87 protein-coding genes and 1 pseudogene are annotated in these 89,701 nt (G+C 63.4%); 69 read left to right on the top strand and 19 right to left on the bottom strand.

The window, feature by feature from the left end; genetic code table 11:
- Positions 1-189 precede the first annotated feature (189 nt).
- The 36 genes from IP89_RS15920 to flhB all read left to right on the top strand — a co-directional run bounded on the left by IP89_RS15920 (position 190) and on the right by flhB (position 40,547).
- Entirely contained in the window at positions 190-933 is a 744-nt protein-coding gene (locus tag IP89_RS15920) for a flagellar basal body rod protein FlgF (protein WP_043310590.1), read from the top strand.
- Between the two features lie 46 nt (positions 934-979).
- A complete protein-coding gene (flgG, locus tag IP89_RS15915) occupies positions 980-1,765 on the top strand; it encodes a flagellar basal-body rod protein FlgG (RefSeq protein ID WP_043310589.1) in 786 nt (261 codons plus the stop codon).
- A gap of 59 nt (positions 1,766-1,824) precedes the next feature.
- Positions 1,825-2,538 (top strand): flagellar basal body L-ring protein FlgH, encoded by a 714-nt coding sequence (gene flgH, locus IP89_RS15910; protein ID WP_043310588.1) that lies wholly within the window; start codon positions 1,825-1,827, stop codon positions 2,536-2,538.
- A 14-nt stretch (positions 2,539-2,552) separates the two neighbouring features.
- On the top strand, positions 2,553-3,653 hold the full coding sequence (locus IP89_RS15905) for a flagellar basal body P-ring protein FlgI (protein ID WP_043310587.1): 1,101 nt from the start codon (positions 2,553-2,555) through the stop codon (positions 3,651-3,653).
- 11 nt (positions 3,654-3,664) lie between these two features.
- The gene (gene flgJ / locus IP89_RS15900; protein WP_043310586.1) at positions 3,665-4,816 is read left to right on the top strand and encodes a flagellar assembly peptidoglycan hydrolase FlgJ; all 1,152 of its coding nucleotides are present in this window, start codon (positions 3,665-3,667) and stop codon (positions 4,814-4,816) included.
- A 10-nt stretch (positions 4,817-4,826) separates the two neighbouring features.
- Positions 4,827-6,890, top strand: a complete 2,064-nt coding sequence (gene flgK, locus IP89_RS15895) for a flagellar hook-associated protein FlgK (RefSeq protein ID WP_043310585.1) — start codon at positions 4,827-4,829, stop codon at positions 6,888-6,890.
- Between the two features lie 14 nt (positions 6,891-6,904).
- On the top strand, positions 6,905-8,584 hold the full coding sequence (locus IP89_RS15890) for a flagellar hook-associated protein 3 (protein ID WP_043310584.1): 1,680 nt from the start codon (positions 6,905-6,907) through the stop codon (positions 8,582-8,584).
- Between the two features lie 42 nt (positions 8,585-8,626).
- Positions 8,627-9,958, top strand: coding sequence for a UDP-glucose/GDP-mannose dehydrogenase family protein (locus IP89_RS15885; RefSeq protein ID WP_043310583.1), 1,332 nt, complete (start codon positions 8,627-8,629; stop codon positions 9,956-9,958).
- A 276-nt stretch (positions 9,959-10,234) separates the two neighbouring features.
- Complete coding sequence (locus IP89_RS15880) at positions 10,235-15,373, top strand: glycosyltransferase (RefSeq protein WP_043310582.1); 5,139 nt, start codon at positions 10,235-10,237, stop codon at positions 15,371-15,373.
- Positions 15,374-15,640: 267 nt separating this feature from the next.
- Positions 15,641-17,125, top strand: coding sequence for a flagellin (locus IP89_RS15875; protein ID WP_043310581.1), 1,485 nt, complete (start codon positions 15,641-15,643; stop codon positions 17,123-17,125).
- A gap of 72 nt (positions 17,126-17,197) precedes the next feature.
- The gene (locus IP89_RS15870; RefSeq protein ID WP_043310580.1) at positions 17,198-17,575 is read left to right on the top strand and encodes a flagellar protein FlaG; all 378 of its coding nucleotides are present in this window, start codon (positions 17,198-17,200) and stop codon (positions 17,573-17,575) included.
- A 78-nt stretch (positions 17,576-17,653) separates the two neighbouring features.
- A complete protein-coding gene (fliD, locus tag IP89_RS15865; RefSeq protein ID WP_043310579.1) occupies positions 17,654-19,417 on the top strand; it encodes a flagellar filament capping protein FliD in 1,764 nt (587 codons plus the stop codon).
- A gap of 8 nt (positions 19,418-19,425) precedes the next feature.
- Positions 19,426-19,821, top strand: a complete 396-nt coding sequence (gene fliS / locus IP89_RS15860) for a flagellar export chaperone FliS (protein WP_043310578.1) — start codon at positions 19,426-19,428, stop codon at positions 19,819-19,821.
- Positions 19,822-19,908: 87 nt separating this feature from the next.
- Positions 19,909-20,289 (top strand): flagellar export chaperone FliS, encoded by a 381-nt coding sequence (gene fliS / locus IP89_RS15855; RefSeq protein WP_043310577.1) that lies wholly within the window; start codon positions 19,909-19,911, stop codon positions 20,287-20,289.
- Between the two features lie 29 nt (positions 20,290-20,318).
- Positions 20,319-20,615, top strand: a complete 297-nt coding sequence (gene fliT / locus IP89_RS15850) for a flagellar protein FliT (RefSeq protein ID WP_043310576.1) — start codon at positions 20,319-20,321, stop codon at positions 20,613-20,615.
- A gap of 178 nt (positions 20,616-20,793) precedes the next feature.
- Positions 20,794-22,269: a sigma-54 dependent transcriptional regulator gene (locus IP89_RS15845; protein ID WP_043310575.1), complete on the top strand. Its 1,476-nt coding sequence runs from the start codon at positions 20,794-20,796 to the stop codon at positions 22,267-22,269.
- A 158-nt stretch (positions 22,270-22,427) separates the two neighbouring features.
- The gene (locus IP89_RS15840; protein WP_043310574.1) at positions 22,428-23,642 is read left to right on the top strand and encodes a PAS domain-containing sensor histidine kinase; all 1,215 of its coding nucleotides are present in this window, start codon (positions 22,428-22,430) and stop codon (positions 23,640-23,642) included.
- A 3-nt stretch (positions 23,643-23,645) separates the two neighbouring features.
- Complete coding sequence (gene fleR / locus IP89_RS15835; RefSeq protein WP_043310573.1) at positions 23,646-25,085, top strand: sigma-54-dependent response regulator transcription factor FleR; 1,440 nt, start codon at positions 23,646-23,648, stop codon at positions 25,083-25,085.
- Positions 25,086-25,220: 135 nt separating this feature from the next.
- Positions 25,221-25,550, top strand: coding sequence for a flagellar hook-basal body complex protein FliE (gene fliE, locus IP89_RS15830; protein WP_043310572.1), 330 nt, complete (start codon positions 25,221-25,223; stop codon positions 25,548-25,550).
- Positions 25,551-25,567: 17 nt separating this feature from the next.
- On the top strand, positions 25,568-27,355 hold the full coding sequence (fliF, locus tag IP89_RS15825) for a flagellar basal-body MS-ring/collar protein FliF (RefSeq protein WP_043310571.1): 1,788 nt from the start codon (positions 25,568-25,570) through the stop codon (positions 27,353-27,355).
- Positions 27,348-28,364, top strand: coding sequence for a flagellar motor switch protein FliG (gene fliG / locus IP89_RS15820; RefSeq protein WP_043310570.1), 1,017 nt, complete (start codon positions 27,348-27,350; stop codon positions 28,362-28,364). The genes fliF and fliG overlap by 8 nt, the downstream gene beginning before the upstream one ends.
- A gap of 3 nt (positions 28,365-28,367) precedes the next feature.
- Complete coding sequence (gene fliH, locus IP89_RS15815; RefSeq protein ID WP_043310569.1) at positions 28,368-29,150, top strand: flagellar assembly protein FliH; 783 nt, start codon at positions 28,368-28,370, stop codon at positions 29,148-29,150.
- Entirely contained in the window at positions 29,140-30,498 is a 1,359-nt protein-coding gene (gene fliI / locus IP89_RS15810) for a flagellar protein export ATPase FliI (protein ID WP_043310568.1), read from the top strand. The genes fliH and fliI overlap by 11 nt, the downstream gene beginning before the upstream one ends.
- A gap of 3 nt (positions 30,499-30,501) precedes the next feature.
- The gene (fliJ, locus tag IP89_RS15805) at positions 30,502-30,951 is read left to right on the top strand and encodes a flagellar export protein FliJ (RefSeq protein ID WP_043310567.1); all 450 of its coding nucleotides are present in this window, start codon (positions 30,502-30,504) and stop codon (positions 30,949-30,951) included.
- Between the two features lie 70 nt (positions 30,952-31,021).
- A complete protein-coding gene (locus IP89_RS15800; RefSeq protein WP_043310566.1) occupies positions 31,022-31,327 on the top strand; it encodes an STAS domain-containing protein in 306 nt (101 codons plus the stop codon).
- 5 nt (positions 31,328-31,332) lie between these two features.
- Positions 31,333-33,021, top strand: a complete 1,689-nt coding sequence (locus IP89_RS15795; protein ID WP_043310565.1) for a fused response regulator/phosphatase — start codon at positions 31,333-31,335, stop codon at positions 33,019-33,021.
- An 86-nt stretch (positions 33,022-33,107) separates the two neighbouring features.
- Complete coding sequence (locus IP89_RS15790) at positions 33,108-33,458, top strand: Hpt domain-containing protein (protein ID WP_043310564.1); 351 nt, start codon at positions 33,108-33,110, stop codon at positions 33,456-33,458.
- Between the two features lie 79 nt (positions 33,459-33,537).
- A complete protein-coding gene (locus tag IP89_RS15785) occupies positions 33,538-34,839 on the top strand; it encodes a flagellar hook-length control protein FliK (RefSeq protein ID WP_043310563.1) in 1,302 nt (433 codons plus the stop codon).
- A gap of 212 nt (positions 34,840-35,051) precedes the next feature.
- Positions 35,052-35,591 (top strand): flagellar basal body-associated protein FliL, encoded by a 540-nt coding sequence (gene fliL, locus IP89_RS15780; RefSeq protein WP_043310562.1) that lies wholly within the window; start codon positions 35,052-35,054, stop codon positions 35,589-35,591.
- Positions 35,592-35,602: 11 nt separating this feature from the next.
- Complete coding sequence (gene fliM / locus IP89_RS15775; protein ID WP_043310561.1) at positions 35,603-36,574, top strand: flagellar motor switch protein FliM; 972 nt, start codon at positions 35,603-35,605, stop codon at positions 36,572-36,574.
- Between the two features lie 97 nt (positions 36,575-36,671).
- Entirely contained in the window at positions 36,672-37,145 is a 474-nt protein-coding gene (gene fliN / locus IP89_RS15770) for a flagellar motor switch protein FliN (RefSeq protein WP_043310560.1), read from the top strand.
- A gap of 3 nt (positions 37,146-37,148) precedes the next feature.
- Entirely contained in the window at positions 37,149-37,589 is a 441-nt protein-coding gene (fliO, locus tag IP89_RS15765) for a flagellar biosynthetic protein FliO (protein ID WP_177326888.1), read from the top strand.
- A complete protein-coding gene (gene fliP / locus IP89_RS15760; protein WP_043310559.1) occupies positions 37,586-38,341 on the top strand; it encodes a flagellar type III secretion system pore protein FliP in 756 nt (251 codons plus the stop codon). The genes fliO and fliP overlap by 4 nt, the downstream gene beginning before the upstream one ends.
- Positions 38,342-38,352: 11 nt before the next feature.
- Entirely contained in the window at positions 38,353-38,622 is a 270-nt protein-coding gene (fliQ, locus tag IP89_RS15755; protein WP_043310558.1) for a flagellar biosynthesis protein FliQ, read from the top strand.
- Complete coding sequence (fliR, locus tag IP89_RS15750; RefSeq protein ID WP_043310557.1) at positions 38,622-39,398, top strand: flagellar biosynthetic protein FliR; 777 nt, start codon at positions 38,622-38,624, stop codon at positions 39,396-39,398. Before fliQ ends, fliR begins: the two co-directional genes overlap by 1 nt.
- Before the next feature lie 12 nt (positions 39,399-39,410).
- Positions 39,411-40,547, top strand: coding sequence for a flagellar biosynthesis protein FlhB (gene flhB / locus IP89_RS15745; protein WP_043310556.1), 1,137 nt, complete (start codon positions 39,411-39,413; stop codon positions 40,545-40,547).
- Positions 40,548-40,604: 57 nt separating this feature from the next.
- Here the strand turns inward: flhB and sodC are convergent, their stop codons facing one another.
- Positions 40,605-41,126 carry a superoxide dismutase family protein gene (gene sodC, locus IP89_RS15740; protein ID WP_043310555.1) on the bottom strand — a complete coding sequence of 174 codons (522 nt, stop codon included), beginning with the start codon at positions 41,124-41,126 and terminating at the stop codon, positions 40,605-40,607.
- 181 nt (positions 41,127-41,307) lie between these two features.
- Between sodC and flhA the strand changes: the two genes are divergently transcribed.
- From flhA to IP89_RS15665, 15 genes are all read left to right on the top strand, one after another.
- Positions 41,308-43,431 (top strand): flagellar biosynthesis protein FlhA, encoded by a 2,124-nt coding sequence (gene flhA / locus IP89_RS15735; protein WP_043310554.1) that lies wholly within the window; start codon positions 41,308-41,310, stop codon positions 43,429-43,431.
- Between the two features lie 12 nt (positions 43,432-43,443).
- A complete protein-coding gene (gene flhF, locus IP89_RS15730; protein WP_043310553.1) occupies positions 43,444-44,769 on the top strand; it encodes a flagellar biosynthesis protein FlhF in 1,326 nt (441 codons plus the stop codon).
- A gap of 97 nt (positions 44,770-44,866) precedes the next feature.
- Positions 44,867-45,700 carry a flagellar synthesis regulator FleN gene (gene fleN, locus IP89_RS15725; protein WP_081963271.1) on the top strand — a complete coding sequence of 278 codons (834 nt, stop codon included), beginning with the start codon at positions 44,867-44,869 and terminating at the stop codon, positions 45,698-45,700.
- Positions 45,697-46,443: an RNA polymerase sigma factor FliA gene (fliA, locus tag IP89_RS15720; protein WP_043310551.1), complete on the top strand. Its 747-nt coding sequence runs from the start codon at positions 45,697-45,699 to the stop codon at positions 46,441-46,443. The genes fleN and fliA overlap by 4 nt, the downstream gene beginning before the upstream one ends.
- An 84-nt stretch (positions 46,444-46,527) precedes the next feature.
- A complete protein-coding gene (locus IP89_RS15715; protein WP_171016308.1) occupies positions 46,528-46,902 on the top strand; it encodes a chemotaxis response regulator CheY in 375 nt (124 codons plus the stop codon).
- A 19-nt stretch (positions 46,903-46,921) separates the two neighbouring features.
- Positions 46,922-47,710 (top strand): protein phosphatase CheZ, encoded by a 789-nt coding sequence (locus IP89_RS15710; RefSeq protein ID WP_043310549.1) that lies wholly within the window; start codon positions 46,922-46,924, stop codon positions 47,708-47,710.
- Between the two features lie 29 nt (positions 47,711-47,739).
- The gene (locus IP89_RS15705) at positions 47,740-49,968 is read left to right on the top strand and encodes a chemotaxis protein CheA (protein WP_043310548.1); all 2,229 of its coding nucleotides are present in this window, start codon (positions 47,740-47,742) and stop codon (positions 49,966-49,968) included.
- Between the two features lie 39 nt (positions 49,969-50,007).
- A complete protein-coding gene (locus IP89_RS15700; protein WP_043310547.1) occupies positions 50,008-51,129 on the top strand; it encodes a chemotaxis response regulator protein-glutamate methylesterase in 1,122 nt (373 codons plus the stop codon).
- Positions 51,129-51,869, top strand: coding sequence for a flagellar motor protein (locus tag IP89_RS15695; RefSeq protein WP_043310546.1), 741 nt, complete (start codon positions 51,129-51,131; stop codon positions 51,867-51,869). The genes IP89_RS15700 and IP89_RS15695 overlap by 1 nt, the downstream gene beginning before the upstream one ends.
- Before the next feature lie 17 nt (positions 51,870-51,886).
- Positions 51,887-52,774, top strand: a complete 888-nt coding sequence (gene motD / locus IP89_RS15690; RefSeq protein WP_043310545.1) for a flagellar motor protein MotD — start codon at positions 51,887-51,889, stop codon at positions 52,772-52,774.
- Between the two features lie 52 nt (positions 52,775-52,826).
- On the top strand, positions 52,827-53,615 hold the full coding sequence (locus IP89_RS15685; RefSeq protein ID WP_043310544.1) for a ParA family protein: 789 nt from the start codon (positions 52,827-52,829) through the stop codon (positions 53,613-53,615).
- An 84-nt stretch (positions 53,616-53,699) separates the two neighbouring features.
- Positions 53,700-54,542 carry a CheW domain-containing protein gene (locus IP89_RS15680; protein ID WP_043310543.1) on the top strand — a complete coding sequence of 281 codons (843 nt, stop codon included), beginning with the start codon at positions 53,700-53,702 and terminating at the stop codon, positions 54,540-54,542.
- A 74-nt stretch (positions 54,543-54,616) separates the two neighbouring features.
- Positions 54,617-55,096 (top strand): chemotaxis protein CheW, encoded by a 480-nt coding sequence (locus tag IP89_RS15675; RefSeq protein WP_043310542.1) that lies wholly within the window; start codon positions 54,617-54,619, stop codon positions 55,094-55,096.
- 3 nt (positions 55,097-55,099) lie between these two features.
- Positions 55,100-55,507, top strand: coding sequence for a DUF2802 domain-containing protein (locus IP89_RS15670; RefSeq protein WP_043310541.1), 408 nt, complete (start codon positions 55,100-55,102; stop codon positions 55,505-55,507).
- 120 nt (positions 55,508-55,627) lie between these two features.
- Positions 55,628-56,089 carry a rhodanese-like domain-containing protein gene (locus IP89_RS15665; protein WP_052081111.1) on the top strand — a complete coding sequence of 154 codons (462 nt, stop codon included), beginning with the start codon at positions 55,628-55,630 and terminating at the stop codon, positions 56,087-56,089.
- Here the strand turns inward: IP89_RS15665 and IP89_RS15660 are convergent.
- On the bottom strand, positions 56,049-56,387 hold the full coding sequence (locus IP89_RS15660; RefSeq protein ID WP_043310540.1) for an EscU/YscU/HrcU family type III secretion system export apparatus switch protein: 339 nt from the start codon (positions 56,385-56,387) through the stop codon (positions 56,049-56,051). The genes IP89_RS15665 and IP89_RS15660 overlap by 41 nt on opposite strands.
- Positions 56,384-57,931 (bottom strand): flagellar hook-length control protein FliK, encoded by a 1,548-nt coding sequence (locus IP89_RS15655; protein WP_043310539.1) that lies wholly within the window; start codon positions 57,929-57,931, stop codon positions 56,384-56,386. The genes IP89_RS15660 and IP89_RS15655 overlap by 4 nt, the downstream gene beginning before the upstream one ends.
- A 134-nt stretch (positions 57,932-58,065) precedes the next feature.
- Between IP89_RS15655 and ccmA the strand changes: the two genes are divergently transcribed.
- Genes ccmA through IP89_RS15605 form a run of 10 tightly spaced genes read left to right on the top strand, consistent with a single transcriptional unit; the run spans position 58,066 to position 65,288 of the window.
- A complete protein-coding gene (ccmA, locus tag IP89_RS15650; RefSeq protein WP_371261958.1) occupies positions 58,066-58,716 on the top strand; it encodes a cytochrome c biogenesis heme-transporting ATPase CcmA in 651 nt (216 codons plus the stop codon).
- Positions 58,713-59,384, top strand: coding sequence for a heme exporter protein CcmB (ccmB, locus tag IP89_RS15645; RefSeq protein WP_021702576.1), 672 nt, complete (start codon positions 58,713-58,715; stop codon positions 59,382-59,384). The genes ccmA and ccmB overlap by 4 nt, the downstream gene beginning before the upstream one ends.
- Before the next feature lie 13 nt (positions 59,385-59,397).
- Positions 59,398-60,156 carry a heme ABC transporter permease gene (locus IP89_RS15640; RefSeq protein WP_156115068.1) on the top strand — a complete coding sequence of 253 codons (759 nt, stop codon included), beginning with the start codon at positions 59,398-59,400 and terminating at the stop codon, positions 60,154-60,156.
- Positions 60,153-60,329, top strand: a complete 177-nt coding sequence (gene ccmD, locus IP89_RS15635; RefSeq protein WP_043310536.1) for a heme exporter protein CcmD — start codon at positions 60,153-60,155, stop codon at positions 60,327-60,329. The genes IP89_RS15640 and ccmD overlap by 4 nt, the downstream gene beginning before the upstream one ends.
- On the top strand, positions 60,326-60,781 hold the full coding sequence (gene ccmE, locus IP89_RS15630; protein ID WP_043310535.1) for a cytochrome c maturation protein CcmE: 456 nt from the start codon (positions 60,326-60,328) through the stop codon (positions 60,779-60,781). Before ccmD ends, ccmE begins: the two co-directional genes overlap by 4 nt.
- Before the next feature lie 11 nt (positions 60,782-60,792).
- Positions 60,793-62,766: a heme lyase CcmF/NrfE family subunit gene (locus IP89_RS15625; protein ID WP_043310593.1), complete on the top strand. Its 1,974-nt coding sequence runs from the start codon at positions 60,793-60,795 to the stop codon at positions 62,764-62,766.
- On the top strand, positions 62,763-63,296 hold the full coding sequence (locus IP89_RS15620; RefSeq protein WP_043310534.1) for a DsbE family thiol:disulfide interchange protein: 534 nt from the start codon (positions 62,763-62,765) through the stop codon (positions 63,294-63,296). Before IP89_RS15625 ends, IP89_RS15620 begins: the two co-directional genes overlap by 4 nt.
- Positions 63,293-63,775 (top strand): cytochrome c-type biogenesis protein, encoded by a 483-nt coding sequence (locus IP89_RS15615; RefSeq protein WP_043310533.1) that lies wholly within the window; start codon positions 63,293-63,295, stop codon positions 63,773-63,775. Before IP89_RS15620 ends, IP89_RS15615 begins: the two co-directional genes overlap by 4 nt.
- Positions 63,775-64,971 (top strand): c-type cytochrome biogenesis protein CcmI, encoded by a 1,197-nt coding sequence (gene ccmI / locus IP89_RS15610; protein WP_043310532.1) that lies wholly within the window; start codon positions 63,775-63,777, stop codon positions 64,969-64,971. The genes IP89_RS15615 and ccmI overlap by 1 nt, the downstream gene beginning before the upstream one ends.
- Positions 64,968-65,288 carry a hypothetical protein gene (locus IP89_RS15605; protein ID WP_043310531.1) on the top strand — a complete coding sequence of 107 codons (321 nt, stop codon included), beginning with the start codon at positions 64,968-64,970 and terminating at the stop codon, positions 65,286-65,288. The genes ccmI and IP89_RS15605 overlap by 4 nt, the downstream gene beginning before the upstream one ends.
- 22 nt (positions 65,289-65,310) lie before the next feature.
- Here IP89_RS15605 and IP89_RS15600 read toward each other — a convergent pair whose 3' ends face one another.
- The 6 genes from IP89_RS15600 to gcl all read right to left on the bottom strand — a co-directional run bounded on the left by IP89_RS15600 (position 65,311) and on the right by gcl (position 72,615).
- A complete protein-coding gene (locus IP89_RS15600) occupies positions 65,311-66,216 on the bottom strand; it encodes an urea transporter (protein ID WP_043310530.1) in 906 nt (301 codons plus the stop codon).
- 4 nt (positions 66,217-66,220) lie between these two features.
- Positions 66,221-67,636, bottom strand: a complete 1,416-nt coding sequence (gene pyk, locus IP89_RS15595) for a pyruvate kinase (RefSeq protein ID WP_043310592.1) — start codon at positions 67,634-67,636, stop codon at positions 66,221-66,223.
- Positions 67,636-68,907, bottom strand: coding sequence for a glycerate kinase (locus IP89_RS15590; RefSeq protein ID WP_043310529.1), 1,272 nt, complete (start codon positions 68,905-68,907; stop codon positions 67,636-67,638). The genes pyk and IP89_RS15590 overlap by 1 nt, the downstream gene beginning before the upstream one ends.
- A 195-nt stretch (positions 68,908-69,102) precedes the next feature.
- The gene (locus IP89_RS15585; protein WP_043310528.1) at positions 69,103-69,993 is read right to left on the bottom strand and encodes a 2-hydroxy-3-oxopropionate reductase; all 891 of its coding nucleotides are present in this window, start codon (positions 69,991-69,993) and stop codon (positions 69,103-69,105) included.
- Positions 69,994-70,008: 15 nt separating this feature from the next.
- Positions 70,009-70,791 carry a hydroxypyruvate isomerase gene (gene hyi / locus IP89_RS15580; RefSeq protein ID WP_043310527.1) on the bottom strand — a complete coding sequence of 261 codons (783 nt, stop codon included), beginning with the start codon at positions 70,789-70,791 and terminating at the stop codon, positions 70,009-70,011.
- Between the two features lie 48 nt (positions 70,792-70,839).
- On the bottom strand, positions 70,840-72,615 hold the full coding sequence (gene gcl / locus IP89_RS15575; RefSeq protein WP_043310526.1) for a glyoxylate carboligase: 1,776 nt from the start codon (positions 72,613-72,615) through the stop codon (positions 70,840-70,842).
- Between the two features lie 244 nt (positions 72,616-72,859).
- Here gcl and IP89_RS15570 point away from each other — a divergent pair, with 244 nt between their 5' ends.
- A complete protein-coding gene (locus IP89_RS15570; protein WP_043310525.1) occupies positions 72,860-73,297 on the top strand; it encodes a heme-binding protein in 438 nt (145 codons plus the stop codon).
- A 6-nt stretch (positions 73,298-73,303) separates the two neighbouring features.
- Here the strand turns inward: IP89_RS15570 and IP89_RS15565 are convergent, their stop codons facing one another.
- On the bottom strand, positions 73,304-73,921 hold the full coding sequence (locus IP89_RS15565; protein ID WP_043310524.1) for a TetR/AcrR family transcriptional regulator: 618 nt from the start codon (positions 73,919-73,921) through the stop codon (positions 73,304-73,306).
- 197 nt (positions 73,922-74,118) lie between these two features.
- Between IP89_RS15565 and moaA the strand changes: the two genes are divergently transcribed.
- The 5 genes from moaA (at position 74,119) to IP89_RS15540 (ending at position 80,498) form a co-directional block, all read left to right on the top strand.
- Positions 74,119-75,114, top strand: a complete 996-nt coding sequence (gene moaA, locus IP89_RS15560; RefSeq protein WP_043310523.1) for a GTP 3',8-cyclase MoaA — start codon at positions 74,119-74,121, stop codon at positions 75,112-75,114.
- Positions 75,115-75,279: 165 nt separating this feature from the next.
- Complete coding sequence (locus tag IP89_RS15555) at positions 75,280-76,638, top strand: 8-oxoguanine deaminase (protein WP_043310522.1); 1,359 nt, start codon at positions 75,280-75,282, stop codon at positions 76,636-76,638.
- Positions 76,639-76,716: 78 nt separating this feature from the next.
- Entirely contained in the window at positions 76,717-77,541 is an 825-nt protein-coding gene (locus IP89_RS15550; protein ID WP_043310521.1) for an ABC transporter substrate-binding protein, read from the top strand.
- Positions 77,542-78,042: 501 nt separating this feature from the next.
- A complete protein-coding gene (locus IP89_RS15545; protein ID WP_043310520.1) occupies positions 78,043-78,852 on the top strand; it encodes an outer membrane protein OmpK in 810 nt (269 codons plus the stop codon).
- A gap of 131 nt (positions 78,853-78,983) precedes the next feature.
- On the top strand, positions 78,984-80,498 hold the full coding sequence (locus tag IP89_RS15540; RefSeq protein WP_043310519.1) for a nucleobase:cation symporter-2 family protein: 1,515 nt from the start codon (positions 78,984-78,986) through the stop codon (positions 80,496-80,498).
- A gap of 45 nt (positions 80,499-80,543) precedes the next feature.
- On the opposite strand, the gene IP89_RS15535 is transcribed toward IP89_RS15540, so the two are convergent.
- On the bottom strand, positions 80,544-81,476 hold the full coding sequence (locus IP89_RS15535) for a LysR substrate-binding domain-containing protein (RefSeq protein ID WP_043310518.1): 933 nt from the start codon (positions 81,474-81,476) through the stop codon (positions 80,544-80,546).
- A 108-nt stretch (positions 81,477-81,584) separates the two neighbouring features.
- Here IP89_RS15535 and IP89_RS15530 point away from each other — a divergent pair, with 108 nt between their 5' ends.
- Complete coding sequence (locus IP89_RS15530; RefSeq protein ID WP_052081110.1) at positions 81,585-82,700, top strand: extracellular solute-binding protein; 1,116 nt, start codon at positions 81,585-81,587, stop codon at positions 82,698-82,700.
- Positions 82,701-82,704: 4 nt separating this feature from the next.
- The gene (locus IP89_RS15525) at positions 82,705-83,475 is read left to right on the top strand and encodes an MBL fold metallo-hydrolase (protein WP_043310517.1); all 771 of its coding nucleotides are present in this window, start codon (positions 82,705-82,707) and stop codon (positions 83,473-83,475) included.
- A 22-nt stretch (positions 83,476-83,497) separates the two neighbouring features.
- Here the strand turns inward: IP89_RS15525 and IP89_RS15520 are convergent, their stop codons facing one another.
- The 8 genes and pseudogenes from IP89_RS15520 to IP89_RS15485 form a co-directional block, all read right to left on the bottom strand.
- Positions 83,498-83,968: an arsenate reductase ArsC gene (locus IP89_RS15520; RefSeq protein WP_043310516.1), complete on the bottom strand. Its 471-nt coding sequence runs from the start codon at positions 83,966-83,968 to the stop codon at positions 83,498-83,500.
- A 29-nt stretch (positions 83,969-83,997) separates the two neighbouring features.
- Positions 83,998-85,281, bottom strand: coding sequence for an arsenic transporter (locus IP89_RS15515; RefSeq protein ID WP_043310515.1), 1,284 nt, complete (start codon positions 85,279-85,281; stop codon positions 83,998-84,000).
- An 18-nt stretch (positions 85,282-85,299) separates the two neighbouring features.
- Positions 85,300-85,641, bottom strand: coding sequence for a metalloregulator ArsR/SmtB family transcription factor (locus tag IP89_RS15510; RefSeq protein WP_043310514.1), 342 nt, complete (start codon positions 85,639-85,641; stop codon positions 85,300-85,302).
- Between the two features lie 116 nt (positions 85,642-85,757).
- Positions 85,758-86,453, bottom strand: coding sequence for a tRNA (adenine(22)-N(1))-methyltransferase TrmK (locus IP89_RS15505; protein ID WP_043310512.1), 696 nt, complete (start codon positions 86,451-86,453; stop codon positions 85,758-85,760).
- Between the two features lie 315 nt (positions 86,454-86,768).
- Positions 86,769-88,133: a urate hydroxylase PuuD gene (locus IP89_RS15500; protein WP_043310511.1), complete on the bottom strand. Its 1,365-nt coding sequence runs from the start codon at positions 88,131-88,133 to the stop codon at positions 86,769-86,771.
- A gap of 48 nt (positions 88,134-88,181) precedes the next feature.
- Positions 88,182-88,685: an ureidoglycolate lyase gene (locus IP89_RS15495; RefSeq protein WP_043310510.1), complete on the bottom strand. Its 504-nt coding sequence runs from the start codon at positions 88,683-88,685 to the stop codon at positions 88,182-88,184.
- Positions 88,686-88,732: 47 nt separating this feature from the next.
- Positions 88,733-89,248, bottom strand: coding sequence for a 2-oxo-4-hydroxy-4-carboxy-5-ureidoimidazoline decarboxylase (gene uraD / locus IP89_RS15490; protein WP_043310509.1), 516 nt, complete (start codon positions 89,246-89,248; stop codon positions 88,733-88,735).
- A pseudogene (locus IP89_RS15485) lies at positions 89,245-89,701 on the bottom strand (allantoinase); the annotation flags it as partial. The pseudogene IP89_RS15485 and the gene uraD, both read right to left, overlap by 4 nt.

Raw genomic sequence — 89,701 nt, 5'->3', positions numbered from 1 at the left:
GGGGGGGCTTGCCGGCAGCGGCAAGCCCTCGCCGGCATACCCTTCCTCTAAGCTCCTCTCTGAGCTTTCTTATTGAAAATAATCCTTTAAAAACATATAGATATCTATATGTTTTGTTTGTGGCACGCAGTTTGCTGAAGAGCAGGTAACTGAGTTACGAGCGGCAATAGCCGACCTGCGGAGCAAACCATGGACAAGATGCTGTACATCTCCATGAGCGGAGCCAGCCAGAACACCCTGGCCCAGCGCGCCCACGCCAACAACCTGGCGAACATTTCCACCAGCGGCTTTCAGCGCGACTACGAACAGGCGCGCTCCATGCCTGTATTCGGCGATAGCTATCCAGCCCGCGTCTATGCGATGAGCGAGCGTCCGGCTACCGACTTCACCCCTGGCTCTCTGCAGGAGACCGGTCGCGACATGGACATCGCCATGGACGGCCAGGGCTGGATTGCCGTACAGGCGGCAGATGGCGGCGAAGCCTATGTACGCACCGCCAGCCTGCAGATCGATGCCCTCGGCCAGCTGCGCACCGGCAATGGCTTGCCGGTTCTCGGCAACGGTGGGCCGATTGCGGTGCCGCCGGAGCAGAAAGTCGAGATCGGCCAGGACGGCACCATCAGCATCCGTGCCCTCGGTGAGGCGCCGAACGTGATGGCCGAGGTGGACCGCATCAAGCTGGTCAATCCCGATCCCAAGACCATGGAGAAGGGCACCGATGGCCTGATCCGCGTCAAGGGCGCCACCGAGCCGGTTGCCGCTGACGCCAACGTGCGCGTCACCTCCGGCTTCCTCGAATCGAGCAACGTCAACGCCGTCGAGGAGATGACCGCGATCCTGTCGCTGTCCCGCCAATTCGAGCTGCACGTGAAGATGATGCGCACCGCCGAAGACGATGCGGCGGCCATGGCACGGGTCATGCAACTCAGCTAATCACCAACGCGAAGCGCCATGAATCTGGCGCTCGAGGAGAAAGAATATGCTTCCTGCACTCTGGGTTGCGAAAACCGGTCTGTCCGCCCAGGACATGAACCTGACCACCATTTCCAACAACCTGGCCAACGTCTCGACCACCGGCTTCAAGCGCGATCGCGCCGAGTTCGAGGATCTGCTGTACCAGATCCGTCGCCAGCCTGGCGGTCAATCCAGCCAGGACAGCGAGCTGCCCACCGGCCTGCAGCTGGGTACCGGTGTGCGTATCGCCGGCACCCAGAAGATATTCACTGCCGGCAGCCTGCAAACCACCGAACAGCCGCTGGACCTGGCGGTAAACGGTCGTGGCTTCTTCCAGGTCCTGATGCCGGACGGCACCGTGGGTTACACCCGTGACGGTAGCTTCCATCTGGACTCCGACGGCCAGATCGTGACCTCCAGCGGTTTCCCGCTCGAGCCGGCCATCGTTCTGCCGGCCGAGGTGCAGACCTTCACCGTGGGCGAGGATGGCACCGCGTCGGTCACCGTCGCCGGCAACCCGGCTTCCCAGGTGATCGGCAACATCCAGACCGCCGACTTCGTCAACCCGGCGGGCCTGCAGGCCATCGGCAACAACCTGTTCCTGGAGACTGCTTCCAGCGGTGCGCCGCAGGTCGGTACCCCCGGTCTGACCGGTCTGGGTACCGTGCTGCAGAATACCCTGGAGAACTCCAACGTCAGCGTGGTGGAGGAACTGGTCAACATGATCACCACCCAGCGCGCCTACGAGATGAACTCCAAGGTGATCTCCACCTCGGACCAGATGCTCTCCTTCATCACTCAGAACCTTTAATACCGCAGGCGCCCTAGGCGCCGGCGACTAGCGACACGTACACCGTGAGGTAAGTGGTTATGACCCGGCCGATGATTCTTCTCCCCTTGCTGGCCAGCGCGCTCCTGAGCGGCTGCGTCGCGCCTTCGCCAAAGCCGGACGATCCCTACTACGCCCCGGTGCTACCGCGTACTCCGCTGCCGGCTTCCCAGAGCAACGGCTCCATCTACCAGGCCGGTTTCGAGACCAATCTGTACGATGATCGCAAGGCTTATCGCGTCGGCGACATCATCACCATCACCCTGAGTGAGCGTACCCAGGCGAGCAAGTCCGCAGGCTCGGACATGTCCAAGGACAGCAGCGCCAACCTCGGCCTGACCTCGCTGTTCGGCGGCGCTGTGTCCTTGAACAATCCTAACTCCAGCCTCAATCCGCTGAAGACCGATGATCTGAGCCTGGATGTGGGCTACAGCGGAACGCGCTCCACCCAGGGCGACTCGGCTGCCAACCAGAGCAACAGCCTGTCCGGCTCGATCACCGTGACTGTCGCGGAAGTCCTGCCCAACGGCATCCTGGCCGTGCGTGGCGAGAAATGGATGACGCTGAACACCGGTGATGAGCTGGTGCGCATCGCCGGCATGGTGCGTGCCGACGACATCGCCACCGACAACACGGTGTCCTCGACTCGGGTGGCAAATGCGCGCATCACCTACTCGGGCACCGGTGCCTTCGCCGATGCCAGTCAGCCGGGCTGGTTCGACCGGTTCTTCATGAGCCCGTTGTTCCCGTTCTGAGCAGGTAGCCGATCATGAAACGACTGATTTCCGTCCTTTGCCTGTTGTTCGTCGCCAGCGCCGCTCAGGCCGAGCGTCTGAAGGACCTGGCGAGCATCCAGGGCGTGCGGACCAACCAACTGATCGGTTATGGCCTGGTGGTCGGCCTCAATGGCACCGGTGACCAGACCACCCAGACACCGTTCACCCTGCAGACCTTCAACAACATGCTGTCGCAGTTCGGTATCAAGGTGCCGGCTAATTCCGGCAACGTGCAGCTGAAGAACGTGGCGGCGGTATCCGTGCATGCCGAGCTGCCGCCCTTCGCCAAGCCGGGCCAGGTGATCGACGTCACTATCTCCTCGATCGGTAACTCCAAGAGCCTGCGCGGCGGCAGCCTGCTGATGACGCCGATGAAGGGCATCGACGGCAACGTCTACGCCATCGCCCAGGGCAACCTGGTGGTGGGTGGTTTCGACGCCACTGGTGGTGACGGCTCGCGCATTACCGTCAACGTTCCGTCGGCGGGCCGTATTCCAGCCGGTGCCACCGTCGAGCGCCCGGTGCCGAGCGGCTTCGATCAGGGCAACAGCCTGACCCTGAACCTCAATCGCCCGGACTTCACCACCGCGAAGAACATCGTCGACCAGATCAACGGCCTGCTGGGCCCGGGCGTGGCCCAGGCCATTGATGGCGGCTCGATTCGCGTCAGCGCGCCGCTGGACCCGAACCAACGCGTGGATTATCTGGCCGTGCTGGAGAACATCGAGATCGAAGCGGGGCAGGCGGCGGCCAAGGTCATCATCAACTCGCGGACCGGCACCATCGTCATCGGCCAGAACGTCAAGGTACAGCCGGCTGCGGTGACCCACGGCAGCCTGACCGTGACCATCACCGAAGATCCGATCGTCAGCCAGCCCAATGCGCTGTCTGGTGGGCAGACCGCTGTGGTGCCGCGCTCGCAGGTCGACGCGCAGCAGGAAGCCAAGCCGATGTTCAAGTTCGGCCCCGGTACCACGCTGGATGAAATCGTCCGCGCGGTTAACCAGGTGGGCGCCGCACCTTCCGACCTGATGGCTATCCTCGAGGCGCTGAAACAAGCCGGCGCCTTGCAGGCTGACCTGATCGTGATCTGACGGAGGCGACCATGGACTCCAGACTCGCAGCCGGCATCGACAGCGGCGCCTACACCGACCTGAACCGGCTCAACCAGTTCAAGGTCGGCGGGGACAGCGAAGGCAACATCAAGAAAGTTGCCCAGGAATTCGAGTCGCTGTTCCTCAACGAAATGATGAAGGCCATGCGCAAGGCGAACGAAGTGTTCGGCGAAGGCAACTTCATGAACAGCAACGAGAGCAAGACCTACCAGGACATGCACGACCAGCAGTTGGCCGTGACCCTGTCGAAGAACAACGGCGGCATCGGCCTGGCGTCGGTGCTGGAGCGTCAGCTCAGCCAGATGAAGAGCGGGCCGAAGCGGGTCAATCCGTTCGCCCAGGTCGAAGCGCCGAATAGCACGGCGCGTGCCGGTGCGTTCAAGGCGGCGGGCGAGGGCAGTGCCGCTCGTGATGACTCGCAGCTCATCAACCAGCGTCGCCTGAGTTTGCCGAGCAAGCTCACCGACCGCCTGCTCGCCGGTATCGTCCCTACTACCGAAGGCCAGCCACTGGCGGGCAGCGACTGGGTGCCGGCGCAGGCTAGCGCTGCGGCGGACAGCAAGCCGCTGAGCCTGGATGACAGCGATGCCATCAGCGGCCGCCGCGTGGCCCAGCCGCCGTTGGCCAAGGGCAAGTCGGCCTTTGCCTCAGCCGCCGATTTCGTCGAGACCATGCTGCCGCTGGCCGAGGAGGCCGCGCAGAAGATCGGCGTCGACGCCCGTTACCTGGTGGCCCAGGCCGCCCTGGAAACCGGCTGGGGCAAGTCGATCATCCAGCAGTCCGATGGCTCCAGCAGTCACAACCTGTTCGGCATCAAGGCCCATGGCGGCTGGCAGGGCGAGTCGGCACGGGTGCTGACCACCGAATACAAGGGCGGTGAGGCAGTGAAGGAGGCGGCATCGTTCCGCGCCTACGACTCCTACCGCCAGAGCTTCAACGACTACGTGAGTTTTCTGCAGGGCAATGGTCGCTACCAGGAGGCACTGGATGCGACCGAGAACCCGGAGCGTTTCGTGCGTGAGCTGCAGGAGGCCGGTTACGCCACCGACCCCCAGTACGCTCGCAAGATCGCGCAGATCGCCCGGCAGATGCAGACCTATCAGGCTGTGGCTGCCGCCGACAGCCCGACCACAAGGACTTGAGAGCTAGATCATGGCTGACCTACTGAGCATTGGCCTGTCGGGCCTCGCTGCGAACAAGACGTCGCTGGCGGTCACCGGCCACAACATCACCAACGTCAATACGCCGGGCTTCTCCCGGCAGGACACGGTGCAGGCCACGCGCACTCCGCAGTTCAGCGGCGCCGGCTACATCGGCTCGGGTACCACCCTGGTCGACGTACGGCGTATCTACAACGAGTTCCTGACCACTCAGGTGCGCAGCAGTACCGCTCTGAACAGCGACGTATCGGCCTACCTGAACCAAATCAACCAGCTCGACTCGTTGTTGGCGGGCAGTACTACGGGTATCACTCCCGGCTTGCAGAAGCTGTTCGCTTCGCTACAGACGGCAGCAGAGGACCCCGCCAACATTCCGGCTCGGCAGCTGGTGCTGTCCGAGGCGGAGGGGTTGGCCAAACGCTTCAATACGATCTATGACCGTCTCTACGAGCAGAACGCGTTCATCAACAAGCAGATGTCGGCGGTCACCGATCAGGTCAATCAGCTAGCCACCTCCATCGCCGGCTACAACAACGCCATCGCAGTGGCTTCTGCCAACGGGCAGGCCCCTAACGATCTGCTGGATGCGCGCGAGGAAGCGGTACGCAAGCTGTCTGAGTTCATTGGCGTGACCGTGGTGCCGCAGGACGATAACAGCTACAACCTGTTTATCGGCTCTGGTCAGCCACTGGTGGTGGGTGCCACTGCGGCGAAGCTGGAAGTGGTGCCGGGTACGGCCGACCCTCTGCGCGCCGAGGTGCAGTTCGTTAGCGGCAACTCGCGCCAGGGTATTACCAGTCTGATTACTGGCGGTGAGATGGGTGGGCTGATCCGCTACCGCGAAGATGTGTTGGACGAGTCGCTCAATGCTGTGGGGCGACTCGCGCTATCGGTTGCCGACCAGGTCAATAGCCAGCTGGGGCAAGGGCTGGATCTCAAGGGCAACTTCGGTGAGCCGCTATTCCGTCAGATCAACGATCCGCTGCTGATCGGCCAGCGCAGCATCGCGCGGGTAGGCAACAGCAATCCCACGGCCAACCTTAACGTGCTGATTCAGGATACCACCGCGCTGACGACCAGCGACTACGAGGTGGAGTTCACCAGCCCCACCGAGTACACGGTGCGGCGTATTTCCGACGGCCAGGCAATCTCCGCCATGTATGACGACGATGGCGACCCAGATACCCCGCTGGTAGCCGCGCCTGCGCCATATGACATTACTAGTGGTACGCCGCTGGTGTTCGACGGTTTCTCGATGAATGTGGCATCCGGCACCTTTGCCGCCGGTGACCGCTTCCGCATCATGCCGACGCGTACCGCCGGCAGCGATATTCGCGCCGATCTGAAGAATGCCGAAGAGCTGGCCTTCGCCTCGCCACTGAAGGCTGACACCAGCCCCGGCAACATTGGCACTGGTGTGATCACCCAGCCAAGCATGATTACCCAGATCGACATTTACGATCCGGCCGCTCAGGCAGCGCTCGAAAACAGCCTGCGCACTGCTCCGCCGCTGCGCATCGTATTTACCTCGACTACCGGTTACGACGTGGTTGATACCACTGGCGCTGTGCTGAGCAGCAACACCATCGTTCCGGGGCAGAACAACACCCAGCAGATCACTGCCGGCACTCCGCCGAACGATTTCACCTTCGAATTCACTATCAGCGGCCGGCCCAGCACCGGTGACAATTTCACCATTGCCTTCAATACCAACGGCGTGTCGGATAACCGCAACGCGTTGAAGTTGGTAGATCTGCAGAACAAGGCGACGGTCGGTATTGATCCGAACTTCCCCGGCACCACCGGTGCGAGTTTTACTGACTCCTATGGTGATCTGGTTGAGCGAGTAGGTACGCTGACCAGCCAGGCACGGGTGGATGGCGAGGCGACTGCCGCGATCCTCAAGCAGGCCACTGACAACCGTGATTCGATTTCTGCGGTCAACCTTGATGAAGAGGCGGCCAAGCTGATTCAGTTCGAGCAGTATTACCAGGCGTCCGCGCAGATCATTCAAGTCGCGCGCAGCCTGTTCGATACCCTGATCAATACCTTCTAAGTCGGACAGCCATCATGGTTATGCGTATTTCCACCATTCAGGCGTTCAACAACGGTGTGAACGGCATTGGGCGCAACTATTCCAGCGTGATCCGCACTCAGGAGCAGATCAGCAGTGGCAACCGTATCCTCACCCCGGCAGATGACCCGGTAGCCTCGGTGCGCCTGCTCCAGTTGGAGCAGCAGCAGGCAGTGCTTTCGCAGTACAAAGACAACCTCACGGCGGCGAAGAACAGCCTGACCCAGGAAGAGACCACGCTGAACTCGGTCAATACCGTGTTGCAACGTATTCGCGAGCTGGCGGTGCAGGCTGGTGGCGGTGCGCTATCGGCCGAAGACCGTAAATCCATTGCCAAGGAGCTGGGTGAGCGCGAGAACGAACTACTCAATCTGATGAACAGTCGTAATGCCCGTGGCGAATATCTGTTCTCGGGCTTCCTCGGCAAGACCGAGCCGTTTATCCGGAATCCCGATGGCACCTACTCGTATTTCGGTGACGAGGGGCAGCGCAGCCTGCAGGTGGCTGGGTCCAGCACTGTGGCGATCAACGATAACGGCAAGCGACTGTTTGAAGATGTGATCAATGCGGATCGCGTCCTGGAGACGGGGGGAGTCGACAATCCTGCACTGGCCGGCCAGGTACCGCCATTGCCGGCCACGACGATACCGCCTGTCGCAGCTGTGGATCAGAGGGCTTTTGTCTCGCAGGGCCTGGTCGAAGATCAGGATGCTTTCAATAACTCGTTCCGCTCCAGCGAGCCCTATTCGCTGGTGTTCGTCAGTGGCAAAGAGTTCCGCATCTACGATAGTGCCGGAGCGGACGTAACCTCGGAGATCCCTGGTGGTGGGCAGATCGACCCGCTGGCCAATGGCGGCAACACCATTAACTTCCGGGGCATGCGCTTCCAGCTTGATGTGGTGTTGAAGGAGGGCGACAACGAGCAGAATCTGGACAGCCTCCTGGCTGATACCACTACTCCGGGTACGCCAGGCATCGGCACACATAGTTTCACTCTGCAGGCGTCTCCGACGGAGTTTCCCGCCTCCCGGTCATCGACCAATGCCTCTACCGCGGTGGTCAGTGGTGGCACCATCACCAACCAGGCAACCTTCAATGCCCAGTTCCCGACCTCGGGTGTCGTGCTGCGCTTTACCAATGCCACCGACTACGATGTTTACGCGCAGCCGGTAGGGCCTAGCAGCACCCCCATTGCCACTGGCACTGCTGCCGGTCCTTATCCTTCGACTATCAACGTATTTGGCGTCGACTTCAGTGTGAGCTCCGCTGCTGCCGCTGGAGACGAGTTCGGCATCAAGCCGCAGTTCCAGGAGCAGCGCAGTATCCTCAACACCATTTCCCAGCTTCGTCAGACGCTGGAGTCTTCGCCGACTTCTGCTGTCGGCAATCTGGCCATCCGGGATGAAGTGGCAATTGCACTGAAGAACCTGGATAACGGTATTGGCCAGGTACTGGAGGTGCAGACAGAGATCGGCGCCCGTTTGAACCTGGTCGATACCACGGAAGTGGATAACGAGGATGTGACCTTGGTGAACAAGTCGGTGCAGGCCGATCTGCGCGAACTGGACTACGCCGAAGCGCTGTCACGCCTCTCGTTCCAGACAGTCATTCTCGAGGCAGCTCAGCAAAGCTACGTCAAAATTGCCGGGCTCAGCTTGTTCAACCAACTGCGTTAACCTAAGCGGGCAGGTCCCTAGAGGCCGATCAGGAAGTCGGGAATGAACATCTGTGTGTTTGGCGCAGGATATGTGGGGCTGGTTCAGGCTGCGGTGCTGGCGAATGTGGGGCACCACGTGCTGTGCATTGAGAGCGACGCAGAGAAACGTGCGCTGCTGGGGAGCGGCACTGTGCCAATCTACGAGCCCGGGTTGGAAGCGCTCGTTCAGAACAATATGGCAGCAGGGCGGCTGCGCTTTTCCGGTGATTTGAAGAGCGCGGTGAGCCATGCCCGTATCCAGTTCATCGCTGTTGGTACTCCTTCTGATGCAAAGGGACACGCGGATCTCACGTATGTCCACGAGGTCGCCAAGAGCATAGCGCTGGCTACCGAAACCGATCAGTTGGTCATCAACAAGTCGACCGTACCGGTAGGCACGGCAGATGCTATCCACTCATTGATGCAGAACGCATTGGCGTCACGGGGGCGTACGGAGCTGACGATCGACGTAGTCGCCAATCCGGAGTTTCTCAAGCAGGGAGCGGCTGTCAGCGACTGCCAGCGCCCTGACCGGATCATCGTAGGGTCGAGCAATGCCAATAGCGTTGATGTGCTACAGGAGCTTTATGCTCCATTCAACCGTAACCGCGAACGGATGATCGTCATGGATCGGCGCAGCGCCGAGCTGACCAAGTACGCTGCCAACGCCTTCCTGGCGACCAAGATTTCCTTCATGAACGAGATGTCCAATCTGGCCGAGCTGTTCGAAGCAGACATCGAAATGGTTCGCAAGGGGATTGGTGCCGACCCACGCATCGGATACGACTTCATTTATCCTGGCTGTGGCTATGGCGGTGCCTGCTTCCCCAAGGACGTCCGCGCGCTCAAGTCATCGGCCTCCCAGGCTGGCTTCGAACCAGCCATTCTGCAGGCGGTGGAGTCGGTCAACGAGGCGCAAAAGCGCAAGCTTGGTGACAACATCATCGGCTGCTATGGCAGCGACTTGCGCGGTCGAGTCTTCGCTCTCTGGGGACTGGCGTTCAAGGCCAATACTGGGGACATGCGTGAGGCGCCCAGTCGCACGCTGCTAGAAAGCCTCTGGCAGGCGGGGGCACGAGTGCGTGCCTTTGACCCAGAGGCCATGCCGGAGTGCTTGCGCTTGTATGGTGAGCGTGAGGATCTGGAGCTGGTCGATAGCAAGGAAGACGCATTGGTCGGGGCTGATGCCCTGATCGTAGTGACTGACTGGCAGAGCTTCAAAGCGCCGGACTTCGATCTTATTCGGCGTGTCTTGAAGGATGGCTGCATATTCGACGGCCGCAATCTCTACGATCCCCAGGTAATGCGCCGCTACGGCCTACGTTACCACTCTATCGGCCGAGTGCCCGTTTGATCCTCCCCAATAGGCTGGCTGCGCGCGTGGCCTGCTTATTGCTATACCTGTTACATCGCCCGCCGGTTAATTGACGGCTCAGGTATTCGCAGCTAAGTGAGTAGCGATGAAGTGGCCATCCATGTCGGTAAACCCGGATTGCCGGTATGTTGCCGATCACTGCTGCTCTCCATGGCTAACTTTCCAGGCTGGTAGAGCTTTAATGCATTCAATATTCAATTTTACTAGTGGGCAGAATGCCTCACGGTATACCACCATCTAGGTCGCGGGGAACTCATGGCTAAGCTGCAACACCCCATCGTCGTTACGGTGCCTGTCTATAACGAAGGGCCATATATACATGAGACGCTCACCTCCCTAGCTGCTCAGACCTACTCCGACTTCCGAGTGCTGGTGGCGGACAATGCTTCTACAGATGAAACGCAGAGCATCTGTGAGGCTTTTTGTGTACGTGACTCACGATTTCACTACGTCCGCCATGAGAGCAATTTGGGGGCTACCGCGAACTTCAAATACTGCTTCGACAACACTGAGTCTGAGCTGCTCATGTGGCTCGGTGGCCACGATGTACTACATCCTGAGTTTCTTCAGGAAGCTTGTGCCAGGATGGCTTCGAATCCGGGGCTGAGTCTTGTTTACAGCCATACTCAGTGGATCGACGAAAATAATCAGGTTCTGGGGCAGAGCAATGGCGGCAATTATGTCTTCGATGAGCCGCTTGCTCCGCAAGTACGCTTCATTAAGTTGCTCAATGCGTTGGATCGTTGCGAAGTCATCAATCAACTCATTCGGCGCAAATTTGTAGATTTGCCATTTCGCCCGATCGTCAGTGCGGATCTAGCGTTCCTTTGCCATTTGGCGGCTCATGGTCCCTTTTCTCGTATCGATCGTCCGCTCTATATCCGTCGGGAGATTCGTAAGCGCACCTCTACCATGATGGAGCGCATAACAGGTAAGCGTGTTGAACCTCAGTATCAGGAACTGGCAGCCTTCTTCACTGAAAGTATCTGCTCCCACCGGCATATCGCGCCGTCTGAAAAGCCGCTACTGATTGCTGAAACGCTTAAGTGGCTCAATAGTCGTTTTTCTATCTTTACGTCTTCAACGCCTGAGCCAGAACTCATCTCGGCTCCTCGTCAGTCGACTATCTCTCCGTTCTTCAGCGTGGTCATGCCGGTATATAACCGTGAGCGCTATGTGCGTGAGGCGATAGAGTCGGTGTTGGTGCAGAGGGATGCTGACTTTGAGTTGATCGTGGTCGACGATGGTTCCACCGACAGCTCTGTACAGATCATCCGTTCGATTCAGGATCCGCGCCTGCAGTTGGTCGAAAACGACCATGGTGGTGGCGCCTCGGCTCGCAACAAAGGCATTGCCGCTGCGCGTGGCGAGTTCATCGTCTGGATCGACAGCGATGACCGCCAGGCGCAAGGTGCACTCGCCACGCTTCGCAAGAGCATTGCGAGCTTTAGCGCAGACGTTTTCTATGGCGACTTGGAAATCTTCGACGACGAAGGCTGCGGCCAGATTCAGCGTACCCACTACCCGGATTACCTGGGGAGTGAGTTGCTACCTCTGCTCATTCAAGGCAACTGCCTACCCAATCCCGGCACGGCTGTGCGTCGTGATCTCTATACGCGCTATGGAGGGTACGACACGACGTTTACCCGTTGCCATGACTACCAGATATGGACTCGTTTGGCAGATGCGGCACGCTTCAAGAAGGTGGATGCAATCCTCTGTCACTGGCGTCAGCATGGCGAAAGTCTGTCCAGTGCCAAGACCCGGGCATTCGAAGCCAAAGTGATCCTCGATACCTTTGCCCGATATCCAGTGAGCCGTCTGTTTCCAGGGCTGCCAGATGATGCGCAAGGGCGGGCAGAAGCCTGCTGGCGTGTGTCCGGTATCTTGCGTCACTTACAGGAGCATGCGGCTGCTCTACGAATGGCATACAAAGCCAGAGCTCTGGATCAGAGTCGGAGCTATGACCTCGCTGAACTGGAAAAGCAAGCTGGTGTTGAGTATGAGCCCAGCTTCTCGATCATTCTGACGACGTACAACCGACCGGACTTATTGCGCGATGCGCTGGCTAGCGTTGGCCAGCAGGTGCTTCGGGATTTCGAAGTCATCCTGATCAACGATAACGGCGAGCCGGTCGAATATCTGTTGGCTGACTACGACTTCCCTATCAGCTACATCCGTCAGGGGCGCAATCGAGGCTTGTCCGCAGCGCGTAACGCCGGCCTGAAACAGGCGAGGGGGCGCTATGTGGTCTATCTCGATGATGACGACATTTACCTGCCTAACCACCTGGCGGTGCTTGCCAAGGCATTTGAGCAGCATCCGCAGAGCGTCGTGGTGTACACCGGCGTGGAATACGTCAGTGAACGGTTGGAGGAGGGGCGTCGTGTCGAGCTTGGCCGCAACAGGCCCTTCCAGCACGAGGTGTTCGACCGTGACCGCTTGTTCGTACAGAACTACATCCCGGTAAACACCTGGGCTCATCCGCGCGACATGTTGGTAGAGGCAGGCGAGTTCGATATCGGCCTGGCAGCTTTCGAAGATTGGGACATGCTGCTGCGTCTGGCTACTCGCTACCCATTCGTGCATGTACCGACCATTACCACCGAGGTGCATACGCGGGAGGCAGGCGCCGGCGGCGACCACATGCTGGGGCGCGAGCGGAAGAACTTCCCTGCCTTGTATCGAGAGCTGTACCAGCGCTATTCCGGATCCTCTAGCGAGGGGCTGCAGTTGGGGCGGCGCCAGATGCTGGAGCGTTTGGGCGAGAGGCCTGCGAAATCCAGTCTGGAGCAATGGATGGCGGAACGCCTACCCAGCGAAGTGGAGAATCGCCTGATCAACGAGCACCTGCAGGCTCAGGGTGGCGGTCCGCTGATCGGCGTGGTCGTGCTTGATCTAGACGGTCAGTCCGAGAAGCTGATGGCGACCCTGAGGAGCTTGAGTGGCGGCCGCTGTCTGTATGCAACGCTGAAGATTCTGGTGCTGACGCCGACTACTGCCCCCTCTACTTCGGCGGCGGACAAGCTGCATTTCGTCCATTTGGCTGAGGGCGATCTTGCTGCCCAGATCAATAAAGCCGTGGGTGAGAGCGATTTCGACTGGTTCATGCTGGCTCACGCGGGTGACGAGTTTACGCCCAGTGGTTTGATGATCGCCGGTCTGGAGCTGTTGGCTAATCCTCAATGCAGGGCTGTGTATGGCGACCAGCTACAACGCCTGCCTGGCGGTGGGCTGGGCGGGGCTTTTCTGCCGGGTTTCAATCTCGATCTGCTGCTTAGCTTCCCGGTGGTGATGGCTCGCTACTGGTTGTTCCGCAAGGATCTGTTTCTTGCCATGGGTGGGTTCGACGCAGAATTCGCCGGGGCGATGGAGTTTGAGCTGATCACCCGGCTGATCGAGCAGGAAGGGCTGGCGGGCCTCGGTCACATTGATGAGCCGCTGCTCACCACCGAGGCCCCCATGCTGCGTGACAGCCCTGATGAGCGTCGTGTCATCGAGCGCCATCTGGCGAATCGGGGCTATCAGGCCAAGGTATTGCCCGGGCTACCGGCTCGCTATCGCATTGACTATGGTCACTCGGCTAGCCCTTTGGTATCGGTGCTGATCGCTGCCGACGCCCCGCTGGCGCGCTTGCAGCAGTGTCTAGATACCCTGTTGGAAAAGACCAGCTACCAGCATTATGAAATCCTGCTGATCGATTGTGTCGATGACTCGGGCACTCGAGGCTGGCTGCAGGCGGTTGCGGCCTTAAACGATGCCCGCCTGCGCATAGTGAGCTGTGCCGACGTGGGGCAGGCACTCAATCATGCGGCCATGTCGGCACGAGGCGAGTATCTGTTGCTGCTGTCCGGTGAGGCGGCGGCGGTGCAGGAAAATTGGCTCAATGAGCTGCTTAATCATGCCCAGCGCCCAGAGGTAGGTGTCGTCGGAGCCAAGCTGCTAACTTCGGATAAGCGCGTCGATCAAGCAGGTTTGCTGTTAGGCCTGGGTGGGCCAGCAGCGGCAGCCTTCGCTGGCGAGCCGATGGACGCGGCAGGCTACCTGCAACGTTTGCAGGTCGACCAGGACTACAGTGCGGTTGGCGAGGCGTGCCTGATGGTGCGTGCAGAGGTCTTTCGCCAGCTAGGTGGCTTGGATAGCGAGCTGGGGGCTTACCGGGACGTCGATTTCTGCTTGCGCGCGCGTGATGCCGGTTATCTCACCGTCTGGGCAGCGCACGCCGTTCTATTGCATGAGCAGCCACGTTATCAGGTGAGCGTGGAAGCGCAGGACCGAGTTTACGAGCGGCATTTGCCAACGCTGGCTCGCGATGTGGCATACAACCGCAACTTGGCGCTCAATGGCCGTGGGTTCGATCTGGAAAGTGATACCGGGCTGACATGGCGGCCATTGACCTGGCGTCCACTGCCGGTAGTGCTCGCACATCCAGCTGACCCTTGGGGTTGTGGTCACTACCGTGTGATTAAGCCATTCTCCGCTCTCAAGGCCGCCGGGCAGATCGACGGCATGATGTCCATGGGGCTTTTGCAGGTTCCAGACCTGGAGCGTTTCGACCCGGACGTGATCGTGCTGCAGCGGCAGATTGGGGATGAACGCCTTGAAGCCATGCGGCGTATTCGTAAGTTCTCCCGTGCTTTCACGGTGTACGAGCTCGACGACTATCTGCTGAACCTTCCGCTCAAGAGCGCCCATCGGGAGCAGATGCCCAAAGACATCCTCAAATCGCTTCGCCGCGGGCTGGACTTCGTGGATCGCTTCGTCGTTTCCACTGAGCCATTGGCTGAGGCGTTTGCGGGCTTGCATGGCGACATCAGAGTCGTGCGGAACGTCCTGCCGACTCAGTGGTGGGGTTCAGTGCAAGGCTTGCGCCAGCAGGGTCGGAAACCACGGGTCGGTTGGGCTGGAGGTGTAGGGCACACGGGCGATCTGGAGTTGATCGCTGATGTGGTCAAAGAGCTGGCCAGCGAGGTCGAGTGGGTCTTTTTCGGCATGTGCCCCGAGAAGCTGCGCCCCTTCGTTCATGAATTCCATCAGGGCGTCGATATAGACCTGTATCCCAGCGCCTTGGCGCAGCTGAATCTGGACCTTGCGCTGGCGCCCGTTGAGCAGAATCTGTTCAACGAATGTAAGAGCAATCTACGGTTGTTGGAGTACGGGGCCTGTGGTTTCCCGGTGATATGCAGTGATGTGCGCTGCTATCAGGGAGATGCTTTGCCGGTGACCCGCGTGAAGAACCGTTTCAAGGACTGGGTGGAAGCGATTCGAGCACATATCAACGACCTCGAAGCGACAGGGAAGTTGGGTGATCAGCTGAGAGAGGCTGTCCATCAACAGTGGATGCTGGATGGCAATAATCTGGAGTTGTGGCGCAAAGGTTGGATGCCGGATTGACCAATCCGTCATGAAATACCGGCAGCAGATGGCTTTTGGCCTGCCGGTATTCCGTCAGAGTCCTTTTGGATGTCTTTGGGTTTGGTTAAGTTGATGATTTTTTTGAAGAAAAAAAATAAGCAAAAAAGTCAAATTTCTTCTCAAGCTCCCGCTGCTAGCGCCGATACAAAGGACGAATGCGAACTTTATGGGGCGTCTGAGCAAAGCAGGCCCGAAGCTCGCAGGCTCAGACAAACTCAGTAGCACGGTCCTTTGGAGGCAAACACCATGGCCCTGACAGTCAACACAAACGTCGCTTCGCTGAACACTCAGCGTAACCTCAATACATCGTCCAAGGGTCTGGATACTTCCCTCCAGCGCCTGTCTACTGGCTACCGCATCAACAGTGCAAAAGACGATGCTGCTGGCCTGCAGATTTCCAACCGTCTGACCAGCCAGATCAACGGTTTGAACGTTGCTACCCGCAACGCCAACGACGGTATCTCCCTATCCCAGACCGCTGAAGGTGCGCTGCAACAGTCCACTGGCATCCTGCAGCGTATGCGTGACCTGTCCCTGCAGTCGGCCAACGGCTCCAACGGTGCCACTGAACGTGCAGCCCTTCAGGCTGAAGTGTCTCAGCTGCAACAAGAGCTGAACCGTATCGCCGACACCACCAGCTTCGGTGGTCGTAAGATTCTGGACGGCTCCTTCGGCTCGCAGAGCTTCCAGGTCGGCGCCAACGCTTATGAAAACATCAGTGTTTCGATCGGCTCTGCTGCTACCGACCGTATCGGTGTGAACCGTGTGACTACCTCTGGTGCTGGTGCGGCCGCCATTGCTTCTGGTGCTACCTTCAGTGCTACTTCGGGCAGTGCCTACGCTGATGCCAGCTTCGATATCGACTCCAAGCTTTCCGATGGCGCTGTGACCATTACTGGCGCAGCCAGCGGCTCCGCTAGCGAAGTGGCCAAAGCCGTCAACTCGAAGAGCGACGAGACTGGCGTAACTGCCAACTCCCGTACTGTTGCAGTGCTGGGCGGCATTACTGCCTCCGGTACCGTTTCCTTCAACCTGACTGGCGCCACCAGCAAATCGTTGTCCACTGACAGTGCGACCGTATCTGCTGTGGTAACCGACCTGAGCGATCTGTCTTCCCTGGCTGACGCGATCAACAAGGAAACTGGCAAGACTGGTATCTCCGCAATCTCCAAAGGCGACACCATCGAACTGGTCAGCTCGAATGGCGATGCGATCATGCTCACCAACTACGCTGGCTCGGGTGGTGCAACTCTGCAGGCCAAGAGCTTCGATGGTGAAGATGACGTTGGTACTGCTGCTACTATCGTTGCAGGCGGCGGTGCTCGCGCCGATGGTCAGGTTCAGCTGGAAGCAGCCGATGCCTTCTCTGTGACTGGCATGAGTGGTGGCCTGGGTGCTGACGGCTTCAGTGAGTTGAACGCGGTCAATACCATCGATATCAGTACTGCGACGGGGGCCCAGGACGCATTGGGCATCATCAACGGTGCGATCTCCAACATCGACAGCCAACGTGCTCAACTCGGTGCTGTGCAGAACCGCTTCGAGAACACCATCTCGAACCTGCAGAACATCTCTGAAAACGCTTCCGCTGCTCGCAGCCGGATCCGCGACACTGACTTCGCTGCTGAAACCTCGGAACTGACCAAGAATCAGATCCTGCAGCAAGCCGGTACCGCAATCCTGGCACAGGCCAACCAGCTGCCGCAGGCTGTGCTCAGCCTGCTCGGCTAAGGTCAAAGGCGCTAGACTGCGGGGAGAAGGGCTTAGCTCTTCTCCCCGCTACCTCTTTGTGAGGAGAAATTTATGGACGTCGGCTCAATCAAGAATTCGCTGAACCCGGCACTTGCCACTGGGCGCTCGGTTGTTGCTCAGCCCGCAGGCAGGCAGGCCGGCAGTGCTGGACCGAGCAGCGAGGAGCAGGCGGCAAAGGCTGCCGCAGGAGAGGCAAAGGACGTTTCTCGTGAGCAAGTCGAATCTGCGGTATCGACTATCCAGGAGTTTGTTCAGTCGGTACGACGGAACGTCAATTTCACTCTGGACGATGGCTCGGGACGCGTCGTAGTTAAGGTTACCGATGCCTCTTCGGGCGACATTATTCGTCAGATTCCTTCTGAGGAAGCTCTGCAATTGGCAGAGAGTTTGGAGGAAGTACGCAGTCTGCTGTTTAAAGCCGAAGCCTAATGCTCAAAGCGTTGGCACGGCTTTTGACTGTAAAGCGCTCATGAGGCGTTGAAAGTCATTTTTTTGGCGAGGTGAAACATGGCTGGAATCCTGGGCGTCGGATCGGGTATCGAATCCATCGACAGCATCGTGACTGCGCTGGTGAATGCGGAGAAAGCTCCAAAGACTCAGCAGCTTGATCGCCTTGAAAAGGCCACCACCTCGCGCTTTTCTGCACTGTCGACCATAAAGGGTTCGCTGAGCAGCCTGCAGACGGCCATTCAGAACCTTAACAAGCCGTCACTCTTTACTACTCGTACTGCGACCTCCAGCTCCGGTGCAGTGCTGAGCGCCAAGGCTGATGCGGATGCTGTCGCTGGCAAGTACAGCGTTCAGGTACAGCAGCTGGCGACGAGCAGCAAGATCGGTCTGCAGTCGATTGCCAATGCATCTACTGCGACATTCAACAGTGGGAAGCTGACCATCTCCACTGGCTCTTCCAGTTTCGAGGTGGATGTCACTGCGGCCAACAACAGTCTCAGTGGTGTTCGCGACGCCATTAATACCGCCGGCAAGGACCAGGGGGTCAGCGCCACTATCGTCAGTGATGCTTCCGGCTCGCGTCTGGTGCTCAGCTCCACCAAATCGGGGGCGGGTAATGACATCAAGGTGGCTGTCAGTGAAGATGGTGTTACCACTGGCAGTGTTGCACTAACTACACAGGCGTTTCAGCCCTCGGCCAGCTTGCAGTTGCCCTCGTTCTCAGGTGCTTCCAGCTCTACGCTATTCCAGAGCGGGAACCTGGCGATCAAGGCTGGGGGCGTTAATCTGAACGTCGCCATCACTGACGGTGCCAGTCTCGAAGATGTACGCGACGCCATTAATACTTCCGGTAGTGGTCAGGGCATTTCCGCCAGCATTGAGACCGACTCTTCAGGTTCTCGTCTGGTCCTGAATTCTACCAATGGCACCGATCTGACTCTCGAGGCGACAGTCTCAGGTGGTACTCCTGCCAATAACGCTTTGACTGCGCTGAATCCGGCTAGTGGAGTAACGGCTACTTCAGCTGGCCCTAACTCGTCCACTGGCGGAGCGGGTGTGATCAGCAAGGCTCAGTCGGCTGTATTGTTCGTCGATGGGCTGAAGGTTGTGAGTAGTAGCAACTCGGTCAGCTCGGCCATCGATGGCGTAACCCTTAACCTGGCTGGCGCACAAAGCAGTGCAGATTTGACAGCCGGCAAGACCGTCGATGTCACCATCGGCGTCGACAAGGGAACCGTCAAAACCAATATCCAGAAGTTCGTGGATGCCTACAACAGCCTGATGAATGCAGCGGCACAGCAAACTGCTGTGGTTCAGGTCGGTGAGGGCGAGAATCCGGTCACTGGTGCGTTGGTCGGTGATGCCACGGTGCGTGGTTTGGTTGCCGGCTTGCGTGGCGAGTTGGTGAAAATGACCGGGGACGATGGTTTTCGTGCTCTGGCCGAGCTGGGCATTACTACCCAGAAAGACGGCACCCTGAAGATTGATGACACCAAGCTCACCAGTGCGCTGGATAGCAACTTTGAGGGGGTGGCGGAGTATTTCACTGGTGACAAGGGGTTGATGGTTCGGCTGGACAAGAACGTCAATGAATACCTCAAGACCGGTGGGGTCTTCGATCAGCGTACCAAGGCCCTGCAGGGCACCTTGAGCAACATCGATGATCAGCGTGAGGCTCTCGATCTGCGTATTGCCAAGGTCCAGGAGCGTCTCGTTGCGCGCTACACCGCCATGGATCAGCTGGTTGCTCGCCTGCAGAAAACCAGCGAGAGCCTGACCAGTCAGCTGGCCAGCCTGCCTGGATTCGTGAAGAAGGATTAAAGATAAAGATGAGCAAGAAGCCGATCGACACCTACAAGCAGGTCAAGACCAGCCAGGAGGTAAGCCCTTACCGAGCTGTGCAGATGCTGCTGGATGGGGCGCTGGAGCGTGTCATGCTGGCGCGTCAGGCGCAAAGCGAAGGCAACGCGGAAATTCGCGGGATGGCAGTTGGTAACACCATCACCATTCTTGGTGTGCTGCAGTCCAGTCTGGACAAGCAGTTGGGTGGTGAAATCGCAGAGAATCTGGACGCACTTTACGACTACATGACTCGTCGCCTGGCTGGCGTTGCCCTGGACGATACTCCGCGCAGTCTGGATGAGGTGCAGCAGTTGCTGGTTCAGATCAAGAGTGCCTGGGACGGAATCGGTCCGGAAGTTGAGCCTTCGGCTCCCGCTCAATAATCGCTGTTTTGCTCCTCTAGCCGCTAAAGCTGATGATCTCTTTGCCGATACAAGTACTGTATCCAGGCAATACTCAGTGGAGTGATCATGAACGCAATGGCGGCCCTCAAGCAGTATCAAACCGTCAACACCCAGGCTCAGGTCAGCGATGCCAGTCCGCATCGTCTGATCCAGATGCTCATGGAGGGCGGCCTGTCGCGCTTGGCGCAGGCCAAGGGGGCCATGTTGCACGGGCAGCAGGCAACCAAAGGTGAGTTGATCAGTAAGGCGATTGGCATCATCGGCGGCCTGCGTGAGAGCCTCGATCTGCGGCAGGGTGGCGAGGTGGCCGCTAATCTCGATCGTCTTTATGAGTACATGGTGTCGCGTTTGCTCGAGGCCAATATTGGCAACGATGTGGCGCTGATCGATGAAGTATCTGGTCTGCTGCGCAATGTGAAATCCGGCTGGGATGCCATCAGCCACTGAGTACCTGCGCTAGTGAAGGGGAAATATTCATGAGTTCTTCTGTCCAGCTTCTTGAGGCTACTGGCAGTGCCCTGCGAGATGCTCTCGCTCGCGGCGACTGGGCCGCTATTGGTGAGTTGGATGCTCAGTGCCGGCAGGCTGTCGACGAGGCTATGGCCGAGGCGGCTCAAGACGAAGGCCTGTTACGCGAACGCATGCAGGATCTGTTGAATCTTTATCGTGAGTTGGTGCTTACCTGCCAAGCCGAACAGCGCCGCCTGGCTGGCGAGTTGGTACAGCTCAACCGATCACAGCAGGGCGCCAAGGTCTATCAGCTGTTCACTTGAGCAGTTCCCGCATCCGAATTTCCTGGGCATCTACAAGCCATTGCGGGTGCCCTTGCGAATCACAGAAAAAATTACGCCATAAAATTGACTCTTGTCTGATTTTTGACTTTACTAGTGGCCAATTGCCGTTTCTGCTCGGCGACCTCCTTCTCCAGCCCGCGAGCCAGACCAGAATAAGATGTGGCGTGAAACCAAGATTCTCCTAATTGACGACAATGCCGAGCGCCGCCGTGACCTCGCGGTGATCCTCGGTTTCCTGGGCGAAGACCATCTGGCCTGCGGCAGTAGCGACTGGCGTCAGGCGGTCGACAAGCTCGAGTCCAGTCGTGAAGTACTTAACGTCCTGCTTGGCGATGTGTCTGCCAAGGGCGGCGCCTTGGAGCTGGTCAAGCAGATCAGCACCTGGGATGAGAACCTGCCTCTGTTGCTGATCGGCGACCCGGTTCCGACCGATTGGGCAGAGGACCTGCGCCGTCGGGTGCTGGCCAGCCTGGAAATGCCGCCCAGCTACAACAAGTTGCTCGACTCCCTGCACCGTGCCCAGGTCTATCGCGAGATGTACGACCAGGCGCGTGAGCGTGGCCGTCAGCGCGAGCCCAATCTGTTCCGCAGTCTGGTCGGCACCAGCCGTGCCATTCACCAGGTGCGCCAGATGATGCAGCAGGTGGCCGATACCGAGGCCAGCGTGCTGATCCTCGGTGAGTCCGGCACCGGCAAGGAAGTGGTGGCGCGTAACCTGCACTACCACTCCAAGCGCCGTGAGGCGCCGTTCGTGCCGGTCAATTGCGGCGCGATCCCGGCGGAGCTGCTGGAGAGCGAGCTGTTCGGTCATGAGAAGGGTGCGTTCACTGGCGCCATCACCAGCCGTGCCGGGCGCTTCGAGCTGGCCAACGGCGGCACCCTGTTCCTCGACGAGATCGGCGATATGCCGTTGCCGATGCAGGTGAAACTGCTGCGTGTGCTGCAAGAGCGTACCTTCGAGCGCGTCGGCAGCAACAAGACCCAGTCGGTGGATGTGCGCATCATCGCCGCCACCCACAAGAATCTGGAGAAGATGATCGAGGAGGGGACCTTCCGCGAGGACCTCTACTATCGCCTCAATGTCTTCCCCATCGAGATGGCGCCGCTGCGTGAGCGTGTCGAAGATATTCCGCTGTTGATGAACGAGCTGATCTCGCGCATGGAGTTCGAGAAGCGCGGCTCGATCCGCTTCAACTCTGCCGCCATCATGTCGCTGTGCCGCCACGACTGGCCGGGCAACGTGCGTGAGCTGGCCAACTTGGTCGAGCGCATGGCGATCATGCACCCCTACGGCGTGATCGGCGTGGGCGAGCTGCCGAAGAAATTCCGTCACGTCGATGACGAGGATGAGCAACTGGCCATCAGCATCCGCGAGGAGCTGGATGAGCGTGCGGTGATTGGCGCGGGCCTGCCGGGCATTTCCAATACCGCGATGCTGCCGCCGGAAGGGCTGGACCTGAAGGACTACCTGGGTAACCTCGAACAGGGCCTGATCCAGCAGGCGCTGGATGATGCCGGTGGCGTGGTGGCCCGGGCCGCCGAGCGCCTGCGCATTCGTCGCACCACCCTGGTGGAGAAGATGCGCAAGTACGGCATGAGCCGTCGTGACGAGGAGGGCGGTGACGAGGACTGATCCTCCGCTCACCCGCCTCAATAAAGCCGGAGCTTTGACGCAAGCTCCGGCTTTGTTTTTTAAGTCATTGAAAAATATGAATTAATTTTTAGGCACGGGGATTGCTATGTCTCTTTCGACCGACCGTTTACCGACGGTTCGACAGTTGAGAGAAGAACATGAGCCAAGCCGCCCCGTTGCCCGCCACCCCTGAAGCCGCTGTCGACGCGCCTGTCGAGCAGGCCAGTCGTGCCAGCCTGGAGCAGGCCTTCGCCCTGTTCAACCAGATGTCCACGCAGCTGAGCAGCTCCTACAGCATGCTCGAGGCGCGAGTGAACGAGCTCAAGGGCCAGTTGGCCCTGGTCAGCGCCCAGCGCATGCAGGAGCTGGCAGAGAAGGAGCGTCTGGCCCAGCGTCTGCAGAGCCTGCTCGACCTGCTGCCTGGCGGCGTCATCGTCATCGACGGCCAGGGCGTGGTGCGCGAGGCCAACCCCGTGGCGCGCAGCCTGCTCGGGCGGCCGCTGGTCGGCATGCTCTGGCGCGAGGTGATTGCGCGCAACTTCGCGCCGCGCGAAGACGACGGGCACGAGATTTCCCTCAAGGACGGGCGCCGCCTGTCCATTGCCACCCGTTCGCTGCAGGGCGAGCCGGGGCAGCTGGTACTGCTGACCGACCTGACGGAAACCCGTCGCCTGCAGGACCAGCTGGCTCGCCACGAGCGCCTGTCCTCGCTGGGGCGCATGGTCGCCTCGCTGGCCCACCAGATTCGTACGCCGCTATCTGCAGCCTTGCTCTACGCCAGCCACCTGGCGGAGCAGGAGCTGCCATTCGAGCAGCAGCAACGCTTCGCCGGGCGCATCAAGGAGCGCCTGCACGAGCTGGAGCATCAGGTGCGCGATATGCTGGTGTTTGCCCGTGGTGAGCTGCCGTTGCCCGATCGCATCGCGCCCAATGCGCTGTTCGATGCGCTGCGTGGCGCGGCCGAGCCGCATGTGTTGGGCATGAGCGTGCGCTGGCAGTGCGATGCACGCCTGGGCGAGCTGCTATGCAACCGCGACACGCTGGTCGGCACCGTGCTCAACCTGATCGAGAACGCCATTCAGGCCGCCGGCCGTGAGGCGCGCCTGAAGATTCATCTGTATGCCCGTGGCAACAGCCTGCGCCTGTGTGTCAGCGACAACGGCCCGGGCATCGACAACGCCACCCTGGCTCGCCTCGGCGAGCCCTTCTTTACCACCAAAACCACCGGTACCGGGCTGGGCCTGGCCGTGGTCCAGGCGGTGGTACGTGCCCACCAGGGCGAAGTGAACTTGCGTTCGCGTGTCGGTCGCGGCACCTGCGCCACGCTCGTATTGCCGCTGATCAACGCGGCGCAACCGAATATTCAGGAGTAAGCCATGACCGCCAAGGTTCTGCTGGTCGAAGACGACCGCGCGCTGCGCGAGGCCCTCGCCGACACCCTGCTGCTGGGTGGTCATGATTTCCGCGCCGTCGAGTGTGCGGAAGATGCCATCGAGGCGCTGGGTGAAGAGGCATTCAGCCTGGTGATCAGCGACGTCAACATGCCGGGCATGGACGGTCATCAGTTGCTCGGCCTGATCCGCGCGCGCTATCCGCAGCTGCCGGTGCTGCTGATGACTGCGTATGGTGCTGTGGAGCGCGCGGTCGACGCCATTCGCCAGGGCGCCGCCGATTATCTGGTCAAGCCCTTCGAGCCGCGTACGCTGCTGGAGCTAGTGGCCCGCCATGCGCTGGGCCGACTGGGCGCCAGCGAGAGCGACGGCCCAGTGGCCAGCGAGCCGGCCAGTCGGCAACTGCTGGAATTGGCGGCGCGAGTGGCGAAGAGTGATTCCACCGTGCTGATTTCCGGTGAGTCCGGTACCGGCAAGGAAGTGCTGGCGCGCTATATCCACCAGCAATCCACCCGCGCGGATGGCCCGTTCATCGCCATCAACTGCGCGGCGATTCCGGACAACATGCTCGAGGCCACCCTGTTCGGCCATGAGAAGGGCGCTTTCACTGGCGCCATTGCCGCCCAGCCGGGCAAGTTCGAGCTGGCGGATGGCGGTACCATCCTCCTTGACGAGATTTCCGAGATGCCGCTGGGGCTGCAGGCCAAGCTGCTGCGCGTGCTGCAGGAGCGCGAAGTCGAGCGGGTTGGCGCGCGCAAGCCGATTAGCCTGGACATCCGCGTGCTGGCCACCACCAACCGTGACCTGGCCGGAGAAGTGGCGGCGGGGCGTTTCCGTGAAGACCTCTACTATCGCCTGTCGGTGTTCCCGCTGGCCTGGCGTGCCCTGCGCGAGCGGCCTGCCGACATTCTGCCGCTGGCCGAGCGCCTGCTGGCCAAGCACGTCAAAAAAATGAACCACGCCGCCGTGCAGCTCTCGCCGCAGGCGCGGGCTGCCCTGGAGGCCCATGCCTGGCCGGGTAACGTGCGTGAGCTGGACAACGCCATCCAGCGTGCGCTGATCCTGCAGCAGGGCGGGCTGATCCAGCCGCATGACCTGTGCCTGACTGCGCCCATCGGCATGGCGCCGATGCCGGCCACTCCGGTGGTGAGCCTGGTGGCCTCTGCGCCGCCGGCGAGCCATTTGCCTGCCAGCAGCTCGCTGCCAATCGAGGAGTCGCTGGCGAGCGCGGAAAATGCCGGCGCGCTGGGCGAAGACCTGCGCCGCCGCGAGTTCCAGATGATCATCGATACCCTGCGCGCCGAGCGTGGCCGGCGCAAGGAGGCTGCTGAGCGCCTCGGCATCAGCCCACGGACCCTGCGCTACAAGCTGGCCCAGATGCGCGATGCCGGCATGGACGTAGAGGCCTATCTCTACGCCAGCTAAACGCCGCCGCAGTTATCCCCCGAACCCTCTCTTGGCCCGCCTCGTGCGGGTCTTTCTTTTTTGGCACTGTGCTTGCACATACCCCTGCAAAGGCCGCGTAGCGTCAAAAAACCGCGGCTGTTGGAGGAAAGGGTCATGAGCCAGGGTGTCGAATTCAATCGCCTTATGTTGGAAATGCGCTCCATGCAGATGGAGGCCATGGCCAAGCAGAAGCCTGCCGTCAGCGCGCCGGAGCCGGGTGCGCCGAGCTTCTCGGAAATGCTCGGGCAGGCGGTGAACAAGGTGAGCGAGACCCAGCAGGCTTCTAGCCAGCTGGCTACGGCTTTCGAGATGGGCCAGGGCGGCGTGGACATCACCGACGTGATGATCGCCTCGCAGAAAGCCAGCGTTTCCTTCCAGGCCATGACCCAGGTGCGCAACAAGCTGGTTCAGGCCTATCAAGACATCATGCAGATGCCGGTTTAATAGGGCGGATTTGAAACATGGCTGAAGCTGTCGCTGCAAACGTACCCGCCACCACCGGCGCCGACGAACCGAAGAAGCCGCTGTTCGGGCTGGCATTCCTGGAGAATCTCTCGGAAATGTCCATGCTGCGTCAGATCGGCCTGCTGGTCGGCCTGGCCGCCAGCGTGGCCATCGGCTTCGCCGTCGTGCTCTGGTCGCAGCAGCCGGACTACAAGCCGTTGCTGGGTAACCTCGCGGGCATGGACAGCAGCCAGGTGATGGACGTGCTGAACGCCGCCGACATCGCCTATACCGTCGAGCCGAACTCCGGTGCGCTGCTGGTCAAGTCCGACGACCTCGGCCGCGCCCGCATGAAACTGGCCGCCGCCGGCGTGGCGCCGAGCGACGGCAATGTCGGCTTCGAGATTCTCGACCAGGAGCAGAGCCTGGGCACCAGCCAGTTCATGGAGGCCACCCGTTATCGCCGTGGTCTGGAAGGTGAGCTAGCGCGCACCATCTCCAGCCTGAACAACGTCAAGGGTGCCCGCGTGCACCTGGCCATCCCGAAAAGCTCGGTGTTCGTTCGTGACGAGCGCAAGCCCACCGCCTCCGTACTGGTCGAGCTGTACCCAGGCCGTACGCTGGAGCCGAGCCAGGTGATGGCCATCGTCAACCTGGTGGCGACCTCCGTACCCGAGCTGACCAAGTCCCAGGTCACCGTGGTCGACCAGAAGGGCAACCTGCTGTCCGACCAGCAGGAGCTGTCCGAGCTGACCATGGCCGGCAAGCAGTTCGACTACACCCGCCGCATGGAAACCCTGTTCACCCAGCGCGTGCACAACATCCTGCAACCGGTGCTGGGCAGCGGCCGCTACAAGGCCGAAGTGTCTGCTGACGTGGACTTCAGCTCGGTGGAGTCCACCTCCGAGATGTTCAACCCCGACCAGCCGGCGCTGCGCAGCGAGCAGCAGGTCAACGAACAACGCTCCAGCAGCCTGCCGCCGCAGGGCGTGCCGGGCGCGCTGAGCAACCAGCCGCCGGGCGCTGCCAGCGCGCCGGAGCAGGCCGCTGCCGCCCCGGCTCCGGCCGGTCCGGTCGCCGCCGGCCAGCCGCTGTTGGATGCCAACGGCGCGCAGATCATGGACCCGGCCACCGGCCAGCCGATGCTGGCGCCGTACCCGGCAGACAAGCGCGAGCAGTCGACCCGCAACTTCGAGCTGGACCGCTCGATCAGCCACACCAAGCAGCAGCAGGGCCGCCTCAAGCGCCTGTCGGTGGCCGTGGTGCTGGATGACAAGGTCAACGTCAACGCCGAGACCGGCGAGGTCACCCGCGCGCCTTGGGGCGCCGAGGACCTGGCCCGCTTCACCCGCCTGGTGCAGGACTCGGTGGGCTTCGATGCCAGCCGCGGCGACAGCGTCAGCGTGATCAACGCGCCGTTCTCCGCCGAGACCGGCGAGGAAAACATCGAAATTCCGTTCTACTCGCAACCTTGGTTCTGGGACATCGTCAAACAGGTACTGGGCGTGCTGTTCATCCTGGTCCTGGTGTTCGGCGTGCTGCGCCCGGTGCTGAACAACATCACCAACCCGGCCCGCGCCGGTGGTGGCGAAGGCGGCGATGGCGATGTGGAGCTGGGCGACATGGGTGGCCTGGAAGGCGAGCTGTCCTCTGATCGCGTGAGCCTGGGCGGACCGCAGAGCATCCTGCTGCCCAGCCCCTCCGAGGGGTATGATGCACAACTGAACGCCATCAAGAGCCTGGTGGCGGAAGATCCGGGCCGCGTGGCCCAGGTAGTCAAAGAGTGGATCAACGCCGATGAGTGACAATCGCCCCGCAGCCAAGCTGAACAAGACCGAGAAGGCCGCCATCCTCCTGTTGTCGCTTGGCGAGACGGATGCGGCGCAGGTGCTGCGTCATCTCGGGCCGAAGGAAGTGCAGAAGGTCGGCGTGGCCATGGCCGGCATGCGCAACGTACAACGCGAGCAGGTCGAGCAGGTGATGGGCGAGTTCGTCGAGATCGTCGGCGACCAGACCAGCCTAGGCGTTGGCTCCGACGCCTACATCCGCAAGATGCTCACCGCAGCGCTGGGCGAGGACAAGGCCGGCAACCTGATCGACCGTATCCTGCTCGGCGGCAGCACCAGCGGCCTGGACAGCCTGAAGTGGATGGAGCCGCGCGCCGTGGCCGACGTGATCCGCTACGAGCACCCGCAGATCCAGGCCATCGTGGTCGCCTACCTCGATCCGGACCAGGCCGGCGAAGTGCTCAGCCACTTCGATCACAAGGTGCGCCTGGACATCATCCTGCGCGTGTCCTCGCTGAACACCGTGCAGCCGGCAGCGCTCAAGGAGCTCAACCAGATCCTCGAGAAGCAGTTCTCCGGCAGCGCCAACACCACGCGCGCCAACCTGGGTGGCGTGAAGCGCGCGGCAGACATCATGAACTTCCTCGACAGTTCGGTGGAGGGTCAGCTGATGGACTCCATCCGCGAGGTGGACGAGGACCTGTCCAGCCAGATCGAGGATCTGATGTTCGTCTTCGACAACCTGGCCGATGTCGATGACCGTGGCATCCAGGCGCTGATGCGCGAGGTGTCCTCGGACATCCTGGTGCTTGCGCTCAAGGGCGCCGACGACGGCATCAAGGAAAAGGTGTTCAAGAACATGTCCAAGCGTGCCGCCGAGCTGCTGCGCGACGACCTGGAGGCCAAGGGCCCGGTGCGCGTCAGCGAAGTCGAGACGGCACAGAAGGAAATCCTCACCATCGCCCGACGCATGGCCGAATCCGGCGAGATCGTCCTCGGCGGTGCCGGCGGCGAGGCGATGATCTAAGCCATGGCGCCCAAGGATGCACAGAGCGAGCTGATTCGCGCCAAGGACGTGGCGGGGTTCGACCGCTGGTCGCTGCCTAGCTTCGACCCCGAAGTCGAGACGCCGGCCGAGCCCGAGCCGGAGCCTGTGGTCGAGGCCGAAGCGCCCGAGCAGCCGCAGGTCGAGGAGGTCGCAGTCGAGGACGTCAAGCCGCTGACGCTGGACGAGCTCGAAGCGATCCGCCAGGACGCCTACAACGAGGGCTTCGCCACCGGCGAGAAAGACGGCTTCCGCGCCGGCCAGCTGAAGGCCAAGCAGGAGGCGGACCTTGCCCTGGCTGACAAGATCGCCCAGCTGGAACAGGTCATGGCGCATCTGCTGGAGCCCATCGCCGAGCAGGATCAGGAGCTGGAGAAGGCTCTGGTCAACCTGGTCAGCCAGATGACCCGGCAGGTGATCCAGCGCGAGCTGGCCACTGATTCCAGCCAGATTCGCCACGTGCTGCGCGAGGCGCTGAAGCTGCTGCCCATGGGCGCCAGCAACGTGCGTATTCACATTCACCCGCAGGACTTCGAGCTGGTCAAAGCCCTGCGCGAGCGCCACGAAGAGACCTGGCGCATCCTCGAGGACGAGTCCCTGCAGCCTGGCGGCTGCCGGGTCGAGAGCGAGCACAGCCGCATCGATGCCAGCGTCGAGACGCGTATGGCCATGGCCCTCAAGCAGCTGTTCGAGCAGCAGCGGGCGCAGGTGAGCAACCCGCCAGAGTCCGATATCCAGGTCGATCTGGAGTCCCCCGATGCGCCTTGAGCGCATCAGTTTCGCCAAGCGCCTGGCTGGCTACAGCGAGGCTGTCGAGCTGCCGACCCAACCGGTGGTGGAAGGGCGCCTGCTGCGCATGGTCGGCCTGACCCTGGAGGCCGAGGGCCTGCGCGCCGCCCTGGGCAGCCGCTGCCTGGTGATCAACGACGACAGCTATCACCCGGTGCAGGTGGAGGCCGAAGTCATGGGCTTCGCCACCGGCAAGATCTACCTGATGCCGGTCGGCAGCCTGGCCGGCATCGCCCCTGGCGCCCGCGTGGTGCCGTTGCCGGACACCGGCCGCCTGCCCATGGGCATGTCCATGCTCGGCCGCGTGCTGGACGGCGCTGGCCGCGCCCTGGACGGCAAAGGCGGGATGAAGGCCGAGGACTGGGTGCCGATGGATGGTCCGACCATCAACCCGCTCAACCGCAACCCGATCAGCGAGCCGCTGGATGTCGGCATCCGCTCGATCAACGGCCTGCTCACCGTGGGGCGTGGTCAGCGCCTGGGCCTGTTCGCCGGTACCGGCGTCGGTAAGTCGGTGCTGCTGGGCATGATGACGCGCTTCACCGAGGCGGAAATCATCGTGGTCGGGCTGATCGGCGAACGGGGCCGCGAGGTCAAGGAGTTCATCGACGAGATCCTCGGCGAGGAGGGCCTCAAGCGCTCCGTGGTGGTCGCCTCGCCGGCGGACGAGGCGCCGCTGATGCGCCTGCGCGCCGCGCAGTACTGCACGCGCATCGCCGAATATTTCCGCGACAAGGGCAAGAACGTCCTGTTGCTGATGGATTCGCTGACCCGCTACGCCCAGGCCCAGCGCGAGATCGCCCTGGCCATTGGCGAGCCGCCGGCGACCAAGGGCTATCCGCCTTCGGTATTCGCCAGACTGCCCAAGCTGGTGGAGCGTGCCGGCAATGCCGAGGAGGGTGGTGGCTCGATCACCGCCTTCTACACCGTGCTCTCCGAGGGCGACGACCAGCAGGACCCGATCGCCGACGCCGCGCGCGGCGTGCTCGATGGCCACTTCGTGCTGTCGCGGCGCCTGGCCGAAGAGGGGCACTATCCGGCCATCGACATCGAGGCCTCGATCAGCCGGGTCATGCCGCAGGTGGTCAGCCCCGAGCACCTCAAGCTGGCCCAGCGCTTCAAGCAGCTGTGGTCGCGCTATCAGCAGAGCCGCGATCTGATCAGCGTCGGCGCCTATGTCGCCGGCGGTGACCCTGACACCGACCTGGCCATTGCGCGCCAGCCCGCCATGGCCCGCTACTTGCGCCAGAGCCTGGGCGAGAGCGTGTCCATGAACGACAGCGTCGGCCAACTGGCGCAGGTGTTCAATCCGCAGGCGCAGGCCTGATAGATGGCCAACAGTCGTGCCGCGCGCCTGGCGCCGGTGGTGGAAATGGCCGAGCGCGCCGAGCGCGAAGCTGCCCGGCAGATGGCGCACATGCAGGGCCTTTTGGCCAAGGCCGAGGCCCAACTGGGCGAGCTGGAGCGCTATCGTGGTGACTACCAGCAGCAGTGGATCACCGAGGGCAGCAAGGGCGTTTCCGGCCAGTGGTTGATGAACTACCAGCGCTTTCTCAGCCAGCTGGAAACGGCCATCGGCCAACAACTACAAAGCATCAACTGGCACCGGCAGAATCTTGAGAAGGCTCGGGCTCTCTGGCAGCAGCGCTATGCTCGAGTCGAAGGCTTGCGTAAGCTGGTGCAACGCTATCTGGACGAGGCGCGTGCCGCCGAGGACAGGCGCGAGCAGAAGCTGCTCGACGAGCTTGCGCAGCGTTTACCTCAGCGCGATCAGGGCTGATCGCGGTTGCCGCCGTCATCGGCGGGTGCTAAATCTTCTTTCTGCACAAAGAACCAACAAGGAGTGCTACATGGCTATCACCGCGCTGCCCTCGGGCGACGGACAGGAGCTGACCATTCAGATCCAGGGTCGCTTCGACTTTTCCGCGCACCAGGAATTTCGTGATGCCTACGAGCGAGTGAGCGCTACTCCCAAGCGCTATGTGGTGGATCTCAAGGGGGCCACCTACCTGGACAGTTCTGCACTCGGCATGCTTCTGCTGCTGCGTGACCATGCCGGCGGCGACCACGCGCGCATCAGCCTGGTCAACTGCAACCCCGACGTGCGCAAGATCCTCTCCATCTCCAACTTCGAACAGCTGTTCCAGATCGGCTGATCGCCATGCCCAACCGCCTGTCCATTCTGATCGCCGAGGACAGCGCGGCGGACCGCATGCTGCTGTCCACCATCGTCAGCCGCCAGGGCCACCGGGTGCTCACCGCGAGTAATGGCCTGGAGGCGGTGGCGCTGTTCGAGCAGGAGCATCCGCAGCTGGTGCTGATGGATGCCATGATGCCGGTGATGGACGGCTTCGAGGCTGCGCGGCGGATCAAGGAGATTTCTGGCGAGGCGCTGGTGCCGATCATCTTCCTCACCTCGCTGACCGAGAACGAGGCGCTGGTGCGCTGCCTGGAGGTCGGCGACGACTTCCTCGCCAAGCCCTACAACCAGATCATCCTGCAGGCCAAGATCAGCGCCATGGATCGCCTGCGCCGCCTGCAGCAGACGGTGCTGCAGCAGCGCGACCTGATCGCCAAGCACAACGAGCACCTGCTCACCGAGCAGCGCGTGGCCAAGGCGGTGTTCGACAAGGTGGCGCATTCCGGCTGCCTGAGCGCTGCCAATATCCGCTACCTGCAATCGCCCTTCGCCCTGTTCAACGGTGACCTGCTGCTGGCCGCGTTCAAGCCTTCCGGCGGCATGCATGTGCTGCTCGGCGACTTCACCGGCCATGGTCTGCCGGCGGCGATTGGTGCCATGCCGCTGGCCGAGGTGTTCTACGGCATGACCGCCAAGGGCTTCTCCATGGCGGAAATCCTTCGCGAGATGAACGCCAAGCTCAAGCGCATCCTGCCCGTGGGCGTGTTCTGCTGCGCCACCATGCTCAACCTGAGCTTCCAGCGCCGCGTGGTGGAAGTGTGGAACGGCGGCCTGCCAGACGGCCACCTGCTACGCGCGGCGAGTGGCGAGCGGGTGCCGCTGGTGTCGCGTCATCTACCGCTGGGGGTGCTGGACCCGGCGTCGTTCAACGAGTCCTATGAGGTGCATCCGCTGCAGCTGGGTGACCGCATCTTCCTGCTGACCGATGGCGTGCTGGAGACCCTCGATGCGGCGGATCAGCTGTTTGGCGAGGAACGCCTGCTGCAGGTATTTGCCGCCAAGCATGCGCCCGAGCGTCTGTTCGCCGAGATTCAGTCGGCCCTGGTGGCCTTCCGCGGTGAGGCGCAGGACGACGTCAGCATGATCGAGCTGAGCATGGTCGACGACGGCGCGCTGGCTCGGCCACCGTTGGCGTTTTCCGACAGTGGTCAGAGCAGCCCGCTGGACTGGTCGGCCGGCTTCGAGTTCCGCGCGGCGGCGCTCAAGCGCTTCAATCCGCTGCCGTTCCTGCTCCAACTGCTAATGGAGGTGCGCGGCCTGCGCGCGCAGGGCGGGGCGCTCTACACGGTGATGGCCGAGCTGTATTCCAATGCCCTGGAGCACGGCGTGCTGGGGCTGGACTCGGGACTCAAGTCGGATGCCCAGGGCTTCGCGCAGTACTACCGCGAGCGTGCTCAGCGCTTGCAGGCCCTGAGCGATGGCTTCGTGCGCTTCGACCTGGAGCTGCTGCCGGAGGCCGCCGGTGGCTGCCTGCGCATCCGCGTGCAGGACAGTGGCGCGGGCTTCGACGTAGCACGGGCCATGGCTAGGCAGCAGGGCAGCGAATGCCTCAGTGGCCGAGGCTTGCGCCTGATTCGCCAACTGACCGATCAGTGCCAGTGGTCACCCGATGGGCGCGGCGCTGTGGTGGAGTTCCGCTGGTCGGCCTGATCAGGGCGACCAGCGCTGATGGCGCATGGCCAATACGCGATTGATCTCAGGCATAATCACCGCTTCCCCGATCATGGAGTGAGCCGGTGTCCGATATCCACCTCGACCAGAACGTGTTGGCTTCCCTGCTGGATGTCATGGGGGAGGAGTACCCCGTGCTGCTGGATACGTTCGTCGTCGACTCGGAAGAGCGCCAGCGCCACATCCACGAGGCCATGATCGCCGGCGACCCGCAGGCACTGCGCCTGGCTGCGCATAGCTTCAAGGGCAGCTGCAGCAACATGGGCGCGCCGCTGCTGGCCGGGCTGTGCAAGCAGCTGGAGGAGGCCGCCCGGCGCGAGCGGCTGGAGGAAGCGCCGGTCTTGATCGAGCAGATCGGCCGCGAATTCGCCATCGTGCGCATCCTGCTCAAGTCCGAGCGCCAGCGTTACAGCTGAGCGCGTAATGGGCCATTGGCAAAGTTGGCCCGGCCCTTGCTCTATCCCCGGTACGATCCATCACTAACGGAGAGTACCCATGTCCGTTGCACCCGATTTCCTGCTCCAGTCTGCGCCTGAAGTACGGCCAAAGGCTGCTCCTGCCAAGGCCCCGGCTAATACGCCGGAGCCCAGCAATAGCGAGGCTTCCAGCTTTGCTGAGGTGTACGCCAAGGAGCGCCAGGCCAAGTCTGCTGAGCGCAAGGAAGCCAGCGCCAAGGCTGCCGAGGAGCGCTCGGCCGACGCCAAGACGGCCGGCGAGCCGAAGGCCGACGCTGCCGCCGAAGAGCCCGCGGTTGCCGAAAGCGGCAAGGGCTTGCCGGATGAAACGGCCGATGCGAGTGAGGAGGGTGTCGATCCTCTCCTGCTGATGGCCATGACCGGCCAGTTGCCGACGGCAGAGACCGTCGATCCTGCCTTGACTGCTGAGGTTGATGCGGAAGGCGGCGAGGTCGACCCATTGCTCCAGGCCAGCATGTTGCTCAACAGCAATGTGGCGACTGCCGCGTCCGCGGAAGCCGGCCAGGAGCCTGAAGTGGACCTGTTCGCCGGGCTGCCAGGGGCGAAGCTGGCCCTGGATGCGGAAGTTCAGGGCCAGGCCGCAACCCAGCAGCAACTGAGCCCAGGCGCGGTGGCAGCGGAGAAATCGGCGAATGCCAGCCAGGGCTTCGCCAATGCCATGGCCGCGTTCTCCAGTGATGCCAAGCCCAGTGAGGAGGTGCCCGCCGAAGGTGTGGAGAGCGAATTGCTCGCCGAGGGCCTGGACAGCACCACCAGCGTCCGCGAAGGGCAGAGCGATGCCCGCGCCGAAGCGTTCGCCAACAAGCTCAGCGCATTGAGCCAGGCCATCAACCAGCAGACCAATGCCGCCCAGCGCTTGCCGCTGGTGCCCGGCCAGCCGGTACAGGTCGGCCATCCCGGTATGAGCGAGGCGGTGGTCGACAAGGTGATGTGGCTGTCGAGCCAGAACCTCAAGTCCGCCGAGATCCAGCTGGACCCGGCCGAGCTGGGGCGGCTGGAAGTGCGTATCGAGCTGAACAAGGACCAGGCCGCCCAGGTCACCTTCGTCAGTGCCAACGCCAACGTGCGTGACCAGCTGGAAGGCCAGGCGCACCGGCTGCGCGAGCTGTTCGCCCAGCAAGGCATGAACCAGCTGGACGTGAACGTCTCCGACCAGTCCATGGCGCGCAGCTCCCAGGGTGGCGGCGAGGAGGGGCAGCGGCGCTCCGGCGGCCGCGGTATGGGCGGCTCTGGCGATGAAGAAGTGCTCAGCGGTGTCAGCGAGATCCGCACCTCATCCGGCGGTGCTGCGCCGCGTGGTTTGGTGGACTACTACGCCTGACGCCGGTTCGCTGGCTGTGCAAGAAGCTGCGCCTGGTACTGATAAAAGCACCGGGCGCAGTCGTTTTCGGGTGACAGGCGGTCGTTGCCTTGGTATATCGGCAGCCTGTGTCGGGGTGCACAGGAGGGGCTATCTTGTTTACAAGGTGGCATAACACTTGCTCCTAAGCCCTTGACTGTGGACAAAACACCGAAAAGCGACGGATTTCTGGCATGGCAAAGAAACAGGCTCCCAAACCCCCGGCGGCCGATGGCGGCGAAAAAGCCGGCGGCAAGGGCAAGCTCAAACTCATCATCCTGATCGTCGTCATACTGCTGCTAGCAGTCGGTGGCTCGGTGGGCGCGACCCTGTTCTTCCTCGGCAAGGACAAGGGCGGTGCAGAGGAGAAACCGGCGGAAGAGGTCAGCAGCGAGGCTGCGGCGCCGGTCAAGCAGCCGGCGTTGTACGAGGCCATCGCCCCGGCCTTCATCGCCAACTACAAGTTCCAGGGCCGGCAGCGCTACATGCAGGTCAGCGTGGCGCTGATGGCGCGCAACCAGGCTGAACTGGATGCGCTCAAAGTGCATATGCCGCTGATCCGCAATCGCCTGGTCATGCTGTTCTCCGGTCAGGACTTCGGCGCGCTGATGACGCCGGTCGGCAAGGAGATGCTGCGCAGCCAGGCCACCGCGGTGGTGCAGGAGCTGGCGCAGAAGGAAACCGGTAAAACTGTGGTCGAACAGGTTCTGTTCACCAACATCGTGTTGCAGTAGCGGGAGCTACCATGGCCGTACAAGACCTGCTGTCACAGGACGAAATCGACGCGCTGTTGCATGGTGTCGACGATGGCCTGGTCGAGACCGAGGACGCTGGCGAGCCTGGCAGCGTCAAGAGCTATGACCTGACCAGCCAGGATCGCATCGTCCGCGGACGCATGCCGACCTTGGAAATGATCAACGAGCGCTTCGCCCGTTACACGCGTATCAGCATGTTCAACCTGCTGCGCCGCTCCGCCGATGTGGCGGTGGGTGGGGTGCAGGTGATGAAGTTCGGCGAATACGTGCACTCGCTGTACGTGCCGACCAGCCTCAACCTGGTGAAGATGAAGCCGCTGCGTGGCACCGCGCTGTTCATCCTCGACGCCAAGCTGGTGTTCAAGCTGGTGGACAACTTCTTCGGCGGCGATGGCCGCCATGCCAAGATCGAAGGCCGCGAGTTCACCCCGACCGAGCTGCGCGTGGTGCGCATGGTCATCGACCAGGCCTTCATCGACCTCAAGGAAGCCTGGCATGCGGTGCTGGACGTCAACTTCGAGTACATCAACTCGGAAGTGAACCCGGCGCTGGCCAACATCGTCAGCCCGAGTGAAGTGGTGGTGGTGTCGACCTTCCATATCGAACTGGACGGCGGTGGCGGAGACCTGCACATCACCATGCCGTATTCGATGATCGAGCCGATCCGCGAGATGCTCGACGCCGGTTTCCAGTCCGATGTGGACGACCAGGACGAGCGCTGGATCAAGGCGCTGCGCGAGGACATCCTCGACGTCAACGTGCCGCTCGGCGCCACCCTGGCGCGCCGCGAGCTGAAGCTGCGGGACATCCTGCACATGCAGCCCGGCGACGTGATTCCGGTGGAGCTGCCGGAGCAGATGATCATGCGCGCCAACGGTGTGCCGGCCTTCAAGGTCAAGCTGGGCGCCCACAAGGGCAACCTGGCCCTGCAAGTTCTCGAGCCGGTGGAGCGCCTGCGCTAAGCGCGGTGTTGCGCCAGGCAGAAATAGATTAGGTGGTTGGCTGGGTAGCGTTCCCGGCTCTCCAGATACCAGATGGATAGCCAGCCGAGGTAGAGCGATGGCAGACGAAAACGAAGGCACCAGCCCAGAAGAGCAGGCCCTGGCCGACGAGTGGGCCGCGGCCCTTGCCGAGGCAGGCGATGACGCCGGCCAGGCCGATATCGATGCGCTGATGAACCAGGGCGCAGCGGCGGCGCCGGCGGCGCCACGCATGGCCATGGAAGAGTTCGGTGCGGCGCCCAAGCCGGGCAACGGTCCGGTGTCGCTGGACGGTCCGAACCTGGACGTGATCCTCGACATTCCGGTGTCCATCTCCATGGAAGTGGGCAGCACCGAGATCAGCATCCGCAACCTACTGCAGCTCAACCAGGGCTCGGTGGTGGAGCTGGACCGCCTGGCCGGCGAGCCGCTGGACGTGCTGGTCAACGGTACCCTGATCGCCCACGGCGAGGTGGTGGTGGTCAACGAGAAGTTCGGCATTCGCCTGACCGACGTGATCAGCCCCAGCGAACGCATCAAGAAGCTGCGCTGAACCATGATCCGTGCAATCTGCAGTCTGTTCCTGCTGGCGCCCTTGACGGTGCTGGCGGCCGAGCCCGCGACCAAGGCGGTCACCGCCCCCGTTGCCGGTAGTGATATTGGTGGCCAATTGGTCCAGCTGATGCTTGGCCTATTGCTGGTGGTGGGGCTGATCTTCGCCCTGGCCTGGTTGCTGCGCCGGGTGCAGCAGATCGGTCCGCGCGGCAATCAGGCGATCAAGCTGGTATCCAGCCAGGCCCTGGGGCCGCGTGATCGTCTGTTGCTGGTACAGGTCGGCGGTGAGCAGATCCTGCTGGGCATCAGCGCCGGGCGTATCACTCCACTGCACGTGCTCAAGGAGCCGGTGAGCGTCGGTGATGCCCAACCTGCCGCACCGGAGTTCGCCCAGCGCTTGATGGAGCTGCTCGGCAAGGACCAGAAGGACCACAAGGAATGAGCGCCTGGCGCATTCTGCTGACCCTGTTGCTGGTCATCGCCGCCCCGCTGGCGTTTGGCGCCGACGACCCGCTGTCGATTCCCGCCATCACCCTGAGCACCAACGCCGAAGGCCAGCAGGAATACTCGGTCAGCCTGCAGATCCTGCTGATCATGACGGCGCTGAGCTTCATTCCGGCGTTCGTCATGCTGATGACCAGCTTCACCCGGATCATCATCGTATTTTCCATTCTGCGCCAGGCGCTGGGGCTGCAAAGCACCCCGTCGAACCAGATTCTGATCGGGCTGGCCTTGTTTTTGACCATGTTCATCATGGCTCCGGTGTTCGACAAGATTAACCAGGACGCCCTGCAGCCCTACCTCAACGAGCAGTTACCAGCGCAACAGGCGATCACCAAGGCGGAGGGGCCGATCAAGGAGTTCATGCTGGCGCAGACCCGTGCCTCGGACCTCGAGCTGTTCGTGCGCCTGTCCAAGCGCACCGACATCGCCAGCCCCGAAGCGGCGCCGCTGACCATCCTGATCCCGGCCTTCGTCACTTCCGAGCTGAAGACCGCGTTCCAGATCGGCTTTATGATCTTCATCCCGTTCCTGATCATCGACATGGTGGTGGCCAGTATCCTCATGGCCATGGGTATGATGATGCTGTCACCGCTGATCATTTCCCTGCCGTTCAAGATCATGCTGTTCGTCCTGATCGATGGCTGGGCGCTGATCATGGGCACGCTGGCCAGTAGTTTCGGCACGATATAGAGGACGCTCAGATGACGCCTGAAGTTGCCGTCGACCTGTTCCGTGAAGCACTCTGGCTGACTGCTCTGATCGTTGGCTTGATGGTGCTGCCGAGCCTGCTGGTGGGCCTGCTGGTGGCCATGTTCCAAGCCGCCACGCAGATCAACGAACAGACCCTGAGCTTCATCCCGCGCCTTTTGGTGATGCTGCTTACCCTGATCTGGGCCGGTCCCTGGCTGGTGCGCGAGCTGATGGAGTACACCCAGACGCTGGTGCAGAACATTCCGCTGTTGATCGGCTGATGCTCGAGCTGACCAACGCGCAAATCGGCGGCTGGGTGGGCCAATTCCTCCTGCCGCTATTCCGCATCGCCTCCATGTTGATGGTCATGCCAGTCATCGGGACTCAGTTGGTTCCGGCGCGGGTGCGTCTGTACCTGGCGCTGGCCATCTGCCTGGTGTTGGCACCGACCCTGCCGCCCATGCCGCAGGTGGACTCCATCAGTCTGCAGTCGATGCTGCTGATCGGTGAGCAGGTAGTGATCGGGGTGATGTTCGGCTTCATGCTGCAACTGTATTTCCACCTGTTCACTGTGGCAGGGCAGATCATCGCCATGCAAATGGGCCTGGGCTTCGCCTCCATGGTCGATCCTGCCAACGGTGTGTCGGTGCCAGTGCTCGGCCAGTTCCTGCTGATGCTGGTGACCTTGCTGTTCCTGGCCATGAACGGTCACCTGGTGGTGTTCGAGGTACTGGCGGAGAGTTTCGTGACCCTGCCGGTAGGTGAGGGGCTGCTGCTCGACCATTACTGGACCCTGGCCGGCAAGCTGACTTGGGTGATTGCCGCCGGCCTGCTGATGGCGCTGCCGGTGGTCACCGCACTGCTGATCATCAACCTGGCCTTCGGTGTGATGACCCGTGCGGCGCCGCAGCTGAACATCTTCTCCATCGGCTTCCCGCTGACCCTGGTGCTGGGCTTGTGCATCTTCTGGATAGGGCTTTCCGACTTCCTCGCGCACTTCCAGGTGCTGACCAGCGAGGCTTTGCAACAACTGCGCGAACTGGCGCGCGTTCGCTGAGGAGGCTCAAGCATGGCTGAGAGCGAAAGCGGCGCGGACAAGAGCGAGGAACCTACTGGCAAGCGCCTGGAAGAGGCGCGCAAGAAAGGCCAGATTGCCCGGTCGAAGGAGCTCAGCACTCTGGCGGTGACCTTCGCCGGCGCAGCGGCATTGCTGATGTTCGGTGCGCAGATGGGCAGGGCCATGCTGGGCATTATGCGCGGCAATTTCTCCCTGCCGCGCGATGTGCTGCAGGACGAGGGAGCAATGGCTCGCTACCTGCTCAGCACTGGAATGGAGGCGTTAGTGGCGTTGCAGCCGTTTCTCATCGTGCTGTTGATCGCCTCCATCATCGGCCCCATTGCTCTGGGCGGCTGGATGTTCTCCGGTGAGGCGCTGATGCCCAAGTTCAGTCGTATGAACCCCTGGGAGGGGCTCAAACGTATGTTCTCCACCAAGGCTCTGGTGGAGTTGCTCAAGGCGCTGGCCAAGTTCGTGGTGATACTGCTGGTGGCCCTGGCGGTGCTCAAGTCGGATCAGGACGATCTCTTGGCCATTGCCAACGAGTCGGTCGAATCGGCGATTCTGCATGCCATGCAAGTGGTTGGCTGGAGCCTGCTGTGGATGGCCTGCGGTCTAATTCTGATCGCTGCGGTGGATGTGCCGTTCCAGCTCTGGGATACCAAGCAGAAGCTGATGATGACCAAGCAGGAGGTCAAGGACGAATACAAGGACGCGGAGGGCAAGCCCGAGGTCAAGTCGAAGATCCGTCAGTTGCAGCGGCAGATGGCCGAGCGGCGGATGATGCAGCAGGTGCCCGAGGCCGACGTGGTGATCACCAACCCGACGCACTTCGCCGTGGCTTTGAAGTACGACCCGACCCAGGGCAATGCGCCGATGCTGCTGGCCAAGGGTGGCGACTTCCTGGCGCTGAAGATTCGCGAGATCGCCCAGGAGCACAAGGTCACGCTGCTCGAGTCGCCGGCCCTGGCGCGGGCAGTGTTCTATTCCACCGAAGTGGACCAGGAAATTCCCGCTGGGTTGTATCTGGCCGTGGCGCAGGTCCTGGCCTATGTCTACCAGCTCAAGCAGTTCCGTTCCGGCAAGGGCAAGCGCCCTGGGCCGCTGCCCGACCTGCCGATTCCGCCGGATCTACGTCGCGACGAGTAATCGTGAAAGGACGTTTGCGGCGAGCCTCCATAAGGGCTGGAGGCTCGCAGCCTTCATTTAACGAATCACCCCGCAGGCCACGCGTGCACCGCCACCGCCGAGTGGCTTGGGGTGGTCGGCGTGGTTGTCGCCGCCCGCGTGCACCATCAGGGCATGGCCCTTCAGTTCATCGAGACTCTTCAGGCGTGGCGCCAATACCGGTTGCTCGGCCTTGCCATTGGCGTTCACATACAGTGGCGGCAGGTCGCCGCGGTGGGCATCGTCCTGCCAGGGCGTGCCGTGCTTGCTGGTGCCGTCCGGGTCCCAGTGGCCGCCGGCCATTTCGGCGGCAGAGGGCTGACCATCCTTGCTGCCCGGTGCGCAGTCCGGTTTGGCGTGCACGTGGAAGCCGTGGATGCCTGGCGCCAGGCCGGACAGGGCAGGAGTGAAGATCAAGCCGTAGCGGCTCTGTTCGACCTTCACGGTGCCAACCGGCTTGCCGACGCCGCTGCTATCCACGGCATTCAGGGGGATGGATAGCGGAGCGGCATGCGCGGCCCCGGCTGCGAGAAGGAGGGTGGCTAGGGTCCATTGGTGCATGGGTAGGTTCTCCCGAGGTGGCTGGAGAAGTTCTGACTGCTACATCTCGCCCGGGTTTCCTGTTTTTGGTGTAACTCATTGTTTTTCAATATCTTGGAAAACATGGCCGAGTTCTTGCTCTGACCCTCGCACGGCGCCTTCTGCGTCAAAAGATTGAACTGGCTGGGGTAATCAAGTGGCAGTGGATCGGGCGCAAATCATTGGTGATGTACGCAGCAATCTGGCGGGGTTGCGCCACGGCAATCTGGGCATTCCGCTGCTGCTGCTGGTCATGCTCGCCATGGTCATGCTGCCGATCCCGCCGTTCCTGCTCGACGTGCTGTTCACCTTCAGCATCGCCCTGTCCATCGTGGTTCTGCTGGTCGCCATCTACTCGTTGCGGCCACTGGATTTCGCCGTATTCCCGACGGTCCTGCTGGCGGCGACGCTGCTGCGTCTGGCGCTGAACGTCGCCTCTACCCGCGTGGTGCTGTTGCACGGCCAGGATGGGCATGACGCCGCGGGTAAGGTGATCCAGGCCTTCGGTGAGGTGGTGATCGGCGGCAACTATGTGGTCGGTGCCGTGGTGTTCGCCATCTTGATGATCATCAACTTCGTGGTGGTCACCAAGGGTGCCGGGCGTATCTCCGAGGTGAGCGCGCGTTTCACCCTGGATGCCATGCCCGGCAAGCAGATGGCCATCGACGCCGACCTCAACGCCGGCCTGATCGACCAGGCCGAGGCCAAGAAACGCCGCGCCGAGGTGGCCCAAGAGGCCGACTTCTACGGCTCGATGGACGGTGCCTCGAAATTCGTGCGCGGTGACGCCGTCGCCGGTCTGCTGATCCTGTTCATCAACCTGATCGGCGGCATGGCCATCGGCGTACTGCAGCACGACCTGGCATTCGCCGAGGCCGGGCGCATCTACACCCTGCTGACCATCGGTGACGGCCTGGTGGCGCAGATCCCGTCGCTGCTGCTGTCCACCGCCGCCGCCATCATGGTGACCCGCGTCTCGTCCGCCGAGGACATGGGCCAGCAAATCAACCGGCAGATGTTCGCTTCGCCCAAGGCCCTGGCCGTGTCCGCCGCGATCATGATCACCATGGGGGTGGTGCCGGGCATGCCGCACGTGCCCTTCATCGGCCTCGGCCTGGTGGCTGCTGGCGCGGCCTACTGGATTGCGCACAAGCAGCGCCAAGTCAAAGTGGTGGCCGAGCAGGAAACCAAGCGTCAGCAGGAGCTGCTGCCGGCGCAGAAAGCCCAGGAGGTCAAGGAGCTGGGCTGGGATGACGTGACGCCGGTGGACATGGTCGGTCTGGAGGTCGGCTATCGCCTGATTCCGCTGGTGGATCGCAATCAGGGTGGACAGCTACTGGCGCGGATCAAGGGTGTGCGCAAGAAGCTGTCCCAGGAGATGGGTTTCCTGATGCCCTCGGTACATATCCGCGACAACCTCGACCTGCTGCCCAACGCCTATCGCCTGACCCTGATGGGGGTCAGCGTGGCCGAGGCCGAGGTGTATCCGGAGCGCGAGCTGGCGATCAACCCGGGGCAGGTGTTCGGTACCCTCAACGGCATCGCCGCCAAGGATCCGGCGTTCGGCCTGGAGGCGGTATGGATCGACCCGAGTCAGCGCGATCAAGCGCAGTCCCTCGGCTACACCGTGGTGGATGCCAGCACCGTGGTCGCCACGCACCTCAATCAGGTTCTGCACAAGCACGCCCATGAGCTGCTTGGCCACGAGGAAGTCCAGCAACTGCTGCAGCTGCTGGCCAAGAGCTCGCCGAAGCTGGCCGAGGAGCTGGTGCCGGGCATGGTCTCGCTGTCGACCCTGCTCAAGGTGCTGCAGACCCTGCTGGCCGAGCAGGTGCCGGTGCGCGACATCCGCAGCATCGCCGAAGCCATCTCCAACGTCGCCGGAAAGAGTCAAGATCCCGCCGCGATGGTCGCCGCGGTTCGTGTCGCGCTTTCTCGTGCAATCGTGCAAAGCATTGTGGGACTAGAGCCGGAGCTGCCTGTGATCACTCTGGAACCAAGGTTGGAACAGTTATTGCTCAATAGCCTGCAGAAGGCCGGTCAGGGCTCCGAGGATGGCATCCTCCTCGAGCCTGGCATGGCGGAGAAGCTGCAACGCTCCCTGGTGGAAGCGGCGCAGCGCCAGGAAATGCTCGGCAAGCCAGTGATCCTGCTGGTGGCTGGCCCGGTTCGGGCGATGCTCTCGCGTTTTGCGCGACTCGCCGTTCCCAGCATGCATGTACTGGCCTACCAGGAAATACCGGACAACAAGCAGGTCACGATCGTCGCCACGGTCGGCCAGAACTGAGGGTTCTAAGCCATGCAAGTCAAACGCTTCTTCGCCGCCGATATGCGTACCGCCATGAAACTGGTGCGCGATGAACTGGGCGCCGATGCCTCGATCATCGGCAACCGCCGCGTGGCCGGCGGCGTGGAGCTGACCGCTGCCCTGGATTACCAGCCGACCGCACCGGCGCGTCAGCCCAATCCGGCGCTGGAGGCCGAACTGCGCAAGACTCAGGCGAAGATCGCCACCGCCCAGGCCGAGCTGACCGTCCGCGCCGTGGCTGACGAGCGCAAGGATCGCCAGCTGTTCGCCAACGAGTCACTGATCGCCCCTGAGCTGCCGGCCACTGCGGTCAAGGCCCAGCGCCCGCTAGTCGCGCCGCAACCTGCTGCCAAGCCGGCTGCCGCCGCGGTCGATCAGCGTGCTCTGGATGCCATGCGCTTCGAGCTGCACGGCCTGCGTGAATTGATTGAAGTGCAGCTGGGTTCCATCGCCTGGGGTCAGCTGCAGAATCGCCGTCCGCAACAGGCCAACCTGTGGCGTCGCTTGCAGCGCATGGGCCTGTCCGCCGAGCTGTCCAAGGCCCTGCTGGAGCGCGTGGCCAAGGTCGCTGACCCGCGTCAGGCCTGGCGCATGCTGCTCGCCCACCTCGCCCATGCAATCAAGACTCCGGCGGTAGAGCCGCTGGAAGAGGGTGGTGTGATCGCCCTGGTCGGCCCGGCTGGCATGGGCAAAACCACCACGCTGGCCAAGATGGCGGCGCGTTATGTGTTGAAATACGGCCCGCAGAGCATCGCGCTGGTCAGCATGGATAGCTTCCGCATCGGTGCCCAGGAGCAGATCAAGACCCTCGGCCGCATCCTCAACGTGTCGGTGACTCAGGTCGATCCGGGGCAGTCCCTGGTCCAGGCGCTGGCTCCGCTGGCACGCAAGAAGGTCGTGCTGATCGATACCGCAGGCCTGCCGGGCAACGATCCGGCCCTGCGCATGCAGTTGGAGAGTCTGGCCGCGCGTGGTGTCAAATCGAAGAACTATCTGGTGCTGGCCGCTACCAGCCAGGCGCAGGTGCTCAAGGCCGCCTATCACAGCTACCGGATCTGCGGCCTCGCTGGCTGCATCCTGAGCAAGGTGGACGAGGCGGCTAACCTGGGTGAAGTGCTGGGGCTGGCTATCAGCCAGCATCTACCGGTAGCCTATCTGGCAGATGGGCCGAAGATTCCGGACGATCTGCATGTGCCGCGTAGCCACCAGCTGGTGAGTCGCGCCGTGAGCCTGCAGACTCCAGAAGATCCGAGCGAGGAGGCCATGGCGGATATGTTCGCCGGCCTGTACCACCATCCGGCGCGTCGCGCAGGATAGGGCAGGCGGCACCGTACAAGGCGTTCTAGTGTTAGGAAAGGGTCGGTGTAGTTGCCCGACCAGCCCAGAGCAGGCAAGACAAGGGTAAGAGAAGAACATGGGTAGTATGCATCCCGTACAGGTGATCGCAGTCACTGGCGGCAAGGGCGGTGTCGGCAAGACCAACGTGTCGGTGAACCTGTCGCTGGCCCTGGCCGACCTCGGTCGCCGGGTCATGCTGATGGACGCCGACCTTGGCCTGGCCAACGTCGACGTCCTGCTCGGCCTGACCCCCAAACGCACCCTGGCCGACGTGATCGCTGGCGAGTGCGACCTCAAGGACGTGCTCCTGCAAGGTCCAGGCGGCATCCGCATCGTACCGGCCGCCTCGGGCACCCAGAGCATGGTGCAGCTGTCGCCGGTGCAGCATGCCGGCCTGATCCAGGCCTTCAGCGACATCAGCGACAACCTCGATGTGCTGGTCATCGACACCGCCGCCGGCATCGGCGACGGCGTGGTCAGCTTTGTGCGCGCCGCGCAGGAGGTGCTGGTGGTGGTCTGCGACGAGCCGACCTCGATCACCGACGCCTACGCGCTGATCAAGCTGCTCAACCGCGACTACGGTATGAGCCGTTTCCGTGTGCTGGCCAACATGGCCCACAGCCCGCAGGAAGGGCGCAATCTCTTTGCTAAGCTGACCAAGGTAACCGATCGTTTTCTTGATGTGGCCCTGCAGTATGTTGGCGCCGTCCCCTACGACGAGTCCGTCCGCAAGGCCGTGCAGAAACAGCGCGCGGTATACGAAGCCTTCCCGCGCTCGAAATGCGCACTGGCGTTCAAGGCGATCGCCCAGAAAGTCGACACGTGGCCGCTCCCGGCCAACCCGCGCGGCCATCTGGAGTTCTTCGTCGAGCGTCTGGTGCAGCAGCCGATCGCGGGTACGGCGGTATGACAGCAGCCAGTGGACTTCGCATGTACAACAAGGCGCAGGCGCAGGATTCCCAGCACCAGTTGATCGAGCGCTACGCGCCTCTGGTCAAGCGCATCGCCTATCACCTGTTGGCGCGTCTACCGGCTAGCGTACAGGTCGATGACCTGATGCAGGCGGGCATGATCGGTCTACTGGAAGCGTCAAAAAAATACGATGGCAGCAAGGGCGCCAGCTTCGAGACTTACGCGGGCATCCGCATCCGCGGCGCCATGCTGGACGAGGTGCGCAAGGGCGATTGGGCGCCGCGTTCGGTTCACCGCAACACCCGTATGGTCAGCGATGCCATTCGTGCAATCGAGGCTCGCACGGGAAGAGACGCTAAAGATCAAGAGGTTGCGGCCGAACTCCAATTGAGTCTCGAGGATTACTACGGCATCCTTGGCGACACTCTGGGCAGCCGCCTGTTCAGTTTCGACGACCTGGTACAGGACGGCGAGCAGGGCGGGTTGCACGAGGATGTCAGCAGCAGTCACGGCGGGCCTCTGCATGGCCTGGAAGACGAGCGATTTCAGGCGGCGCTAGCCGACGCCATCGCCCATCTGCCGGAACGCGAGCGCTTGGTGCTGTCGCTGTATTACGACGAAGAACTGAATTTGAAGGAAATCGGCGAGGTACTGGGGGTCAGCGAATCCCGGGTCAGCCAGTTGCACAGCCAGTGCGCCGCGCGTTTGCGGGCCCGGTTGGGTGAGTGGCGAGCCAGCTGACGGGCTGGTCGATTTCATGATTTACGGCGCTTCCGGGCCACCGGAGGCGTTTAGGACTGTACGGAGGTCGACTTGGACAAGAACATGAAAATCCTCATCGTTGACGATTTCTCGACGATGCGACGGATCATCAAGAACCTCCTGCGTGATCTGGGGTTCACCAATACCGCGGAAGCGGACGACGGTAATACCGCGCTGCCTATGCTGCAGAGCGGTAGTTTCGACTTCCTGGTGACCGACTGGAACATGCCCGGCATGACCGGTATCGACCTGCTGCGTGCAGTGCGTGCCGACGATCGCCTGAAGACCCTGCCGGTACTGATGGTGACTGCAGAAGCCAAGCGCGAGCAGATCATCGAAGCCGCCCAGGCCGGTGTAAACGGATACGTGGTCAAGCCGTTCACCGCCCAGGTACTGAAGGAGAAGATCGAGAAGATCTTCGAACGGGTTAACGGCTGATGATCGCCGCGAGGGCGCTATGGCACACGATGATTCACATCTGGGCGAACTCGAATCGACCCTGAAGCAGCATGCCACTCAGCTTGTCGAGAGCCTGGAAAAAGGGCGTTTCGGTGAAGCGGTTGGCCTGATTCACGAGCTCAACAAAGCTCGTGACCATGGCCTGTACCAGGAAGTCGGCAAGCTCACCCGCGAGCTGCACAACGCGATCGTCAATTTCCAACTCGATCCGCACAACCCGCACGCCCAGGAAATCTCCCAGATCACCGACGCCACGGAGCGTCTGTCCTATGTGGTGCAGATGACCGAGAAGGCTGCCAACCGCACGATGGATCTGGTCGAGCAGAGCGCGCCGCTGGTCAACGATCTGGGCGACGAAGCCAAGACGCTTTCCGCGGAGTGGGGCAAGTTCATGCGCCGCGAGATGGGCGCCGATGCCTTCCGCGATCTGGCCAAACGCATCGAGCTGTTCCTCGCCCGTAGCGAGCGCGACAGCCAGAAGCTGTCCGGGCACTTGAACGACATTCTGCTGGCGCAGGACTTCCAGGATCTCACCGGGCAGGTGATCAAGCGCGTGACGCAGCTGGTCACCGAGGTCGAGCGCGACCTGCTCAAACTGATGCTGATGGCCAGTCAGGTCGACCGCTTTGCCGGCATCGAACATGACATGGATGCGCTGCGCGCCGAGCAGCAACAACAAAAAGAGCCTTCCAAGGGTGAAGGTCCGCAGATACATGCCGATAAGCGTGAAGACATCGCTTCCAGTCAGGACGATGTCGACGATCTGCTATCCAGCCTTGGATTTTAGGGCTCTAACAGAGCCTTTGGAGCGCACCGATGAGCTTCGACGCCGATGAAGAAATCCTCCAGGACTTCCTGGTAGAGGCCGGCGAAATTCTAGAGTTGTTGTCCGAGCAACTGGTCGAGCTGGAGAGCCGACCGGATGACATGGACCTGCTCAATGCCATTTTCCGTGGTTTCCACACCGTCAAGGGTGGCGCGGGCTTCCTCCAGCTCAACGAGCTGGTCGAGTGCTGCCACATCGCGGAAAACGTCTTCGACATCCTGCGCAAAGGCGAGCGCCGCGTTAACGCCGAGCTGATGGACGTGGTCCTGCAGGCGTTGGATGCGGTCAACGAGATGTTCAGCCAGGTGCGCGAGCGTACCGAGCCCACCCCAGCGTCTCCCGAGCTGCTGGCCGCCCTGTCGCGTCTGGCCGAGCCGGAGAGCGCCGACGAGCTGGCGGGCGAGACCGAGCCGGAGCCCGAGGTTGCGGAAGCGCCGGCTGCCGGCGACGACATCACCGACAGTGAGTTCGAGCAATTGCTCGATGCCATCGGCGATCAGCCGGCGGCCGAAGCAGAGGCGCCGGTTGCTGGCGGCGGTGACGAGATCACCGATGATGAGTTCGAGGCGCTGCTCGACCAGTTGCACGGCAAGGGCAAGTTCAGTGGCCCGGAAGAAGCTACTGCTGTTGCAGCCAAGCCTGCCGCAGCGGCTCCAGCCGCCGGCGGTGGCGACGACATCACTGACGATGAGTTCGAGGCGCTGCTCGATCAACTGCACGGCAAGGGCAAGTTCACCGGCCCGGCCGATGAACCGGCTGCGCCTGCCAAGCCAGCTGCAGCGGCTCCGGCTGCTGGCGGTGGCGATGACATCACCGATGACGAATTCGAGGCACTGCTCGATCAGCTGCACGGCAAGGGCAAGTTCACCGGTCCTGCCGAGGAGCCTGCTGCCGTAGCTGCTCCGGTCGCCGCCGCGCCAGCCAAGAAGGCCGAGCCGAAGAAAGTCGAGGCGGCCAAGCCCGCCGCGAAGCCGGCAGCCAAGGCAGAACCGGCCAAGGCCGCGGCGCCAGCGCCGGCCGCTGCAGGTGCTCCTGCGGCAGCAGCCAGCGAGGCGGAGACCACCGTACGGGTCGATACCGCACGCCTGGACGAGATCATGAACATGGTCGGCGAGCTGGTGCTGGTGCGTAACCGTCTGGTACGCCTGGGCCTGAACAGCGGCGACGAGGCCATGGCCAAGGCCGTGTCCAACCTTGATGTGGTCACTGCGGACCTGCAGACCTCGGTCATGAAGACCCGTATGCAGCCGATCAAGAAGGTCTTCGGCCGCTTCCCGCGCCTGGTTCGCGACCTGGCGCGCAACCTGAAGAAAGAGATCAACCTCGAGCTGGTCGGCGAAGAGACCGACCTCGACAAGAACCTGGTCGAGGCACTGGCCGACCCGCTGGTGCACTTGGTGCGCAATGCGGTTGACCACGGTATCGAGGGCCCCGACGAGCGCGAGGCTGCCGGTAAGGCGCGCGCCGGTCGCGTGGTGTTGTCCGCCGAGCAGGAGGGCGATCACATCCTGCTGTCGATCTCCGATGACGGCAAAGGCATGGACCCGGAAATCCTCCGTGCCAAGGCGGTGGAGAAGGGCCTGCTGGACAAGGATGCGGCCGACCGCCTGAGCGAGACCGAGTGCTACAACCTGATCTTCGCCCCAGGCTTCTCGACCAAGACCGAGATTTCCGACGTGTCCGGCCGTGGCGTGGGCATGGACGTGGTGAAGACCAAAATCTCCCAGCTCAACGGCATCATCAACGTGCACTCGGCCAAGGGCCAGGGCTCGAAGATCATCATCAAGGTACCGCTGACCCTGGCGATCATGCCGACGCTGATGGTCATGCTGGCCAACCAGGCCTTCGCTTTCCCGCTGGTCAACGTCAACGAGATCTTCCACCTCGACCTGTCGCGTACCAACGTGGTGGACGGCCAGGAAGTGGTGATCGTGCGCGACAAGGCGTTGCCGCTGTTCTACCTCAAGCGCTGGCTGGTCGTCGGTGCGTCCAGCGAGGAGCAGCGCGAGGGCCATGTGGTGATCCTTACTGTCGGTAGCCAGCGCATCGGCTTCGTGGTCGACCAACTGGTTGGCCAGGAAGAAGTGGTGATCAAGCCACTCGGCAAGATGTTGCAGGGCACGCCCGGCATGTCTGGCGCTACCATTACTGGTGACGGGCGCATTGCCCTGATCCTCGACGTGCCGAGCATGCTCAAGCGCTATGCACGACGCATCTGATTGATCGCGACCGGCGTTGCCGGTCGCTCTGGAGTGTTTATGGCAGTCAAGGTCCTGGTGGTGGACGACTCCGGCTTCTTCCGCCGCAGGGTCTCGGAAATCCTCTCCGCCGATCCCGATATCCAGGTGGTCGGTACCGCCACCAACGGCCGCGAGGCCATCGATCAGGCGCTGGCGCTCAAGCCGGACGTGATCACCATGGACTACGAGATGCCGATGATGGACGGCATCACGGCGGTACGGAACATCATGCAGCGTTGTCCGACGCCGGTACTGATGTTCTCCTCGCTGACCCACGAAGGCGCCCGCGTCACCCTGGACGCACTGGACGCCGGCGCAGTGGATTACCTGCCGAAGAATTTCGAGGACATCTCGCGCAACCCCGAGAAGGTCAAGGCGCTGCTGTGCGAGAAGGTCCATACCATCGCCCGCAGTAACCGCCGTTACAGCACCTTCAGCGCCCCAGCCTCCAGCCCGTCTCCGGCGGCCGGTGGCGTGGGGGCGACTGCGCGTAGTGCCGCTCCGGCTCCTGCGCCAGTCAGCCGGCCGAGTACCGCGCCTGCGGCGCCGGCCGCCAGTGGTGGTGCCCCAAAGCGTAAATCGTACAAGCTGGTGGCCATCGGCACGTCCACCGGCGGACCTGTGGCCCTGCAGCGGGTACTGACCCAGCTACCGGCCAATTTTCCGGCGCCCATCGTATTGATCCAGCACATGCCGGCGGCCTTCACCAAGGCCTTCGCCGAGCGTCTGGACAAGCTCTGCCGGATTACCGTCAAAGAGGCCGAGGATGGCGATGTGCTGCGCCCCGGTCTGGCGCTGCTGGCCCCTGGCGGCAAGCAGATGATGGTCGACCCGCGCGGCGCGGTGAAAATCCTGCCCGGCGACGAGCGTCTGAACTACAAGCCTTGCGTCGACATCACTTTCGGCTCGGCAGCCAAGTCGTTCAACGACAAGGTGCTGGCGGTGGTACTCACTGGCATGGGTGCGGATGGTCGCGAAGGCGCGCGCCTGCTCAAGCAGAGCGGCAGCCAGGTGTGGGCCCAGGACGAGGCCAGCTGCGTCATCTACGGCATGCCCATGGCGGTGGTGAAAGCCAACCTGGCCGACGCTGTGTACGGTCTCGATGAAATCGGCCGGCACTTGGCCGAGGCCTGTATCTGATGGATGTACTCAGCCTCATCGGGATCATCCTGGCCTTCGTTGCCATCCTCGGTGGCAACTACCTCGAAGGCGGTCATGCTGGAGCCCTGCTCAACGGGCCGGCGGCCTTGATCGTGATTGGTGGCACCCTCGGCGCGGCATTCCTGCAGGCGCCGGTCAATGTTTTCAAACGCTCCCTGGCCATCCTGCGCTGGATCGTCTTTCCGCCGCGTATCGACCTGGCGGGCGGCATCAGTCGCGTCGTGGGCTGGAGCATGGTGGCGCGCAAGGAGGGCCTGCTGGGCCTCGAGCCGGTGGCCGACAGCGAGCCCGATCCCTATGCCCGCAAGGGCCTGCAGCTGCTGGTGGATGGCGCCGAGCCGGAAGCCATCCGCAGCATCCTCGAAGTCGATCTCTACACCCAGGAAGGCCGTGATATCCAGGCCGCCAAGGTGTTCGAGAGCATGGGTGGCTACGCGCCGACCATCGGCATCATCGGTGCGGTGATGGGTCTGATCCATGTGATGGGCAACCTGGCCGACCCGAGCAAGCTGGGCGCCGGTATTGCCGTGGCGTTCGTTGCCACCATCTACGGCGTGGCGTTCGCCAACCTGTTGCTGCTGCCGGTGGGCAACAAGCTCAAGGCCATTGCCATGCGTCAGTCGCGTTATCGCGAGATGCTGCTGGAGGGCATTCTGTCCATTGCCGAGGGCGAGAACCCGCGCTCCATCGAGCTGAAGCTGCAAGGCTTCATGGACTGACGGGGTAGGGTACCGACATGGCCCGGCGGCGCCACCACGAAGAACACGAGAATCACGAACGCTGGCTGGTGTCCTACGCGGACTTCATCACCCTGCTGTTCGCCTTCTTCGTGGTGATGTATTCGATCTCCTCGATCAACGAGGGCAAGTACAAGGTGCTGTCGGAGAGCCTGGTCGGTGTATTCAGCGAGCCGGAGCGGGCGATCAAGCCGATCCCCATCGGCGACGAGAAGCCGCGTACCACCGAGCCCGACCGCTCGATGATCGAGGACAACCCGAACAGCAGCACCTCCAGCGACGATCCGGCCAATGATCCGCTGCAGCAGATCGCGACCAGCATGCGCGACGCCTTCGGCGATCTGATCGCCAACGAGCAGCTGACCGTGCGCGGCAACGAGCTGTGGGTGGAGATCGAACTGAATTCCAGCCTGTTGTTCCCTAGCGGCGATGCAGTGCCCAACGAGATGGCCTTCACTTTGATAGAGAAGGTCGCAAAGATATTGGCGCCCTATGAGAACCCGGTGCATGTCGAGGGTTTTACCGACAACCTGCCGATCAGCACCGCGCAGTACCCGAGTAACTGGGAACTTTCCTCGGCGCGGGCGGCCAGCATAGTGCGGATGCTGGCGATGGACGGGGTAAATCCCGGGCGCATGGCCGCTGTTGGCTATGGCGAATTCCAGCCGGTGGCGGACAACGCTACGGCAGAGGGGCGGGCTCGCAACCGCCGAGTGGTGCTTGTGGTGTCGCGCAATCTCGATGTGCGCCGTAGTGTGAGTGGTGTGGGCAGTGGCCATGCCAAACCCGATGCCGCATTGCAGCGGGCTGGCACGCAACCTGCACCGGCACAGCCACAGGCGGCACCGGTGACCGGTCCCGCCAATATTTCGACGCCCACACCCTGAGGCGTCACCCAGTTCTCGGCAGGGGGACGGCCAGGCCGGGAGGACGAAGAATATGAAAGTCTGGGCAGTAGCCAATCAAAAAGGTGGGGTCGGCAAGACCACCACATCCATCGCCCTGGCGGGTCTGCTGGCCGATGCTGGCAAGCGCGTGGTGGTGGTCGACCTCGACCCGCATGGGTCGATGACCAGTTATTTCGGCCACGACCCGGATACTCTGGAGCACAGCAACTTCGACCTGTTCCTGCACCAGGGCAGCGTGCCGCAAGGCTTGCCGGCCAGCCTGTTGCTTCCGACCAGTCACGAGAGTATTTCCCTGCTGCCATCGAGTACCGCGCTTGCCACCCTAGAGCGCCAGTCGCCCGGGCAGAATGGTCTGGGGTTGGTGATCGCCAAAAGTCTGGCGCAGCTGTGGGACAAGTTCGACCACGCGATCATCGACAGCCCGCCCTTGCTCGGCGTGCTGATGGTCAACGCGCTGGCCGCCAGCCAGCAGCTGGTGATCCCGGTACAGACCGAGTTCCTGGCCGTGAAGGGCCTGGAGCGCATGGTCAGCACCCTCAACATGGTCAACCGCTCGCGCAAGCAGCCTTTGCCGTACACCATCGTGCCGACCCTGTTTGATCGCCGCACCCAGGCCTCGCTGAACACCCTGCGCGTGCTGCGCAATACTTATCCTGAGCACCTGTGGCAGGCGTACGTGCCGGTGGATACCCGTCTGCGCGATGCCAGCCGGGCAGGGCGAACGCCTTCGCAGTTCGATGGCAACAGTCGTGGGGTCATTGCCTACCGGGCGTTGCTCAAACACCTGCTGGCGGGGCAACCAGCCTCTCAGGTAGCCTGATGGGCCGGCTATGCTGAACGGACAGGTTCAAGTCATCGGCCAGCCCTGCCGATAGTCTGTACAGACTCTCTCGTGGAACACTTTATGAGCCGCACTGCCACCGCCGCCATTCGCCCTCAGCAGGCCTTGCAGTCCTACCTGGATGCACTGCTGCAGGAGGCCGCCGTCGAACTGGAGGAGAGCTTCGATTTCGACGAGTTCGAAGCGGCTGTGCTCGAGGAGCAGGTGCGTGACGCCCGTCGCGAGGAAACTCCGCCAGTAGCGCTCAAACCGTTGGCTCTGGCCGAGGCCAAGCCGCAGGTGCTGCCGACCATCGACCTGCGTTTGCCGGAAGTGGCGCCGCTGGTTGAAGTCGAGGTCGAGGCCGAGGTTCCGGTCGCAGAGATCGAGCCCGAGGTTGTGGTGCAGGCAGAGCAGGCGCTGCAGCCTGCCGCCGCCCCCAGCCTCGACGGCCGCCCGGACTGGGCCGACGAACCCTTCGAATGCCTGCTGTTTGATGTGGCCGGCCTGACCCTGGCAGTGCCGTTGGTATGCCTGGGTTCCATCTACCCGCTGACCGATACCGAGCTGACGCCGCTATTCGGCCAGCCGGACTGGTTCCTTGGCATACTGCCGAGTCAGGCGGGCAACCTGAAAGTGCTGGATACCGCACGCTGGGTGATGCCAGAGCGCTACCGCGAGGATTTCCGCGAGGGCCTGCAGTACGTGATTTCCGTGCAGGGCTACGAATGGGGCCTGGCGGTACATCAGGTCAGTCGCTCGATCCGCCTAGTGCCGGATGAGATCAAATGGCGCAGCCAGCGCTCGCAGCGCCCCTGGCTGGCCGGTACGGTGATCGAACACATGTGTGCGTTGCTGGATGTCTCGGCCCTGGCCGAGCTGATCGCCAGCGGCGCCACGCGCAACGGAGCGATCCGCGCGCATTGAATGCAACGCCCCGTTCGTACGGGGCTCTATAGTTAACGACAAGCGGGCAGACCCGCGAACTTGAGGCTAGGGACATGAAGAAATCGTCAGCGCAAGGTTCCGAAGATCCGATTCTGCAGTGGGTGACCTTCCGGCTGGATAACGAGACCTACGGCATCAACGTGATGCAGGTGCAGGAAGTGCTGCGCTACACCGAGATCGCTCCGGTTCCGGGGGCGCCGGCCTATGTGCTGGGTATCATCAACCTGCGCGGTAACGTGGTCACCGTGATCGACACCCGCCAGCGCTTCGGTCTGTCGTCGGCGCCGGTCACCGACAACACCCGTATCGTCATCATCGAGGCGGACAAGCAGGTGGTCGGCATCCTGGTCGATAGCGTTGCCGAGGTGGTCTATCTGCGCCAATCCGAGGTCGAGACCGCTCCGAACGTCGGCAACGACGAGTCTGCCAAGTTCATTCAGGGCGTCTGCAACAAGAATGGCGAGCTGCTCATCCTGGTCGAGCTGGACAAGATGATGTCCGAGGAAGAGTGGTCCGAGCTGGAGAGCATCTGACCCATGTTGTTGGAGATCGCGGTGGCCGTGCTCGGCCTGTTCTGTGTGCTGCTTGCCGGCGCCTGCTATCAGCTATCGCTGAAGCTGCGCCAGCAAGCCGAGCTGCAGAAGGAGCGCGATGCCCTCCGTGATCAACGACTCAAGGAAGTGTCGCGGCGCCTCGATGCCTACCTCACCGGCAGTATTCGCATGGGTGAGGAGCTCCACGAGCTGCGCCGCGTGGTTGCGCCGCTGCCGGACAAGCTCAACCAGATGGAGCAGCGCGACCCTTCCAGCCTGTCCTTCACTCAGGCCGCGCGCCTGGCGGGGATGGGCGCCAGCGTCGATGATCTGACGCATTCCTGCGGCCTGAGTCAGGCCGAGGCCGAGCTGGTCAGTCGCCTGCACATGGCGCAAAAGCAGCGTTCTTGAGCCGTTCTCTTACATCCTTAAGTTCTGTTTCACCGCCCGCGCGACCCTAATGGTTCCAAGCATGGGGCTTCTGCCTGCCTAAGCTGAACTCATGGAGCTGACTTCCCGAGGAGGTCCACCATGCGTTTTGCATTGATGTTGCTGTTGTGCCTGGTCATGCCAAGTGTGGGAGCCAGTGAGGCTCCACTGGAGGTCAGAGGCGCCACCACGGTGAATGCCGTGCAGGCGCGCCAGCTCTATGAGTACGGCGTGTTGTTCATCGACGTGCGCCCCTCTCGCGAGTGGGGCTGGGGGCATGTGCACGGGGCGCTGCACCTGGCGCTGGACCAGCGTTTCGATGAGCTGTCAGGGCCGGATTGGCCGCGCAATATGCCGATCGTGCTGTATTGCGACAGCGAGGTCTGCCCGCATAGTGCCGAGGCTGCGCGCCGCGCCGTCGGCTGGGGCTTCCAGCAGGTCTACTACTTCCGCACCGGCTACTTTGCCTGGCAGCTGCTGGACTTCCCGCAGGGCAAGGGGCAGGAGGGCGAGCTGTTTGCATTTATTCTCGAGGGGCAGCCAACCGCGGCAGGGACGGACTGACGTCACGCTCGGTCGGGGCTTCGCTGAAGCCGACCGGGCGCTTACCCTTGAGATACCAGGCGAAGGCGATGATCTCGGCGATGGTGCGATAGAGCGGCTCGGGAATCGCGTCGCCCAGCTCCAGGCGTGCCAGCAGGCGTACCAGTTCGGCGTTCTCGTAGATCGGCACTTCGTATTCGCGGGCGATGGCCAGGATGGCCTCGGCCAATTCGTCGTCGCCCTTGGCTGTCAGGCTGGGAGCGTCGGCGCCGTTGTAGGAGAGGGCGATGGCCTGGCGGGGTGCCTTGTCCTGCTTCATGCGGTCTCGTCCACCCAGCGTTGCTCCAGATGCGTCTTCGGCCCTTGTGGAGGCATGCCCTGGCGGCAGCTCAGCTCGCCAACTTCGAGGCCGGCGCCGAGTAGGCGCTGGCGCAGATTATCCAGCTCCTGGTCGATCAGTTGCGCGGTATCGGCACGCTCGGCCCATAGCTGGCTGGACAGGCTGCCACGCAGCAGCTGCGCCTGGACCTGCAGCGGCCCCAGCGGGTCGAGATCGAAGGCCAGGTCGATGCGCCACAGGGTTTCCTTCTGCTCCGTGCGGGTCTCCGGGCCTGACTCCTCGCGCTGCAGCTTGACCTGCAGCGGCACCACGTCGTGCTGGTTGCGCATCGGCAGCTCCAACTGCCAGGTTGTCAGCAGGTTGCCCTCTGGCGTCACCTGGGTCTGCGCCAGGCTCGACAGCTGATGGGTCTGCAGACGTGACACGGCGGCGGCGGCCAGCTTGAGCAGGGTTTCCAGGTCCGCTTCTTCATCCATCGACTGCAGCAGACGCGACGGCAGGGGGAAGCTCATCGCCTGCTGGCGCAGGCTGACCTGGCCGAGTGCGCCGAGCGCGTTGCGGACGAAGGAGGGCAGGGCCTGGGCCAGGGCGTTGCCAGCGCTGGCGGCTGGGAGGGGCGCGCCGCCCGGCAGATTGGGTAGCAGCTGGGCGACCAGGCGTAGCAGGCTGGCCTTGAGGTCCTGCGGCAGGTGCTGGGATTGGCCGCCGAGCAATTTGGCCTCGAGGAACACGCCGCTCTGTTCCATGGCCTTGGCCAGGCCGTCGGGGCTGCTGAGCTGCTTGCCGTCGGGTAGCAGTCCTAGCAATTTGTCGATGCTGGTGCGCAGCTCGCTCGGCAGCCCGTCCTGCTGGGCCATGCCCTGCAGGCCCTTGAACAGTCCTTCCAGCGAGCCCTGACGGCCCTGTTGCGCGGCCAGTTGCTGGCCCAGCACCAATTGATCCAGGCGCCCGCTCAAGGGCAGGAAGGCGAGACTCTGGCTGCCCTGGACCTGGGCGGTGAGCAGACTGCCGATGGGTAGCGGCAGTGGCGTTTCGACGCTCAGCTTGCTGCCGGAGAGCGAGGTATTGAGCAGATTGACCACCACCCGGTACAGGGTCTGCTGGGCCTTGAGCTGGGCGATCTGCTCGCGGGATTCGACTTTGCCCTGCAACAGGGTGCCGACTGGCAACTGATCAAGGTCCAGGCTGGTCAGCAGGCGCGTATCGCCACCCTGCAGGGCCACGGCCAGGCGGGTCTCCGAGAGTGCGGTGACGGCCAGGGTGGTGCCCTGGGCCAGCGGGCGGGTGCTGCTGGCTTCGAGAGTGGTCTGCTTGCCGCTATCGAGAGTCAGCTTGAGCAACAGCTGGAAACTCTGCGCCGTTTCCTTGGCCGCCAGCACCTCGGCTTTGGCGGTTTCGCCCGCGGCGAGCATGCCTTCCAGCGGCTGTAGCAGCTTGACCGCCAGGTCGGCGGCGCTGTTCGCAGCAGGGCGGGTGGTCGGCGTCGTCGCGGGGAGCGGACGAGTACTGCTGATTTCTGCCATGGCCGGGTCACACCCTGTCAAAAAGCCGGCTTCGGAGGGCGAAGTCCGGCATGTATAATGCCGCCCCGTTCGGGCTGGCTATGCGGTCAACTTGCCACAGTATAGCGGCCAGCCTCCCTCCGACTTGAACCCCTCTGGGATGCCATGCAGTGACCAGTCCACGACTCCAAGCCGTTGCCCTCGCCTGTGAGCGGGATTGGCGTCTGCTATTCGAGGGACTGGATTTGGACCTCGGCGGCGGCACCCTGTTGCAGGTCGCAGGTCCCAACGGCAGTGGCAAGACCAGCCTGTTGCGGCTGCTCTCCGGGCTGATGCAACCCACCGCCGGCGAAGTGCTGCTCAACGACAAGCCGCTGGCCCGCCAGGGCGGCGAGCTGGGCAGCAGCCTGCTGTGGATCGGTCATGCCGCCGGCATCAAGGGCCTGCTCACCGCCGAAGAGAACCTGGCCTGGCTCTGCGCGCTGCACCGGCCCGCCGATCGCCAGGCGATCTGGCAGGCGCTGGAGGCCGTCGGCCTGCGCGGTTTCGAGGATGTGCCTTGCCACACCCTGTCCGCCGGCCAGCAGCGTCGCGTGGCGCTGGCACGCCTGTATCTCGATGCACCGCCGCTGTGGATTCTCGACGAGCCGTTCACCGCTCTGGACAAACAGGGCGTGGCGCAGCTGGAGGCGCATCTGGCGGCGCATTGCGAGCAGGGCGGCCTGGTCGTACTGACCACTCACCACACGCTGCAGCAGGTGCCGTCCGGCTATCGCGTACTCGACCTGGGGCAGCGCGCCGCATGAATAGCGTCTTCCTCCTCCTGCTGGCCCGCGAGGCGCGTCTGCTGTTCCGTCGTCCGGCCGAGCTGGCCAACCCGCTGGTGTTCTTCGCCATCGTCATCGCCCTGTTCCCGTTGGCGGTCGGCCCCGAGACCAATCTGTTACAGACCTTGTCGCCCGGGCTGATCTGGGTGGCCGCGCTTTTGGCCGTGCTGCTCTCGCTGGACGGGCTTTTCCGTAGTGATTTCGAGGACGGTTCGCTGGAACAGTGGGTCCTTTCGTCGCACCCGCTGCCTCTTCTGGTGCTGGCCAAGGTGCTGGCACACTGGCTGTTCTCGGGCCTGGCCCTGGTGCTGCTGGCGCCGCTGCTGGCGCTGATGCTCGGCCTGCCGGGGCGCTGCCTGCCAGTGCTGCTCGGCTCGCTGCTGCTCGGCACCCCGGTGCTCAGCCTGCTCGGCGCGGTAGGCGCTGCGCTGACCGTCGGTCTCAAGCGCGGCGGCCTGCTGCTGGCGCTGCTGATACTGCCGCTGTACATCCCGGTGCTGATTCTCGGCACCGGGGCGTTGCAGGCGGCCCTGCAAGGATTGCCGGCGGCCGGTCACCTGTTGTGGCTGGCCAGCCTGACCGCTCTGGCGGTCACCCTGACACCCTTTGCAATCGGCGCCGGGCTGAAAATCAGCATCGGCGAATAACTAAAGAGTCACCGTGATGAGATGGACCTGGTTTCACCAGTGGGGTTCGCCCAAATGGTTCTATGAGCGCAGCGGTCGCTGGCTGCCGTGGCTGGTTGCGGCAGCCGTCGTGCTGCTCGCTGTTGGTATCGTCTGGGGGCTGGCCTTCGCGCCGCCGGAGAAGTACCAGGGCAACAGCTACCGAATCATCTACATCCATGTGCCGGCGGCGTTCCTCGCCCAGTCCTGCTACCTGCTGATGGCGGTGGCCGGCATCGTCGGCCTGGTGTGGAAGATGAAGCTGGCCGACGTGGCCCTGCAGCAGGCTGCGCCTATCGGCGCCTGGCTGTGCTTCATCGCGCTGGTCACCGGCGCCATCTGGGGCAAGCCGACCTGGGGCACCTACTGGGTATGGGACGCGCGCCTGACCTCGATGCTGATCCTGCTGTTCCTCTACTTCGGCGTCATCGCCCTGGGCAACGCGATCAGCAACCGTGACAGCGCGGCCAAGGCCTGCGCGGTGCTGGCACTGGTCGGCGCGGTGAACATCCCGATCATCCAGAAGTCGGTGGAGTGGTGGAACACCCTGCACCAGCCGGCCACCTTCAAGGTCACCGGCAAGGCCAGCATGAACGTCGAGATGTGGCTGCCGCTGCTGCTCTGCGTACTCGGCTTCTACTGCTTCCTCGGCGCCGTGCTGCTCTATCGCATGCGCACCGAAGTGCTCAAGCGCGAGGCCCGCAGCAGCTGGGTACGTGCCGAAGTCGCGCGTCTGGTGGAGGGCAGGGCATGAGTTTCGCCTCTTTCAGCGAATTCCTCGCCATGGGTAGCCATGGTGCTTACGTGTGGTCGGCCTACGGCATCAGCCTGGCGGTGCTGGCCCTCAACGTCGCGCTGCCGATCCTCGCGCGCCGACGTTACCTGCAAGACGAGGCGCGCCGTTTGCGCCGGGAGAAACAACAGTGAACGCGGTCCGCAAGAAACGTCTGTACATCATCCTGGCCATCCTGGTCGGTGTTTCCGCCGCCGTGGGCCTGGCCCTCAGCGCGCTGCAGGAGAACATCAACCTGTTCTACACCCCGACCCAGATCGCCAACGGCGAGGCGCCGCAGGACACCCGCATCCGCGCCGGCGGCATGGTCGCCGAAGGCTCGGTGAAGCGCTCCGCCGACTCGCTGGACGTCGAGTTCGTGGTAACCGACTTCGCCAAGAACGTGACCATCCGCTACCGCGGGATCCTGCCGGACCTGTTCCGCGAGAAACAGGGCATCGTCGCCCTCGGCAAACTCAACGCAGAGGGCGTGCTGGTCGCCGATGAAGTACTGGCCAAGCACGACGAGAACTACATGCCACCGGAAGTGACCAAGGCGCTCAAGGAGAGCGGCAAGCTGCCGGCCGAAGGCGAGGCCAAGCAATGAACGCGGCGCTGATGATTCCGGAACTGGGCCATGTGGCCCTGATCCTCGCCCTATGCCTGGCCGTCGTCCAGGCGACCCTGCCGCTGATCGGTGCCTGGCGCGGTGACCGCCAGTGGATGGGCCTGGCCCAGCCGGCGGCCTGGGGCCAGTTCATCATGCTGGCGTTCTCCTTCGCCTGCCTGACCTGGGCCTTCATGGCTGACGACTTCTCCGTGGCCTACGTGGCCAGCAACTCCAACAGCGCCTTGCCCTGGTACTACAAGTTCAGCGCCGTATGGGGCGCGCACGAGGGCTCGCTGCTGCTGTGGGCGCTGATCCTCGGCGGCTGGACCTTCGCCGTGGCGATCTTCTCGCGGCAACTGCCGGAAGTGATGCTGGCCCGCGTGCTGGCCGTGATGGGCATGATCAGCGTCGGCTTCCTGCTGTTCCTGATCATCACCTCCAACCCCTTCGAGCGCCTGCTGCCGGACAGCCCCATGGACGGCCGCGACCTCAACCCGCTGCTGCAGGACTTCGGCCTGATCGTGCATCCGCCGATGCTGTACATGGGCTACGTCGGCTTCTCGGTGGCTTTCGCCTTCGCCATCGCCGCGCTGCTCGGCGGCAAGCTGGATGCCGCCTGGGCGCGCTGGTCGCGACCGTGGACCATCGTCGCCTGGGCCTTCCTCGGTGTCGGTATCGCGCTGGGCTCCTGGTGGGCCTACTACGAACTGGGCTGGGGCGGCTGGTGGTTCTGGGACCCGGTGGAGAACGCCTCGTTCATGCCCTGGCTGGTCGGCACCGCGCTGATCCACTCACTGGCCGTGACCGAGAAGCGTGGCGTGTTCAAGAGCTGGACCGTGCTGCTGGCCATCGCCGCCTTCTCCCTGAGCCTGCTCGGCACCTTCCTGGTTCGTTCCGGCGTGCTGACTTCGGTACACGCCTTCGCCAACGATCCGGAGCGCGGCGTGTTCATCCTGGTGTTCCTGCTGATCGTGGTCGGCAGCTCGCTGGCGCTGTTCGCCCTGCGTGCGCCGGTGGTCAAGAGCCAGGTCGGCTTCGCCCTGTGGTCGCGCGAGACTTTCCTGCTGGCCAACAACCTGGTGCTGGTGGTGGCGGCCTCGATGATCCTGCTTGGCACTCTGTATCCATTGGTGCTGGACGCGCTGACCGGCGCCAAGCTATCGGTCGGCCCGCCTTACTTCAATGCCCTGTTCGTGCCGCTGATGGCGCTGCTGATGCTGGTCCTGGCGGTCGGCGTGCTGGTGCGCTGGAAGGACACTCCGGTGCAGTGGCTGCGCGGCATGCTCACCCCGGTGCTGATCGGCGCCGTGGTGCTCGGCTTCCTCGCCAGCTGGGCCTTCGGCGATTTCCACTGGACCGTGCTGGCGGTGTTCCTACTGGCCTTCTGGGTGCTGCTGGCCGGCGTCCGTGACCTACTCGACAAGTGCCGCCACAAGGGCCTGTTCAAGGGCATCCGCAGCCTGTCCAGCAGCTACTGGGGCATGCAGCTGGCGCACATCGGTATTGCCGCCTGCGCCATCGGCGTGGTGCTGGTCAGCCATGGCAGCGCCGAGCGTGACCTGCGCCTGGCGCCGGGCGAATCGCTGGAGCTGGGTGGCTATCGCTTCGTCTTCGAGGGCGCGCAGCACTTCGAAGGCCCCAACTTCACTTCGGACAAGGGCACCGTGCGCGTGCTGGAGGATGGCGAGGAGATCGCCGTGCTGCATCCGGAGAAGCGCCTGTACACCGTGCAGCAGATGCCGATGACCGAGGCGGGCATTTCCGCCGGTTTCACCCGTGACCTCTACGTCGCCCTCGGCGAGCCGCTGGAGAACGGTGCCTGGGCTGTGCGCGTGCACATCAAGCCCTACGTGCGCTGGATCTGGCTCGGTGGCCTGATGATGGGCCTCGGTGGCCTGCTGGCGGCCTTCGACCCGCGCTACCGGGTCAAGGTGCGCACCCGTGTGCGTGACGTGCTGGGCATGAAGGAGGCCGCCGTATGAAACGCCTGATCCTGCTGGTGCCGCTGGCGCTGTTCCTCGGCATGGCGGCCTTTCTCTACAAGGGCCTGTTCCTCGACCCGCAGGAGCTGCCGTCGGCGCTGATCGACAAGCCGCTGCCGGCGTTCAGTCTGCCGGATCTGGAACAGCCGCAGCGCCTGCTGACCCAGACCGACTTCAAGGGCCCGGCGCTGATCAACGTCTGGGCCACCTGGTGCCCGACCTGCAAGGCCGAACACCAGATGCTGAATAGCCTGGCCAAGGCCGGCGTGGTGATCTACGGCGTCAACTACAAGGATGACGCCGAGGCCGCGCGCAAGTGGCTACAGGACTACCTGGACCCGTACCAGCTCACCCTGGTCGATGCCAAGGGCAGCCTGGGCCTGGACCTCGGTGTGTATGGCGCGCCGGAGACCTTCCTGATCGACGCCCAGGGCATCATCCGCCACAAGTACGTCGGTGCCATCGATGAGCGCGTCTGGCGTCAGGAGCTGGCGCCGCGTTACCAGGCACTGCTGGAGGCCAAACAGTGAAGCGTCTGCTGCTCGCCTGCCTCCTGGGCCTGAGCCTGATCGGCGTGGCCCGTGCCGCCATCGACACCTACGAGTTCAAGGACGAGGTGGAGCGCGAGCGCTTCCGCAGCCTCACCGAGGAACTGCGTTGCCCCAAGTGCCAGAACCAGAACATCGCCGACTCCAACGCGCCGATCGCCACCGACCTGCGTCGCGAGATATTCCGCATGCTCGATGAGGGCCGCAGCGACAAGGAGATCGTCGATTTCCTGGTCATGCGCTACGGCGACTTCGTGATGTACAAGCCGCCGCTGGACAGCCGCACCTGGCTGCTCTGGTATGGCCCCTTCGGCCTGCTGGGCCTGGGTGCCATCGCGCTGGTGGTGCTGGTCCTGCGCCGGCGCAAGGTCGAGGCCGCGCCCGAGCGGGCCGCCCTGAGCGCCGCTGAACGTGAGCGTCTCGACGCTCTGCTGAAAGAAAACCGGGATACCCAAGACTGATGATCGAATTCTGGCTCGCCGTCGGCCTGTTGCTGCTGGTCGGCACGGCTTTCCTGCTGATTCCCGTGCTGCGTGGCCGTCGTGCCCAGGCCGAGGAAGACCGCACCGCGCTCAACGTCGCCCTGTACCAGGAGCGCCTGGCTGAACTCACCGCCCAGCGTGACGCCGGCACCCTGACCGTCGAGCAGTTCGACGCTGGCCAGGCCGAGGCGGCGCGCGAGCTGTTGGCCGATACCGAAGGCAGTGGCGCGGGCCGTAGCCAGCGCCTGGGCAAGGCGCTGCCGCTGCTGATCGCCCTGGCTATTCCGGGCCTGGCCTTCGGCCTGTACTGGCACTGGGGCGCCAGCCAGGAGCTGACGGCCATGCAGGAACGGCCGACCATGGACCAGATGACCGCACGCCTGGAGCAGGCGGTGAAGGACAATCCGGAGTCGGCCGAGGCCTGGTACTTCCTCGCGCGCATGTACATGAGCGAAGGGCGCGCCAGCGAGGCGGCTCGTGCCTACGAGCAGGCCGTGCGTATCGCCGGACGCCAGCCCGAGCTGCTCGGCCAGTGGGCCCAGGCGCTGTACTTCGCCGGCGACAAACAGTGGTCCGCGCAGCTGCAGGCTCTGACCGACGAGGCGCTGAAGCTGGACCCGGCAGAGGTGACTAGCCTCGGCCTGCTCGGCATCGCTGCTTTCGAGGATGAGCGCTTCAACGACGCCATCGACTACTGGCAGCGCCTGCTGGCGCAGATGCCGGCGGAAGACCCGTCGCGCGGCGCGATCCAGGTCGGCATCGACAAGGCGCGCGAGCAAATGCAGGCCAACGGCCAGACGGCGCCCGAGGAACTGGTGAACAAGTCCATGGCGGTGATCAGCGTCAGCGTCGACTTGGCGCCGGAGCTCAAGGCCAAGGTGCAGCCGGGCGATGCGGTATTCGTCTTCGCCCGCGCCGCGTCTGGTCCGCCCATGCCGCTGGCGGTCAAGCGCCTGACCGTGGCCGATCTGCCGGCTAAGGTCGAGCTGAGCGATAAGGACGCGATGATGGAGCAGCTCAAGCTCTCCAGCTTCCCCGAGGTACAGCTGGTCGCGCGCATCTCGCGCAGCGGCGTGGCGACCCAGGGTGAGTGGGTTGGCCGCGGCCGGCCGATCGCCAGCAGCACTCGTGATCCGCAGACGCTGCTGATCGACAGCCCGGAGCAGGCGCAGTGATCCGCGCGGGGCTGTCCCTGGCCCTGTTGCTGGCATTGAGCGGTTGCGCGCTGCAGCCGGGCGTCACGCCCAAGGGCGGCGAGCCGGCGCGCCAGCAGAGCCACCCGCGCTACGCGCCGCCGCCTGGCGGCAACGCGTACTGGGACCCGGCTCTGGGCGTGTACGTGATCCAGGGCGCGAGCAAGCTGTACTACCGCGAGCGCGTCTACTACCGCTGGAATCGTGGCTGGAACTGGGCCAGCAGCGCCAATGGCCCCTGGCAGCCGACCGACAGCAGCGGCGTGCCGGCAGGCCTCGGGCGCACCATCGCAGAGTGACGCTCTCGGATCAGATCAGGGCTTAGGGCAGGCGGCGCGAGAGCGGCGCCGATTCCAGGGCTGCGCGACGCAGCAGCTGGGTGCTCGCCACCACCAGCCAGCAGGCGAGGATGAAGGGCATGGTCAGCGGTGCCAGGCCCAGCGCGGCGAAGCCGGGCTGCAGGGCCAGGCTCAGCAATAAACCCGCCAGCGGCGCCCAGGGGCGGCGATAGGTCTGCGTCAGGGCGATGGCCGCCAGCACCGGGCTGTAGCCCAGCAGGCCGGCGAAAGCCTGCTCCAGCGGTTGTTCATGCACCAATGCCAGTGCCACCGGCAGCGCCGCGGCGGCCAGCGCCCAGGCCGCGCTACGCCTGTTGCACAACAGCAGGCCGAGCAGCAGGCAGAGGCCGGCGAGCGGATGGTTGAGGAAGATCACCTGACCAAGGCCGCGCAGGGTCGCTTCGATGGCAGCCAACCAACCTTGTTCAGCCAGTAGTGCAGGCGCCGCCGCCGGTGCGGTGGGCATAGCCAGCAGCCCGGCCAGCCAGGGCAGGGCCCAGCCGCAGAGGACGAAGGGCAGGGTGTAGGCGGGTAGCCACTGCTGTGTGCGTGCGGCGTGCAGCCAGGGCCGTAGCAGCAGGCTGGACAGTCCGGCGAGGGTGACCACCAGCAGGGGCAATAGCGGCGCCCAGTCCAGCTTCAGGCTCAGCAGCAGGCCGATCAGCGCGCCGTTGTAGCCGTACAGGCCGGCATCGATATCGGCCTGGTCATAGCCGCGGCGTTGCGCCACCAGGTTGCCGGCCAGCGCGCCGAGCAGGGCGTCGCCGAGGAGTTCGGGTGCCCCGATCAGCAGCGCCAGCAGCACCGCCAGGCCGAAGCCCGGACGTTGCTGCAGGAAGATCTGCGCGAAGGCGCAGAGCAGGGCGCGAAAACCACTGGCCAGGGGCATGGCATCAGCCGAGCTGCTCGATGCGCAGCATGTTGGTGCTGCCGGGCTGGCCCAGCGGTACGCCGGCGGTGATCACCAAAGTGTCGCCGCTACGCGCCATACCTTGCGCGCGCGCCACTTCCAGAGCGGTGCCGGTGACCTGCTCGGCCTCCTGCAGACGCTCCTTGACCACCGAATACACGCCCCAGGCCAGGCTCAGGCGGCGGGCCACCTGCAGGCTCGGGCTGAGGCTGAGGATCGGCGCCTTGGGCCGCTCGCGCGAGGCGCGCAGGCTGGAAGCGCCGGACTCGGTGTAGTTGACCAGCGCGGCCACCGGCAGGATGGCGCTGATGCGGCGAATCGCGCAGCTGATGGCGTCGCTCACCGTGGCCTCGGCCTGCGGGCGGTTGACGTCGAGCTGGCTCTGGAAGTCCGGGCCGTTCTCCACCTGGCGGATGATCTTGCTCATCATCTGCACGGTTTCCAGCGGGTAGTCGCCAGAGGCTGTCTCGGCCGACAGCATCACCGCATCGGCGCCTTCGGCCACTGCGTTGGCCACATCGGTGACCTCGGCGCGGGTCGGCGCGGGGGAGAAGCGCATGGATTCGAGCATCTGCGTGGCCACCACTACCGGCCGGCCGAGGCGGCGGCAGGTGCGCACGATGTCCTTCTGGATGCGCGGCACGTTTTCCGCCGGCACTTCGACGCCGAGGTCACCGCGCGCGACCATGATCGCATCGCACAGGCGGGCGATCTCTTCCAGGTGCTGCACCGCCGAGGGCTTCTCGATCTTGGCCAGCAGGGCAGCCTTGTCGCCGATCAGGGCGCGGGCCTCGACGATGTCCTCGGGGCGCTGGACGAAGGACAGGGCGACCCAGTCCACGCCCAGCTCCAGGCCGAAGCTCAGGTCACGACGGTCCTTGGCGGTCAGTGGCGAGAGCTGCAGCACCGCCTCCGGCACGTTGACGCCCTTGCGGTCGGACAGCTCGCCGCCGGCGATCACCATGGTGTCGATGGCGTCGGCGTGCTTGCTGGTCACCTGCAGGCGCAGGCGGCCGTCGTCCAGCAGTAGGCTCATGCCCGGCTGCAGGGCGGCGATGATCTCCGGATGCGGCAGGTTGACCCGCACGTCGTTGCCCGGCGTGTCGTCGAGGTCGAGGCGGAAGGCCTGGCCCTTGAACAGGTGGGTCTTGCCGTCGGCGAAACGGCCGACGCGCAGCTTCGGACCCTGCAGGTCCATCAGCACGCCCAGCGGCGTGTCCAGCTGGCGCTCGACCTCGCGCACCCAACCATGGCGCATGGCATGGTCGGCATGCTCGCCGTGGCTGAAGTTGAGACGGAACAGGTTGACCCCGGACTCCACCAGGGCGCGGATATCGTCCGCCCCCCGGATGGCTGGACCGAGCGTGGCGAGAATCTTCACTTTCTTGTCGGCGTACATCATTCGTTACTTCCGAGGATGAGAATGGCGCGGAAATCGTTGACGTTGGTGCGGGTCGGGCCGGTGACCACCAGTTCGTCGAGGGCGGCGAAGTAGCCATAGCCGTTGTTGTTGGCCAGTTCGGCCTCGGCATCCAGCTGCTGCAGGCCGGCGCGGGCGAAGCTGTAGGGCGTCATGATGGCGGCGGCGTTGTCTTCCGAGCCGTCGATGCCGTCGGTGTCGCCGGCCAGGGCGTAGACGCCCGGTAGGCCCTTGAGGCTGTTGGTCAGGCTGAGCAGGAATTCGGCGTTGCGCCCGCCACGGCCATTGCCGCGTACGGTCACGGTGGTCTCGCCACCGGAGAGGATCACGCAGGGCGGCTTGATCGGCTGGCCATGCAGCAGCGCCTGGCGGGCGATGCCGGCGTGCACCTTGGCCACTTCGCGGGATTCGCCCTCCAGGTCGCCGAGGATCAGCGCTTCGAAGCCGGCCTTGCGCGCGCGGGCGGCGGCGGCGTCCAGCGACTGCTGCGGCGTGGCGATGATCTGGAAGTGGCTGCGCGCCAGGCACGGGTCGCCCGGCTTGACTGTTTCCGAGCGCGGGTCCTGCAGCCAGGTGCGCACGTTGGCCGGAATGTCGATGGCGTAGCGGGCGAGGATCGCCAGGGCTTCGAGCGAGGTGGTCGGGTCGCCGACGGTGGGGCCGGAGGCGATCACCGTGGCTTCATCGCCCGGCACATCGGAGATCGCGTAGGTGTACACGCTGGCCGGCCAGCTGGCCTTGGCCAGGCGCCCACCCTTGATGGCGGAGAGGTGCTTGCGCACGCAGTTCATCTCGCCGATGGTCGCGCCGGAGCGCAGCAGCGCCTTGTTGATCGCCTGCTTGTCCTTGAGGCTGATGCCTTCGGCCGGCAGCGCCAGCAGCGACGAGCCGCCGCCGGAGAGCAGGAAGATCACCCGGTCGTTCTCGTTGAGGTTGCTGACCAGCTCCAGCACGCGGCGGGCGACACGCTCGCCGGCGTCGTCCGGCACCGGGTGAGCGGCCTCGACGACTTCGATCTTGCGGCAGTCGGCGCCGTGCTCGTAACGGGTCACCACCAGGCCGCTGACCTCGCCCTGCCATTCGCGCTCGATCACCGCCGCCATGGCCGCGGCAGCCTTGCCGGCGCCGATGACGATGACCTTGCCGCTGCGGTCGGCGGGCAGGTGGTCGGCCAGCACCTGGTCGGGATGGGCGGCGGCGATGGCAGTGGCGAACAGGTCGCGCAGCAGGCGTTGTGGGTCGAGGGTCATGTCAGGCTCCGGGTGCCGATTCTTGTCGTGGTGCGGTCGATTGCACTGCACAGCCGTCGCGCACGGCGGCTGTGCAGTGGAATCGACCAACCTGGCCCTTGGGCCGTGACTCCGCAGGCCAGGAAGGTCGATAGGGTGTTAGGGCAGGCTGACGAGACCTGCCCCGTCCCTCACCCGATGGGCGAGGGGGTGTTCTTACTCACCGCGAATGTTGAAGTTCGCCATGTGCTCCAGGCCCTTGATCAGCGCGGAGTGGTCCCAGTTGCTGCCACCGATGGCGGCGCAGGTGCTGAACACCTGTTGCGCGTTGGCGGTGTTGGGCAGGTTCAGGCCCAGCTCCTTGGCGCCGGACAGGGCCAGGTTGAGGTCCTTCTGGTGCAGGCTGATGCGGAAGCCTGGATCGAAGGTGCCCTTGATCATGCGCTCGCCGTGTACGTCGAGAATCTTCGAGCCGGCGAAGCCGCCGGACAGCGCCTCGCGCACCTTGGCCGGGTCGGCGCCGTTCTTGGCGGCGAACAGCAAGGCTTCGGCGACGGCCTGGATGTTCAGGGCGACGATGATCTGGTTGGCGACCTTGGCAGTCTGGCCATCACCGTTGCCACCGACGCGGGTGATGTTCTTGCCCATGGCCTGGAACAGCGGCAGGGCGCGTTCGAAGGCGTTCGGGCAACCACCGACCATGATCGACAGGGTCGCGGCCTTGGCGCCGACTTCGCCGCCGGACACCGGGGCGTCCAGGTAGGCTGCGCCGGTGGCCTTGACCTTCTCGGCGAATTTCTTGGTGGCGGTCGGCGAGATCGAGCTCATGTCGATCACCACCTTGTTCGGGCCCACGCCTTCGGCGATGCCGTCCTTGCGGAACAGCACGTCTTCGACCTGTGGGGTGTCCGGCACCATGACGATGATGAACTCGGCTTCCTGGGCCACTTCCTTGGGGTTGGCCAGGGCGATGCCGTTGCTGCCGACCAGCTCGGCCGGGGCCTTCTCGAAGTGCTCGGAGAAGAACAGGGTGTGGCCTGCGTTCTGCAGGTTCTGCGCCATGGGTTTGCCCATGATGCCGGTGCCGATGAATCCGATCTTGGCCATGTGAAATACCTCTTGTTAGATGGCGTTATGGGTTTTCAGCCAGCCGAGGCCGGCGGCAGTGGTGGTCTTGGGCTTGTATTCGCAGCCGACCCAGCCCTGGTAGCCGATGCGGTCCAGATGCTCGAACAGGAAGCGGTAGTTGATCTCGCCGGTGCCCGGCTCGTTGCGGCCCGGGTTGTCGGCCAGCTGCACGTGGTTGATCACGGCCAGGTTGCCTTCCACGGTGCGGGCGAGGTCACCTTCCATGATCTGCATGTGGTAGATGTCGTACTGCAGGTACAGGTTGGCGCTGCCTACGGCCTCGCGGATTTCCAGGGCCTGCTTGGTGGTGTTCAGGTAGAAACCCGGGATGTCGCGGGTGTTGATCATTTCCATGACCAGGCGGATGCCGGCGGCCTCGAGCTTGCCGGCGGCGTACTTGAGGTTGTCGACGAAGGTCTGGCGCACGGTGGCGCAGTCGTAGCCCTGCGGGCGGATACCGGCCAGGCAGTTGATCTGCTTGTTACCCAGCACCTGGGCGTAGGCGATGGCCTTGTCCACGCCGGCGCGGAATTCCTCGACGCGGCTCGGGTTGCAGGCGATGCCGCGCTCACCGGCGGCCCAATCGCCGGCCGGCAGGTTGAACAGCACCTGTGTAAGCGCATTGGCGTCCAGCTGAGCCTTGATCTGCTCGGCCGGGAAGTCGTAGGGGAAGAGATACTCGACACCGCCGAAGCCGGCTTCGGCGGCAGCGGGGAAACGCTCCAGGAAGTCCACTTCGGTGAACAGCATGGACAGGTTGGCGGCAAAACGGGGCATGTCACGGCTCCTTGAAACGGCCCCTCTGCGCGAGAGGGGCGTATGGGGTCAGTCCAGCAGCGAGATGGCGGTCGGTGCGTCGATACCGCGCGCAGCCAGTTCCTCGAACTCGTTGATCGCGTTGATCTCGGTGCCCATGGAAATGTTGGTGACGCGCTCGAGGATCACCTCGACCACCACCGGCACGCGGAACTCGGCCATCAGGCGCTTGGCTTCGGCGAAGGCGTTCTGCAGCTCGTTCGGGTCGAACACGCGGATCGCCTTGCAGCCCAGGCCCTCGACCACCGCGACGTGGTCGACGCCGTAGCCGTTGATCTCCGGCGCGTTGATGTTTTCGAAGGCCAGCTGCACGCAGTAGTCCATGTCGAAGCCGCGCTGCGCCTGGCGAATCAGGCCCAGGTAGGAGTTGTTCACCAGCACGTGGATGTACGGCAGGTGGAACTGCGCACCGACGGCCAGCTCCTCGATCATGAACTGGAAGTCGTAGTCACCCGACAGCGCCACCACCTGGCGCGCCGGATCGGCCTTGACCACGCCGAGGGCGGCCGGAACGGTCCAGCCCAGCGGGCCGGCCTGACCACAGTTGATCCAGTGACGTGGCTTGTAGACGTGCAGGAACTGCGCGCCGGCGATCTGCGACAGGCCGATGGTGCTGACGTAGCAGGTGTCCTTGCCGAACGCCTCGTTCATCTCCTCGTACACGCGCTGCGGCTTGACCGGCACGTTGTCGAAGTGGGTCTTGCGCTGCAGGGTGCGCTTGCGCTCGCGGCAGGATTCGACCCAGGCGCTGCGGTCCTTCAGCTTGCCGGCGGCTTTCCACTCGCGGGCCACTTCGATAAAGGCATCCAGTGCGGCACCAGCGTCGGAGACGATGCCCAGGTCCGGATTGAACACGCGGCCGATCTGGGTCGGTTCGATGTCCACGTGGATGAACTTGCGGCCCTCGGTGTAGACCTCGACTGAGCCGGTGTGGCGGTTGGCCCAGCGGTTGCCGATGCCGAACACCAGGTCGGATTCGAGCAGGGTGGCGTTGCCGTAGCGATGCGAGGTCTGCAGGCCGCACATGCCGGCCATCAGGCGGTGGTCATCGGGGATCGTGCCCCAGCCCATCAGGGTCGGGATCACCGGCACGCCGGTCAGTTCGGCGAATTCCACCAGCTTGTCCGAGGCATCGGCGTTGATGATGCCGCCACCGGCGACCAGCAGCGGGCGCTCGGCCGCGTTGAGCATGTTCAAGGCTTTCTCGGCCTGGGCGCGGGTGGCGCTCGGCTTGGCCAGGGGCAGCGGCTCGTAGCTGTCGATGTCGAACTCGATCTCGGCCATCTGCACGTCGAACGGCAGGTCGATCAGCACCGGGCCTGGGCGGCCGCTGCGCATCTCGTAGAAGGCCTTCTGGAAGGCGCGCGGCACTTGGCCCGGCTCCATGACGGTGGTCGCCCACTTGGTTACCGGTCCGACGATGCTGGTGATGTCGACTGCCTGGAAGTCTTCCTTGTGCATACGCGCACGCGGCGCCTGGCCGGTGATGCAAAGGATTGGAATGGAGTCGGCAGAGGCCGAGTACAGGCCGGTGACCATGTCGGTGCCGGCCGGGCCGGAGGTGCCGATGCACACGCCGATGTTGCCCGGATTGGTGCGGGTGTAGCCCTCGGCCATGTGCGAGGCGCCTTCGACGTGACGAGCCAGAACGTGGTCGATCCCGCCAACTTTCTTCAGCGCCGCATAGAAGGGGTTGATCGCCGCGCCAGGGATGCCGAACGCGGTGTCTACGCCTTCACGGCGCAGCACCAGCACTGCGGCTTCGATTGCTCTCATTCTGGCCATTTATTGTTCCTCTATACCAGTAAAAGTGTATACAAAGCGTTGTGCGGCAGATTCTATTCACGGCTCTCGACGAGGGTCAAGCGCTGCTGGTGAGGAAAGCATTTTGTTTTGAAACGGCCGTTTCAATTGAGGTGTGGCGATTTTGTGATTTATCTGCTCGTATAATTGTATACAAAATACAGATTCAATGTGTGTAATCGGTGGCGTCGCATGCTGCCTCGCCGTCCTACAAGGAGCTTTGACCATGCCTCAACTGAACCTGGAAACCGCCCTGGGCATCGCCAGCCAGGCGTTCACCACCGCGCGTGAGCTGCGCACGGCGCCGCTGACCGTGGCCGTGCTGGACGCGGGTGGGCATCTGATCTGTCTGCAGCGTGAAGATGGCGCCAGCATGCTGCGTCCGCAGATCGCCATCGGTAAGGCGTGGGGCGCGATCGCCCTGGGCAAGGGCTCGCGCCTGATCGCCGCCGACGCCCAGCAGCGCCCGGCCTTTATCGGTGCGGCCAATACCCTGGCGGGCGGCAACCTGGTGCCGGCGCCGGGTGGCGTGCTGATTCGCGATCAGCTGGGGGAGGTGATAGGTGCGGTTGGCATCAGCGGCGATGCCTCGGATGTCGACGAGCGTTGCGCGGTGGTAGCGCTGGAAGCGATGCGCCTGCAGGCCGATCCGGGCGTGGCTTGAGTCGCCTCAGCCGGCGATCGGCTGCACTTCGCAGCCCTTGAGCACCAGGCGGGTGATGGTCTCGGCGGCGGCCTCGTAGTCGGCGTCGCTGAGGCTGGTCTTGCCGGTGACGATGGAGATCTGCCAGTCGAAGTCGGCGTAGGTCTGGGTCGCGGCCCAGATGCTGAATAGCAGGTGACTGGCATCGACCTTGGCCATCAGGCCCTGGTTGATCCAGCGCTCGATGCAACCGATGATGAAGCGCGCCTGGGCGTTGAGTTGCTCGGTGCGTTCGGCGGAGAGGTGCGGTGCGCCATGCATGATCTCGCTGGCGAATACCTTGGAGGCATAGGGCAGGTCGCGGGAAATGGCGATCTTGGTGCGGATGTAGTCGCGCAGGACGCGCTCGGGATGGCCGTCCTCGTCGAACGGCTGGGAGGCCTCGAGGAGCCGCTCGATCACGCTCTCGAGCACCTCGCGGTAGAGGTTTTCCTTGGACTTGAAGTAGTAGTAGACGTTGGGTTTGGGCAGGCCGGCCTTGTCAGCGATGTCGTTGGTCTTGGCGGCGGCGAAGCCCTTGTCGGCGAATTCCTGGCTCGCGGCTTGCAGGATCAGTGCCTTGTTGCGCTCGCGAATACTACTCACATGGTCTCCTTGAATGACTCGTCCATGGCCCAGGAAGGCCGCCCGGCGAGGGTTTGGCATGGTAGCACCGGCTTTGCGGGGCTCTCAAGCAAGGTGCTGGATGAATTTCCTGTATACAAAAATAATAACTTCTGTTTCCATTCTTCGGCGCCTACGACAGCGGTAATCGCCGCTGCGTATTGCGACAGGCTCAAGCCATGCAAGACCCACAGCTGATCGACCCTTTCGGGCGCCGGATCACCTACCTGCGATTGTCGGTCACCGACCGCTGCGACTTTCGCTGCACCTATTGCATGAGCGAGGACATGGTCTTCGCTCCACGCGCCCAGATCCTCACCCTGGAAGAACTGCATGCCGTGGCCGATGCCTTTATCGGCTTGGGGGTGAAGCGCATCCGTATCACCGGCGGCGAACCGCTGGTGCGCAAGAACCTGCTCTCCCTGCTGACGCGCCTCGGCGCGCGTGACGAGCTGGAAGACCTGGCCATCACCACCAACGGTTCGCAGCTGGCGCATATGGCGCCGGCCCTGCGTGAGGCTGGGGTGAATCGCCTGAACGTCAGCCTGGATTCCCTGCAGCGCGAGCGCTTCGCCGCCTTCACCCGGCGCGACAGCCTCGACCAGGTGCTGCAGGGCATCGAGGCGGCCCGCGCCGCCGGGTTCCGCCGCATCAAGCTCAACACCGTGGTGCAGAAAGGCCGCAACGATGACGAGGTCGAAGACCTGGTGGCGTTCGCCGTGGCCCGCGGGTTGGATATCAGTTTCATCGAGGAGATGCCGCTCGGCAGCATCTCCAGCCACGAGCGCAAGGTCACTCTGTGTACCTCCGACGAGGTGCGCGAGCGCGTCGCCAGCCGCTTCCAGCTATTGCCCAGCAGCCACCGTAGCGGCGGGCCGTCGCGCTACTGGCAGGTGCTCGGCAGCGATACCCGGGTCGGCTTCATCTCGCCGCACAGCCGCAATTTCTGCGGCGAGTGCAACCGCGTACGGGTCACCGCCGAGGGCAAGCTGGTGCTGTGCCTCGGCCACGAGGGCGCGCTCGATCTCAAGGCGCTGATGCGTCGCCATCCTGGCGATGGCGAGCGGCTGCGCGCGGCATTGATCGATGCGCTGCGGCTCAAGCCCGAGCGCCATTACTTCGAGGCGGACCAGCAGGTTCAAGTAGTCCGCTTCATGAGCATGACCGGCGGCTGAACGAAATCCCTGGATTCGCCCTGGCGTCGTTGCCCTGTCTCGCCGTACTCAACGTACTGTCTTCGACAGGGCGCCTAGCCAGGACCGCTGCGCTCGAATCCAGGAATTCCGTTTCGCTCCTATCGACTAAAAACAAAAGCCATTGCTAGGCCAAGGAATTCCCAAATGCCCAAGACACTGCTGGTAAAGAACGCCGAACTGCTGGTGACCATGGATGGCTCGCGCCGCGAGATCAAACGTGGTGGCCTGTATATCGAGGGCAACCTGATCAAGCAGGTCGGCCCCTCGGATGAACTGCCGCAGAGCGCCGACGTGGTGCTCGACATGACTGGCAAGGTGGTCATTCCCGGCCTGGTCAACACCCACCACCACATGTACCAGAGCCTGACCCGCGTGGTGCCGGCGGCGCAGGATGGCGAGCTGTTCAACTGGCTGACCAACCTCTACCCGATCTGGGCGCGGCTGACCCCGGAGATGATCTCGGTGTCGACGCAGACCGCCATGGCCGAGCTGATCCTCTCCGGCTGCACCACCTCCAGCGACCACCTGTACATCTACCCGAACGGCTGCAAGCTGGACGACAGCATCCACGCCGCCGGCGAGATCGGCATGCGCTTCCACGCCGCGCGCGGCAGCATGAGCGTCGGTCGCAGCCAGGGCGGCCTGCCGCCGGATTCGGTGGTGGAGAAGGAGGCCGACATCCTCAAGGAGTCGCAGCGTCTGATCGAGGATTACCACGACGCCTCGCACGGCTCGATGCTGCGTGTGGTGGTGGCGCCGTGCTCGCCGTTCTCGGTGAGCCGCGACCTGATGCGCGAAGCGGCGGTGCTGGCGCGCAACTACGGCGTGTCGCTGCACACCCACCTGGCCGAGAACGTCAACGACATCGCCTACAGCCGCGAGAAGTTCGGCATGACCCCGGCCGAGTACGCCGAGGACCTGGGCTGGGTCGGCCATGACGTGTGGCACGCCCACTGCGTGCAACTCGACCAGCACGGCATCGAGCTGTTCGCCCGCACCGGCACCGGCGTGGCTCACTGCCCGTGCTCGAACATGCGCCTGGCCTCGGGCATCGCGCCGATCCGCAAGATGCGCGACCACGGCGTGTCGGTCGGCCTGGGTGTCGACGGCTCGGCCTCCAACGATGGCGCCAGCATGATCGGCGAAGTACGCCAGGCGCTGCTGCTGCAACGAGTCGGTTTCGGCCCGGATGCGATGACCGCTCGCGAGGCGCTGGAGATCGCCACCCTAGGCGGCGCCAAGGTGCTCAACCGCAACGATATCGGTGCCCTGGCGCCGGGCATGGTGGCGGACTTCGTGGCCTTCGACCTCGGCCACGTGGCCTATGCCGGCGCCCACCACGACCCGCTGGCGGCTCTGGTGTTCTGCACCCCGACCCACGTCGACACCAGCGTGATCAACGGCCGCGTGGTGGTCAGTGAAGGACGCATCACTACCGTCGACCTGCCGCGGGTGCTGGAGCGCCACAACCAGCTGGCGCGGCAACTGGTCACCGGCGAATAACCCTGTGCGTTTGCTCCGCGGGCTTCTGGCTCGCGGGGCATGCGCGCGCCTACCCGAAACGAAAACAAGGAGAAGGTCATGAAACCTCGGGTATTCGGCTGGCTCGTCGCCAGCCTGTTGTGCGCCGACGGCGCACTGGCACAGACCTACGTGGTCGGTGTCGAGCAACAAGCCTTTCAACCGCACTACTGGCAGGACGAGCAGGGCGAGTACCGCGGCTTCGCCCGCGAAGTGCTCGACCTGTTCGCCCGCGATGCCGGCATCGAGCTGCGCTACCAGGCCTTTCCGGTCAGCCAGCTGACGCAGCAACTGCTCGATGGCAACGTCGACTTCAAGTACCCGGACAGCCCGCGCTGGGCCATAGGCGCCAAGCAGGGTGCCGGCGTCGCCTACAGCCAGCCGGTGGTGAGCTACGTGGACGGTGTGCTGGTGGCGCCGGCCAAGCTGGGGCAGGGCGTCGAACACTTGCAGCGCCTGGCCCTGGTCGAAGGTTGGACTCCCGGCGATTACCAGGAGCGCATTGCTGCCGGCAAGACCCAACTGGTGCGCGCCGCCGACCTCAAGCAGATGCTGCGCCTGGCCATGCGCGATGAGGCGCAGGGCGCCTACTACAACGTGGTGGTGGCGACCTACTACCTGGACAACATCCGCACCCGCCCGGGCGCGCTGGTGTTCGATCCATCGCTGCCGCACAGCCGCGGCAGCTTCCACCTTTCCAGTGTGCGCCAGGCGCAACTGCTGAAACGCTTCGACCAGTTCCTGCAGGCCAAGGCCAGCGAGATCGCGGCACTCAAGGAGCGTCATGGCGTGGAAACCGGCCTGAATTCCGAGTACCTGGGCATGGAGCAATGGAAGGTCGACTTCCTCAAACGCCAGAAAGAAAAGCGCGGTGAGAACAAGTAAACAGCTGTTTGGATAAATGTATACATTCCTGTATCAAAATATTGTTTGAGCTGTTTACAGGGTGTATAACGGATAAAAGCTGAATTTGAAGTCAAGCTTTACCGATGACGTAACGCATGGGTGTCCGTGAAACACCCAATTAAGCCCACGACCGAAAACAACAACAGGCAGGCTTTTACCCATGAGTTCATCCGTCTTTCACGGAGCTAGCTCCGTTCTCTGCCAGTGGCCGGCTGCCCAGCCAGGCCTCGTCCCGACTCTATTCCCTGTCGCTGCCCGCGCCATGCTGAGCCCGTTGCCCGGCCAGCCACGCAGGCTGCTCGTGCCTGGTGCAGTGCTGCGCCGTGCACAGCGGCAGGTCGCACCAATGCGGTGCCAACAAGCCAGCCGCCTGGTCGGCTGAGCCACTCCGTTTCCCTATCACCTGTCTGCTAGCCGCTCGCCGTGGAGGTCGGATCGTGGACGGGACAACTGCAACCTCAAAACAATAAGGACATCACCATGCAACTGCGCTATCTGCCCCATTCCCTGGCGCTCGCCGCCACCTGTCTGGCCGCCGCCCCGGCATCGGCCGAAGGTCTGCTGCACTGGCAGAGCAACAGCCTGACCTACCTCTACGGCCAGAGTTACAAGGTCAACCCGAACATCCAGCAGACCCTGACCTTCGAGCATGCCGATGGCTGGAAGTACGGCGACAACTTCTTCTTCTTCGACAAGATCTTCTACAACGGCGAAGACGACTCCCAGGTCGGCAGCAACACCTACTACGGCGAGTTCCAGCCGCGCCTGTCAGTGGGCAAGATCTTCGACCAGAAGATCCAGTTCGGACCGGTCACCGACGTGCTGCTGGCCATGACCTACGAGTTCGGCGAGGGCGATACCGAGTCCTACCTGATCGGCCCGGGCTTCGACCTGGCCATCCCCGGCTTCGACTTCTTCCAGCTCAACTTCTACAACCGCACCACCGACGGCAGCCGCCCCGGCGACGACGTTTGGCAGATCACCCCGGCCTGGAGCTACACCATCCCGGTGGGCGACTCCGACGTGGTCATCGACGGTTTCATGGACTGGGTCGTGGACAACGACGAGAACAGCCGCGGTACCTACCACGCCAACCTGCACTTCAACCCGCAGATCAAGTACGACCTGGGCAAGGCCCTGGGCTGGGGTGCCAAGCAGCTCTACGTGGGTATCGAGTACGACTACTGGAAGAACAAGTACGGCATCGACGACGACAGCTTCCTGGGTGACGAGATCCTCGGCGGCACCGACCAGAACACCTTCAGCTGGATAGCCAAGGTGTACTTCTAAGGTCGTCGGCTGTAACGCCGCGTGCATTCGTTGGGATGCACGTGGCATGGAATGTGTGTACAGAAATGATCTGATTGTGCGCCAGTACGTGTTGTGAGACGCGCCAGAACAACAAACGCGAGCAACTGAACATGACTTCTTCCGCTTCCCCCCGTCCAGAAGACGAAAACCTCGGTATCGGAGCCAACCTGGCCTACGGCCTGCAACATGTGCTCACCATGTACGGCGGTATCGTCGCCGTCCCGTTGATCGTCGGCCAGGCCGCCGGTCTCTCTCCCGCCGACATCGGCATGCTGATCGCTGCATCGCTGTTCGCCGGTGGTCTCGCCACCCTGCTGCAGACCCTGGGCCTGCCGTTCTTCGGCTGCCGCCTACCGTTAGTGCAGGGCGTATCCTTCGCCGGTGTGGCGACCATGATCGCCATCATCGGCAGCAACGGTGCAGGAGGCTTTCCCGCCGTGTTCGGTGCGGTGATTGCCGCCTCGTTGATCGGTCTGCTGATCACGCCGGTGTTCTCACGCATCACCAAGTTCTTCCCGCCACTGGTGACCGGCATCGTCATCACCACCATCGGCCTGACCCTGATGCCGGTCGCGGCGCGCTGGGCCATGGGTGGCAACAGCTCGGCGCCGGACTTCGGCAGCACCGCCAACATCGGCCTGGCCGCATTCACCCTGGCCACCGTACTGCTGCTCAGCAAGCTCGGTAGTGCCAGCATCTCGCGCCTATCGATCCTGCTGGCCATGGTTATCGGCACTTTGGTCGCGGCCGGCTTCGGCATGACCGACTTCTCCCAGGTGCTCGAAGGCTCGCTGGTGGCGCTACCGCAACCGCTGCACTTCGGCCCGCCGGAGTTCCAGGTGGCCGCCATTCTGTCGATGCTGATCGTGATCATCGTGACCATGGTCGAAACCTCGGCGGACATCCTCGCCGTCGGCGAGATCATCGAGACCAAGGTCGACTCCAAGCGCCTGGGCGATGGCCTGCGTGCGGACATGATCTCCAGCGCCCTGGCGCCGCTGTTCGGCTCCTTCACCCAGAGTGCCTTCGCGCAGAACGTCGGCTTGGTTGCTGTGACCGGCGTGAAGAGCCGCTATGTGGTGGCCACTGCCGGCCTGATCCTGGTTACCCTCGGCCTGCTGCCGGTAATGGGGCGCCTGATCGCCGCGGTGCCCACCGCGGTGCTCGGCGGCGCCGGCGTGGTGCTGTTCGGCACCGTCGCGGCCAGCGGCATCCGCACCCTGGCCCAGGTCGACTACCGCAACAACATGAACCTGATCATTGTCGCCACCTCGATCGGCTTCGGCATGATCCCGATCGCCGCGCCGACCTTCTATCACCACTTCCCGGCCTGGTTCGAAACCATCTTCCACTCGGGCATCAGCTCGGCCGCGATCATGGCGATCCTGCTCAACCTGCTGTTCAACCACCTGCGCGCCGGCAACTCCGACCAGCAGTCGGTGTTCGTCGCCGCCAGCGAGCGCACCCTGCGTTATCAGGACGTCGCCGCGCTCAACGAGGGCGACTACTTCCGCGATGGCAAGCTGTTCGATTGCGATGGCAAGGAGGTGCCGATCCTGGAGGGCGGCGAGGAGGGCGAGCACGCCTTGAAGCCGCGTAAACGAAGAACCGAACACGCTCACTGACGAGCTTCGGTTTCAGGAAAAAGCGGCGCAGATGCGCCGCTTTTTTCATGCTGGCGAGTTGTTCATGGGCGCTGCGTCGCTGGGCAATTCTTCCTGGGTGGCGCTGGTCAACAACCAGTCGATAAGGTGGGCGACCTCCGGGATGTGCCGCTGCTCTTCGGGACACAGGCAGAAATAGCCGAGGCCGGCCGGCACTTCGAGGGCGAAGGGGCGCACCAGCAGTCCCTGGTCTAGGTCGCGGCGCGAGTTGAATTCATCCGAGAGCGCCACGCCGTAGCCGTCGCGCGCGGCCTGCAAGGCCATGCTGAAGCTCTCGATATGCAGGTCCGCGTCGCCGGGGTAGGGCACGCGGGCCTCCAGCAGCCAGCGCCGCCACAGGGTGCCGTCGTCTTCATGCAGCAGGCGGTGGTGCACCAGATCGTAGGGCTGGCGCAGCGCATCGGGCCCCTGCAGCAGCTGCGGGCTGCACACCGGGAACATGTGCAGGTTGCGCAGCGGCCGCCACCACAGGCCTTCCCAGGGCGGGGCGGCATATAGCAGGGCGATGTCGGCCTTCTTCCAGTCCACTTCCGAGGCGTGGCTGGCCGCGATGATGCGCAGGCGGATGTGCGGGTTGGCCACCTGGAAGTCGATCAGCCTGGGCACCAGCCAGGCCGCACCGAACATCGGCTCGGTGGAGATGGTCAGGGTGGTCGTCGGCAGGGCTTGATGCGACTGGCTGATCGCCTGTTCGAGCCCTTCGCTGATTTCTTGCAGGCCCTTGGCGACCGAGCGGTGCAGCGACAGGCCGGCCGGGGTGAGGATCAGGTGCCGGCCCTGGCGACTGAACAGCTCCACGCCCAGCGAGGACTGCAGGCTCTTGATCTGCTGGCTCACGGCGCCCGGAGTGATATGCAGCTCGGCAGCCGCTGCACCCATATGGCCGAGGCGGGCGACGGACTCGAAGACTCGCAGGTTGTTCAGCGCGGGAGTGGGCATGGCATGTGTTTAGTTTTTCTAAATGGTTTTTCATTAAAACATATAGCTTGTCTGCGCTTTAGCCTGCCACGAAGAATCGGCCATCACTCCTGAACTGGTGCATTGCCGATGAACAACCTGAGATCGATTCCCGCATTTGTGCTGAGCGCGACCGGCCTGTTGCTGGCTGCTTCCAATGCCGCTGCCGCCGAGGCGGCGCGTACGGTCAATGTCTATGGCTGGGCGGGCTATATCGCCTCCGAGACCCTGGCGCGCTTCGAACAGCAGACTGGCATCCGGGTGAAGTACGACAGCTTCGACAGCGCCGACATCCTCGAGGCGAAGCTGCTGACCGGCCATAGCGGCTACGACGTGGTGGTGCCGGGTGTGGCCATGCTCGACCGGCTGATCCGCGCCAAGGCGCTGCAGCCAACGGCTATGCAGCAGTACAAGGCGGCAGGGCAGTACGATGCGCAATTGCTCGGCCAGCTCGCCCAGGTCGACCCCGGCAACCTCTACGCCGTGCCCTACGCCTGGGGCACCACCGGCCTGGCCTACAACCAGGATGCGGTCGAGAAACGCATTCCCGGCGCACCGCTCAACAGCTTCGACCTGCTGTTCAAGCCGGAGTACGCCAGCAAGCTCAAGGACTGCGGCATTGCCATCATCGACTCTCCCCAGGAGGTCATGAGCATCGCCCTGCATTACCTCGGCAAGAACCCCTACAGCCAGAGCTCCGCCGACTATGGCGCGGCCAAGCAGCTGCTCGAGCAGCTGCGGCCGAACCTGCGCTACATCGCCTTCGGCAAGCAGAGCAACGACCTGGCCAACGGCGACCTGTGTCTGGCGCTGACCTACAACGGCGATGCTGTGGTCGCCAAAGGGCAGGCGACGGCGGCCGGCAAGCCGTTCACCGTCGGTTACCAGATTCCCAGGGAAGGCACCCTGGCCTGGATCGACACCCTGGCGATCCCGGCAGATGCGCCCCATGCCGCGGAGGCGAAGGCGTTCATCGAGTTCGTGACCGATGCCGAGTCGATGGCCGAGATGACCAATGCGCTGTACTACGCCAACGCCAACCGCGCCTCCATCGACAGGCTCCCCACGGAGCTGCGCGAGGATGAAACGCTGTTCCCCTCGGCCGAGCGGCGCCAAACCCTGTTCGGCGAAGAGCCGCTGCCGGCGCGCACCCTGCGCGAACGTACTCGGGTATGGGCAGGCTTCAGAACCCAGGTCGGGGAGTAGCGGTATGGCGCTCAAGGTAGCGGACGCCTGGTTCGCCAGGCGCACATTGGCTGATGGCATCACGCTGCTGTGGGAGCCGCACGTGCACCCCATGCTGCGCTGCAATATCTGGCATGTGCCCGGCCGTGATCGCGACCTGCTGATCGACACCGGTCTGGGTGTCGGCAGCCTGCGCCAGGCGGCACGCGACCTGTTCCACAAGCCGGTGAGCGCGGTGGCGACCCACAGTCACCTCGACCATATGGGCGGCCTGCACGAGTTCGAATGCAGGCTGTGCCACGCCGCCGAAGCGCCGTATTTCATCCAGCCCGACAGCGATAACCGCCTGGTCATCGATGGCGACCACTGGCTTGCGCTGTACATGCCCGACCTGGGCGGCGACAGGCTGGTGATCGATGCCTTGCCGACGCCTGGCTTCGACCCCGAGCTATGGCAATTGCCGCCGGCGGTGCCGACCGGCTACCTGGCGGATCGGGACATCCTCGACCTGGGCGACCGCCACTTCGAGGTGCTGCATCTGCCTGGTCACTCACCCGGCAGCATCGCCTTGTTCGAACACCGCACGGGCACCCTGTTCTCAGGCGATGTGGTGTACGACGCTGAACTGCTCGACGCTATTCCCCACGCCAATATCGGTGACTACGCCACCTCGCTGCAGCGGTTACGGGAGCTGCCGATCGAATTGGTACATGCAGGGCATGAAGGCAGCTTTGGCCGCGAGCGATTGCTGGCCATCATCGATACGTACCTGCGCCACTGGGACAGTATTGCGTAGGAGCGGCGTGAGGCCGGGATAGTTACAGGGTGCCTATGTTGTTCAGTGCCTGCTGGAGTTCCGCGCGATCCAGGCGCTCGAAGGGCAGGGCGAGGAATGCTCGGCAGCGTTGTTCAATCCGAGCCAGCGTGCTGCGGAAGGCCGCGTCCACCTTATTCTCATCGCCACGCACCTCGGACGGATCTTCCAGGCCCCAGTGAGCCTTCAGCGCCGGGCCGAAGTACACCGGGCATGCCTCGCCCGCAGCCTTGTCGCAGACGGTGATGACGATGTCCGGAGGATTGTCCGCGAACGCATCGTTGCCCTTGCTGCTCAGCCCCTCGATGGAGATGCCGGCCTGCTGCAAGGTCGTGAGGCTGCGCGGCAGCACCTGGCCCTTGGGGAAGCTGCCGGCGCTGACCGCTACGAAGCCCTCGGGTGCCAGGTGGTTGAACATGGCTTCGGAGAGGATGCTGCGGCAGCTGTTGGCCGTACACATGAAGAGAACTCTCATAGCTGTGCTCCCGTGCCCGTGGGCAACGATCAGAAGGTCAGGCGCAGGGCCAAGGCGGAAAGGGTGATCAGCAGAACCGGAAGGGTCAGCAGGATGCCGACCTTGAAGTAGTAGCCCCAGGTGATGCAGATGCCCTTGCGCTCTAGCACATGCAACCAGAGCAGGGTGGCCAGGCTGCCGATGGGGGTGATCTTAGGTCCCAGGTCGCAGCCGATGATGTTGGCGTAGATCATCGCCTCGCGGACGAGGCCGCTGGAGTCGCTGGCCTGGATGGACAGGGCGCCGATCAGCACGCTTGGCATGTTGTTCATCACCGACGACAGCGCCGCCGACAGCAACCCGGTGCCCAGGGCCGCGGCCCACAGGCCTTGTTCGGCGAGACGGTTGAGCAACTGGGTGAGGGCGTCCGTGAGGCCGGCATTCTTCAGGCCATAAACCACCAGATACATGCCCAGCGAGAAGATCACGATCTGCCAGGGCGCCTCGCGCAGCACCCGGCGCGTGGAGATCACGTGGCCCTTGGCCGCTACCGCGAAGAGGATGGCCGCGCACACCGCCGCCACTGCGCTGATCGGGATGCCCAGTGGCTCCAGGGCAAACAGGCCGACCAGCAGTACCAGCAGCATCCACCAGCCGACGATGAAGGTCGGGCGATCACGGACTGCCGCGCTCGGCGCTTTCAGTTCTGCTGGGTCGTAGCGGCTCGGGATGTCGCGGCGGAAGAACAGGTAGAGCACCAGCAGGGTAGCCGCGACGCTGGCCAGGTTGACCGGCACCATCACCGCGGCATATTCGGCAAAGCCCAGCTCGAAGTAATCCGCCGAGACGATGTTCACCAGGTTCGACACTACCAGCGGCAAGCTGGCGGTGTCGGCAATAAAGCCGGCGGCCATGACGAAGGCCAGCGTCGTCGCAGCGGAGAAGCGCAGGGCCAGCAGCATCGAGATGACGATGGGCGTGAGGATCAGCGCCGCGCCGTCATTGGCAAACAGCGCGGAGACGGCGGCGCCCAGCAGCACGCAGAAGGCGAACAGGCGTGGCCCGCTGCCATTCGCCCAGCGCGCCACATGCAGGGCGGCCCACTCGAAGAAACCGGCCTCATCGAGCAACAGGCTGATGATGATGACCGCGATGAAGGTCGCAGTGGCATTCCACACGATGGCCCACACGGTGGGAATGTCGTGCAGTGATACCGCGCCGACGGCGAGGGCGATGACGGCCCCCAGCGCAGCACTCCAGCCCACGCCAAGACCTCGCGGTTGCCAGATGACCAATACCAGGGTGAACAGAAAAACCGCAGCGGCAATCAGCATGGTGGACTCTTGGCGGGATCAGCAGCAGGTACGGACGGGGCGGCCATCCATGTTGCAAAGGCGGGAGGTGTTGTCCGCAAGCCAATCGACGTTGGCGTGCAGCGTTATCTGGAGAATCTCGGTGACCCAGCCCGGCAGCTCCGGATTGAGTCGGTAATAGACCCACTGGCCCTGGCGGCGATCGAGCAGCAGGCCGCTGCTGCGCATCAGCGCCAGGTGGCGGGAGATCTTGGGCTGGCTATCGTCCAGCGCGCACATGAGCTCGCAGACGCACAACTCGCCATGCTCGGCGATCAGCAGCGTGGCTCGGGCGCGGGTCTCGTCGGAGAGGCACTTGAACAGATCGGTGGGAGTCAGCACGGCGGTCAATCATTACATATGGTTTTTCGAATATATGGATATTCGTATGTAATGCAAGCCGCAATTGTGAGGATGCTCTTTCGGGCTGGTAAAGGATTCCGACGAGACGCGCTAGCTCAGGCCAGCAGTTCGCTGATCCAGCGAATCTGCTGGTCAATCTCCTGCAGCTTCTCTGCGGGCACGGCCTGGCGCGCCTGGGCGAGATCGTTGAGAGTCCGCTGCTTCAGGTGTAGCAGGCGTTGCCACTTGGCCAGGAACGCCGGACTGCGGGCCTGCATTTGCAGTGGGCCGAAGTACAGCTCCTCGGCCGTGTAGCGCACCGGCCCGCAGCGCTCGGCAACGATGATTTCGTATTCGAAGCGGTTCTCCCACAGCACTTCTTCGCTGAGGATGCGGTAGCCGTTTTCCATCAGCCATTGGCGCAGCGGCTGCTCGCCGCCGTTGGGCTGCAGGATCAGGCGTTCCTGGCCGCTGAGGCGCGCCTTGCCGCTTTCGAGGATGTCGCGGATCGTCTCGCCGCCCATGCCGCAGAGGCTGATGGCGGTGATCGCATCGCCCGGCTCGATTGCCGCAAGGCCGTTGGCCAGGCGCACACTGATCTGCTCATTCAGGCCGCTCTCGCGCACGCTGCGTTCGGCAGCGCGATAGGGTGTCTGCGCGACCTCTCCGGCGACTGCCGCTGCGATGACGCCACGGCTCACCAAGGCCACCGGCAGGTAGCCGTGATCCGAGCCGATATCGGCCAGTCGCGCGCCGGCCGGTACATGCGCGGCCACGCGTTCCAGGCGCATGGACAATGTCTGTTCGCTCAACGGCAACTCCTCTCGCCAAGGGTGTTCAGCACCCAGGGCCGAATCGGGGCGAGATTCTGGCGAGCGCTGCCGCGCATGGCAAATCCTAGGCAGCCACTGCTCGACGAGTGGTGCGCAGAGTCGCTTGCGTAGGGCGAGGGATAAAAAGAACCCGCCAAAGGGCGGGTCGGGAAATCCCCGGGCGTGTGCAGTCGGCCGTCTGGGGTTAGCCAGATAAATCGAGTGCCCGGGGCGGGGGGATAAAAAGGCCTGTCTTGCGACAGGCACGAAGCGAAGGGCCGCCAGGGAGGCTGTAGGGCGGCCCGTCGTGGTAGATCAGTCGATGCGCGCGCCCTGGGCGATCCAGGCGCCGATCAGGTCGCGCTCGGCCTGGGTCATCTGGGTCATGTTGCCCAGCGGCATGATCTGCGAGGCGACGCTCTGTGCCTGGATACGCGCGGCGTTGGCCTGCATCTCCTGGGCGGTGTCGAGCATCACGCCGGCCGGTGCGGCACTGAACATCGGGCTGGTGGGCTTGGCCGAGTGGCACACGGTGCAGCGCTCATGGATCACGCTGACCACCTTGTCCACCTTCGGCGCACCAGCGGCGGCTGCGGCAGGAGCTGCCGGTGCTGTGGCTGCAGCGGCTTGGGCTGGCGCCTGGGCTGCGGCGGCGGGCTTGCTTTCGGAGACTTCCTCGACCTTGTTGACCTGCACCGGCTCAGTGGCTTCGGCCTTGGGCGCGGCGGCCACGCTCTCCTCGTGGGGAGTCGGGGTGACGTTGGCGATCGGCGCGCTGGCGGCCTTGTAGTTCGGCGAGGTGATGAAGGCCAGGCAGATCATGCCGAGTGCGCCGGCCGGCAGGGTCCAGGCGAACTTGTTGCTGTCGTGGCGGGTGTTGAAGTAGTGACGGATCAACACGGCGACGATGGCGATGCCGGCCAGGATCAGCCAGTTGTATTGGCTGCCGTAGGTGCTCGGGAAGTGGTTGCTGATCATGATGAACAGCACCGGCAGGGTGAAGTAGTTGTTGTGGCGCGAGCGCAGCAGGCCCTTGGCCGGCAGGCGCGGGTCGGGCGTGGTGTTGTTCTCGATGGCCTTAACCAGCGCACGCTGGGCCGGCATGATGATGCGGAACACGTTGCCGACCATGATGGTGCCGATCAGCGCGCCAACGTGGATGTAGGCACCACGGCCACTGAACACCTGGGAGAAGCCCCAGGCCGCGCCGATGACCAGCACGAACAGGACCAGGCCGAGCAGGGCGGGGGTCTTGCCCAGCGGCGAGTCGCACAGCAGGTCGTAGATGAACCAGCCGGCGATCAGGGCGCCGACGCCGATGGCGATGGCCATGGCCGGGGCCAGCTCGACGCCGGGCTTGATCAGGTACAGGCTGGGGTTGAGGTAGTAGACCACCATCAACAGCGCCACGCCGGACATCCAGGTGAAGTAGGCCTCCCATTTGAACCAGTGCAGGTTCTCCGGCATTTTCGGCGGGGCCAGCTTGTATTTTTCCAGGTGGTAGATGCCGCCGCCGTGGATGGCCCAGAGGTCACCCGCCAGCCCTTCGCGGGGGTTGCTGCGGTTGAGGTTGTTTTCCAGCCAGACGAAATAGAAGGATGCGCCGATCCAGGCGATGCCGGTGATCATGTGAACCCAGCGGATGCCCAGGTTCAGCCATTCGGTCAGATGTGCTTCCACAATCGTTACCTCTTTCCCGCGGGCTACACGCAGCCCGTCAGGCTTCTCTTATTGGTGGGGGTCGAGGAGCAGTTGCTCGTCCTCGGTGAAGTAATGCTCGTCGCAGTTGTTGCCGGAACCACTGCGATCAACCACCAGGAAGTCATCCCGCTTTTCGATCGTCAGCACCGGGTGGTGCCAAACGCCGCGATGGTAATTGACGCCCTGCCTGCCATTGGTGAGGAAGGCACGGACCAGACCCGGTACAGGTACATCGCCAAGTGGCGCGACCACGACCAGAAATTGATTGCCGAGCAGCGGGATGAAGGCCTGGCTGCCCTGCGGATGGCGTTCCAGCATGCGGATGCGTAGCGGCATCTCGAGCGACTCGGCGCTGAAGATGCTGATGATCGCCCGATCTTCGGGCTGCGCGGTCTCGACCGTGGCCAGCTTGTGGTAGCGGCGGGTAGAGCCGTTGTTGATCATGAAGTAGTCGCTGCCGTCGGTTTCGATGACATCACCGAAAGGGGCGAAAGCTTCCTTGGTCAACGCTTCGATCTTCAGAGTGCGCATGCTGGTTCTACTTATTCATCAGGTTAATGTGGCGGAGCCGTCTGCAGTCAGAGTGGCTGCAGGCGGAACAGCGCGATCTTGTTGATCTCGGCCAGGGCCGTGGCGAATTCCTGCTCCGGGGAGTTGTGAATACGCTCCTCGAAGGCCGCCAGGATCTGGTGCCGGTTGCTGCCTTTCACCGCCTTGATGAAGGGAAAACCGAACTTGGCCTTGTAGGCATCGTTGAGTTCGGTGAAACGGGCGAATTCCTCGGCTGTGCACTCGTGGATGCCCGCACCGGCCTGCTCCGACGTGGAGGAGGCGGTGAGCTCGCCGCGGATGGCTGCCTTGCCGGCCAGATCCGGGTGAGCGTTGATCAGCGCCAGCTGCTGGTCGCGGCTGGCACTGAGCAGGATGTCGGCCATGCGCTGGTGCAGGCCGTCGATATCGTCGACCGTGGCATCGAGGCCGAGGTCGTAGGCTTTTTCGGCGACCCAGGGCGAGTGCTCGTAGATGTCGGCGAAGGTGGCCACGAAGGCCTCGCGATTCAGGCTCGACGGGGTCAGGGTCTGGAAGCGGCTCATTTCACGCTCTCTTGCTTGAACGGGTGGGTGGCATGCCAGTGGCGTGCGATGTCGACGCGGCGGGCGAACCACACCTTGTCGTGGCTCTTCACGTAGTCGATGAAGCGGGCCAGGGCGGCGATACGCGCCGGGCGGCCGAGCAGGCGGCAGTGCATGCCGATCGACAGCATCTTCGGGGCACCGGCTTCACCTTCGGCGTAGAGGGTGTCGAAGGCGTCCTGCAGGTAGTTGTAGAAGTCGTCGCCGCAGTTGAAGCCCTGCACCTGGGTGAAGCGCATGTCGTTGGTGTCCAGGGTGTAGGGGATCACCAGGTGCGGCTTGTCGGCGCTGCTGGCCGGGTCCCAGTAGGGCAGGTCGTCATCGTAGGTGTCGCTGTCGTAGAGGAAGCCGCCTTCCTCGCGCACGATGCGGCGGGTGTTCGGGCCGGTACGGCCGGTGTACCAGCCCAGCGGG

Source organism: Pseudomonas sp. ML96 (assembly GCF_000761545.1).
In the GTDB taxonomy this organism is placed as follows: domain Bacteria; phylum Pseudomonadota; class Gammaproteobacteria; order Pseudomonadales; family Pseudomonadaceae; genus Aquipseudomonas.
Note: the sequence above shows the minus strand (reverse complement) of the source record. Positions and strands in the feature narration are given on the sequence as shown.

Bases quoted from the DNA above. Each gene is read 5' to 3' on its own strand.
- IP89_RS15920 (WP_043310590.1), top strand. From the start codon at position 190: ATGGACAAGATGCTGTACATCTCCATGAGCGGAGCCAGCCAGAACACC.
- flgG (WP_043310589.1), top strand. From the start codon at position 980: ATGCTTCCTGCACTCTGGGTTGCGAAAACCGGTCTGTCCGCCCAGGAC.
- flgH (WP_043310588.1), top strand. From the start codon at position 1,825: ATGACCCGGCCGATGATTCTTCTCCCCTTGCTGGCCAGCGCGCTCCTG.
- IP89_RS15905 (WP_043310587.1), top strand. From the start codon at position 2,553: ATGAAACGACTGATTTCCGTCCTTTGCCTGTTGTTCGTCGCCAGCGCC.
- flgJ (WP_043310586.1), top strand. From the start codon at position 3,665: ATGGACTCCAGACTCGCAGCCGGCATCGACAGCGGCGCCTACACCGAC.
- flgK (WP_043310585.1), top strand. From the start codon at position 4,827: ATGGCTGACCTACTGAGCATTGGCCTGTCGGGCCTCGCTGCGAACAAG.
- IP89_RS15890 (WP_043310584.1), top strand. From the start codon at position 6,905: ATGGTTATGCGTATTTCCACCATTCAGGCGTTCAACAACGGTGTGAAC.
- IP89_RS15885 (WP_043310583.1), top strand. From the start codon at position 8,627: ATGAACATCTGTGTGTTTGGCGCAGGATATGTGGGGCTGGTTCAGGCT.
- IP89_RS15880 (WP_043310582.1), top strand. From the start codon at position 10,235: ATGGCTAAGCTGCAACACCCCATCGTCGTTACGGTGCCTGTCTATAAC.
- IP89_RS15875 (WP_043310581.1), top strand. From the start codon at position 15,641: ATGGCCCTGACAGTCAACACAAACGTCGCTTCGCTGAACACTCAGCGT.
- IP89_RS15870 (WP_043310580.1), top strand. From the start codon at position 17,198: ATGGACGTCGGCTCAATCAAGAATTCGCTGAACCCGGCACTTGCCACT.
- fliD (WP_043310579.1), top strand. From the start codon at position 17,654: ATGGCTGGAATCCTGGGCGTCGGATCGGGTATCGAATCCATCGACAGC.
- fliS (WP_043310578.1), top strand. From the start codon at position 19,426: ATGAGCAAGAAGCCGATCGACACCTACAAGCAGGTCAAGACCAGCCAG.
- fliS (WP_043310577.1), top strand. From the start codon at position 19,909: ATGAACGCAATGGCGGCCCTCAAGCAGTATCAAACCGTCAACACCCAG.
- fliT (WP_043310576.1), top strand. From the start codon at position 20,319: ATGAGTTCTTCTGTCCAGCTTCTTGAGGCTACTGGCAGTGCCCTGCGA.
- IP89_RS15845 (WP_043310575.1), top strand. From the start codon at position 20,794: ATGTGGCGTGAAACCAAGATTCTCCTAATTGACGACAATGCCGAGCGC.
- IP89_RS15840 (WP_043310574.1), top strand. From the start codon at position 22,428: ATGAGCCAAGCCGCCCCGTTGCCCGCCACCCCTGAAGCCGCTGTCGAC.
- fleR (WP_043310573.1), top strand. From the start codon at position 23,646: ATGACCGCCAAGGTTCTGCTGGTCGAAGACGACCGCGCGCTGCGCGAG.
- fliE (WP_043310572.1), top strand. From the start codon at position 25,221: ATGAGCCAGGGTGTCGAATTCAATCGCCTTATGTTGGAAATGCGCTCC.
- fliF (WP_043310571.1), top strand. From the start codon at position 25,568: ATGGCTGAAGCTGTCGCTGCAAACGTACCCGCCACCACCGGCGCCGAC.
- fliG (WP_043310570.1), top strand. From the start codon at position 27,348: ATGAGTGACAATCGCCCCGCAGCCAAGCTGAACAAGACCGAGAAGGCC.
- fliH (WP_043310569.1), top strand. From the start codon at position 28,368: ATGGCGCCCAAGGATGCACAGAGCGAGCTGATTCGCGCCAAGGACGTG.
- fliI (WP_043310568.1), top strand. From the start codon at position 29,140: ATGCGCCTTGAGCGCATCAGTTTCGCCAAGCGCCTGGCTGGCTACAGC.
- fliJ (WP_043310567.1), top strand. From the start codon at position 30,502: ATGGCCAACAGTCGTGCCGCGCGCCTGGCGCCGGTGGTGGAAATGGCC.
- IP89_RS15800 (WP_043310566.1), top strand. From the start codon at position 31,022: ATGGCTATCACCGCGCTGCCCTCGGGCGACGGACAGGAGCTGACCATT.
- IP89_RS15795 (WP_043310565.1), top strand. From the start codon at position 31,333: ATGCCCAACCGCCTGTCCATTCTGATCGCCGAGGACAGCGCGGCGGAC.
- IP89_RS15785 (WP_043310563.1), top strand. From the start codon at position 33,538: ATGTCCGTTGCACCCGATTTCCTGCTCCAGTCTGCGCCTGAAGTACGG.
- fliL (WP_043310562.1), top strand. From the start codon at position 35,052: ATGGCAAAGAAACAGGCTCCCAAACCCCCGGCGGCCGATGGCGGCGAA.
- fliM (WP_043310561.1), top strand. From the start codon at position 35,603: ATGGCCGTACAAGACCTGCTGTCACAGGACGAAATCGACGCGCTGTTG.
- fliN (WP_043310560.1), top strand. From the start codon at position 36,672: ATGGCAGACGAAAACGAAGGCACCAGCCCAGAAGAGCAGGCCCTGGCC.
- fliO (WP_177326888.1), top strand. From the start codon at position 37,149: ATGATCCGTGCAATCTGCAGTCTGTTCCTGCTGGCGCCCTTGACGGTG.
- fliP (WP_043310559.1), top strand. From the start codon at position 37,586: ATGAGCGCCTGGCGCATTCTGCTGACCCTGTTGCTGGTCATCGCCGCC.
- fliQ (WP_043310558.1), top strand. From the start codon at position 38,353: ATGACGCCTGAAGTTGCCGTCGACCTGTTCCGTGAAGCACTCTGGCTG.
- fliR (WP_043310557.1), top strand. From the start codon at position 38,622: ATGCTCGAGCTGACCAACGCGCAAATCGGCGGCTGGGTGGGCCAATTC.
- flhB (WP_043310556.1), top strand. From the start codon at position 39,411: ATGGCTGAGAGCGAAAGCGGCGCGGACAAGAGCGAGGAACCTACTGGC.
- sodC (WP_043310555.1), bottom strand. From the start codon at position 41,126: ATGCACCAATGGACCCTAGCCACCCTCCTTCTCGCAGCCGGGGCCGCG.
- flhF (WP_043310553.1), top strand. From the start codon at position 43,444: ATGCAAGTCAAACGCTTCTTCGCCGCCGATATGCGTACCGCCATGAAA.
- fleN (WP_081963271.1), top strand. From the start codon at position 44,867: ATGGGTAGTATGCATCCCGTACAGGTGATCGCAGTCACTGGCGGCAAG.
- fliA (WP_043310551.1), top strand. From the start codon at position 45,697: ATGACAGCAGCCAGTGGACTTCGCATGTACAACAAGGCGCAGGCGCAG.
- IP89_RS15715 (WP_171016308.1), top strand. From the start codon at position 46,528: ATGAAAATCCTCATCGTTGACGATTTCTCGACGATGCGACGGATCATC.
- IP89_RS15710 (WP_043310549.1), top strand. From the start codon at position 46,922: ATGGCACACGATGATTCACATCTGGGCGAACTCGAATCGACCCTGAAG.
- IP89_RS15705 (WP_043310548.1), top strand. From the start codon at position 47,740: ATGAGCTTCGACGCCGATGAAGAAATCCTCCAGGACTTCCTGGTAGAG.
- IP89_RS15700 (WP_043310547.1), top strand. From the start codon at position 50,008: ATGGCAGTCAAGGTCCTGGTGGTGGACGACTCCGGCTTCTTCCGCCGC.
- IP89_RS15695 (WP_043310546.1), top strand. From the start codon at position 51,129: ATGGATGTACTCAGCCTCATCGGGATCATCCTGGCCTTCGTTGCCATC.
- motD (WP_043310545.1), top strand. From the start codon at position 51,887: ATGGCCCGGCGGCGCCACCACGAAGAACACGAGAATCACGAACGCTGG.
- IP89_RS15685 (WP_043310544.1), top strand. From the start codon at position 52,827: ATGAAAGTCTGGGCAGTAGCCAATCAAAAAGGTGGGGTCGGCAAGACC.
- IP89_RS15680 (WP_043310543.1), top strand. From the start codon at position 53,700: ATGAGCCGCACTGCCACCGCCGCCATTCGCCCTCAGCAGGCCTTGCAG.
- IP89_RS15675 (WP_043310542.1), top strand. From the start codon at position 54,617: ATGAAGAAATCGTCAGCGCAAGGTTCCGAAGATCCGATTCTGCAGTGG.
- IP89_RS15670 (WP_043310541.1), top strand. From the start codon at position 55,100: ATGTTGTTGGAGATCGCGGTGGCCGTGCTCGGCCTGTTCTGTGTGCTG.
- IP89_RS15665 (WP_052081111.1), top strand. From the start codon at position 55,628: ATGCGTTTTGCATTGATGTTGCTGTTGTGCCTGGTCATGCCAAGTGTG.
- IP89_RS15660 (WP_043310540.1), bottom strand. From the start codon at position 56,387: ATGAAGCAGGACAAGGCACCCCGCCAGGCCATCGCCCTCTCCTACAAC.
- IP89_RS15655 (WP_043310539.1), bottom strand. From the start codon at position 57,931: ATGGCAGAAATCAGCAGTACTCGTCCGCTCCCCGCGACGACGCCGACC.
- ccmB (WP_021702576.1), top strand. From the start codon at position 58,713: ATGAATAGCGTCTTCCTCCTCCTGCTGGCCCGCGAGGCGCGTCTGCTG.
- ccmD (WP_043310536.1), top strand. From the start codon at position 60,153: ATGAGTTTCGCCTCTTTCAGCGAATTCCTCGCCATGGGTAGCCATGGT.
- IP89_RS15625 (WP_043310593.1), top strand. From the start codon at position 60,793: ATGATTCCGGAACTGGGCCATGTGGCCCTGATCCTCGCCCTATGCCTG.
- IP89_RS15620 (WP_043310534.1), top strand. From the start codon at position 62,763: ATGAAACGCCTGATCCTGCTGGTGCCGCTGGCGCTGTTCCTCGGCATG.
- ccmI (WP_043310532.1), top strand. From the start codon at position 63,775: ATGATCGAATTCTGGCTCGCCGTCGGCCTGTTGCTGCTGGTCGGCACG.
- IP89_RS15600 (WP_043310530.1), bottom strand. From the start codon at position 66,216: ATGCCCCTGGCCAGTGGTTTTCGCGCCCTGCTCTGCGCCTTCGCGCAG.
- pyk (WP_043310592.1), bottom strand. From the start codon at position 67,636: ATGTACGCCGACAAGAAAGTGAAGATTCTCGCCACGCTCGGTCCAGCC.
- IP89_RS15590 (WP_043310529.1), bottom strand. From the start codon at position 68,907: ATGACCCTCGACCCACAACGCCTGCTGCGCGACCTGTTCGCCACTGCC.
- IP89_RS15585 (WP_043310528.1), bottom strand. From the start codon at position 69,993: ATGGCCAAGATCGGATTCATCGGCACCGGCATCATGGGCAAACCCATG.
- hyi (WP_043310527.1), bottom strand. From the start codon at position 70,791: ATGCCCCGTTTTGCCGCCAACCTGTCCATGCTGTTCACCGAAGTGGAC.
- gcl (WP_043310526.1), bottom strand. From the start codon at position 72,615: ATGGCCAGAATGAGAGCAATCGAAGCCGCAGTGCTGGTGCTGCGCCGT.
- IP89_RS15570 (WP_043310525.1), top strand. From the start codon at position 72,860: ATGCCTCAACTGAACCTGGAAACCGCCCTGGGCATCGCCAGCCAGGCG.
- moaA (WP_043310523.1), top strand. From the start codon at position 74,119: ATGCAAGACCCACAGCTGATCGACCCTTTCGGGCGCCGGATCACCTAC.
- IP89_RS15555 (WP_043310522.1), top strand. From the start codon at position 75,280: ATGCCCAAGACACTGCTGGTAAAGAACGCCGAACTGCTGGTGACCATG.
- IP89_RS15550 (WP_043310521.1), top strand. From the start codon at position 76,717: ATGAAACCTCGGGTATTCGGCTGGCTCGTCGCCAGCCTGTTGTGCGCC.
- IP89_RS15545 (WP_043310520.1), top strand. From the start codon at position 78,043: ATGCAACTGCGCTATCTGCCCCATTCCCTGGCGCTCGCCGCCACCTGT.
- IP89_RS15540 (WP_043310519.1), top strand. From the start codon at position 78,984: ATGACTTCTTCCGCTTCCCCCCGTCCAGAAGACGAAAACCTCGGTATC.
- IP89_RS15535 (WP_043310518.1), bottom strand. From the start codon at position 81,476: ATGCCCACTCCCGCGCTGAACAACCTGCGAGTCTTCGAGTCCGTCGCC.
- IP89_RS15530 (WP_052081110.1), top strand. From the start codon at position 81,585: ATGAACAACCTGAGATCGATTCCCGCATTTGTGCTGAGCGCGACCGGC.
- IP89_RS15525 (WP_043310517.1), top strand. From the start codon at position 82,705: ATGGCGCTCAAGGTAGCGGACGCCTGGTTCGCCAGGCGCACATTGGCT.
- IP89_RS15520 (WP_043310516.1), bottom strand. From the start codon at position 83,968: ATGAGAGTTCTCTTCATGTGTACGGCCAACAGCTGCCGCAGCATCCTC.
- IP89_RS15515 (WP_043310515.1), bottom strand. From the start codon at position 85,281: ATGCTGATTGCCGCTGCGGTTTTTCTGTTCACCCTGGTATTGGTCATC.
- IP89_RS15495 (WP_043310510.1), bottom strand. From the start codon at position 88,685: ATGCGCACTCTGAAGATCGAAGCGTTGACCAAGGAAGCTTTCGCCCCT.
- uraD (WP_043310509.1), bottom strand. From the start codon at position 89,248: ATGAGCCGCTTCCAGACCCTGACCCCGTCGAGCCTGAATCGCGAGGCC.